The organism is Streptomyces spinosus (genome assembly GCF_020400655.1).
In the GTDB taxonomy this organism is placed as follows: domain Bacteria; phylum Actinomycetota; class Actinomycetes; order Streptomycetales; family Streptomycetaceae; genus Streptomyces; species Streptomyces argyrophylli.
In genome coordinates this window covers 571,650-686,992 of record NZ_JAINRC010000001.1, presented here as the reverse complement: position 1 = coordinate 686,992, position 115,343 = coordinate 571,650, and the positions used below count along the sequence as shown (strand labels likewise).

The following is a 115,343-nucleotide window of genomic DNA, read 5'->3' as shown; positions in this document are numbered from 1 at the left end:
CACCCCGACGCCCGCCGCACGGGCCCCCCGGGTACGGAACCGGGCCGGGCCGGTGGTGTGGTCCGCGCGGGACGTCCGCTGCGTCGGGTCCCCCGATCGTAGGAACGTCCCGGCAGTGAAACGGTTCGGCGTACGGGCGGAGCCCTACGGTCCGCATATGGCCGTGCCCTCCGTGTCCGCTGAGCCGCCGGCGGCCGAAGCGTCCGCCGCCGTCCCCGCGCACCTCCTCCCGTCCCCGGACATCCGGTCCCGGATCACCGAACTGCGGCTGTCGGCCTTCGCCGGGCACCGGCGGGCCGGGTTCCCGCTCGGGCCGGTCACCGTGTTCGCGGGGCCCAGCGGGACCGGCAAGACCACCGCGCTCGCCGCGTACGAGGCGCTGGCCCGGCTCGGCGGCGGTGCCCCGCTCGCCGAGGCGTTCCCGGACCCGGTCGCCTGCGTGCCGGAACGGGCCCGCCCCGACGCCGGGGGGCGGCGGGGATTCCGGATCGGCTGCACCGCCGACGGCGCCGAGGGCCCGGTCCGGCTCGACCTCGCCGTGCAGGCCGAACCGTACCCGCGGATCGTGGGGGAGCGGCTGACCGCGCGTGGGGTCGTCCTGCTGGAGACCGCCCTGCGCGACCCCGGGCGCCGGACCGTCCAGGCCGCCTGGCACACCGCCGGCACCGCCCCGGTCACCCGTGCCCCGCTCCCCGACGACCGCCTGGGCACCGCCCTGCTGCCGCTGCGCGTGGCCGGCAAGACGGACGGCCAGCGCCACGTGCTCGCCGCGGCCGAGCAGATGGTCGTCGCCCTGCGCTCCGTCTTCCCCTGCGACCCGCGCCCCGAGCAGATGCGCGCCCCGGTCCCCACCGGCTCGGGCCGGCTGCTGCGCGGCTGCGGCAACCTCGCCGACGTACTGTGGCGCACGCGCGCGGAGTGCGGCCGGCGGCACGGCCTGCTGGTCGAGGCGCTGCGCGCGGGCTGCGCCGGGCGGGTGGCCGACCTGGTCGCCGAGCCGCTGGCCGACGGTACGGTACGGGCGCTGCTCGACCGCGGCGACGGCTTCCGCAGCGAACTCGCCCGGCTGGGCGACGGCGAACTGCGCTACCTCGCGCTCACGCTGGTGCTGCTGACCGGGCCCGGCGTGCTCGACGTGGACACCCCAGGCGAGGTGCCCGACGCGCTGCGGACCCTCACCGTCCTCGCCGACGGTTTCGACCGCGGCCTGGATCCGGGGCAGCGCCGGGAGTTGCTGCGGACGGCCGCGCGGATGGGCGAACGGGGGCACATCCGCTGCGTGGCCGCGGTGAGCGACGCGTCATGGGCCACCGGGACCCCCGGTGTCACGGTGGTACACCTGAACCCGTGACCGAACACCCCGATCCCGGCCTGGCCCGACTCCAGCGCCGACTGGCCGAGTTCGCCGCCGCGCGGAACTGGCAGCCCTACCACACGCCCAAGAACCTCGTCGCCGCCCTCTCGGTGGAGGCCTCCGAACTGGTCGAGATCTTCCAGTGGCTGACGCCCGAGGAGTCCGCCCGGGTGATGGACGACCCCGCGACGGCCCACCGCGTCACGGACGAGGTCGCCGACGTCCTGGCCTACCTGCTCCAGCTCTGCGAGGTCCTCGGCGTCGATCCGCTCGCCGCGCTGGCCGCGAAGATCGACCGCAACGAACGCCGGTTCCCGCTTCCCGGGGCCGGCGCCGGGGCCGGCCCCGGGGACGGCGACCTGGACCCGGAACGGGACCGGGGTCGCGGCCGGCAATCGGAGTTGTGAATTCCGCTATTACTCTCCGAAGTCAAACCGCCGGTCGAATCCGAATTGTTGTCCACAGATTTCGGTCTTCCTCTGGCTTTTCGCCCCACGCTCCCTCACGCTGGGTAGTGAACAAGGGAGTTCGGGTGGCCGCGCGAGGTGACGCGGCGGAGGGACGGGGGCACCGTATGGACGCGATACGGCTCATTCTCACGAGCAGGCGGGCCCTGGCGGGCGGCGCCGACACGGCGGAGATGATGGCGGAGGTCTGGCAGGCACAGGCCCTGGCGCAGGCGATCGGGAGCCGCCTCGCGGTCTCCGGCCCGCCCGAACTGCGCGGCGAGGCACTGGGACTGACGGAACTGGCGGGCCGGGGCTGCGGAGTCCTGGACCCGCCCGAACTCGACCCCGGCGATCTGCGCGCCGCCCAGCTCACCCGGCTGGACGACGCCCGCGAGACCCTGCTCTGCCTCGGCGGCCTGCTCGGCGAGGTCGGCATCGCCCTGGTCGGCATGGCCAGCGCGGCGGCCGACGAGACGACGTACTGGCAGTGCATGGAGGCCATCGACGCCGCCGACGAGTCCCGCGACCGCGTCCTGGAGATGCTGCGCAAGCTGGCAGCCCGGGAGGAGGTGCTGCCGGGCGACATCCAGGACAGCCCGTCGGGCGTCTGACCGGCGGCCCGCCGAGCCGTCACCGCGCGCTTCGCCGAGCCGTCACCGCGCGCGTCGCCGAGCCGTCCGCCTCATCGCGCCTCGTCGGCCGCGCCCGGCGCCGGCGCCCCGGCCTGGAGGTCCGTCAGGGCCGACAGATCCGCGTTCAGCGCCGCCATCAGCTCCTCCATCTGCTCCAGCAACCCCTTCGGCCGGCCGGCGGGGCCCTCCGGCCGGGGAACGGACTCTTCGGACATGACGACGGCCTCCTCGGCTCCCGGCCCGCCGGGGCCGGCGCGGTGACGCGCGACGGAAGCCACGGTCCGGCGCGGGCGCCGGACGGTCCGGCTCCGACGGCCCAACGACCACCGCCGGGGCCGGTCACTGGCCCGCAGCGGAGCCCGCGCGCGGGGCGGAGCAATTTCACCCGCCCGGGGAGTGCCGTGCCGGGTGGTACCGGCGCGGTGGACGCGGGCGGCGCCGTGCAGGATAGATGTATGGACCTTCGAATCTTCACCGAGCCCCAGCAGGGGGCCACCTACGACACTCTGCTCACCGTGGCCAAGGCCACCGAGGACCTGGGCTTCGACGCCTTCTTCCGTTCCGACCACTACCTCCGCATGGGCGGCGCGGACGGTTTGCCCGGCCCGACCGACGCCTGGATCACCCTGGCCGGCCTCGCCCGCGAGACCAAGCGCATCCGTCTCGGCACGCTGATGACCGCCGGCACCTTCCGGCTGCCCGGCGTCCTCGCCATCCAGGTCGCCCAGGCCGACCAGATGTCCGGCGGCCGGGTCGAACTCGGCCTCGGCGCGGGCTGGTTCGAGGAGGAGCACAAGGCGTACGGCATCCCCTTCCCGAAGGAGAAGTTCGCGCGGCTGGAGGAGCAGCTCGCGATCGTCACCGGGCTGTGGGCGACCGAGGCCGGCAAGACCTTCGACTTCCACGGCAGGTTCTACGACCTCACCGACTCGCCGGCGCTGCCCAAGCCCGCCCAGAAGAAGGTCCCCGTGCTGATCGGCGGCCACGGCGCGACCCGCACCCCGCGGCTCGCCGCCCGGTACGCCGACGAGTTCAACATCCCGTTCGCCTCGATCGAGGACAGCGAGCGGCAGTTCGGCCGGGTGCGGGCCGCGGCGGTGGAGGCGGGCCGCGACGCGGACGACCTGACGTACTCCAACGCGCTCGTCGTCTGCGTCGGCAGGGACGACCAGGAGGTGGCCCGCCGCGCCGCCGCGATCGGCCGTGAGGTGGACGAGCTGAAGGCCAACGGGCTGGCCGGTTCCCCGGCGGAGGTCGTCGACAAGATCGGCCGGTACGCCGAGATCGGCTCCCGGCGGATCTACCTCCAGGTACTGGACCTCGACGACCTGGACCACCTGGAGCTGATCTCCAGCCAGGTCCAGTCCCAGCTGTCGTAGCCACGCGGCGACCCGATCCCGTCCCGGGGCCCGCCCCCAAGAGCCCCGGGACCGCCCTCCTGTCCCGCCCCGGCTGCTTCTGGATCAACGCGGGCGTCGCCGGCCTCGGCCTCGCCGCCGTTGACCCGCGGGACACTCGCCGGGGCGGTCTCCGGGCGCCGGCCGGAGCGGGGTGGGGCCGTCACAGGTCCCGGGTCACAAGACGCTCGCCGTCCCGTGTGAGGACGAGCAGGTTCCAGGCGACGCCGGCGTCCCCGTCGTCGCCGTCCCACCACTCGGCGAACGCGTCGGCCAGGTCCGCCGCGTCCGCCCCGCGGTCGTCGTGGTCGTGGGAAGCGGTGAGTTCGACGTCGTAGTCGTGGTCGCCGAGGTGGACCAGGACGACCCGGCTCGCCCCCGCCGCCGCGGCCTTCCGGCCGTGCCGCGCGGCCCAGGAGCGGAAGCCGGCCAGGAGACCGGGGTCCGTCTCACGGCGGGTCAGGGGGCGCGCGGGACGCCGGTGCCGCGCCCCGGACACCCCGTGCCGGCAGCCGAGCACCCAGGCACCGCGGTCCCGTTCCACGACCTCCCGCGGCCGGGCTGTGAGGGAGCGGCGCACACAGCCGCCCCACACCACTTCCCGGACCGCCGCGCCCTTGCCGCCCGAGTCGAGGATCTCCTTGCCGGTCCGCCAGCCGGCGTCGTAGGCGGCGGACCGGGCCGGAGAGGTCGGGCGCGCGGCGGACGGCGGCCGCCCCACGCCGGTGTCGCAGGACACCGTGAGCAGCGCGAGCAGTCCCAGTGCGGCCGGGGCCCACGCCCGCCACCTGGCCCTCCGGTCGGTCAGGGGCACGGTGGGTCCTCCCTTCGACGTCCCCGCCTCGTCTGTCCGCAAGGTGAGAGGGTTCCCGAGCCGCAGGGGTTGCCCGCGCGGCCCGGCGGAGTGGCCCGACGCGGGTGCCGGGGGGACCCGCGGATCCCCCCGGGCCGGCTCAGCCCCGCTGGGCGAAGCCGTAGTCCAGGATCTTCGCCGCGTCCTTGAAACGCTGGTCCGCCGACGTGTCCGCGAGGATCGTGCCCACGACCGTCCTCGTACCACGGGTGGCCGCGAACACCAGGCAGAACTTCGCCTCCGGACCGGAGCCGGTCTTCACGCCGAAGGCGCCGCGGTAGGAGGCGAGGAGCTTGTTCGAGTTGTCCCACGGCTTCATGGCGTGCGTTCCGCCGCCGGGCCGGTACGACCGCATGTCGTCGTAGACCCTGGTGCCGACGACCTTCTTGAACGTCTTGTTCTTCAGCGCGACCCCGGCCAGCCTGGCCAGGTCGCGGGGCGAGGAGTAGTTCTTCCCGTTGGACACCCCGTCGAAGGAGTCGAAGTGGGTGTTCTTCAGGCCGAGTTCGCGCGCCTTGGCGTTCATCTTGCCGATGAACGACCTGGTCCGCAGGGCCGTCGTCGAGCCCGTCCCGTAGGTGTCCGCGAGCGCGTAGGCCGCGTCGCAGCCCGAGGGGAGCAGCAGGCCGTACAGCAGGTCGCCCGTCGTCATCGAGTCGCCGAGGATCAGGTTGGCGCTCGAGTAGCGCTGGACGTGCGTCACCGGGTCGATGACGTAGTCGGTGTACTCCTTCTTGATCTTCACCTTCTTCCCGAGGTCCACGTTCCGCTGCGACAGCACCACGAGCGCCGTCATGATCTTCGTCGTGGAGCCGGTCCGCAGCCGCCCGTCCGGCGCCTTGCCGAAGAGCTGCTTGCCGGTCGCCGGGTTCATGGCGTACGCGCCCTGCGCCGACACCTGCGGTGCCGCGGCGGCGGAGCGCTGGGCGGCGGCCGCGGCCGGTGCCGTGGCCGCCTGGGCGGGAGCGGTCGCGAGGACGCCCGCCCCGAGGACGGCACCGGCCGCCGCGGCGACGGCGGCTCTCCGGCGTACCCGGGTTCCCTGGCCGTTGGTCATGGTTCCCCCTTCAGTCAGTGGTCAGTTGACGAGGGCTCACTCCATCAGACGCCGGGGCGGGGCGGCCGTAACCGAGATCACATGGGCCTGCTGTGAACACCATGTGCCGGAACTGTGGCTTCCGTCACAGCGCACATGATCCCTGCCTGGTCATATGACCGCGTGCGTAAAATCCTCCCCCTTGCCCTCACCGGCCTGCTCGCCGTGTCGGCGTGCCAGTTCGTCGGCGACGACGACCCCGGCGACGAGGCCCACCGCCTCAACACGATGAAGTCGTTCCCGCTGAACGCCTACGTAGCGGACGCGACGTCCCGCGACGGCAAGGCCGTCGGCACGGCACAGTGGATCCTCGCGAAGCGGTGCATGGTCCGGCTCGGGTTCACCGGTTTCAGGACACTCGACATCAGGACCGTCGAGTCGACCTACCCGGTCCGGCAGGGCACCTTCGTGGGCGGCGGCAAGGTCGGCGACGACAGCCCGTACGGTGTGGACGACCCCGGCCTGGCGGCCGAGCACGGCTACCACAACGTGGTGCGCGACGAGTCCGACGACCAGCCCATGGAGTGGCCCGCCGACCAGTACGCGGCCCTCACCGGCACGTTCGAGTCCGGCGACAGCCACCGGGCGCACGGCCACCCCATCCCGGCGAAGGGATGCATGGGCGAGGCCGTCCGGAAGATCTACGGCCCCGAACCCAAGCCGGCGAAGATCGGCGGCGTGCGGCTCAGCGGCTACTACTCGCTCCCCGCGCAGTACTGGTACCAGGCGCACAAGCAAGCGCGGAAGAACCCCGCCTGGAAGAAGGCCGAGCGCGAATGGTCCACCTGCATGAAGGACAAGGGCTTCCGCTACTCCGACCCGGACCAGGCGTCCACCGACTCCGACTGGTTCCGCGGTGACAAGCCGTCGGAGAAGGAGAAGAAGACCGCCGCCGCGGACGCCCGGTGCAAGCTCGACACCGGCTTCATCCAGGCCGTGCACGCCATCGAGAGCCGCGCGCAGAAGACCGCCATCAGCAAGAACAAGAAGGCGCTGGACGCACGGCTCGCCGACGACCGGCGGGCCATGGCGAGGGCGCGGAAGATCGTCGACGACGCGGCCTGAGCGGGCGGACCGGGCCGCACGGCCGGGCCGGCGGGCCGCCGCACGGAAAACCTGTGGTCGCAGAGGTTCCGGCCGGGGAGACTCGGCAGTATGTTCCTGACGATCTCCACCACCGGCACGGCGGGGAACCCGGCCACCGACCTCGGGTACCTGCTGCACAAGCACCCCGACAAGGCGCAGGCGTTCTCCACGTCGTACGGCACGGCGCACGTCTTCTACCCCGAGGCGGACACCGAACGCTGCACGGCCGCCCTGCTGCTGGAGACCGACACCCTCGCACTGCTCCGCCGGGGCAAGGGCAAGGGCCGCGGCGGCGCCCCCGACGCGGCCCTCGCGCAGTACGTCAACGACCGCCCCTACGCGGCCTCCTCGCTCCTCGCCGTCGCGCTGAGCACCGTCTTCTCCAGCGCCCTGCGCGGTGTGTGCCAGGCCCGCCCCGAGCGGGCGGCGGACCCGCTGCCGCTGCGCGTCGAGGTCCCGGCGCTGCCCGCCCGCGGCGGAGCCGGCCTCGTACGACGGCTCTTCGAACCGCTCGGCTGGACGGTCACCGCCGACCCCGTGCCGCTCGACACCGCGTTCCCGGAATGGGGCGACTCGCGGTACGTCCGGCTGGTGCTGGAGTCGGAGCGACTGACCCTCGCCGAGGCGCTGCGCCACCTGTACGTCCTGCTGCCGGTGCTGGACGACGCCAAGCACTACTGGGTCTCCGCCGACGAGGTCGACAAGCTGCTGCGCGCCGGTGAGGGCTGGCTGGCCGGCCACCCGGAGCAGCAGCTCATCACCAGCCGCTATCTGTCCCGGCGCTGGTCGCTGACCCGGCAGGCACGCGAGCGGCTGGAGCTGGTGCGGCTGGCCGAGGCCGACGACAGCGAGGTCGAGGACATCGACAACGCCGTCGCGGAGGAGACCGAGACGGAGGAGAAGCCGGCCCCGCTCGCGGAGCGGCGCCGGGCGGCGATCCTCACCGCGCTGCACGCCTGCGGTGCCGCACGCGTCCTCGACCTCGGCTGCGGCCAGGGCCAGTTGGTGCGGGCGCTGCTCAAGGACACCCGGTTCACCGAGATCGTCGGCGTGGACGTGTCCGTACGGGCCCTGACCATCGCGGCACGGCGGATCGGGCTCGACCGGATGGGGGAGCGGCAGGCGGCCCGCGTCCGGCTCGTCCAGGGCTCCCTCGCCTACACCGACAACCGGCTCAAGGGGTACGACGCCGCCGTGCTCAGCGAGGTGATCGAACACGTCGACCTGCCCCGGCTGCCCGCCCTGGAGTACTCCGTGTTCGGGCACGCGCGCCCCCGCACGGTCGTCGTGACCACCCCGAACGTCGAGTACAACGTCCGCTGGGACAGCCTGCCCGCCGGACACGCCCGGCACGGCGACCACCGCTTCGAGTGGACCCGCGAGGAGTTCCGCGCCTGGGCGGCGGCGGTGGCCGGACGCCACGGCTACGACGTCGAGTTCGTTCCCGTCGGCCCGGACGACCCCGAGGTCGGCCCACCCACCCAGATGGCCGTGTTCCACCGTGACGACACCGAGAAGGAGGCGAAGGCCGCATGAACGGAACCCGCGAGCCGGGACGGGAACTCCCCGTCACCGACCTGTCCCTCGTCGTCCTCGTCGGCGCCTCCGGCTCCGGCAAGTCCACGTTCGCCCGGCGGCACTTCAAGCCCACCGAGGTGATCTCCTCCGACTTCTGCCGCGGTCTGGTCGCCGACGACGAGAACGACCAGAGCGCCAGCCGGGACGCCTTCGACGTCCTGCACTACATCGCGGGCAAGCGGCTGGCCGCCGGCCGCCGCACCGTCGTGGACGCCACCAGCGTCCAGCAGGACTCCCGGCGTCAGCTGATCGACCTGGCCAAGCGGTACGACGTGCTGCCCATCGCCATCGTGCTGGACGTGCCGGAGGAGGTGTGCGCCGAGCGCAACGCGGCCCGCACCGACCGCGCCGACATGCCCCGCCGGGTCATCCAGCGGCACATCCGCGAACTGCGCCGCTCGCTGCGCCACCTGGAGCGCGAGGGCTTCCGCAAGGTGCATGTGCTGCGCGGGACACAGGAGGTGGAGAACGCCACCGTCGTCACCGAGAGGCGCTACAACGACCTGACCCACCTCACCGGCCCGTTCGACATCATCGGCGACGTCCACGGCTGCTCCGCGGAACTGGAGGCGCTGCTGGCCAAGCTGGGGTACGCGGACGGGGCGCACCCCGACGGCCGTACCGCCGTGTTCGTCGGCGACCTGGTCGACCGCGGCCCGGACAGCCCCGGTGTGCTGCGCCGGGTGATGTCCATGGTGAAGTCGGGCAACGCCCTGTGCGTCCCCGGCAACCACGAGAACAAGTACGGCCGCCACCTCAAGGGCCGCCGGGTCCAGCACACCCACGGACTCGCCGAGACCATCGCGCAGATGGAGGCCGAGAGCGAGGGGTTCCGGGCCGAGGTGCGGGAGTTCATCGACGGACTGGTCAGCCACTACGTCCTGGACGGCGGCCGGCTCGTGGTCTGCCACGCCGGCCTGCCGGAGAAGTACCACGGCCGCACCTCCGGCCGGGTCCGCTCGCACGCCCTGTACGGGGAGACCACCGGCGAGACCGACGAGTTCGGGCTGCCGGTGCGCTACCCGTGGGCGGAGGACTACCGGGGCCGGGCCGCGGTGGTCTACGGCCACACCCCCGTGCCCGAGGCGACATGGCTCAACAACACCATCTGCCTGGACACCGGGGCCGTCTTCGGCGGCAAGCTGACCGCGCTGCGCTGGCCGGAGCGGGAACTGGTCGACGTACCGGCCGAGCGGGTCTGGTACGAGCCGGCGCGGCCGCTGCGCACCGAGGCGCCCGGCGGGCAGGACGGCCGGCCGCTGGACCTGGCGGACGTGCACGGCCGCCGGGCCGTGGAGACCCGGCACGCGGGCAGGGTGGCCGTCCGCGAGGAGAACGCGGCGGCGGCCCTCGAGGTCATGAGCCGCTTCGCGACCGACCCGCGCCTGCTGCCGTACCTGCCGCCGACCATGGCACCGACGGCCACCTCGCAGATCGAGGGCTACCTCGAGCACCCCGAGGAGGCCTTCGCGGGGTACGCGCGGGACGGGGTCGCGCGGGTGGTGTGCGAGGAGAAGCACATGGGCTCCCGCGCGGTGGCCCTGGTCTGCCGGGACGCGGAGACGGCACGCAGGCGGTTCGGTGTGGACGGCCCCACGGGGTCGCTCTACACCCGTACCGGGCGGCCGTTCCTCGACGACGCGGAGATGACCGAGGAGATCCTCGGACGGCTGCGCTCGGCGATCGGGGACGCCGGTCTGTGGGACGGACTGGACTCGGACTGGCTGCTGCTGGACGCCGAGCTGATGCCCTGGTCGCTGAAGGCCACCGGGCTGCTGCGCGGCCAGTACGCGGCCGTCGGCGCCGCGTCCGGCGCGGTGTTCCCGGGTGCGCTCGCCGCCCTGGAGGCCGCGGCGGCGCGCGGTGCCGGCGTGGGCACCCTGCTCACCCGGCAGCGCGAACGCGCCGCCGACGCCCGGGCGTTCACCGACGCCTACCGCCGCTACTGCTGGGTCACCGAGGGCCTGGACGGCGTCCGGCTGGCCCCCTTCCAGCTCCTGGCCGTCCAGGGCCGCAGCCTCGCCGCGCTCCCGCACGACGAGCAACTGGCCCTGATCGACCGGCTGGTGGAGCACGACGGCACGGGACTGCTCCAGACCACCCGGCGGCTGTACGTGGACACCGGCGACCCGGAGTCGGTCCGCGCGGGCGTCGACTGGTGGCTGGAGATGACCGGCCGGGGCGGCGAGGGCATGGTCGTCAAGCCGGTCGGCGCGCTGGTGCGCACCCCCGAGGGGCGGCTGGTGCAGCCCGGCGTGAAGTGCCGGGGCCGTGAGTACCTGCGGATCATCTACGGCCCCGAGTACACCCGGCCGGAGAACCTGGCCCGGCTGCGGCGGCGGTTCCTGAACCACAAGCGGTCCCTGGCGCTGCGCGAGTACGCCCTCGGCCTGGAGGCCCTGGACCGGCTCGCCGGCGGGGAGCCGCTGTGGCGGGTGCACGAGGCGGTGTTCGGGGTGCTGGCGCTGGAGTCGGAGCCGGTGGACCCGCGCCTGTAGGCACCGCCGGGCACACCTCCTCACGGCACCGGCACACGCCCTCCCGACGCGCCGGTCACACGACGCCCTTGTGTCGCACACACGTCTGTCCATATGGTGGACAGCCGTGCGACGCAAGGGCGTTGGCATGCTCCGAGGGGAGAGGCGAGCATGGAGATCAAGAAGATCGTGGTCCGCGAGGACCAGCGGAGCACCACCCGCCGGCCGGCGATCCTGGAGAAGCGGCCGACCCGCTGAGCATGCGTGTCCACCTGGTCACGATGCCGTGGCACCCCCTCGACCTGCCCTCGCTGCAACTGGGGCTGCTCCAGCGGATCGTGCGGCGGTCCCGACCCGGCGACGAGGTGAGCGAGTTCCACGGCTCGCTGCGCTGGGCGGAGTTCCTGCTGGAGAACTCCGGCGGCAGGCTCCGCCCGGGCGACTACGTCGCGGTCGGCAGCGACGCCATCTTCCACGGGCTCGGCGACTGGGTCTTCTCCGGCGTCCTGTACGACGACCCCGGCTGGGGCGAGGCCCGGCTGAAGGAGTACGCGGCCGGCCGGGACGTCCCCATCGGCACCGCGCTCGCGATGCGCCCGTACGCGGCCGGCTTCATCGACGCCTGCGCCGCCGAGATCCTGGCCGCCGGACCGGACGTGGTCGGGTTCACCAGCACCTTCATGCAGAACGTGCCGTCCCTCGCCCTAGCCCGCGAACTCAAGCGAAGACGCCCCGGGGTGACGGTCGTCCTCGGCGGCAGCAACTGCGACGGCCCGATGGGCCACGCCCTGCACCGCAACCACCCCTTCGTCGACCACGTGGTCCGCGGTGAGGCCGAGTACGCCTTCCCCGCCCTCCTCGACCACCTGGAGGCCCGGACAGCCCCGGCGGATGTCCCCGGGCTGTGCTGGTGGGACGGCACGGTGTCCCGGGCCAACACGGAAACCCGGCGGACCGTGGCCCCGGCCGACATACCCTCTCCCGACTACGACCAGTGGCAGGCCGCGCTGGACGCTTCCCCGGTCCTGGAGCACATCCACCCGAAGCTCGTCGTGGAGGGCGCCCGGGGCTGCTGGTGGGGCGAGAAGCACCACTGCACCTTCTGCGGGCTGAACGGCACGGCCATGGCCTTCCGCGCCAAGCCGGGGGAGCGGCTGTGGACGGAGATCGACCGGCTGGTGCGCCGCCACCGCCTCCTCGACGTGGTCACCGTCGACAACATCATCGACATGGCCTACTTCCGCGACTTCCTGCCCCGCGTGGCCGGGAGCGGCTGGGACCTGCGGCTGCACTACGAGGTGAAGTCGAACCTCACCGCCGGCCAGCTAGCGCTCCTCGGCGCCTCCGGCACCGTGCACATCCAGCCCGGCATCGAGAGCCTGGGCAGCCGCGTCCTGGACCTCATGGACAAGGGGGTCACCGGCGCCCGCAACGTCCGCACCCTGCGCGAGTGCGAGAATCACGCCCTGACCTGCTCCTGGAACCTGTTGTACGGCTTCCCCGGCGAGACCGCGGACGACTACACGCCCGTCATCGACCAGCTGCCCGCGCTGGTCCACCTCCAGCCGCCGAGCGGCGCCCACCGCATCCAGCTGGAACGGTTCAGCCCGCACTTCACCGACCCCGGCCTCGGCTTCGGCGAGCGCCGCCCGGCCGCGATGTACCAGCACGTCTACGACCTGCCCGAGGACGAACTCGCGGACCTGGTCTACCTGTTCGACACCGAACCGGCGGGCATCGGCGGCCCGGTCGAGCGGCGGCTGAAGGAGGCGGTGGCCGACTGGCGGGCCGGGCACGCGGACTCCCGGCTGCTGTTCGAGGAGGACGGCGCGGAGCTGCTGGTGCACGACCGCCGCTACGGCCGCCCGCCCGCCACCCACCGCTTCACCGGCTGGCGGGCCGCGGCCCTGCGCCGGCTGGAGGACGGCCGGACCGTTCCCGCGCTGCACCGCCTGCTCACCGCCGGCGGCCACGAGGTGCCGGCCCGGTCCCTGGGCGCCTGGGTCGACCACGCGTACTCCCTGGCCCTGCTGTTCCGCGACGGCACCACGTACGTCTCCCTGCCGACCTGGGGAGAGCCGGTCCGGCTGCCCGAGGGGGCCGCATGAGCGGGCTGACCGGGGAGGGCAGGACGAACGGGCCGGCCGGGGAGGACGCGGTGGAGGGGCTGCCCGGGCGCGTGCCGCACCGACGCACCGGGCGCCGGGTCGAGGTCGCCCAACCCCTGGACATGAGCGGCACGGGGCGTGCGACGGCGGAGGCGGTACGGTTCCTGCGCGAGTGCCAGGGCCTGGGCCTCGGCGTGGACTGGCGGGCGACGGGCACACCGTCGTACGACCCCCGCCTGCTGCGCCACCTGCCTCCGCCCACCGAACTGCACGCCGATCCGCGGGTGTTGGCGTCCTGGCGGGCGGGCCACGCCCACGGCACCCTCTACCACCGGCGCGGACCGGACTTCATCACGGTCCTGGACCGCAGGGAGCGGGGCACGGCCGTCCGCCTGACCCTCGACCACCCCGCGCTGCACGCCACGTTCCTCCGGCTGCTGGAGCCCACGCCCGTCGCGGGGCTGGATCCCACCGAGCGGGAGGCGCTGGGGCTGCTCGCGGCCGAGCGGCTGGTCCTGACGGGCGGCGACTGGGCGGTGACCCTGCCCCCGCGCGTCCGGCGGTGGCCGGTGCCCTGCACCGCGATCTGAACCCCTGTCCGCCGCACGCCCGCGCGTCGCGGATCGGAAGCGCATCGGAAGCGCGAATCCGGCGCCCGCCCGGCGGATGTCGGGCAGAGTGACTGTCGTCATACTGACGGAACAGCGAGATCCCGGCCGTCTGCCGGGAGTTGCGAGGACCCATGAACCACACCTACGAGCCGCCGAGCCTCTTACCCGCCGGCGGCAGGGAGCGAACGTACGCACTGCTCATCGGTGGTGTGCCCTTTCTGTTGATCCTCCTCATGGGCATCGCGTCCCACCTGGGCTCACAGGACGGCGGCGGACCAGGGACGCCGTCCGTCTACGGCAGCGGCTACTCCGGAGGCTACTCGGACGGCTACTCCGGCGGTTCCGGCCCGTCGTCCCCGGACACGCCGACACCGGACACCTCCACGGCGTACGAGACGCCGACCTGGCCGTCCACCGACGGCGCCGACCCCACGGACACCGCTTCCAGCCCGGCCGGCACCGAGAGCACCGAGACGGCCGACAGCCCCGCCGGCACGGTGACCCGCTTCTTCGAGGCCATCAACGAGCGCGACTACCAGACCGCCTGGGACCTGGGCGGCAAGAACCTCGACGCGTCCTACACCTCCTTCGTGTCGGGCTTCGCCACCACCGAGCGGGACGACGTCACGATCGAGTCCGCCCAGGGCGAGACGGTCTGGGTGGATCTCCTCGCCCGGCAGACCGACGGCACGCAGAAGTCGTACAGCGGCCGGTACACCGTGGTCGACGGTGTCATCACCGACGCCTCCATGAACCCCACCGGCTGAGCAGAGCGGAGCGAGAAGACAATGGCGAGTGACTTCCTCACCGTGCCCGCCCCGTCGCCCGAACCGGACCGGCCGCCCGCGGCCCGCCCGGCCGCGGACGCCACGAGCAACGCCACCCGGCTGCTGTGCGCGGGCACCTACCTCGACCCGGTCTACCGCGCCGGCGTCATCCGCGAGTTGCTGACCCACCGGTACCGGGTGGTGGCCCCGTCGTACGGCTACGACGCGGTGCCCGTGCTCGCGCACGCGCTGGCCGCGCGCCGGCTCCAGCGTCTCCGGCTGGCCGTGTTCGCCGCGGGCGCCGCCGTCACGTCCGTCCTGGTGATCACCGGCGCGCTGAGCGGGTGGACCGCGCTCCTGGCGGTGCTGTGGCTGCTGTGGGTCACCGCCTTCCTGCGGCGGGTCGTCACCCTCCAGACCCTGACGCGCCGGCTGGCCCCTCCGACCGGCGGGGGACGCCGGGGGTTCGACGGTTCGTACCCCGAGCACCCGGAGCTGACGCCCGAGCTGGTGGACAAGATCAGGCGGGAACAGTCCTCGGACGGCACGGTGATCCGCTACGGCGGCTACAAGCCGTTCGTCGGCGCGGGCACCCAGGTGCGCCGCTGGTCCAACGCGGAACTGCTGATCGGCGCGCCGCTCGGGGTGTTCGACGGCCGTCCCGGCGCGGGTCCGCCCGCGGCACCCGGCACGGCCGGCCAGGAGCCCAAGCGCAAGGAGGTCGTTCCCTTCACCGTCGAGGAGCTGAGCGCCTACGTCGCCGACCGCCTGACCGCCCGGTTGCAAGCCCAGGCCCGTCCGACGCAGCGGATCGAGGGCCTCGCCGTCGAGCGGAGCGTCTTCACCACGGCCGTCACGACGCTCCGGGGCGTGGCGGAGCCGACCCCCGAGCAGCTCGACGGCGACTGGCAGGACGTGCACGACACCGGACGCGGCTATCTGTGCGTCCGGGTGGGCTCCTGGGACCAGGAACTGGTCACCACGGCGTTCGTGGGCTTCGACCTCAAGGGGAACACCCTGCACACCGAGTTCTACTCGTACGTGCTGGCGCCGGTCCGGGCGAGCTTCCGGCTGGTGGACCGGCTCCCCGCAGCCCTGGACGAGCGGCTGTTGGTCAAGCTGGCCTGGCACACCCTGCGCGGCACGCCCCACTCCGCGGTACGGTCGGCCGCCGCCAGGGCCGCGGGTGCCCGGGTGCTGCCGCGACTGCCGTGGGCCAAGGAGAAGATCCGGTTGCCGCAGCCGGCCGACACCAGCGAGTTCGGCCTCGGCCGCTACGCCGACGCCCTGCTCAACCGCGGCGCGGTCACCAGCGTCCGGGAGATGGCGACCAGCCCCCACTTCCACGTCTTCTTCCAGGAGACCGACACCATCAAGTACACGCAGATCGTGGAGCGCCAGTTCCTCCACGTCGTCCGTGACTTCCTGTACGAGCACAACGTGGACCTGACGGAGCACGAGGCCCGTCAGACGAACATCCTCAACAACTACGGGCACAACAACAGCTTCGTGCACGGCGACAACAACACCACCAACTCGGGCACGCAGAGCTTCGGCGGCCCGAACGGCGGTCAGGGGGCGGGATCCGCATGACGCACACCTCCACGGGCGGCAACAGCAGCGACTACGGGAGCCGGAACGACTTCGGGCACAACAACAGCTTCGTCACCGGAAACAACAACACCACCAACTCGGGTACGCAGAACCACTACGGCGCTCCTCCGGCCGCCCGTGCCGCCGGACCGGACCAGGACGGCCCCGCCCCCGACCGCCGCCGCAACGTCTTCGTCGTCCACGGGCGGGACGAGGAGGTGCGACTGAGGATGTTCGACCTGCTGCGCCTGCTCGATCTGCGCCCGCTGGAGTGGGAGGACCTGGTCAAGGCCACCGGCAAGACGGCGCCCTTCCTCGGCGAGGTCGTCGCCGGGGCCCCTGAGCTGGCCCAGGCGGCCGTCGTGCTGCTCACCCCGGACGACATCGTCCAGCTCCACCCGGACCTGCGCGGCCGGACCGAGCCGCCATTCGAGACCGAACCCACCGGTCAGCCCCGGCCCAACGTGCTCATCGAGCTGGGCATGGTGCTGATGGCCTACCCGGAACGCACCCTGATGGTCGAGGTCGGGGAGCTGCGTCCGATCGCCGACGTCGCCGGCCGGAACGTCATCCGGTTCGACGGCACGGAGACCGCCCTGCGCAAGATCGCCGAGCGGCTGAAGCTGGCGGGCTGCACGGTTGACGACACCCGCTCCGACTGGCTCCAGACCTGGCCGTACCGCCACCTGTCGGCGTACGGCCGCACCGGGCGGGCGGCACCGCCGGTCCGCTGAGCCGCGGTACGGGCCCGGTGGTTCGTCCACGGTCGGGGGACGGGCCCGTACCGCTCACGCCCCGCCACCGGGGCGCGAGGCCGCCCGGCGTCAGACATGGCGCCGGGCGCCCGCCGCCAGGCCGGCCAGGAACGCGCCGGTCTCCGGCAGGTCGATCCGCGCCAGCTCACCGGGGCGGACCACCACGTGCAGCTCGCGGCAGACCGGCCGCTCCCACGAGTGCACGACGAAGGACAGCAGGATCAGCCGCAGGAGGCTGTCCTCGTCCAGGTCGTGCAGCCGGGCCAGGCCCGCGCCGGTCAACGGCATGGTGAGGCGTTCGAGCTGGCCGTGCCGGTGGACGGCGTCCCACAGCCGGTCCAGGCCCAGCCACAGGTCCTGGACCTTGGAGGAGGCGACACAGTCGTTGCCCATCCGGCTGTAGGCGACGGCGAAGACGAGGTCGGGCCGGGTGCCGAGGACGGCGACCGTGCCGACCGGATACCGGGCTCGCTTGCCGCGCGGCTTGTCCCGCGCGCTCTCCCACGCCACCGGGGTCACCCCCTCCAGCGCGGTGGCCAGCTCCGCGTCCAGCCGCCGGGCGTCCCCCGCGTAGCGACGGGCGAGCAACTGCCCCTGCACACTGCCGTCGTTGATGACGACACCGTCGTCCACGACGGTGTCGAAGGTGTCGGTGAACCCCACCACGAGCTGTCCGGGCTGCTCGAAGAGGTCGCCCTCCTCGACCACCACCGTCATCCCGGGGCGGGCGAACTCCTGCCGCACGGCGGCCTGCGGACGCGCCCGGGCCAGCCCCCAGGCCAGGCACAGGGTCACGGAGCCGGCGAGTACCAGCCCGGGCCGGGACACGACGCCCGGGAAGAGCTGGCCGGCGAACTGCACGACGGCCGACACCCCGCCGAAGGCCGCCAGCACGCTGCCCGCGAACACCCGCCGGTCGCGCCACGACCGCAGGAGACGCGGCCACGCGGACCGCGGCGACGGGTGGGGACCGGTCGATCGCATGCTTCCCTCCACGTCCTCTTGCTACGCTGACGGCACAGTTGACGGGACGTCACGCGGCGGAGGGGGCGAGGCGCGTGCAGACCCGTGCCCCGTGCATACGGGTGAGCGTTCTGGGCCCCGTCCGGCTGGACGTGAACGGCGCCGCCGTACGCCTCACCCCGCTCACCGCCCGGCTGCTGCTCCGGCTGGTCGCCGCCGACGGCGAGGCCGTCACCGCGCGCCGGCTGTACCTGGACGTCTGGCAGCCGACCGTGGAGCTGCCGCACCAGGACCTGCGCAACCGCAACGAGGTGCAGAAACGGATCCTGGAGCTGCGGCGCGCGTTCGACCGGGCCGGGCCGGGGCACGGCGCCCGGATCCTGCGCACCGGACGGCTGCCGACGGCGCGCGGCGCCGAGAGCACCTACCGGCTCGACCTGTCCGACGACGAGCTGGACAGTGTCGTGTTCACGCGCCTGGTGGGCGACGCGCTGCGGGCGGCACCGGCCTCGGCCGTCCGGCTGCTCACCGACGCCCTGCGGCTGTGGCGCGGCCGGCCGCTGACCGAGGTGCGGGACGAGGAGTTCGCGCGCGCACCGGTCCGACGGCTGACCCAGCTCAGGGAGACCGCGCTGCGGGAGCTGATCGCCGGCCACACCGCGCTGGGCCGCTACGACCTCGCCCTGCCGGTGGCCGAACAGACCGCCCGGGAACGCCCGGACGACCCGGAGGCCGCCGCCGCCCTCGCCCGGCTGAACGCCCGGCTGCGCGAGCGGCACGGCGACGAGCTTCTGCGGCACACCCTGCGCGGGTTGCGCGTGGACGTCGTCGTGGTGCGCGGCGACCTGTTCGACCAGGAGGACGCCAACCTGGTCGTGGGGTTCTCCGACACCTTCGACACCTCCACCGACGACGTCGTCATCAGCCGGGAGAGCGTGCAGGGGCAACTGGTCGACCGTCTCTTCGAGGGCCGGCACCGGCTGCTGGCCGACCACCTGCGCCGGGGGCTCAGGGAGGTCGCCCCGCTGGCCACCGAGAGCGTCCGGGCGAAGCCGCGCGGCCGGCGCATCCGCTACCCGATCGGCACGGCCGTGCCGGTCCCGGTCGGCAGACGCCGGGTCTTCGCCCTCGCCTACTCCCGGCTGGGCAACGACCTGCGCGCCCGGTCCGCCCCCGCCGACCTGCGGCTGAGCCTGGAACGCCTGTGGCCCTCGGTCGCCCTGCACGGCCTGTTCAGACCGGTGGCGATACCGCTGATCGGCGCCGGCCTGTCCCGCCTCGTCGAACTCGACCACACGCAGCTGCTGTCGCTGATCGTCGAGACCTTCACCGAGAGCCTGCGCCAGGACCCGGCCGTCTGCCCCGAGCTGCGGATCGTCGTCCGGGACGGGGAACTGGAGCGGACCGACCTCTCGGCGGTCGAGGCGTACCTGCGCGGCGCGGACGAGCGGGGCCCGGTACTCCCGCCGACCGGAACGGTCTGACCTGTTCACGCTCCCAGCGAAGCGCCGCCCCCGCTTCCGCCGACAGTCACCGTCCGCTTCCGGACCGCTTCCGGCAGTCGCCGGCCGGCACCGGGTGCGGAAACCGGCGGGCGCGGAAACCGCCGAGCGGAGGGTGAAGCGGGGCTGTGGTGGTCAGGATGGAGGCATGGGATTCCACGTCGACTCCGAGGCCGGGCGGCTGCGCCGCGTCATCCTGCACCGGCCGGATCTGGAGCTCAAAAGGCTCACCCCCAGCAACAAGGACGCCCTGCTCTTCGACGACGTGCTCTGGGTCCGCCGGGCGCGCGCCGAGCACGACGGCTTCGCCGACGTACTGCGTGACCGGGGGGTCGAGGTGCACCTCTTCGGGGACCTGCTCGCCGAGACCCTGGCGTTCCCCGAGGCCCGCGCGCTCGTCCTGGACCGGGTCTTCGACGAGAAGGAGTACGGCCCCCTCGCCACCGACCACCTGCGCGCCGCCTTCGACCGGATGACCCCGGGCGAGCTGGCCGAGGCACTGGTCGGCGGCATGACCAAGCGGGAGTTCCTGGCGGAGCACGCGGAACCGACCTCGGTCCGCTTCCACGTGATGGAGCTGGACGACTTCCTGCTGCGCCCGCTGCCCAACCACCTGTTCACCCGGGACACCTCGGCGTGGATATACGACGGCGTCTCCATCAACGCCATGCGCTGGCCGGCCCGGCAGCGCGAGACCGTCCACTTCGAGGCCATCTACCGCCACCACCCGCTGTTCCGTGGCGAGACGTTCCACGTGTGGTCCCGGGGGCAGGCGGACTACCCCTCCACCATCGAGGGCGGCGACGTCCTGGTGATCGGCAACGGCGCCGTGCTGATCGGGATGAGCGAGCGCACCACCCCGCAGGCCGTGGAGATGCTGGCGCACAAGCTGTTCGCGGCCGGCTCCGCGCGCACGATCGTCGCGCTCGACATGCCCAAGCGGCGCGCCTTCATGCACCTCGACACGGTGATGACCATGGTCGACGGCGACACGTTCACCCAGTACGCGGGCCTCGGCATGCTGCGGTCGTACACCATCGAGCCGGGCGTCGGCGAACGCGAACTGAAGGTCACCGACCATCCGCCGGAGCACATGCACCGTGCGATCGCCGCCGCGCTCGGCCTCGGCGAGATCCGGGTGCTGACCGCCACGCAGGACGTGCACGCCGCCGAGCGCGAGCAGTGGGACGACGGCTGCAACGTCCTCGCCGTCGAACCGGGTGTCGTCGTCGCCTACGAGCGCAACTCCACCACCAACACGCACCTGCGTAAACAGGGCATCGAGGTGATCGAGATCCCGGGCAGCGAGCTGGGCCGGGGCCGGGGCGGCCCCCGGTGCATGAGCTGTCCGGTGGAGCGGGACGCCGTGTGAGAGGGCAGGGACGCTGCGCAGCGCATAGAAATGTGAAAGGTCGTATAGACTTACAGGGTCACCTGTAGTCGTACATCTGGAGCGCCCCCCCATGGCGACAGTCCCGACCGCCCTCGCCGGCCGCCACTTCCTCAAGGAGCTGGACTTCACGGAGGAGGAGTTCCGCGGCCTGGTCGAGCTGGCCGCCGAGCTGAAGGCCGCCAAGAAGGCCGGGACCGAGACCCCGTACCTGCGGGGCAGGAACATCGCGCTGATCTTCGAGAAGACCTCGACGCGCACCCGCTGCGCGTTCGAGGTCGCCGCCGCCGACCAGGGCGCCCACACGACCTACCTCGACCCCTCGGGCTCGCAGATCGGGCACAAGGAGTCGGTCAGGGACACGGCGCGCGTGCTGGGCCGGATGTTCGACGGGATCCAGTACCGGGGCGACAGCCAGGCCAAGATCGAGGAACTGGCCGCGTACGCCGGAGTGCCCGTCTACAACGGACTCACCGACGACTGGCACCCCACCCAGATGCTCGCCGACGTGCTGACCATGACCGAGCACAGCGCCAAGCCGCTGCGGAAGACCGCCTTCGCCTACCTCGGCGACGCCCGTTTCAACATGGGCAACTCCTACCTGGTCACCGGCGCCCTGCTCGGCATGGACGTACGGATCGTCGCCCCGAAGTCCTACTGGCCCGCCCCGGAGATCGTCGACCGCGCCCGCGCGCTCGCCGGGACCAGCGGTGCCCGCGTCACCCTCACGGAGGACATCGCCGAGGGCGTCCGGGGCGCGGACTTCGTCGCCACCGACGTCTGGGTCTCGATGGGCGAGCCCAAGGACGTGTGGGACGAGCGGATCGCGGCCCTCGCCCCGTACGCCGTGACGATGGACGTGCTCCACGCCACCGGCAACCCGGACGTGCGGTTCCTGCACTGCCTGCCGGCCTTCCACGACCTCGGCACCACCGTGGGCCAGCAGATCCACGAGACCCACGGCCTGACGTCGCTGGAGGTGACGGACGAGGTCTTCGAGTCCGCCCACTCGATCGTCTTCGACGAGGCCGAGAACCGCCTGCACACCATCAAGGCGGTGCTGGTCGCCACACTCGGCCGGGAAACCCTTGCCTGACCGGCCTCACCAGGCCTTATCCTGACCGGCGGCCCCGGGCCACCCCTTCTCGGAGCCGACGCCGCGCCCCTACGCCGGGCGCCCGCACCACCAGAAACGAGCACCACCCGCATGCCCGCTCCCCGCATCAAGTCCCCGCACCTGCTCGTCGCCGAATCCGGAGCCGACCGCGAGGGACACGGTCTGAAGCGCACCATGGGCCTCTTCCAGCTCATCTGCTTCGGCGTCGGCGCCATCGTCGGCACCGGCATCTTCGTCGGTCTCTCCGACTCCGTCGCACAGGCCGGTCCGGCCGTCGTCATCTCCTTCGTCCTCGCCGCGCTGACCTGCGTCTTCACCGCCTTCTCCTTCGCGGAGCTGGGCGGCGCCATCCCGGTCTCCGGCTCGTCGTACTCCTTCGCCTACGCCGGCCTCGGCGAGTCCACCGCCTTCCTGGTCGGCTGGTGCCTGCTGCTGGAGTACGGCATCTCCATCTCGGCCGTCGCGGTCGGCTGGAGCGAGTACGTCAACGAACTGCTGCACAGCCTCACCGGCCTCCAGCTCCCGGCCGCCCTGTCCGCCGGCCCCGGCGACGGCGGCCTGGTCAACCTGCCCGCCGTGCTCGTCATCGCCATGGCCTCCGTGCTGCTGGTGCGCGGGGTGCGCGAGAGCGCCCGCGCCACCGCCGCCATGGCCGCCGTGAAGCTCGCGATCCTCCTCGCCTTCTGCGCCGTCGGCTACAGCGCCTTCAAGCACGGCAACCTCACGCCGTTCTCCCCGGCCGGGCTCGGCGGCATCGGCGCGGGCACCACCGCCGCGTTCTTCTCCTACATCGGCTTCGACGCGATCACCACCGCCGGCGAGGAGGCGAAGAACCCCCGCCGGGACATCCCGGTCGCGATCATGGTGTGCATGGGTCTGGTGACGCTGCTGTACTGCGCGGTCGCGCTCGCGGCGATCGGCGCCATCGGCGGCGACCAGGTCGCCGGCCGCCCCGCCGCCCTCTCCTACGTCGTCAACGAGGTCACCGGCTCCACCGTCGGCGGCGGTGTCATCGCCTTCGGCGCGGTCGTCGCCATCGCCTCCGTGGTCCTCGCCGTGATGTACGGCCAGACCCGCATCCTGATGTCGATGTCCCGGGACGGCCTGATCCCGCGCGTCTTCGAGAAGGTCAGCCCGAGGACCTCCACGCCGGTCGCCGGCACCCTGATCGTCGCGGTCGTCTTCGCGCTCCCGGCCGCCTTCGCCTCCCTCGACGCCGTGATGAACCTGTGCACCATCGGCACGCTCGCCGTGATGGCAGTCGTCAACGTCGTGGTGATCGCCCTGCGCCGCCGCGAGCCGGGCCTCGCCCGCAGTTTCCGGGTGCCGCTCTACCCGGTGGCCCCGCTGCTCGGCGTCGCCTTCTGCCTCTACCTGATGTACGAGACGGGCTGGCGGACCTGGCTCCAGTTCGCCGTGTTCCTCGCGGTGGGCCTGCTGGTCTACGGCGTCTACGGCCGCCGGCACTCCACGCTGGCGCGACCGGCCGCCGAGGTCACGCCGGCCGGCGCTGAGCGGGAATCACAGGCAGTCTGAACCACACCGCCTTGCCCGAGGGGGTGGGGCGGTGCCCGCAGGACGAGCTGAGGGCGCGGATCAGCAGCAGCCCGCGCCCGCCCTCCTGCCAGACGTCGGGCTCCTCGATCACGGGCCGGGTCAGGTGCCCGGGCGGCGCCGGGTCCGGGTCGTGCACCTCGACCTGGCAACCGGTCGGCGCCAGCTCCACCACCAGCTCTATCGGGCCGCGTCCGGCGGTGTGCTCCACCGCGTTGGCCACCAGCTCGGCCGTGAGCAGCTCCGCCGTGTCGCAGTCGGCCACGTGCTCCACCTCGGTGAGGGCCGAGCGCACCAGGGCACGCGCCACCGGCACCGCCGCTGCGGTGTGCGGCAGCGCGATGCGCCAGGAGGCCGATTCGGCGGGGCGTTCGTGCAAGGCGAGTCCGTTCATGGAGCAGGCTGTCCTGCTTTCGACTGTAGGAATGGTACGGGCCCGGCCATCCAGGGCCGTCGCCGGGCTTCGCCCGGGACCCCCTGGCCCCGGCACCAGGCGGCTTACCCAGGCGAACGGCCCGCCTCGCCCGCGCGTCCGCACTGTTACGTCGCTGTCGACAACCGGTGACCGGCGCGCCGACAGGCTTGTCGCGTCATGGTGACGACAGTCACAAACAGGTGATAACTTCATGGGACAGAGCAACGTACGGCACCGCCGCGCTAGGAGGCCGCACGTCATGAGTCCCTTCACCGGCTCCGCCGCCCGCACCGCCGACTGGGCCCACCTGCGGGTCGAGATCGCCGACGGGGTGGCCACCGTCACCCTCGCCCGCCCCGAGAAACTCAACGCGCTCACCTTCGGCGCCTACGCCGACCTGCGCGACCTGCTCGCCGAGCTGTCCCGGGAGCGCTCGGTGCGCGCCCTGGTCCTGGCGGGGGAGGGCCGCGGCTTCTGCTCCGGCGGCGACGTGGACGAGATCATCGGCGCCACGCTGGCCATGGACACGGCCGAGCTGCTCGACTTCAACCGGATGACCGGCCAGGTCGTCCGGGCGATCCGCGAGTGCCCGTTCCCGGTGATCGCGGCGGTGCACGGCGTGGCGGCCGGCGCGGGCGCGGTCCTCGCCCTGGCGGCCGACTTCCGGATCGCCGACCCCTCGGCCCGCTTCGCCTTCCTCTTCACCCGGGTCGGCCTGTCCGGCGGGGACATGGGCGCGGCCTACCTGCTGCCCCGGATCGTCGGCCTCGGCCACGCCACCCGCCTGCTGATGCTGGGCGAGCCGGTGCGGGCCCCCGAGGCCGAGCGCATCGGCCTGATCAGCGAGCTGGCGCAGGAGGGCCGGGCGGACGAGACGGCCGCCGGGCTGGCCCGCCGCCTCGCCGACGGCCCGGCCCTCGCCCACGCCCAGACCAAGGCGCTGCTCACGGCCGAGCTGGACATGCCCCTGGCGGCGGCGGTGGAACTGGACGCCTCGACCCAGGCCCTGCTGATGAACGGCGAGGACTACGCGGAGTTCCACGCCGCCTTCACGGAGAAGCGCCCGCCGAAGTGGCGGGGGAGGTGAGGTCCGGTGCGCGTGGCGATCATCGGCGGAGGCCCCGGCGGGCTCTACGCCGCGGCCCTGCTCAAACGCCTCGACCCCACCCGCGACGTCACCGTCTGGGAACGCAACGCCCCCGGCGAGACCTTCGGCTTCGGCGTGGTCCTCTCCGACGAGACCCTCGGCGGCATCGAGCACGCCGACCCCGTCGTCTACGAGGCCCTGCGGCGCGACTTCGTGCGCTGGGACGACATCGACATAGTGCGCCGCGGCACACGGCACCGCTCCGGCGGCCACGGGTTCGCCGCGCTGGGCCGGCACCGGCTGCTGGAGATCCTCCAGACGCGCTGCCGCTCGCTGGGCGTGGAGCTGCGGTTCTCCACGCAGGCGCCGCCCCTCGACCGGCTCTCGCGGGACCACGACCTCGTCATCGCCGCCGACGGAGTGCACAGCACCACGCGCGAGACCCGCTCCGACGCGTTCCGCCCCCGGGTGACCGAACACCACTGCCGCTACATCTGGCTCGCCGCGGACTTCGCCTTCGACGCCTTCCGCTTCGAGATCGCCGAGACGGAACACGGCGTGATGCAACTGCACGGCTACCCCTACGCCCGCCCCTCACCCGACCGCCACCCCGCAACGAGGACCTCCGGGCCGCACAGCCGGTCCGGCGCCTCCACCGTCATCGTCGAGATGCGCGAGGAGGTCTGGCGCGCGGCGGGATACGACGAACTCACCCCGCAGGAGTCCGTCGAACGCTGCGCCAAGGTCTTCGCCGACGCGCTCGGCGGACGCCCCCTGCGCTGCGGCACGTCGGCCTGGACCACGTTCCGTACCGTGGTCAACGACCGCTGGTCGCACGGCAACGTCGTCCTCCTCGGCGACGCCGCCCACACCGCCCACTTCTCCATCGGCTCCGGCACCAAGCTCGCCGTCGAGGACGCCCTCGCGCTGGCCGCCTGCCTGTCGGAACAGCCGGACGTGCCCGGCGCGCTGGCGGCCTACGAGGAGGAGCGCAAACCCGTCGTCGCCTCCACGCAGCGGGCCGCCCGGGCCAGCCTGGAGTGGTTCGAGAACCTGCGGCTGTACCTGGGGCAGCCGCCCCGGCAGTTCGCCTTCAACCTGCTCACCCGCAGCCGCCGGGTCACCCACGACAACCTCCGGCTGCGCGACGCCCGCTTCACCGGGGCCGTCGAACGCGAGTTCGGCTGTCCGCCCGGCACGCCCCCGATGTTCACGCCGTTCCGGCTGCGCGGCCTGACGCTGCGCAACCGGGTCGTCGTGTCACCGATGGACATGTACTGCGCCACCGACGGGGTCCCCGGTGACTTCCACCTCGTCCACCTGGGCGCGCGGGCGCTCGGCGGGGCCGGCCTCGTGATGACCGAGATGGCGTGCGTCAGCGAGGAGGGCCGGATCACCCCCGGCTGCGCCGGCCTCTACACCGGGCGGCAGGCCGAGGCGTGGCGGCGCGTCACCGACTTCGTGCACCGCCAGGCACCGGGCGCCGCGATCGGCGTACAGCTCGGGCACTCCGGACGCAAGGGCTCCACGAAGCTGATGTGGGAGGGCATGGACGAGCCGCTGCCCAGCGGCAACTGGCCCGTCGTCGCCCCGTCCCCGCTGCCGTACAAACCGGGCAGCCAGATCCCGCGCCAGCTCTCCCGCGCCCAGCTCACCGACATCCGCGAGCAGTTCGCGGCGGCCGCCTGGCGGGCCGCCCGGGCCGGCTTCGACCTGCTCGAACTGCACTGCGCCCACGGCTATCTGCTCTCCGGTTTCCTCTCCCCGCTCACCAATCACCGCACCGACGCCTACGGCGGCTCCCTTCAGAAGCGGCTGCGGTTCCCGCTGGAGGTCTTCGACGCCGTCCGCACGGTGTGGCCGGCCGAGCGGCCGATGACGGTCCGGATCTCGGCGACCGACTGGGCCGAGGGCGGGACGACCGCCGAGGACGCCGTCGAGATCGCCCGCGCCTTCGCCGCCCACGGCGCCGACGCCATCGACGTCTCCACCGGGCAGGTGGTGGCCGAGGAGCGGCCGGAGTTCGGGCGGTCGTACCAGACGCCGTTCGCCGACCGGATCCGGCACGAGGCCCGGGTCCCGGTGATCGCGGTCGGCGCGATCTCCTCGTGGGACGACGTCAACTCGCTGATCCTGGCGGGCCGCGCCGACCTGTGCGCGCTGGCCCGGCCGCACCTGTACGACCCGCACTGGACCCTGCACGCGGCGGCCGAACAGGGCTACGACGGCCCCGCCGCCCCCTGGCCCGCCCCCTACCGGGCGGGCAGCCGCCGTCCCCGCACCGGCCGCACGGACGCCCCCCGCCCCCGCCTCTCGCTCGGCGGCTGAGAAACACCGGGCCGGCCCGCTCCTCCTTGCCGGCCTCGGCGTGCGGCCCGTGGCGCGCCGGGTGTCAGAGCCCCGCGAACTCCGCTCCCGCGTCGCGGAGCCGTTCGTGGAGGCGGTGGAAGACCTGGGCCGAGCGGACGCCCGGCCAGTTCGCCGGGAGGAGGCGGGTGGGCAGGCCCGGGTCGGTGTAGGGGAGGTGGCGCCAGGAGTCCAGGGCGAGGAGGTAGTCGTGGTACGCCTCCTGGGGCGGGGTGCCCGGCCGGCGCTCCCAGGCCTGCAGCACGGGCTCGTGCGCGTCCAGGAACCGCTCGTGCTCCTTGGCGATCGCGGCCAGGTCCCACCAGCGGCCCACCGCCTCGGCCGTGGCGGCGAAGCCCAGGTGCTCACCGCGGAAGAAGTCCACGTACGCGTCCAGGCGCAGCCGCCGCAGGGTGTGTTCCGCCTCCTCGTACAGCCGGGCCGGCGCGATCCACACCCCCGGCGCGGCGGTGCCGAAGCCCAGTCCGGCCAGCCGGGACCGCAGCACGTGGCGTTTCTGCCGCTCCGACTCCGGGACCGAGAACACCGCGAGCACCCAGCCCTCGTCCGCGACGGGCGCCCCGGCGTAGATGCGCCGGTCGCCGTCCTCCAGCAGCTGCCGCGCCTCGGGCGAGAGTTCGTAGGCCGCCGCGCCGGACTCCGTGCGGGCAGGCGACAGCAGACCACGCCGTTTGAGCCGGGACACCGAGGAACGCACGGACGGCGCGTCCACGCCGACCGCGGCCAGGAGCCGGATCAGCTCGGCGACGGGCACCGGGCCGGGCATGAAGCGGCCGTACGCGCCGTAGAGCGTGACGATGAGGGACCTGGGGGCGTGCTGCTCGGACACGTTGATCATTTTAGGTCGTCGGCATCACTGCGGGTCACCTCCGGTGCGCAGCCGGAACCGCTGCAACTTGCCGGTGGCCGTGCGGGGCAGCGCGTCGAGGAAGACGAACTCGCGCGGGCACTTGTAGGGCGCCAGCTCGGAGGTGAGGAACGCGCGCAGCGCCGCCGGATCGCGCGGGGCTCCGGCGCGCAGCACCGTGTAGGCGATCGCCACCTGGCCGCGGGCCTCGTCGGGCCGGCCGACGACCGCCGTCTCGGTCACGTCCGGATGGCGCAGCAGCGCCTCCTCCACCTCCGGGCCCGCGATGTTGTACCCGGCGGAGATGATCATGTCGTCGGCGCGGGACACGTAGCGGAAGTAGCCGTCGCCCTCGCGGACGTAGGTGTCGCCGGTGACGTTCCAGCCGTCCCGGACGTAGTCCCGCTGCCGGGGGTCGGCCAGGTAGCGGCAGCCGACCGGGCCGCGCACGGCCAGCAGGCCGGGCTCGCCGTCCGGCACGGGCCGGCCGTCGGCGTCCTGGACGCGCGCCTGCCAGCCCGGCACCGGCAGGCCCGTGGTGCCGGGCCGGATCAGCTCGTCGGCGGCGGATACGAAGATGTGCAGCAGTTCCGTGGCGCCGATGCCGTTGATGACGCGCAGGCCCGTGCGCTCGTGCCAGGCCCGCCAGGTGGCCGTCGGCAGGTTCTCGCCGGCCGACACACAGCGCCGCAGGGACGAGACGTCGTACCTGTCCAATTCGTCCAGCATGGTGCGGTAGGCGGTCGGCGCGGTGAACAGGACCGAGACGCGGTGCTCGGCTATCGCGGGGAGCAGTTGGCGCGGGCCCGCCTGTTCGAGGAGCAGGGCGCTGGCGCCGGCCCGCAGCGGGAAGACCACCAGTCCGCCGAGACCGAAGGTGAAACCCAGCGGGGGACTGCCGGTGAAGACGTCGTCCCCGTGGGGGCGCACCACGTGCCGGGAGAAGGTGTCGGCTATCGCCAGCACGTCCCGGTGGAAGTGCATGCACCCTTTCGGGCGACCTGTCGTGCCGGAGGTGAACGCGATCAGGGCGACGTCGTCACTGGCGGTGTCGACCGCACGGTAGGGGCCGTCGGGGGCCGGCCGGCGCAGGAGGTCGTCGGGGGTGTCACCGCCGTAGGTCGTGATCCGCAGCCCGGGTATCGCGGCCTTCGCCAGGTCGTCGACCACCCGGATGTCGCACAGCGCGTGCCCGACCCGGGCGATGTCGCACAGGGTCGCCAGCTCGTACGGGCGCTGCTGGGCCAGCACGGTGACCGCGACCCCGCCCGCCTTCAGCACCGCCAGCCAGCAGGCGGCGAGCCAGGGCGTGGTCGGGCCGCGCAGCAGCACCCGGTTGCCCGGGACCACGCCCAGGGTGCCGGTGAGGACGTGCGCGATCCGGTCGACCCGCGCGCGCAGCTCCCCGTAGGTCCAGGTGGGGCCGTCCGGGGTGTGGAAGACCGGCCGGGCCGGGTCGGCGTGGTCCAGGAGCTCGGCGGCGCAGTTGAGCCGGTCGGGGTACCGCAGCTCCGGCAGGTCGAACCGCAGCTCGGGCCACTCGTGCGGCGGGGGCAGATGGTCGCGCGCGAAGGTGTCGACGTGGGCCGAGCGATGCATGGCGGTCCGCCCCCTTGCCGTGACAGAGGTCCGGGACATCCGGGACGGAAGCCCGAACGGGCTTCCTGGTGGGCTCGCGCTTCCCCGGAGTGGGGACCCTCAGCGTATCGTGCCGGTGACGACAGTCAACTGTGCGCGATAACGTCGGGAGAGGGGCAGGGAAGGGCGTGGGACGGCCACGGGCCCGCCCCGGAGGGAGGACCGGCTGTGTCCGCATTCTCACTCGGACCGGAGCAGACCGCCTGGTGTGCCGAGCTGCGCGAACTGGCCGCCGAGCGGCTGCGCCCGCTCGCCGACCGGGGCGAACCCGGCCGCGTCAACCGGCCGCTCCTCGCCGAACTCGGCCGGCTCGGCCTGCTCGCGCGGCTCTTCCGCTCCGGTGCCCTGGACCTGTGCCTGATGCGGGAGTCCCTGGCCCAGGCGTGCACCGAGGCCGAGACCGCCCTCGCCCTCCAGGGGCTCGGCGCGCACCCGGTGCACGCCCACGGCACCCCGGCCCAGCGGGAGCGCTGGCTGCCCCGGGTCGCCGACGGCAGCGCGGTCGCCGCCTTCGCGCTCAGCGAGCCCGGCGCCGGCTCGGACGCGGCGGCACTCGCCCTCGCGGCCGAGCCCGACGGCGACGGCTGGCGGCTCACCGGCGCCAAGTGCTGGATCTCCAACGCCCCCGAGGCCGACTTCTACACCGTCTTCGCCCGCACCACACCCGGCGCCGGCGCCCGCGGGGTGACCGCCTTCCTCGTCCCCGCCGACCGGCCCGGCCTCACCGGCGAGCCGCTGGAGATGATCTCGCCGCACCCCATCGGCGCCCTGGACTTCGACGCCGTGCCGGTCACCGCCGCCGATCTGCTCGGCGAGCCCGACCGCGGCTTCGCCGTCGCCATGGGCACCCTCAACCTCTTCCGCCCCAGCGTCGGCGCCTTCGCGGTCGGCATGGCCCAGGCCGCGCTGGACGTCACCGTGGCCCACACCAGCCGGCGCGAGGCCTTCCACGGCAGACTGATGGACCTCCAGGCCGTGTCCCACCAGGTCGCCGAGATGGCCCTGCGCACCGAGGCGGCCCGGCTCATGGTGTACGCGGCGGCGGCGGCCCACGACGCCGGAGCCGGCGACGTGCCCCGGCGGGCGGCGATGGCCAAGCTGCTCGCCACCGAGACCGCGCAGTACGTCGTCGACACCGCCGTCCAGCTGCACGGTGCCCGCGCCCTGCGCCGTGGCCACCTCCTCGAACACCTCTACCGGGAGGTGCGCGCCCCCCGCATCTACGAGGGCGCCAGCGAGGTCCAGCGCGGCATCATCGCCAAGGAGCTGTACACCACGGCACAGAAGGAGGCACGGTGACGACCGAGCGTGTCAACCCGCCCGAGCTGTCCCCGCCCACGGGCTTCTCGCACGCCGTCGTCGCGGCCGGCTCCCGCGTGGTGTTCCTCGCCGGGCAGACCGCGCTGGACGCCGACGGCACGATCACCGGCGACTCGCTGCCCGAGCAGTTCGCCACGGCCCTCGGCAACCTCCTCACCGCCCTGCGCGCGGCCGGCGGCACCCCCGCCGACCTCGCCCGGGTCACCGTCTACGCCACGGACGTCGCCGCGTACCGCGTCCACGCGCGGCGACTCGGCCGGATCTGGCGGGAGTCGGCGGGCCGCGACTATCCGGCGATGGCCGTCGTGGAGGTCGTACGCCTGTGGGACGAGCGGGCGCTGGTGGAGCTGGACGGGTTCGCCGTCCTGCCGTAGCGGGGCAGGGGCGATCGCCACCCGCCTGCCGCGGCCGGACCGGACGGTGCCGTGACGCGCCACCGAAGGAGTGACGGTCACGCCCGCCGACCCGACCTCCGGGTACCAGTGGAAGCCCTCGACCCCCTGGAACCCGGAGGTATCCCATGCCGCTACGTCCCGTCGTCGCCACGGCCCTCGGCGCCACCGTCCTGCTGTGCGGCGCCGTCGGCCAGGCCGCCGCCGATCCCTCCGAACTGATCACCGTCGACCCCGTCGGCCGGATCGCGTCCGACGGCACGGTGACGCTCTCCGGCACCTACCGCTGCACCGGCGGCACCGGACCGGTGCTCGTCAGCTCCTCGGTCAGCCAGGGCGACCCCGGCCTCCAGCACGGCATCGGCGGCAGCGTCGCCCGGTGCGACGGCGCCGAGCACCAGTGGGAGCACTCCGGCAGGACCTCGCCGGAGGCGCTGAAGGCGGGGGCGGCGCGGGTGGAGGCCACCCTGACGGAGCTGCGTCCCTCCGGCATCATCGTGCTGCCCTCCTTCCACGCGGTGTCGCGCCAGGACATCCAGCTCGCTCGGCCGGACGCTTCCCCGGCCTCCACGAAGGCACCGGGCAAGCCGGCGAAGGCACCGGCCAAGTCGTCCGCGAAGGCACCGGCCAAGCCGTCCGCGAAGGCGCCGGGCAAGCCCCAGGCGAAGGCGTCGGCCAAGCCGCAGGTGAAGGCGCCGGGCAAGCCGCAGGCCAAGGTGCCGGCCAAGCCGTCCGCGAAGGCACCGGGCAAGCCGCGGGCGAAGGCGTCGGCCGTGCCCGTTCGCTGATACGCGACCGCCTCCGCGCCCTTCGCCTCAGGGGCGACCGGCCGCGTCCGGGTCCGGGTCCGGCGCAGCCGCCCTGCGCCGGACCACCGGGGTGCCCGGCCGGCGCAGGGCGGCCACGAACTTGTAGCGGGAACCCCGGTACACCGAGCGCACCCACTCCACCGGGGTCCCCGCCGCGTCCCGCGAGTGCCGGGACAGCAGCAGCATCGGCAACCCCACGTCGGTGCCGAGCAACTGCGCCTCGCGCGGGGTCGACAGCGAGGTCTCGATGGTCTCGTCGGCCTCGGCGAGATGGACGCCGTACACCTCGGCGAGCGCCGTGTAGAGCGAGGGGTACGTCGCGAGGGACCGGCGCAGGCCGGGGAAGCGGCGTACGGACAGATGGGTCGTCTCGATCGCCATCGGGTCGCCGCTGGCCAGCCGCAGCCGCTCGATGCGCAGCACCTTCCCGCCGATCCCGATGCCCAGCAGACCCGCCAGCTTCTCGTCCGCCGGGACCTCCCCGATGTCGAGCACCTGCGAGGCGGGTGTGAGCCCCTGGGCCCTCATGTCCTCGGTGTGCGAGGTGAGTTGCAGCGTGCGGTACAGCTTGGGCTGGGCGACGAAGGTGCCCTTGCCCTGGATCCGGTCGAGCCGGCCCTCGCCCACGAGTTCCTGGAGCGCCTGCCGGACGGTGGTCCGGGAGGTGTCGAACCGGACGGCGAGCAGACGTTCCGCCGGCATGGCCGAACCGGGCTGCAACGCCTCGGCCATGGAGAGCAGTTGCTGCTTGATCCGGTAGTACTTCGGCACGCGCGCGGTGCGGCCGGACGCCCCCCTGTACGGCTGGGCGCTGCTGACGTCGGTGGTCATGCCTGCCTTCCCGGCTGTGTCGACGGTCTCCCGTTATAGCGACCAACTGCCCTATGGTCTAGTCCAACTGAACAGTCCGGGCGAAAGGGTCGGAATGCGGACGGACGCGCTCCGGTGACTTTCTCGTAACGGCCCGGACCGGCTTTCCGAACCACCCTTGACACTCCAAAAGGTCTAGGCCAAGCTCCACCGTACTGGTCTACACCATTAGTGGCCAGGTCCCGAGCCCTACGTGCAACAGCGTCGTACGCAGGTCACCGCCGAGGGCGTGGGGGGTTAGTGGCATCCCTGAGGAGGGTGGCGTGAAGCGCAAGCTTGCGGCCGCGATCGTGATCGCGGGCATGATGGTCTCCGTGTCGGCGTGCGGCGGGGACGACGGCGACGACAGCGGCAAGAACGCGGGACCGGACGGCTTCAAGGGGCAGACCCTGACGGTCTGGGCGATGGACGGCTCCACGCCGGACCAGTGGGTCAAGGACGTCACGGCCGCGTTCGAGAAGAAGACCGGCGCCAAGCTGAAGTTCGAGACGCAGAAGTGGGACGGGATCCAGCAGAAGATCACCACCGCCCTCTCCGAGTCCAACCCGCCGGACGTGCTGGAGGTCGGCAACACCCAGACCCCGGCCTACGCGGCCACCGGCGGCCTCGCCGACCTGAGCGACCTGAAGAAGGAGATCGGCGCCGACTGGACGCCGTCGGTCTCGCAGTCCTCCGTCTACGACGGCAAGCAGTACGGTGCCCCCTGGTACTTCGCCAACCGCGTCGTCGTCTACAACAAGAAGATCTGGGCGAAGGCCGGCCTGAAGGACACCCCCAAGACCCGGGACGAGTTCTTCAAGGACCTGGAGACCATCGGCAAGAAGACGGACGCCGAGCCGATCTACCTGCCCGGCCAGAACTGGTACTTCTTCGACGGCCTGACCATCGGCCAGGGTGCCGACCTGGTGAAGAAGGACGGCGACAAGTACGTCTCCAACCTCGGCGACCCGAAGGTCTCCAAGGCCATGGAGATCTACAAGAAGTACGCCTCCTACTCCAAGGCCCCCAAGGACAAGGACGAGGCCACCCCGCAGCAGGCCGAGGTCTTCGCCAAGGGCAAGACCGGCGCCTTCATCGGCATGGGCTGGGAGGCCGGCACCGCCGTCAAGGCCAACAAGGCCATCGAGAAGGACCTCGGCTACTTCACCATCCCCGGACAGACCGCGGACAAGCCCGAGGGCGTCTTCCTCGGCGGATCCAACCTCGCCGTCGCCCAGGGCAGCAAGAAGCAGGCCCTGGCCAAGGAGTTCCTGAAGATCGCCCTGTCCGACCAGTACGAGGGCGAACTGGCCAAGCTCAACGGCGTCATCCCGAACAAGCAGGCCCTGGAGTCCAACCTCAAGGGCAACGCCGTCGCCGAGGCCGCCGCCCCCGGTGCCGCCGTCGGCGGCACCACCCCGCTGATCCCCGAGTGGGGCGCGGTGGAGAACAACCCGAACCCGATCAAGTCGTACATGACGGCCGTGCTCAACGGCAAGTCCCCCGCGGACGCCGCCAAGCAGGTCGAGGGCGAGATCAACAAGCGCCTGGCCCAGCAGAACTGATGACCGCGCCGGGGGTGCCACGCTCGCGCCCCCGGCTCACCAGTGTCGTCCGTACGGCCACGGAAGAGATGGCAACTCATGTCAGTGCAGACCGAAGGCACGGACACGGCCGGGGAGCCCGCTGTCCGCAAGGCCCGGGTGCCGGCCCCGCCGCGCGGTGACAGCCGCACCACCGGCGCCCCGTCCCGGCGCGCAGCCGCCGCCCCCTACCTGCTCCTGCTGCCCGCGCTGCTGGCCACCGCGGTGCTGCTCGGCTGGCCCCTGGTCAAGAACGGCCTGCTGTCGTTCCAGAACCTCAACCCGCGCCAGCTCATCCAGCACCTCACCGAGTGGAACGGCGTCGACAACTACCAGGAGGTGCTCAGCGGCGGGGACTTCTGGCGCGTCGTCGAGCGCTCCGTCGTCTTCACCGCCGTCAACGTCGTACTGATCATGGTGTTCGGCACCCTGATCGGCCTGCTGCTGGCCCGCCTCGGCGCCCGGATGCGCCTGCTGCTGATGATCGGGCTCGTCCTCGCCTGGGCCATGCCGGTCATCGCGGCCACCACCGTCTACCAGTGGCTGTTCGCCCAGCGTTTCGGCGTCGTCAACTGGGCGCTGGACAAGCTCGGCTGGCACTCCATGGCCGACCACAACTGGCTCCAGACCCAGTTCTCCACCTTCGCCGTGATCATCCTGCTCCTCGTCTGGCAGTCCATACCCTTCGTGGCGATCAACCTCTACGCCGCGACCACCACCATCCCCCGCGAGCTGTACGAGGCGGCCTCCCTGGACGGCGCCGGAGCCTGGAAGGGCTTCACCTCGGTGACCCTGCCCTTCCTGCGGCCCTTCCTGTACGCCACGACCTTCCTCGAAGTCATCTGGATCTTCAAGGCGTTCCCGCAGATCTTCGCCATGAACGAGGGCGGCCCCGACCACCTCACCGAGACCCTGCCGATCTACGCCTACGTCGAGGGCGTCGGCAACCAGCACTTCGGCGTCGGCGCCGCCATCTCCTTCCTGACCATCCTGGTCCTGCTCGTCATCACCTCGTACTACCTGCGCATGGTGCTCAAGCAAGAGGAGGACGAGCTGTGAAGCGCTCGCTCTTCGGCCGCTTCTGGCCCAACGCGACCGCCGTCGTCCTCTTCGTCGGCTTCGTGTTCCCCGTGTACTGGATGTTCGCCACGGCCTTCAAGCCGACCGGCGACATCATCTCCGAGACCCCGGTGTGGTTCCCGACCGACGCCACCCTCGAGCACTTCAAGAAGGCCGTCGACGCCGACCACTTCTGGACCCTGGTCGTCAACTCCGTCACCGTCACGGTTCTGTCGGTCGTCTTCTCGCTCGTCATCGCCCTGTTCGCCGCCTTCGCCCTCGCCCGGCTGCGGTTCAAGGGCCGGCGCGGCCTCATCGTGACGTTCATGCTGGCGCAGATGGCCCCCTGGGAGGTCATGATCATCGCCATCTACCTGATCGTCCGCGACAACGACATGCTCAACAGCCTCGTCCCGCTCACCGTCTTTTACACGATGATGGTGCTGCCGCTGACCCTCCTGACGCTGCGCGGCTACGTCGCCGCCGTGCCCAAGGAGCTGGAGGAGTCGGCGATGGTCGACGGCTGCACCCGCACCCAGGCCTTCGTCAAGGTGATCTTCCCGCTGCTCGCGCCCGGCCTGATGGCGACCTCGCTGTTCGGCTTCGTCACCGCCTGGAACGAGTTCCCGCTCGTCCTGATCCTCAACAAGGACATCGAGAAGCAGACCCTGCCGCTGTGGCTGTCCCAGTTCCAGACCGCCTTCGGCGACGACTGGGGCGCCACCATGGCCGCCTCGTCCCTGTTCGCGCTGCCCATCCTGATCCTCTTCATCTTCCTGCAACGCAAGGCTGTCAGCGGTCTGACCGACGGCGCCGTGAAGGGATGACGCCCCCGATGACCACCATCGCCACCGCCGCGTCCGGCAACGGCTCAGCCGCCGGCGACGCCCTGACCCGGGACGCCCTCGCGGTGCTGCAACCGGGGTTCGACGGCACCACCGCGCCGGAGTGGGTGCGCCGCCGCATCGGCGAGGGCCTCGCCTCCGTCGCCCTGTTCGGCCGCAACGTCGTCAGCGAGGAACAAGTGACCGCCCTCACCGGGCAGTTGCGCGCCGAACGCGACGACCTGCTGGTCGCCATCGACGAGGAGAGCGGCGACGTCACCCGCCTCGACGTGCGCACCGGCTCCTCCTTCCCCGGCAACCACGCCCTCGGCGCCGTCGACGACCCCGGTCTCACCCGCGCCGTCTCCCGCGAGCTGGGCCGGCGCCTGGCCGCCTGCGGCGTCACCTTCGACTGGGCGCCCTCCGCCGACGTCAACGCCAACCCCGACAACCCCGTCATCGGTGTCCGCTCCTTCGGCGCGAGCCCCGATCTGGTGGCCCGGCACACGGCCGCCTGGGTCGAGGGCCTGCAGTCCACCGGCGTCGCCGCCTGCACCAAGCACTTCCCCGGCCACGGCGACACCAACGTCGACTCCCACCACGCCGTACCCCGCATCGACGTCGACGCCGACACCCTGTACGCCCGCGAACTGCCCCCGTTCCGCGCGGCCATCGCCGCCGGCACCCGGGCGATCATGAGCGCGCACATCCTCGTGCCGGCGCTCGACCCGGACCGCCCCGGCACCCTGTCCCGCCGCGTCCTCACCGAGCTGTTGCGCGGCGAACTCGGCTACCAGGGCCTGATCGTCACCGACGGCATGGAGATGCGCGCCATCTCCGGCACCTACGGCCTCGAACACGGTGTGGTCCTCGCCATCGCGGCCGGCGCCGACGCCATCTGCGTGGGCGGCGGGCTGTGCGACGAGGGCACCGTGCTGGGGCTCCGGGACGCCCTCGTGGCCGCCGTACGCTCCGGTGAACTCCCCGAGGAGCGGCTCGCCGACGCGGCGGCCCGGGTCCGTGACCTGGCCGCCTGGACCGTCGTCGCCCGCGGCGACGCGGCGAAGACCCCGGCCGACCCCGAGATCGGCCTGGTCGCGGCCCGCCGCGCGCTGACCGTGACCCGCGCCGGCGCCGCCGCACCGGTCACCGGACCGGTCTACGTCGCCCAGTTCAACCCCACGCCGAACATCGCCGTCGGCGACCGGACCCCCTGGGGCGTCGCCGACGAACTTCAGCGGCGGCTGCCCGGCAGCGCCTCCGGCTCCTTCACCGGCGAGGGCGCCGGTGCCGCCGTCCTCGCCGCGGCCGAGGGCCGCCGGATCGTCGCCGTGGTCCGCGACGAGCACCGGCACGACTGGATGCGCTCCGCCCTCGACACCCTGCTCGCCGCCCGGCCCGACACGGTCGTGGTCGAGATGGGCCTGCCCCAGGCGGCGCCCCGCGGCGCCCTGCACATCGCCACCTACGGCGCCGCCCGGGTCTGCGGTGTGGCGGCGGCCGAAGCGGTCGTCGCGGGCTGACCCACGCGCTCACCGGCCGCCCGCCGCAGCGGGCGGCCCGCTCGCTCTTGCTCTTTTCCCGGATCTCCACCGCACTTCGTGTTCCAGTTCCAGAGGAATCGCATGCAGACGCCCCACCCCTTCCTCCACCGCGCGGCGACCGGCCGCCCCTACTTCAGCGCCGACGGCGAGACCTACCTCGCCCCGACCCCCCTGCGCGACCTGCGCAAGACCCAGCCGCTGCGCGTGCTGTCCGAGGAGGACTTCGCCTTCTGGCAGACGTACGGCTACGTCGTCGTACGGGAGGCCATCACGCCCGGCGAGGCCAAGCAACTCCTCGACTTCGCCTGGGAGTTCCAGGGGCTCGACCCGGGCCGCCCCGACACCTGGTACGAGGAGCCGGAGTTCCGTTCCGAACTCGACCGGCACCTCTACATCTACGGCTTCGTCGAGGCCTACCACCACCAGCTCCTGTGGGACAGCCGGCAGAACCAGCGCGTCCACGACGCCTTCGCCGACATCTGGGACAGCCCGGAGCTGTGGGTCACCCTGGACCGTCTCAACCTCAACCCGCCCAACATACGCACCCGTTCGCGCTCCCTCATCGAAGCCACCGACGAGGGCTTCGACATCGAGCTGCACTGGGACGTCGACACCACCCTCGCCGTCCTCCCGCAGCGCGTGCAGGGCATCATCGCGCTCACCGACACCCGCCCCGAACTCGGCGGCTTCCAGTGCGCGCCGGAACTCTTCCGCCGCTTCGAGGAGTGGCGCGTCGCCCAGCCGCCCGGCCGCGACCCAATCCGCCCCAACACCGACCGCGCCGAGTTCCCGGTGGTCCGCCCCGACCTCCAGGCCGGCGACCTGCTGATCTTCAACGGGCTGCTCGCCCACGGAGTGGCGCCCAACCTCTCCGACAACGCTGTCCGAGCCGTCCAGTACCTGTCGATGATGCCCGCCCTGGAGGAGCACACCACCCTGCGGGACTCCCGCGTGCACTCCTGGCGCACCCTCGCCACCCCCGACTGGAACGCCACCCTGCTCGGTGACGCCCGCCGGCCCGAAGCCCTCCGCTACGGCCCCGCCGAACTGAACGGCCTGGGGCGCAAGCTGCTCGGCCTCGACTCCTGGGCCGCCGCGGAAGGTGCCCGGTGAACCGCGTCTGCCTCGCCCTGCCCACCAACCGGGCCTGCTCCGCGACCATCACCGCCCTGCACGCCGAAGCCGTCCACGCCGCCCGGCACTTCGGCGCCGACGTCCAGCTGCTGATCCTGGACTCCGCCGACGACCGCACCCGCGGCGAGCACACGCGCACGGTCGCCGCCCTGCCCCCGCACCAGGGCGTGACCGTCCACCACTACGACGAGGAGGCCCAGCGGGACTTCCTGCGCCAGGCCATCCGGAAGGCGGGCCTGCCCGGACCGGACCGCCTGCTGCGCCTCATGCTCCCGCCCGCCGTCTCCTACGGCGCCTGCACCAACCGCGCCTTCCTGCTGGCCGCCGCCCTCGGCTGCGACTCGGTGCACCGCCGCGACTCCGACAGCACCTACCAACACCACGCCGGCCGGCCGGTGTTCCCCGTCCACCACGAGCTGCCCTGGCTCGGCCGCCCCGCCGCCGAGGCCGCGGCCGCCGTCACCCGCGCCGACCTCGACCCGGCACTGGCCCACCGCCCGGTCTCGCTGGCCGGAGCCTCCTTCATCGGCGAACTCTCCGTGGACATCGCGGAGATACGGCGCCTGGACGAGGCGGTCTACCACGACGTGGTCGGCCTCTGGGCGCCCGGAGACTGGCCGGAGGAGCGCAGACGCGCGCTGGTCGAGGAGTCGTTCACCGGCGCGGGCACCGCTGCCTTCACCGGGGACCACTCCACCCTCACCCTGGTGGACCCGATGCGCGTCGACATGTGCAACGTCGCCTTCGACCGCGCGGTGTACGAGCGCGTCCCCCTCCCGCCCGCCACCGACACCATCGGCAGCGACTACTTCCTCCTCCACCTCGTCCACGACGCGGGCCTGCCCGGCATCCTGCACAACCGCCACATCGAGAACTTCCACACCCCCGAACGCCGCACGGACACCGGCTTCCCGGCCTACCAGCGCCGCTTCGTGAAGTTCCTGCTGTCGATGCTGTACTTCCACGACGTGTACGAGCGGATGGCGGCCGAGGGCGCGGGCCTGCTGGACGAGCGGCAGCGGGTCCGCCCCGACCGTGTCGTGACCTTCCTGCGCGAGAGCACGGCCGTGGACCGGGCCGAGAACATCTGGCGTCTGGACCGGGTGGACACGGCGTACCGCAAACTGGGCGGCCGGTACGCGGCCTTCGCGGACCGGCTCGGGGCGGAACGCGAAGGGTTACTCGACCAGGCCGCACGGGACATCGAAGACTTCGCTCACTTGACCGAATGCTGGCCGGCACTGATCAAGGCGGCCCGCACATGAGCGCCCCGCGGGGGCGCGGGACCCCGTCCGAGATGCGACTGCCGCCGGGCGGGCGCGTCCGGCCACGACGGACCCGCACCAGCACCCCGGACCGCCTCCTCTACGACCTCAGCGGCATAGAGCGCCAATACGACACCTTGCTGCGCGAACTGCCCGGGACCCGCGTCCGCTTCGCCCTCAAGGCCTGCCCGGTCGACGAGGTCCTGCACAGCCTGGCCGCCCGCGGAGCGGGGTTCGACGCGGCCGGCCCCGCCGAGATCGAGCAGGCCCTGCGCGCCGGCGCGCACCCGGACCGCGTCCACTACGGCAACACCATCAAGTCCGACCAGGACATCGCCGAGGCCCACCGCCTGGGTGTCCGCACGTTCGCCACCGACAGCGTCGAGGACGTCACCGCCATAGCCGCGCACGCGCCCGGCGCCCGCGTGTTCTGCCGCCTCGCCACCAGCGGGGACGGCGCCCTGTGGGGCCTGAACCGCAAGTTCGGCTGCGCTGCGGACGACGCCGTCCGCGTCCTGGACACGGCCCGCGCAGCCGGCCTCGTCCCGGCCGGCCTGTCCGTGCACGTCGGCTCCCAGCAGATGACCGGCGAGGCCTGGCAGCAGGCCCTGGACACACTCGCCGGGACCCTGTCGGCACTGGCCGGACGGGGGATCGTACCCGACCATGTGAACCTCGGCGGCGGGCTGCCGGCGCTCGGCTACCTCGACCGGCGCGGCAACCCCCTCGACCCGCCGCTGGACAAGATCTTCACCGTGCTCCGCGAGGGCATGGAACGCCTGACCGCCCTGGCCGCCGCCCCGCTCCGCTTCGTGCTGGAACCGGGGCGCCACCTGGTCGCCGATCACGGCGTGGTCCGCGCCCACGTGGTCCGGCTGACCGAACGCACGCAGCCGGACGGCGGGCTTGCCCGCTGGCTGTACCTGAGCGTCGGCAAGTACAACGGCCTGTACGAGATGGACCAGGTCACCCACCCGCTGGTCTTCCCCGGGCGGGAGACGCAGGAGCACGTTCCCGCCATCGTCGCCGGACCCACCTGCGACAGCGACGACGCCTACGGTGCCGGCCGGTACCCGGTGCCCGTGCCCCGGTCCGTGCGCTCCGGCGACCCGGTCTGGATCCTCTCCGCCGGCGCCTACGCCAGCAGCTACATGACCCAGGGGTTCAACGGCATCCGCCCGCTGCGGGCCGAGTGCACCCGCGGCCAGGAAGGACACCACTGAGATGACAGGCCTCGTACGGGGCATCACCGAGGCCGACTGGCCGCAGGTCGCCGCCCTGGAGGCCGGAGCCTACGCGGACACCTCGCTCACGGAGGGCGAGGCCGTCCTGCGGTCCCGGGCCCCGGCGGGCACCAGCTTCGTCCTGGAGCTCGACGGGCGGATCGCGGGCTACGTCCTCGCCCTGCCGTACCCGCGGTTCCACTGCCCCGATCCGGCCCGCCCGGAGCGGGGCGCCCACCACACCACCAACCTCCACCTGCACGACCTGGCCGTCAGCGCGCCCGTGCGGCGCCGGGGCCTGGGCACCCGGCTGGTCCGGCACCTCACCGACGCGGCCCGCGCCCAGGGTTTCGCCACCATCTCGCTGGTCGCCGTCGCCGGCAGGGAGTCCTTCTGGCGGGCCAACGGCTACCGCCCCCACCACGAGGCGCGGGTGCCGGCCGGCTACGGCGGCGGCGCGGTGTACATGTCGGCCCAGGTCGCCGCAGTGCGGAAGGCGGGCTGATGAGCACACCCACCGCCCCCTCCTTCCGGCGCGCCAAGTGGTCGATCGCCGCGCTGTTCTGCTTCCTCGGCTTCCAGTACGGCACCTGGGTGTCCCGGCTGCCCGCGCTGAAGACCCGGCTGGACCTGGGCGCCGGCGAGGTGGGGCTGCTGCTGATGGCCTGCGGGGCCGGAGCGGCCGCCTCCTTCCCGCTGGTCGCCGTCCTGATGCGGCGGCTCGGCTCCCGCCTGCTGTCCCTGGCCTCCGCCGTGGCCCTGATCGCAGTCCTGGCCGCCCTGTCCGCCGTACCGGACTACCCGCTCGCGCTGCTGGCCGTGTGCGCCGACGGCGTCGCGGTCGGCTGCCTCAACGTGGCCATGAACGCGCAGGGCGCCGCGCTGGAGAGCGCCCACGGGCGTACGGCCATGTCCCAGCTGCACGCCACCTTCAGCGGCGGGCTGCTCGCCGCCGCCCTGCTCACCTCCGGCGTGACCACCCTGACCGCGTCCGTCGCGGCGCACTTCGCCGTGGCCGGCGCGCTGCTGCTGCTCCTGCTCGGCGGCGCCCGGCCGGGCCTGCTGACCCACCGGGAGCCCGGACCCGCGGCCCCGGACGGGCCGAAGCGCCGCGGCCGCCGCGCCCTGCCCTCCGCCACGACCCTCCTCCTGGGCTGCGCGATGGCCTTCGGCACGATCACCGAGGGCGCGATGAACGACTGGTCGACGCTCTACATGAAGGACGTCGTGAAGGCGCCGGCGGCCGTCGCCCCGCTCGGCATCGCGGTCGTCTCCGTGATGATGCTGCTGGCCCGCGCGTGGGCCGACCGCTGGCGCACCCGCTGGGGCGACGGACGTGTGGTGCGGGCCGGCAGCGCGGTGGCCGCCGTGGGCCTCGCCCTCGCGCTGCTCGCCGGGGGAGTGGTGCCCACGCTGCTCGGCTTCGCCTGCGTCGGCCTCGGCGCGGCGGCTGTCACCCCGTGCGTGTACGTGGCGGCGGCCGGCCACGGCGCGGACGCGCTGGCGCTGGTCGCCGCCATGGGCACCACGGGCCTGCTGGCCGGGCCCGCCCTGATCGGCTTCGTCGCCGGCGCGGCGAACCTGACCGTGGGCATGGCCATGGTGGCGGTCTCCGCCCTGATCGTCACGGCGACCGCCTTCCGCATCCCGTGGCGGGCCCGCACGCCGGAGCCGGTCGGCTGACGCCTGATCGTTCAGGCGTCACCCGACCGGCTCCCGCCGGACCGTCCCTCCGCTACGCTCTGCGGCGGCGTCCCGGCGCCCGGGACGCGGAGTCCCCCTCCCAGGCGCTGTGCACCCGGGCGGAGTCCAGCAGGTGCTCGCCGTAGAGGTCCCGCAGCCAGTTGCCCTGGTAGATGGTGTCGAGGTAGCGCTCCCCGAGGTCGGGGGCTATCGCCACCGCCGTGAGGTCACGGGTGCCGTGCCGGGCCAGCCAGTCCGTCGCGGCGCTCACCACGGTGCCCGTGGAACCGCCGAACAGGAAGCCGCGCCTGGCCAGGCGGTGGCAGGTGCGGATGGTGTCCGCCTCCTCCACCCGGACCACCTCGTCCACGTAACTCTCGTCGAGCAGCGGCGGGCGCATGCTCATGCCCAGGCCGGGGATCATCCGGCGGCCGGGGGTGCCGCCGAAGGCCACCGAGCCCACGCTGTCCACGGCGACGATCCGCACCGGCCGGTGCCACTTGCGGAAGTAGCGGGCGCAGCCCATCAGCGTCCCGGCGGTGCCCGTCCCGACGAACAGCACGTCCAGACGCGGGAAGTGGACGGCGATCTCCGGTGCCGTCGTGCGGAAGTGCGCCCGCCAGTTGCCCGGGTTGGTGTACTGGCTGAGCCACACGTAGCGGTCGTCGGACGCGCACAGCGAGCGGACGTACTCCAGCCGCGTGCCCAGGAAGCCGCCGCCCGCGTCCAGGTCGGTCACGACGTGCACGTGACTGCCGAGGGCCTCCATCAGCAGTTTCGTCGACAGGTTGCACCGGGGGTCCGTCACGCACAGGAACCGGTAGCCCTTGCTGGCGGCGATCATGCTGAGGGCGACGCCCAGGTTTCCGGACGAGGACTCCACGAGGATGGAATCCGGCGTCAGGGATCCTTCCCGCTCGGCGCTCTCCACCATCTCCTTCGCGGCCTTCAACTTGATGGAGCCGGCGAAGTTGAAGCCCTCGCACTTGAGGTAGAGGCGGTGTCCGAAAATCGACTCTAGGTCGACGAAGAGACTTCCTTCGTTGAAGGCGTGGGGAGCGGAGATGACGGGCACGGCAGGCCTCCTGGTCCCAGGGCTGAGGGCAACGGCCCTCAGCCGTACCGGCGCAGATCGTGGAAGAAGTCGTCGATGAGGCGGAGTTCTCCCGCCCTGGCCACTTGCTCGTAGACGTACTTGCCGACGGCCAGGTCGAGCACGCCCAGGCCGAAGGGCGAGAAGATCACCGTCTGGTCGCCGGGCGGGGCGGCCCGTCCTTGCAGCACGTCGTAGAGGGTCCCGTTGAGGAAGTCGCGGTTCCCGGTGCGCTGTTCGACCAGGTGCGGGGAGGTGTCGGCCTTCAGGCAGTGCTCCACGTCGTCGACGAAGTTGGCCGAGGCGAGCAGGACCTCGGGCGCGAGGTCGCGCAGTGACACGTGCAGCACCAGGGGGTTGTGGGCGAACCAGCCGGGGGCCGTGACGTGGGGCCGGCCGGCGACGGTGGCGAAGACCACCAGGTCGCTGGAGCGGACCAGGTCCTCGGCGCTGTCGTGGACGGTGACCTGGCCGGTGGCACCCGTCTGGCGCAGGTAGCCGCAGAAGCCGGCGGTGCTGTCGGGGGACACGTCGTGCACGCCGACGGCGTCGAAGGTCCAGCCGGAGCCGGCCAGGAACGTGTGGATGTACCGGGCGATCAGACCGGTGCCGAAGAAGCCGACGCGGCGGGGGCGGCTCCGGGTGCGGCTGAGCCAGTCGGCCGCCAGCGCCGCGGAGGCCGCGGTCCGGGTGGCGCTGATGACGGAACTCTCCAGGCACGCGAACGGGTAGCCGGTGTCGTGGTCGTTGAGGATCAGCACCGCGGAGGCCCGGGGCAGCCCGGTGCGCACGTTGTCGGGGAAGCTGGAGATCCACTTCAGGCCGTCCACCCGCGCGGAGCCGCCAATGGAGGCGGGCAGCGCGATGATCCGCGCCGTCGGGCGGTCGGGGAAGCGCAGGAAGTACGAGGGCGGGTTGACCGAGTCCCCGGCGCCGTGCAGCCGGTAGGTGGCCTCCACCAGGTCCACCAGCTCCTGCTCGCGCCCGCCGAGGGCCTCTTCCACCTGCTTGCCGGAGATCACCGCGAAGGAGGGCACCCGCCCCCCGTGAGGCGTGTCCGGTTCGGTGGCGGTCGACAGCATGTCGGTCATCGCTGGCTCGCCTCCCCCGTCGGGCCGGAGTCGGCCAGGCGTCGCGGCTCGGCCATGCCCACCAGCACCTGCCGGTCGCCCGTGAACGCCTCCCTGCTGTGCGCCGAGCCGATGTTGTCCACGAGCATCAGGTCACCGGCCTGCCAGGGTTCGCGCCGGGTGTGTTCCTCGTACGTGGCGTTCAGGAGCTGGACGACGTCCTCGCCGATCGGGCTGCCGTCGCCGTACCGGGTGTTGAACGGCAGGCTGTCGGCGCCGTACTCCTCCACCAGGTACTCGCGCACCTCCGGGGCCAGCGTCCACTCGTTGAGGAACGCGATCTGGTTGAACCAGCACCGCCTGCCGGTGACCGGGTGCCGTACGACCGCGCGGCGGCGCTGCTCGGTGCGCAGGGACCCGTCCGGCTGCCAGTGGAAGTCGATGGCGTTGGCCTGGCAGTAGCGTTCGATCGCGGCACGGTCGTCGGTGCCGAAGGACTCCGCCAGGGACGCCCCGATCTCCTCGTTGTAGCTGCGGGTCAGCAGCCAGCCCTCCCGCTCGAACCGCTCGGTCAGCTCGGCGGGCAGGGCCTGAAGGACCCGCTCGGCGTCGGCGACGCCGGTCGCCCCGCCCTGTCCGGGCGCGGTCAGGCACGCGAACAGCAGCAGGCCGGGCACCTCCAGCGGGTAACTCAGCTCGTGGTGCATGCACATCGGCTGGTTGGCCGGCCACGGCGTGGAGGAGTACAGGCCGTGGCCGTGGTCCTGCCGGGGGGCGAAGGCCTCCCGCTCCGGCATGAGCGTCCCGGCCAGCCGTGCGAAGACGGCACCGACCTGGTCCGCGTCCCGCAGACCGAGCCCGCGCACGAGCAGCGCCCCGTGCTCGGTGACCTGTGCCCGCAGCGCCTCGCGGTGTTCGGCCGCCCAGCTCGCGGCGTCGGCGGGCCGGTCCACGCGCAGCAACGGTGGCCGGTCCGGCCGCAGCTCCACGTCGAGCGGTGCTGCCAGGGATGAGGACGGCATCTTCGGTTTCCTTTCGGTCGCCCGTCGTGTGGACGTACGGGTCAGGTGGAGGCCAGGGGGACGGCCGCGCTCAGCACCGCGTGCGCGGCCTCGGCCGGCCGGGTGCGGAGGAAGTAGTGGCCTCCGTCGGCCAGTTCGTGCAGGTCCACGTGCTCGGCCAGCAGCAGCCAGTCGCGGTGGTGCTCGGCGTGGCCGGCGGTGTGCGGGTCGTCGGCGGCGACCACCACCGAGACCGGCGCGGCCAGCTTCACCGGCGGCGGGGCCTTCAGGACCGCCTGGAAGTAGCGGTGGGCGGACACGCAGTCGTGCCGGTAGGCGGCACCGATGTGCTCGGCGTGCCGCGCGTTCAGTTCGGCGAGCACGGTGTAGCCGCTGTCCGCGGTCAGCCGCGCCGCGATCTCCGCGTCGCTCAGGCTCGTCAGCCCGGTGACGGCGGCACCGCGCTCCTCGGCCGTGCCGAGCAGCTGCGCCCCGAGGAACACCCGGGCGACCCGCACCCCGCGCTCCTGGAGCGTCCTCGCCGTCTCCAGGGCCGGCGCGGCGCCCGAGGAGTGGCCCCACAGCATGACCCGGGTCAGGCCGCGCGCCGTGATCTCGTCGGCCACCTGCGCGGCGACGTCCGCGACCGACGCGAACGGCTCCCGGTGCGCGGCCAGGTCGTGGCCGGGCAGGTCCACCGCGAGGACCGCCGTGCCGCTGCCCGCCAGCGCCGCCGCCATCGGCCGGTAGTTCACCGCGTTGCCGCCCGCGTAGGGGAAGCAGACCAGCGCGCACCCGGGGGAGCCGTCCGCTTCCGACAGCGGCTGGAGCAGCTCCGGGCGCTGCCGGGCGGCACCGTCGAGGAGGGCGGCCAGATCGGCGAGCACCGGGTGCCGGGTGATGTCCCGCAGGGACACCGCGCGGTCGAGCGCGATGCTGAGCTTGACGGCCGACAGGGAGGTGCCGCCCGAGTCGAAGAAGTGGTCCGTCCGGCCGATCCGGTGCTCGGGCACGCCCAGCAGTTCGGCCCAGGCCGCCGCCAGCCGCCGCTCGCTCGGGCTGAGCGCCTCCCGGTCCGCGCCGGCCGCGGCCTCGGTGCCGGTCCGCGCGGCCTCGGCGGTCAGGGCCTTGCGGTCGATCTTGCCGTTGGCGGTCAGCGGCAGGCTCTCCCGCCAGTGGAAGGCCGCCGGGACCATGTAGGCGGGCAGGGCCGCCGCGAGCGCCTCGCGCAGCACGTCCGGCTCGTGACGCCGGCCGGAGTGGAAGGCGATCAGCTGCGTGTTCCCGCCGCCCCGCTCGACGACGACCACCGCACCGTCGCGCACCCCGTCCACCCGCAGCAGGGTGTTCTCTATCTCGCCGATCTCGATCCGGAAGCCGCGGATCTTGACCTGGCTGTCCCGGCGGCCGAGGAACTCCAGCTTGCCGCCGGGGTGCCAGCGGCCCCAGTCACCGCCCAGGTACAGCCGCTCCCCGGGCCGGTACGGGTCCGTCCGGTAGGCCTCCCGGGTCCGCTCCGGATCGTTGACGTACCCCCGGCCCACACAGACTCCGGAGAAGGCGATCAGCCCGGGAGCGCCGAGCGGCACCAGAGCCAGCTGCTCGTCCACGACGTACACGCGCACGTTGTTGACCGCGCGTCCCAGCAGCACGCGGTCGGGGACGCCGTCCAGGACCTCGTGGTTGGTGTCGTCCGAGGTCTCCGTCAGGCCGTAGGCGTTGAGCAGCCTGATGCCCGGCTGGAGCGCGAACCAGCGCTGCACCAGCTCCCGTTTGAGCGCCTCACCGGTCACCGACACCCACCGCAGGTCCGGCAGCTCCCGCGGGTGCTGCTCCAGGTACGAGACCACGACCTCCAGGTAGGAGGGCACGAGCTGGGTCACGGCGACCCGGCCCCGCACCAGCGTGTCGACGAAGCGCTCCACGTCCACGACCACGTCCTGGCCGATCAGCAGGGTCCGCCCGCCGACCAGCAGCGCGGACACCAGCTGCCACAGGGAGATGTCGAAGCACTGCGGGGCGGTCTGCGCCACCACGGAGCCCTCCCCGATCCCCAGATCGTCGATCTTGGCGTACAGGTGGTTGAGCAGACCGGCGTGCTCGCACATCGCGCCCTTCGGCTCACCGGTGGAGCCGGAAGTGAAGAAGAGGTAGGCGAGCTGATCGGGGTCGACCCGCACCCCGAGGTCGTCGTCGGCGTGCGGTTCCGCGTACGCCGTCTCCACCAGCAGCTTCTCGGTGTCCGCTACGGTGGCCAGCGCCTCGTCCAGGGTCCCGGTGCTGCCGGACTCGGTGAGGACCAGCCGGCACCCCGCCCGCGACAGCGTCGCCGCGATGCGGCCGGCCGGGAAGTGCGGCTCGATCGGCAGGTACGCCCCGCCCGCCTTGAACACCGCCAGCGTCGCCGCCAGCCAGTCGAGGTTGCGCTCGGTGACGACGGCGACCACGTCCTCCCGGCCCACCCCGCGCGCCAGAAGTGCCCGCGCCAGCCGGTTGGCCCGCGCGTTCAGTTCCCCGTACGTCCACTCCCGCTCGCCGTGCACCGCGGCCACCGCCCGCGGACGCGTCCGCACCTGCTGCTCGAACAGCTCGTGCGCGCGGGCGTCCGGCAGCGCCCGGTCCGGCCCCGCCAGCCCTTCCAGCTGCTCCCGCACCTCCACGGCCGACAGCAGGCTCTGCTGGGTGTGGTCGGCGTCCGGATCGGCCGCCAGCAGCCGCAGCGCCTTCAGGTGGTAGCCGCCGATACGGTCCGCGCCCTCCGCGTCCAGCACGTCCGTGCGGTGGCGCAGGCGCAGCTTCAGCCGGCCGCCCAGGTCGCACCAGCGCACCTGGAGCACACCGTCGTCGTGGTGGTACTCCTCGGCGTCCATGGGGCCGAACACCACCTCGTACGGCGGCTCGGTCACCCCCAGTTCCCGGCGCAGTCGCGGCACCGGGAACTCCCGGTGCGCCAGCACCTCCGCCTCGGCGCGCCCGGCGGCCGACACCAGGGCCCGCCAGGACCCCGGCGGCACGGTCAGCCGCAGCGGCAGCGGCTCGCCGCGCACTCCGGCGGCGTACCCCGTGACCACCTCGCGCTCGCCGGACAGCGCGGCCAGCACCTTGGCGTGCGCCGCCAGCAGCAGCGCGCTCAGCGGCAGTCCCGACCGCCGCACCAGTGCGCGCACCGAGGTCACCACGTCGTCCGGGACCGGCGTCTCCTGCTCCGACACTCCCGGGGCCGGCTCCCGGACCCACCGCGGCACGGCGGTGCTGCCGCCCGCGGTCAGCACACGGCTCCAGAACTCCCGGCCCGCCTCCACGGCCTCCACCGCATCCACCGCATCCACGCGCGTTCCCATCGACAGGGCCTTCCTCATCTCGTGACGGACGCGGGGGCGTCGGTCGCTTCCAGGGCCCGGGCCGTGCCGCCGGGCCGATGGCCGGCCCCGGGCATGTCCACGGCCGGGTTGCCGCCCCACTGAGCGTTCGGGGGGACTTCCTCGCCTTTCATGAGGAAGGAATCGGGTGCCAGGACCGCGCCGTCGCCCATGGTCACGCCGTAGTGCACATGGGCGCCGACGCCGAGCGTGCAGCCCGCGCCGAGCGTGGTGCCGTCGGACTTGAACGTGCCGTCCTCCTGGGAGTGGCACTGGATCTTGCTGCCGGCGTTGAGGGTGCACTCGTCGCCGACGGTGGCCAGGGTCCGTTCGGTCATGTAGCAGCCGTCGTCGAACACCCGGCGGCCGATGCGCACGCCCAGCAGCCGCCAGACCAGGGCCTTGAAAGGAGTCCCGTTGAAGATGTTGAGGTAATGGCTCGGCATTTTCCACACGCGCTCGTGCCACCAGAAAATCGGGTGGTAAATGGAGCACAACTGCGGAGTGAGTGCGCGGAATCTCGTCAGGCAGCGCTCCACGAGGATGTAATAGCCGGTGGAGAACGCGAGCGTCATCGCCAGGTACAGGGCGATCACCACGTGCCCGACCACGCCGTACAGGTCCACGGAGACGAGTCCGAACAGGGTGAGCGCGAAGACGAGGAACCAGCGCATGCACAGCATCAGGGCCATCGAGCGCAGGTTGTAGCGGTTCTTCGCGCTGAGGTGGCGGCGCAGTTCGTCGCCTTCCCGAAGATGATCGAACCGGGCGTCCCGGTCCACCGAGCGGGGAATCTCGAAACACGGCGAACCGAGCAGTCCCACGCCTTCGCGTACCTCGCCGTCGAGGGGGATCATCACCTTGGTCGCGAGAAGGCAGTTCTCGCCCGTCCTGCCGCCCACGGGATACGCGATGTTGTTGCCCAGGAAATTGCGCGGACCGATCTCCACCCGGGACACCCGGAAGGACGTGCTGGAGTAGTCGGCGTTGATGACGGAGAGTCCGTCGGCGATCATCGTCCCGCTGCCGACCGTGACCATGAAAGGCGTCTCGTGCTGCATCTCGGTGCCGAAATTCGATCCGGTCTGTTCCACCCGTGACAGGTTGTAGCCCAGTCCGCGCAGATAATGCACGATGTACGAGCTGTCACCGAAGAGCCAGGCGAAGAACTTGATGTTCGTCATGCGCGCCGCCGCGCGGTGCAGGGTGTAGTGGAATCCGTAGAGGGGATACACCCGGTCGGGTTTGACGAACAGACCCAGCAGACGCGGAACGGTGCACAGGGCCACGAGGCCCAGGACGAGGTAGCCGCAGAACAGGGCCAGCGAGATGCCGAGCGCGTCCGGGATCAGCTCCGGCCGGGTCAGCACCGCCGTCCGCGGATCGAGCCGCTCGCCGATCGCCGGGACCTCGGTGAAGAACATGTACACGCCGCCGAGGGTGAGCGGCAGGTACAGGAAGACCGTCTGCAGCAGCATGACGACGCCGTACCAGGTCCGGCGCACGGTGCCGCACCTGACCGGCGGGACCCGCACGTAGTCGACCTGGGCCGGCTCCGCCGGGGAACCGTGCCGGCGCTCGCCGGCCGGCACCGCCTGGCCGCTGTGCAGAGCGGAGGAATGACCCAGCTGGGCGGCGTCGCCCAGCGAGGTGTCGATGTCCAGGATGGTCTTCTCACCGATGTACACGTCCCGGCCCAGCGTGACCCGGCCGGTCTGGATCCGGCCCGCGTGGGCCCGGTAGCAGAGGAAGAACGTGTCCTTGCGGATCACCGTGCCGGCGCCGACCGTCAGCAGGTCGGTGCAGACCGGGACCGAGCGGGACAGGATCGTGACGCCCTTGCCGATCCGCGCGCCCAGCGCCCGCAGATACAGCACGTACAGCGGCGTTCCGACGAAGAACACCATCGGATTCGCGTGCAGCAGCACCTTCACCAGCCAGAAACGCAGGTACGCCGCTCCCCAGAGGGGGAACTCACCCGGTTTCCAACGGCCGACGAGCAGCCATTTCGCGACGACCGGGAAGGCGCACAAGGCGAGGAAACCGATACCGCCGAACAGCAGCGACCGCACGTAAATGCCGACGAACCCGGAACCGGCGGCGATCCACTCGTACCCCCGGGCGGTGACGAATCCCCAGACGAGGGAGTACACCAGGAAGATCAGCAGCTGGGCCGTCCCGCACAGCAGATGGTGGACGGGGTTCACGCGCGTCACCGGAGCGGGGGAGGCCGCGGGCTCGGGCACCGGCGCGGCCGTCTCGGCGGGAGCCTCCTGGACGAGGGCCGCCGTCAGGCTCCGAATCGTGGGATGCCGATAGATGTCCCGCATGGACGGTGAGGGAAGATCCGGGTTTTTCCTCAGCCGGGCACAGAACTGGGCCATCACCAGGGAATTCGCCCCGAGGTCGGTGAAGAAGTTGCTTTCGGCCGGAACGTGGTCGCAGCCGGTGACCTCGGCCAGGGTTTCCGCGAGTTTCCGCTCGGTCCCCACCGTGTCCGACCCTATGTCGCCCAGGGAGACGGCAAGTTCGTCGGGCCGGGATATGGGGACCTCGGAGGACTGCTCCACCATCACATCTCCTGAAGGCGTCTGGATCGCCAATGGCCGGCCGGACGGATCCTGATCAGGAACCATCGGTTTCAGTCTGGCGAGGGGCACAGCAGGCTGCCACTTCGCATCACCCGCATTCACCGCGCCCCGAGGCGCCGATGGCTCCGTATTCCTTGGTTTCCGCCCGACGGGCCCCCCGGCCACGCCTCACCCGAACGGCTGCGCCCCGGACCACCCACCCATCCCAAGGAGCACCGCCTGCGGCATTGCCCGGCGCCGGACGTGGCCGTGGCCGCATACGGGAGCCTGGTGTGCCGGCGTTCCCCGCCGACACCGGGATCACCGGCCGTGGACGCCGAGGCGGACGGTGTGCGACGTGCCGGCCGGTACCCGGCCGCGGCCGGCGCGCGACATCACGTACGAACGCCCCCGGCAGCCGCGCGGCCGGGCGGCGGCGCCACTCCGACTCGCCGGGGCGGTCCTCGGCACACGGTGAGCGGAGCCACCGGAACCCGTTGGCCCCGGCCGCCCGGCCCTGCGTCACGGCGCGGCCCTGATCGAAGCCGGGCCGGCGAGTGCCAGCCGGGGCGCCCCTCGGACTCCGCTCATTCCTCCAGGGCCACGTCGGTGTACCCGCCGGACGTGCCGGACCGCGACCCCCTTCCTCCTGCGCCGGGACGTCCCGCTCGTCCGTCTCCCGCTCCGAAGGCGAAGCGGGCCCGCGCCCACCGCCCTCCGCGGTGCGTGCCCAAGCCGTACGAGTCCCCGTCCCGCTCCGTTTGCGGCCGGCGGGGGTGGGGACCCGGCCGACCATGAGCTCTACGTCACGCCACCCCCGAACAGGGCGCAACCGCCTTCTGCGGCTGCTGGACCGCCTGGAGCGGGAGCCCAGGGCCGACGCGGTGATCGACGCGATCCGCAAGGGGGTGCAGGCCCTGCCGCTCGGCGAAGGACGCGACCTCCTGCACGGCAGGTGGCTGGGACACCCGGTGCATCCGCTGATGGTGCAGGTGCCGATCGGCAGCTGGCTGTCGGCGGCGGTACTGGACCTGTACCCCGGCCGCTCCCGCGAGGCGGGCCTCCTGGTCGGCGTCGGCCTGGCCTCCGCCGCGCCCGCGGCCCTCGCGGGCTGGGTCGACTGGGCGGAGCTGCACCGCCAGCAGCAGCGTGTCGGACTGGTGCACGCCCTCGCGAACTCGGCCGCCGTCGGTCTGTACGCCGCCTCGCTCGGCTGCCGCGTCAGGGGGCGCGGCGCCGCGGGCCGGACCTACGGCTTCCTCGGGCTGGCGGCGGTCGCGGCCGGCGGCATGCTGGGCGGCCACCTGGCCTACCGCCAGGCGTCCGGCGCCAACCACGCCGAAGAGGTACCGCACGTCGTCACCGGGGGCTGGCACCGGATCGGAGCCGTGGCCGAGTTCCCGGCCGACCGGCCCGTGCGGCGCAGCGTGGACGACGTCCCGGTCCTGGTCGTCCGGGAACCCGGCGGGGCCGTCCACGCCCTGGCCGAGCGGTGCAGCCACCTCGCCGGGCCGCTCTCCGAGGGCACGGTCAGCGACGGATGCGTCCGGTGCCCCTGGCACGGAAGCGTCTTCCGGCTCTCGGACGGCTGGAACGTCCGCGGCCCGGCCACCGCGCCCCAGCCGGCCTTCGACACCCGGATCACCGACGGCCACGTCGAGATACGCCTGCGCCGGCAGGACGGGGACGGGCAGGCCGGCGACGCGGCCGAAACGGGACGCCGGCGCACGGGAACGGGAGCCCATGGACACGATGGCTGACGGCCGCCTCGCGGGACGTCTGAACGGGCTGCTGCGGCGGACCGGAAGGCGGTACGCGGCAGGGCACGACCGCCCGCTGGGCGGCTACCTCGCGGCCATGGCGGGCTTCGCCACGTACACGGCGGCCTGGGCCACCGCCGTACGGCTGCGCGGCCGGCCGCTGCCCGACCGGCCCGAGCCGTGGGACGTCGTCCTGGCCTCGGTCGCCACGTTCCGGCTCAGCCGGCTGCTGACCAAGGCATCGGTCACCAGCCCGCTGCGCGCTCCCTTCACCCGGTACGTCGCCCCGCAGGGCCCGGCCGAACTGCACGAGGAGGCACAGCCCGAGAACGGCAGGCACACCCTCGGGGAGCTGGCCACCTGCCCCTTCTGCATGAGTGTCTGGGTGGCCTCCACCCTCACCGCCGGCCAGCTCCTCTGGCCACGCGCGACCCGCACCGCCATGGGCACGCTCGCGGCCCTTGCCGGGGCGGACGCCCTGCAACTGGCCTACGGCGCACTGGTCGAGAAGGTGACGGGTGAATGACCCGCGGGCGAGGGGTCGAAGGAGACCGGCCACGCGGGTGAGGGCGGTCGTCGCGGGTACCCGCCGGGGCATGCTCGAGCGCGCACCACGTCCACTGCGGCTCCCTGCCCGCGGACACGCCTTCGGAGCGATCGGGCGACGGTGAGTGCGCCGCCGGCACCTCTCAGGGCGCGGTGCTCAGGGCTCTCAGGGCACGGTGCTCTGGGCGAGGATCAGGTCGGTGACCGCGGGCAGGCCGCCTTCGGCCAGGGCGGCGCGCTGCCGGTCCGCGCCGGTGCCGTCCTGCAGAAGCCGGTGCACGAGTGCCGTCACCTGCCGGTTGTCGCCGGACGCGTCGAGTGCGGGAGCGACGTAGCGCAGCAGTTCGTACAGCATCTCGCCGGCCCGGCGCTGCCGGCCGCCCGGATCGACCAGGGTGCTGCTCAGTCCGTGGCGGGCCGCGTGCCACATGCTCGCCTGCAGCAGCTCCTGGTCGCAGTCGAGGGCCGGAGCGCCGGCGGCGGCCTCCGCGAGCACCGTCTCCACTAGGGCCCGGACGAGACCCGCGAGCATCACGGCGTCGTCCGCGCGCAACTGCACGTCGAGGCAGCGCACCTCGACGGTGGGGTACCGGGCCGAGAGCCGGGCCTGCCAGTACAGCTGACCGGTGTCCGAGATCAGACCGCTGTCCAGCAGCTGCCGCACGCGCCGGTCGTGATCGGCGATGTCGGCGAAGTGCGGGGGCATGCCGCTGACCGGCCAGCGACTGAAGATCACGGTGCGCCAGCTGGCGAAGCCGGTGTCGTGGCCGTCCCACAGCGGGGAGTTCGCGGACAGGGCGGTCAGGGCCGGCAGCCACACCCGGATCCGGTTCAGGATCTGCACACCGGTGTCCCGGCTGGGTACGCCGACGTGCACGTGCATGCCGTTGACCAGCTGCTCCGCCACGAGCTGGGGCGCCTGGGTGAGCATGGCCCGGTACCGGGCCTGGTCGGTGACGGCCACGGGGCGGCCGTGGCGCAGCGGGGGAGTGGCGCACGCCGCGACCCGGCAGCCGTGCGCCTCGGCGGCCGCCCCGACGGCGTGCCGCAGCCGGAGCAGGTGTCCGCCGACCTCCTCCAGCGTGCTGCACACCGGGGTGGCCACCTCCACCTGCGCCTGAAGCAGCTCGCAGTGCACCTCCTGGTCGGCCACGAGATGCCCCAGGCCGGCCGCGGCCCGCACCTTGTCCGCCGCGGGTACCGGTAGACCCGTGACCGGGTCGAGCAGCAGGTACTCCTCTTCGACACCGATCGTCGTCATCGATCGCCTTCTGTTCCGCCCGGCTGCGACACCGGACTGGCTCCCGATGCGCCTGGCCGGTGCATCGCACAGGCGAGGACCCGTCGCAACGGGCCGCTCGCGCTCCCCGAGTGACCGCACCCGCTCCCCGCCAAACCACCGTCCGCCGCCGGCGAGTTCCGCGCCGGCGGCGGACGGCGGCTCCGGCTGACCGCGTCAGCCCCGCCCCACGGCCTCGCGGACGGCGTCCCCCGTGCCCCTCCTGGCTGACGTATACGCGGGTCAGGAGGGGGTTGGCGGCGCCCTCTCCCGGGACCCTCAGATGTCCCGGAAGATCTCGATCTGCGCTCCGATCGAGTTCAGGCGCTCTGCCAGGTCCTCGTAGCCGCGGTTGATGACGTAGACGTTGCGCAGCACCGACGTGCCCTCTGCCGCCATCATCGCCAGCAGAACGACCACCGCGGGGCGCAGGGCCGGCGGGCACATCATCTCGGCGGCGCGCCAGCGGGTCGGGCCCTCGACCAGCACCCGGTGCGGGTCCAGGAGCTGGAGCCGTCCGCCGAGGCGGTTGAGGTCGGTCAGGTAGATGGCCCGGTTGTCGTAGACCCAGTCGTGGATGAGGGTCTTGCCCTGCGCCGACGCGGCGATGGCCGCGAAGAACGGGACGTTGTCGATGTTCAGGCCGGGGAACGGCATCGGGTGGATCTTGTCGATCGGCGCCTCCAGCTTGGAGGGGCGGACCGTGAGGTCGACCAGGCGGGTGCGGCCGTTGTCCGCGCAGTACTCCGGCGAGCGGTCGTGGTCGAGGCCCATCTCCTCCAGGACCGCCAGCTCGATCTCCAGGAACTCGATGGGCACCCGGCGCACCGTCAGCTCCGACTCGGTGACCACGGCGGCGGCCAGCAGGCTCATCGCCTCGACCGGGTCCTCGGAGGGGGAGTAGTCGACGTCCACGTCGATGTCCGGCACGCCGTGCACGGTGAGCGTGGTGGTGCCGATGCCCTCCACCCTGACGCCCAGCGCCTCCAGGAAGAAACACAGGTCCTGGACCATGTAGTTGGAGGAGGCGTTGCGGATGACCGTCACGCCGTCGTGCCGGGCGGCGGCCAGCAGCGCGTTCTCGGTCACCGTGTCGCCGCGCTCGGTCAGCACGATCGGCCGGTCGGGGCGGACGGAGCGGTCGACCCGGGCGTGGTAGTGGCCCTCGGTGGCCGCGACGTCCAGGCCGAACCGGCGCAGCGCGATCATGTGCGGCTCGATGGTCCGCGTACCCAGGTCGCAGCCGCCGGCGTACGGCAGCTTGAACGCGTCCATGCGGTGCAGCAGCGGGCCGAGGAACATGATGATCGAGCGGGTGCGGACGGCGGCCTCCGCGTCGATCGCGTCCATCTCCAGCTCGGCGGGCGGGACGATTTCGAGGTCGACCCCGTCGTTGATCCAGCGGGTGCGCACACCGATGGAGTTGAGCACCTCCAGCAGGCGGTAGACCTCCTCGATCCGCGCCACACGGCGCAGCACCGTGCGCCCCTTGTTCAGCAGCGAGGCGCACAGCAGCGCCACGCAGGCGTTCTTGCTGGTCTTGACGTCGATGGCGCCGGACAGACGGCGGCCGCCGACCACACGCAGATGCATCGGACCCGCGTAGCCCAGCGACACGATCTCGCTGTCCAGGGCTTCACCGATTCGGGCGATCATCTCAAGGCTGATGTTCTGGTTGCCGCGCTCGATGCGATTGACGGCGCTCTGGCTGGTTCCGAGCGCCTCCGCGAGCTGCGCCTGTGTCCAGCCCCGGTGCTGCCGGGCGTCACGGATGAGCTTGCCGATGCGTACGAGGTAGTCGTCTGACATGAGGCTGAGGCTATCTCACATATGAGATGACGCCCGTCAGGGGGTCCATTCGGGTGATGTCGGTGACGGACTGTCAGGGCTGGTCGCTCCTGAGCACGCCGGGTGACCGGGGAGGCGGGGCAGGCCGCGGTGTGCGCCCCGGCCGCCCGAGGGCCGCCCCGGCCGTCCGGGGGCCCGGCCGGCGGCGCGGGTCCGCCGGCGTGGTGCGGCGCGCGGTGTACGGGGCCCCGGGACCCGGGTCGGGCATGACCGGACGGCGCCCATGTACTAGAGTTATCTCGACATCGAGATATCTGCCGAGGCGCACCGTAGCCGCCACTCCAGTAAGGCATGCCTAACTTAGCCTGACCTTACTGGTTCGGCCAAGCCGGCGTGGCGGCACGATTGACGGTGGTACGCGCACATCAATGAAGGAGACTGTCGTGTCGGCGAACAGCTTCGACGCCCGCAGCACGCTGCAGGTGGGCGACGAGTCGTACGAGATCTTCCGGCTGGACAAGGTGGAGGGCTCGGCCCGCCTGCCGTACAGCCTCAAGGTCCTGCTGGAGAACCTGCTCCGCACGGAGGACGGCGCGAACATCACCGCCGACCACATCCGCGCCCTCGGCACCTGGGACTCCCAGGCCCAGCCCTCCCAGGAGATCCAGTTCACGCCGGCCCGCGTGATCATGCAGGACTTCACCGGCGTGCCCTGCGTCGTGGACCTCGCCACGATGCGTGAGGCCGTGAAGGAGCTGGGCGGCGACCCGGCCAAGATCAACCCGCTGGCGCCGGCCGAGCTGGTCATCGACCACTCCGTCATCGCCGACAAGTTCGGCACGAACGACGCCTTCAAGCAGAACGTCGAGCTGGAGTACGGCCGCAACAAGGAGCGCTACCAGTTCCTGCGCTGGGGCCAGACCGCCTTCGACGAGTTCAAGGTCGTCCCGCCGGGCACCGGCATCGTCCATCAGGTGAACATCGAGCACCTGGCCCGTGTCGTGATGGTCCGCGACGGCAAGGCCTACCCGGACACCCTGGTCGGCACCGACTCGCACACCACCATGGTCAACGGCCTCGGCGTCCTCGGCTGGGGCGTCGGCGGCATCGAGGCCGAGGCCGCCATGCTCGGCCAGCCGGTCTCCATGCTGATCCCGCGCGTCGTCGGCTTCAAGCTCACCGGTGAGCTCCAGCCCGGCACCACCGCCACCGACCTCGTGCTCACCATCACCGAGATGCTGCGCAAGCACGGCGTCGTCGGCAAGTTCGTCGAGTTCTACGGCGAGGGCGTGGCCGCCACCTCGCTCGCCAACCGCGCCACCATCGGCAACATGTCGCCGGAGTTCGGCTCCACCGCCGCGATCTTCCCGATCGACGACGAGACCCTGAACTACCTGCGCCTGACCGGCCGCTCCGCGCAGCAGGTCGCCCTGGTGGAGGCCTACGCCAAGGAGCAGGGCCTCTGGCTGGACCCGGCCGCCGAGCCCGACTTCTCCGAGAAGCTGGAGCTGGACCTCTCCACCGTCGTCCCGTCCATCGCCGGCCCGAAGCGCCCGCAGGACCGCATCGTCCTCGCGAACGCCGCCGAGCAGTTCAAGCTCGACGTCCGCAACTACGTCGACGACATCGACGAGGCGGGCAAGGAGTCCTTCCCGGCCTCCGACGCCCCGGCCGTCGCCCCGAACGGCTTCCCGAGCAACCCGGTCCCGGTGACCGCCCCCGACGGCACCACCTACGAGCTGGACCACGGTGCGGTGACGGTCGCGGCCATCACCTCCTGCACCAACACCTCCAACCCGTACGTCATGATCGGCGCCGCCCTGGTCGCCAAGAAGGCGGTCGAGAAGGGCCTCACCCGCAAGCCGTGGGTGAAGTCCACCCTCGCCCCGGGTTCGAAGGTCGTCACCGACTACTTCGAGAAGGCCGGCCTCACCCCGTACCTGGACAAGCTGGGCTTCAACCTCGTCGGCTACGGCTGCACCACCTGCATCGGCAACTCCGGTCCGCTGCCGGAGGAGGTCTCCAAGGCCGTCAACGACCACGACCTCGCGGTCACCTCGGTCCTCTCCGGCAACCGGAACTTCGAGGGCCGCATCAACCCCGACGTCAAGATGAACTACCTGGCGTCCCCGCCGCTGGTCGTCGCCTACGCCATCGCGGGCTCCATGAAGGTGGACATCACCCGTGACGCCCTCGGCACCGACCAGGACGGCAACCCGGTCTACCTGAAGGACATCTGGCCCACCGAGGCCGAGGTCAACGACGTCGTCGCCAACGCCATCGGCGAGGACATGTTCGCCAAGTCCTACGAGGACGTCTTCGCAGGCGACGCCCAGTGGCAGTCGCTGCCGGTCCCGACGGGCAACACCTTCGAGTGGGACCCGGAGTCCACCTACGTCCGCAAGCCCCCGTACTTCGAGGGCATGGGCATGGAGCCGGCCGCGGTCGAGGACATCTCCGGCGCCCGCGTCCTGGCCAAGCTGGGCGACTCGGTCACCACCGACCACATCTCCCCGGCCGGCGCCATCAAGGCCGACACCCCGGCCGGCAAGTACCTCACGGAGCACGGCGTCGAGCGCCGCGACTTCAACAGCTACGGCTCCCGCCGCGGCAATCACGAGGTCATGATCCGCGGTACGTTCGCCAACATCCGCCTGCGCAACCAGATCGCGCCGGGCACCGAGGGCGGCTACACGCGTGACTTCACGCAGGACGGCGGCCCGGTCTCCTTCATCTACGACGCCTCGCAGAACTACCAGGCCGCCGGCATCCCGCTGGTCGTCCTGGCCGGCAAGGAGTACGGTTCCGGCTCGTCCCGCGACTGGGCGGCCAAGGGCACCGCGCTGCTCGGCGTCAAGGCCGTCATCGCCGAGTCCTACGAGCGCATCCACCGCTCCAACCTCATCGGCATGGGCGTGCTCCCGCTGCAGTTCCCCGAGGGCGCCTCGGCCCAGTCCCTCGGCCTGACCGGTGAGGAGACCTTCTCCATCTCCGGCGTCACGGAGCTGAACGAGGGCCGCACGCCGCGCACGGTCAAGGTCACCACCGACACCGGTGTCGAGTTCGACGCGGTCGTCCGCATCGACACCCCCGGTGAGGCCGACTACTACCGCAACGGCGGCATCATGCAGTACGTGCTGCGCAGCCTGATCCGCAAGTAGGCGCAAGGGCACGGCACAGCCGTCCAGGGCCGTATCCCCGGCAGCGGGGGTACGGCCCTTCGCCGTGTCCCCGGCACGGGCCCTTACGCCTCCTCATGGGCCTCGTCCGGGGGCGCGGCGGGGCGGGCGCGGCGACGGCCGCCGGTGTGCGTGTCGGCGCGTACGCGCCGCTGGGCCGGCACCGGGCGGGTCGTCGCGCGCTCTGCGGGGCGCCGGCCGCGCTCGGGCCGAACCGTCAGTCCTCGAGGTCCCCTAGGTCCCCGAGGTCTTCGAGGTCCCCGAGGTGTGCGAAGTCGCCGAGCAGCTGGGTGAGATCCGGTGCCGCCAGCTCCGCCCAGATCACCTTGCCCTGGGGTGTGTAGCGGGTGCCCCAGCGCTCGGCGAGCTGCGAGACCAGGAACAGGCCCCGGCCGCCCTCGTCGGTCGTCGCCGCGTACCGCAGATGCGGCGAGGTGCTGCTGCCGTCGGCCACTTCGCAGATCAGCGTGCGGTCGTGGATGAGCCGCACATGGATCGGGTCGGAGCCGTACCGGATCGCGTTGGTGATCAGCTCGCTCAGCACCAGCTCCGTGCCGAACTCCAGCTCGGACAGTCCCCACTCGGCCAGCTTCGCCGAGACCACCCCGCGCATCCCCGACACGGCGGCCGGGTCGCGCGGCACGTCCCAGTCGGCGACCCGGTCGGCCGGCAGGGCCCGGGTGCGCGCGACGAGCAGGGCGACGTCGTCGCCGGGACGCTCGGGCAGCAGTTGCTCCAGCACCGCCTGGCAGCTCTCCTCCGGCGACCGGCCGGGGTGACCCGCCAGGGCCCGGCGCAGCAGCTCCATGCCCTCGTCCAGGTCACGCCTGCGGTCCTCGATCAGACCGTCGGTGTACAGGACCAGCTGGCTGCCCTCGGCCAGCTCCAGCTCGGCCGTCTGGAACGGCAGGCCGCCCAGGCCCAGCGGGGGCCCGGCCGGCACGTCGGGGTAGGTGACGCTGCCGTCGGGATGGACCAGCGCGGGCGCGAGGTGCCCGGCCCGGGCCATCACACAGCGGCGCGTCACCGGGTCGTAGATCGCGTACAGGCAGGTGGCACCGACGATCTCGCCCGACTTCTCCGGGCAGGGCTCGTCCTGGTCGAGGCGGCCGACCAGGTCGTCCACGTGCTGGAGCAGCTCGTCGGGCGGCAGGTCGAGCGTGGAGAAGTTGTGCACCGCGGTCCGCAGCCGGCCCATCGTCGCGGCGGCGTGCAGACCGTGTCCGACCACGTCACCGACGGCCAGCGCCACCCGGCTGCCCGACAGCGGGATCACGTCGAACCAGTCACCGCTCACCCCGGACTGCGCCGGCAGATAGCGGTAGCCGACGTCGAGGGCGCTCTGCTCGGGCAGGGCCCGGGGCAGCAGACTGCGCTGCAGGGTGACCGCGAGGGCGTGCTCGCGGGTGTACCGGCGGGCGTTGTCGATGCTGACCGCGGCCCGGGTCACCAGCTCCTCCGCCAGGGCCAGCTCCTCCGCGTCGAAGGGCTCCCGCTTGGACCGCCAGAAGTTGGCCATGCCCAGCACGACACCGCGCGCCCGGATGGGAGCGGCGATGAGCGAGTGGATGCCGTAGTCGAGGATCCGCCGGGTCCGCTCCGGGTCCTGCGCATGCCAGCCCGCGGCCTGCGACAGGTCGGTCACCAGCTCCGCGCGTCCGGCGCCGTAGCCGCGCGCCTGGGGGGTGGAGGGCAGGAAGTCGATCAGCCGGCCCAGCTCGTAGAGGGGATGGTCGTCCTGGATGCCGCTCACGACCACCCGGCGGATGTCGTGCGCCGTCGGCGCCGGTTCCTCGCCCTGGAGGACGGCGTCGGCCAGGTCGACGGTGACGAAGTCGGCGAACCGGGGGACGGCGACCCGCGCGAGTTCGTCGGCGGTGCGGACCACGTCCAGGGTGCTGCCGATGCACAGCCCCGCGTCGTACAGCAGCTCCAGCCGCTCGCGGGCGGCCTCGGCCCGGCCGGACACCGCCTGGAGCTCGGTGGAGTCGCGGAGCGTCACGACGGTGCCCCGGGGGCCGCCGGCGTAGTCCGTGGGCCGCTGGTTGACCGCCAGCAGGCGTCCCTTGGCGAAGTGCACCTCGTCGCTGGCCTCGCGCCCGGAGGCGAGCAGCTCCGCCGTCGCCGGGTCGAGCTCCGACAGCTCCCGCACCGTGCGCCCCTCGGCGTCGGGGGGCAGCTCCAGCAGGCGCCGGGCCTCGTCGTTGGCGAGCAGCAGCCGGCCGTCGGGGCCGATGATGAGGACGCCCTCCCGCACCGAGTGCAGGACCGCGTCGTGGTGCTCGTACATGCGGGTCATCTCGTCCGGGCCGAGGCCGTGGGTCTGCCGCCGCAGCCTGCGGCCGACCAGGGCCGTGCCGCCGGTCGACACCACGAGGGCGCCGCCCCCCGCGGCGAGGATGATCGGCAGCTGCCGGTCCAGCTCGCTGGTGACGTGCTTGACCTTCAGCCCGGCGGAGACGAGGGCGACGACCTTGCCGTGGGCGTCGTCCACGGGCACGGTGGCCTGGACCTCGTGGCCCAGTGGGCCCTGGACGCTCTCGGTGTAGACCTTCCCGGCCAGCGAGGGCCCTATCCTGCCCACGAACCGCTCGCCGATCCGGTCGGGTATGGGGTGGGTGTAGCGGATGCCGTGGGTGTTCATGACCACGATGAAGTCCACGCCCGCCGTTCCGCGTGCCGCCTCGGTCAGCGGCTGGAGGACACGGGACGGGTCGGGGCTCTGCAGGGCGCGCAGCAGGCCCGGCGCGTGGGCGAAGGTCTGCGCGACGGCTATGGACCGCCGCCTGGCCTCCGTGGTGGTGTCCCGCTTCGACTGCAGTACAAGAGCGACGACGGCGCAGAGCACGAGCAGCACCACCAGCGCCACCTGGAGCAGGAAGACCTGTCCGGCGACGCTGCGGGGGCTCTTGCCGATCACAGTGCGCCATGAGAGGCGCCCGAATCGGACGGGTGCGTCCGACATGCGGTATTTGTAGCACCGCGTTCCGCCGGATGGCTATGGTCCGTCCATGAGATGGACAGGCCGAATCTCCGGCCTGCCGACCGGACTCGGCTCCGCGGACGACGGACACGGCACCTCACCTGCGTGTGTTCGACACTGACCAGGCCGGGTGCGTCCACACCCGGCTCGGCGGTCCGGGGGGTCTTTCGGACCGGGTCCGTGGGGCGCGGGCAAGCCTGGCCGGCGTGGCCCGTGCGGTCTTTCGGACCGGCGCCGTCGGCCACAGCGCCGCCGGTCCGCTCCGTCCGCCCTGTCCGCTCCGTCCGCCCCGTTCGCCCTGTCCGGCCGGTCGGGCCAGTCCGCTCTCTCCGCTCTCTCCGCCCGGTCCGCCTGGTCCGCCCGGTCCGCGCGCCCGTGCCGGTCCGTGGGCTGCCGCCCGGTCACGGCGGATCCGCCCCCGGCCGCCCACCGGCCGGGTCGCCCGCCGCGCCCCCGGACACACCGGCCTCCCGACCGCCCGCCCCACCCCCGGTCTCCAGGCGGACTTCGCTTCCCGGGGCGCCCTCGCCCACCCCGGGGTCACCGCGGTCACCGTTGCTCGCCGGAGGTGCCCGCCCCCGGTCTCACGGCGGTCCCGTCACCGTCACACGGGCGGGGCGCAGGAGGCGGTCGCCGATGCGGTAGCCGGGGTGCAGGATCTCCGCGCAGACCAGTCGCCGCGCGCCCGGCGCCGCGTGGTGTGCGACCGCCTCGTGGCACGCCGGGTCGAACGGCTCGCCCTCCTCCCCGAACGTCTGCAGCCCCAGGGAGCCCAGCCGGGTCCGCAGCGTGTCGGCGATGTCCTTCAGGCCGGGGGTCAGCGGCTCGTGCGCGCACGCCCGGTCCACGGCGTCCACCACCGGCAGGAGAGCCGTCAGCACGTTGGCGACGGCGATCTCCCGCACGGCCATGCGGTCCCGCCGCACCCGCTTGCGGTAGTTGTCGTACTCCGCCTTCACCCGCTGGAGATCGGCGGTGCGCTCCCGCAGCAGGCGCTCCGCCTCGTCCGCGCTCCGCGTCCGCGCCCCGTCCATCGTCAGCCCGCCTCCGGCTTGTCGTCGTCGACGATCTCGGCGTCCACCACCTCGTCGTCCCCGCCGGAGCCCGCCGTACCACCGGCACCGGCACCGGCACCGGCCTGTCCGCCCTGGCCCGCCTGCCCGGCCTGCTCGCCGCGCGACCGCTCGTACAGCGCCGTACCGATCTTCTGGGCGGCCTGCGCGGCACGGTCCAGGGCCTGCCGGACCGCCGCCGTGTCCTGCGACTTCAGCGTCTCCTTCAGTTCGGCCAGCGCCGTCTCCGTCTCGGACTTCGCGTCCGCCGGGATCTTGTCGCCGTTCTCCCTGATCAGCTTCTCGGTGGAGTAGACGAGCTGCTCGGCCTGGTTCCGCGTCTCCGCCGCCTCCCGCCGCTCGCGGTCCTCCTCCGCGTGCTGCTCCGCCTCCCGGACCATCCGGTCGATGTCGTCGCGGGGCAGCGCCGAACCGCCGGTCACCGTCATCTTCTGCTCCTTGCCGGTGCCGAGGTCCTTCGCCGAGACGTGCATGATGCCGTTGGCGTCGATGTCGAAGGCCACCTCGACCTGCGGCACCCCGCGCGGGGCGGGCGCGATGCCGCTCAGCTCGAACATGCCGAGCTTCTTGTTGTACGCGGCGATCTCCCGTTCGCCCTGGTAGACCTGCACGGTCACCGAGGGCTGGTTGTCCTCGGCCGTGGTGAAGATCTCGGAGCGCTTGGTCGGGATCGTGGTGTTGCGCTCGATGAGCTTGGTCATGATGCCGCCCTTGGTCTCGATGCCGAGGGACAGCGGGGTGACGTCGAGCAGCAGGACGTCCTTGACCTCGCCCTTGAGCACACCGGCCTGGAGGCTGGCGCCGACGGCCACCACCTCGTCCGGGTTGACGCCCTTGTGCGGCTCCTTGCCGGTCAGCTCCTTCACCAGCTCGGTCACGGCCGGCATCCGCGTCGAACCGCCCACCAGGACCACGTGGTCGATGTCGGACACCTTGATCCCGGCGTCCTTGATCGCGTTGTGGAACGGTGCCTTGCAGCGCTCCAGCAGATCCGCGGTCAACTGCTGGAACTGGGCCCGGGTGAGCTTCTCGTCCAGGTGCAGCGGACCCTCCGCGGACGCGGTGATGTACGGCAGGTTGATCGAGGTCTCGCTGGACGACGACAGCTCGATCTTCGCCCGCTCCGCCGCCTCCCGCAGCCGCTGCACGGCCATCTTGTCCTTGGCCAGGTCCACGCCGTAGTTGTTCCTGAACTGCGCGACCAGGTGGTCCACGACCCGCTGGTCCCAGTCGTCGCCGCCGAGACGCGTGTCGCCGTTGGTGGCCTTCACCTCGATCACGCCCTCGCCCATCTCCAGCAGCGACACGTCGAAGGTGCCGCCGCCCAGGTCGAAGACGAGGACCGTCTGGTCGTTCTCCTTGTCCAGCCCGTACGCCAGCGCCGCCGCCGTCGGTTCGTTGATGATCCGCAGGACGTTCAGGCCCGCGATCTCGCCGGCCTCCTTGGTCGCCTGACGCTGGGCGTCGTCGAAGTACGCGGGCACGGTGATCACCGCGTCGGTGACGTCCTCGCCGAGGTACGCCTCCGCATCCCGCTTCAGCTTCTGCAGCACGCGCGCGGAGATCTCCTGCGCGGTGTACCGCTTGCCGTCGACGTCCCCCTGGTCGGGGAACCGCCACGCATGGTCCCCCATGTGCCGCTTGACCGAGCGCGCGGTGCGCTCCACGTTCGTCACGGCCTGCCGCTTGGCGACCTCGCCGACCAGCACCTCGCCGTTCTTGGCGAACGCGACGACCGACGGCGTGGTCCGCGCACCCTCCGTGTTGGTGATGACGGTGGGCTCGCCGCCCTCCAGGACGGAGACCACCGAGTTCGTCGTACCGAGATCGATTCCGACCGGACGCGCCATCTGCGTGCTCCCTCTTCCTCGTCGGCCCGTGTGCCCTACGGCCGCTCACCGGGTTCCCAGTGCACCGGCCCGGCGCGCAGCGGCGGCTCGGGAGCCGTGGCGCCCGGCACCAGGAGGTGCCGCAGGCGGGACAGCGGGCTCGTCGCGGCGGCGCCTGACGGGGCGCGGTGCCGCCGCCGGGACGACCGCCCGTACTGGTCGTAGGCCGCGCGCCGTACCGGGTCCCGGAGCGTCTCGTACGCCGTACGCACCTCGGCGAACCGGGCCGCGGTGACCGCGTCCACCCGGGTGTCCGGCCGTAGTTCCCACGCCCTGCGGCGGAAGGCGGAGGTGATCACCTCGGCCGTGGCGGAGGGCGCCACACCGAGCACCGCGTACAGGTCCGGCTCCACCGTGCGGGTCACCTCCTCACCCACCGCGAGCCGCGCGTTCCGAACCGAATTGCCTATCAATCGGGATAAAACTTGAGTGGACCCATGTCAAGGGTGGCCTGCCGCCGGAGCCGGGGCCGGCCGCTCCGGCATCCTCGGCCGCCGCAGGGGGGCCGAGCGGCTCGCCGGCCTCCTCGGGCGGCGGCCGACGAGAACAGCCGGGTACCCACTTCGCGGCGCTGTGAAGTCCCCTCCGCGCGGATGCCGCCACTCGCCCGGAGGGCGGGCGGGCCGCCGCCGGCCGCTCCGCCAGCCCTGTGAGGCGCACGCCGGGCCGGTGACACGGAGGGGGCGTGACACGGAGGAGGTCGTGACACGGAGAAGGTCCTGGCGCGGGTCGCGGCCCGTCGTGAGGCGCCGTTCCGCGCCGACGCGGTTCACGCGGCTCCGGCCGAGGCGGCCGTCCGGTCGCGGGAGGGTGCGCCGGGCGTCACCGACGAGATCCGGGAAGCGGAGCCGGGCGGCGAAGGACTCACGCGAGCCCGGCCGCCAGGGGGACCGGGGCTGCACCGGCCCCGGGAACACCGCTGCGCGCTCTGGGCGGACCCGGTGACGTACGCACCGGGTCCGCGAGCCGGGCAGGCGAGGGGGGTGGGCTGCCTGTCCGGAGGGAAATGACCAGCAACCGCGTGGCTTGTGCGGCGAGATGGCGTGCGACATCGTTGTCAGTCGTCGTGCACATGACTCTACCGCCTCAACCGACAACGATGTCAACCCACTTGGCTGGTCCGGCCGGGTGAAGAGGGCGTACGCCTCCCGGCGCGCACGCGGTCTTCCGTGGTACCGGTGGCGCACGTTACTGTCCCTGCGGCTTGTGCGACCTGTGGTGCGCGACCCGTCCGTTAGGAGGAAGGGCCGCGTCATGCGTTTCAGACCTGCTTCCCTGCTGCTGTCCGCGCTCCTCGCGACCGCCGGCACGGCGACCCACGCCCTGGCGGCGACCACCGCGCCCCCCGGCCTCGTCAAGGACCCGACCCCGTACGTCGATCCGCTGATCGGCACCAGGAACGGCGGCGACGTCTTCCCGGGCGCCGTCGTGCCGTTCGGCATGCTCTCCTGGAGCCCGGAGAACACGCGCGGCGACGCCACGAGAACCGCCGCGCCGGGCGGCTACCAGTACGACGCCACCCGCATCCGGGGCTTCAGCCTCACCCACATGTCCGGCACCGGCTGCGCCGGCGGCAGCGGGGACATCCCGTTCTTCCCGTACGCCGGCGAGGTCACCTCCTCCCCGGCGAGCGACACCAAGGACGCCGTCTACGCCTCCGACTTCCGCCACACCGACGAGACCGCCGAGCCCGGCCACTACGAGGTCGGCCTGGCCTCCGGCGTCACCGCCGACCTCACCGCCACCGCGCGCACCGGCTCGGCCCGCTTCACCTACCCGGCGGGCAAGCCCGCCTCCCTGCTCGTGCGCACCGCCAACTCCGAGGTCGGCTCGCAGGACTCGACGGTCACGATCGACCCGGACACCCGGACCATCTCCGGCTCGGTCACCTCCGGCAACTTCTGCGGCTACCTCGACCCCGAGGGCCAACGCTCCTACTACACCCTCTACTTCACGGCCCGCTTCGACCGCTCCTTCAAGGCCACCGGCACCTGGCACGACGACCGGCTCGACCCCGGGTCCCGCGAGGCCTCCGGCGGCACCGGCGGCTTCTCGCACGGCGGGCGGCCGGTCGCCGGGAAGGGCGCGGGCGGCTACGTGGAGTTCGCGCCCGGCGACGGCCCGGTCAACGTCAAGGTCGGCATCTCCTACGTCAGCCGGGAGGCCGCCGCCGCCAACCTCGCAGCCGAGAACCCGCCCGGCCGGTCCTTCGACGCGGTCCGCCAGGCGGCCCGGCGGGCCTGGCGGGAGCGGCTCGGAGCCATCCGGGTCGGCGGCGGCACGGACGCCGACCGCACCACCTTCTACACCGCGCTCTACCACGCGCTGCTGCACCCGAACGTCATCAGCGACGCCGACGGCAGGTACCGGGGCGCAGACGGCCGCGTGCACAGGGTCGACCGTCGCCGGCACGCCCAGTACGGCACCTTCTCCGGCTGGGACGTCTACCGCGACCAGGTCCAGTTGCTGACACTGCTCGACCCGCGGACGGGGTCGGACATCGCGCAGTCCCTGTACGAGCTGGCCCGGCAGAACGGCGGCGTCTGGGACCGCTGGCTGCACGGCGCGAGCGGCACCCACGTCATGAACGGCGACCCCGCGCCGACCGCGCTGGCCGGCATCCGCGCCTTCGGCGGCACCGACTTCGACCTCGACGGAGCCCTGAAGTCCCTCGTCCGGGCGGCCACCGTCCCGACCCCGCAGGACCTGTCCCCGGCCGGCAAGCCCGTGCTGTCGGCGGGCCAGCGCCCCTCCCTGGACAAGTACCTGAAGCTGCACTACATGCCGAGCGTGTCCAACGCCTGGGGCGGGGCCGCCGAGACCCTGGAGATGTCCACCGCGGACTTCGCGATCTCCCAACTCGCCCGCGCCGCGGGGGAGAAGGGCACGGCCGACACCTTCGCCCGCCGCGCCCAGTGGTGGCAGAACAACTTCAACGTCGCCGCCGCGCCGGACGGCGGGTACATCGCCAACCGCAAGGCCGACGGCAGCTGGGTCACCGGCTTCACCCCGGACACCGGCAACGGCTTCGTCGAGGGCACGGCCGCCCAGTACACCTGGATGGTCCCGCACGACCCGGCGGGCCTCTTCGCCGCGCTGGGCGGCCGGGAGGCGGCGCTCGCCCGGCTGGACGACTTCTTCCACGACGCCGACGGCGGCTGGGCCTTCACCGGCAACGGCGGCACCAAGTCCGAACTGGACAACGAGCCGTCGATCAACGTCCCCTACCTGTACGACTACGCCGGCGCCCCTTACAAGACGCAGCAGACCGTCCGCGCGGCGATGCGGCAGCTGTGGTCCACCGAGCCCGGCGGCATCCCGGGCAACGACGACCTCGGCGCGATGTCCGCCTGGTACGTCTTCTCGGCCCTCGGCATGTACCCGCAGGTGCCCTCCCGCGCCGAACTGGTCCTCGCCTCACCGCTGTTCGAGCGGATCGAGATCGACCGGCCGCACGGCAACGACATCTCCGTCCGCGCCACGGGAGCGGCGGCCGACGCGCCGTACGTCCGGTCCCTGAAAGTGAACGGCCGCAGCAGCGACCGGCCGTGGCTGCCCGCGTCCTTCGTCCGCGACGGCGGCCGGCTCGACTACACGCTGGGCGCCACCCCGGACCGCGACTGGGGCGCCGGCAGCCCGCCGCCGTCCTTCCGGCAGGGCGAGCAGCCGTACCAGATCGGCGTCGGGCCCACCACGGCCACCCTCGCCCCCGGTGACAGCACGAAGATCGGCATCCGTGCGCTGTCGCTGACCGGCGGCACCGGTCCCGAGGTCCGCTTCCGGGTGCGGACCCCGGCCGGGGTGACGGCCACGCCCGCCGAGGGCAGGGTCACCGACGGCGCCCAGGAGATCACGCTCACGGCGGCCCGGGACGCCGAGCAGGGCTTCGCCGACGTCCTGACCACCGTGACCTCGGGCGACTCCTCCTACGAGCAGCCGGTGGCGCTCACCGTGGCGGCCCCGGGCACCCTGCTCGCGGCCTACAACAGCACCGGCGTCTCCGACGACGACGGCGACCACGACGAGGCCGACTTCGACGGCGGCGGCTGGAGCTACTCCCGGCAGGCCCTCGCGGCGGCCGGCCTCACCCCGGGCAAGCAGGCCACGGTCGGCGGTCTCGCGTTCACCTGGCCCGCCTCACCCGCCGGCCGCCCCGACAACGCCTCGGCGTCCGGCCAGACCATCGTGCTGAACAGCCCGGCGGGCGCCCTGTCCTTCGTCGGCAGCGCCGTCAACGGCAACCAGCAGACCAAGGCGACCGTCACCTACACCGACGGCACCACCGGCACCGTCGACCTGTCCTTCACCGACTGGACCGTGGGCGGTGGTGGCGGCTCCGTCCAGTACGGCAACGAGGTCGTCGCGAAGACCGCGTACCGCAACGTCGCCGGCGCGGACAAGGACCCGGTGGCGACGTACGTCTTCGCCACCGAGCCGTACCAGGCCCCGGCCGGCAAACAGATCAAGAGCGTCACGCTCCCACGCAACACGGACCTGCACGTCTTCGCCCTCGCGGTGCGCTGACACCGGCGGTGCGGGGCGCGTCCACACGGACTCCGCGCTCCGCACCGTGCCGGTGCGCCTTCGTCCCGGCCCTGGCCGGCGGATCGCCTCACCCAAGTTGGTGGAGCAGTTCCCGCACGGTGGCGAGCAACTCGTCCGGCACGAGTCCGTCCTCCTCGTACACCGCCACGACGCGTCGAAGCTGTCGTCTGGCCGCCGCGTCGGCGCCGAGCTGTGACTGGGCGAAGGCCAGATTCGACCGCGCGATCAGGGAGTCCCGGTGGTCGCGGCCCAGGGCGGCGTCCAACGGATCGACGAGCGAGACGAGTTGTCTGGCGGCGATGGCCGTGTGTCCCTGGCGCAGCACGACTGCCGCCAGAGCCTGGCGATCCCGGAGCGTCTCCGCGTGGTCCGCCCCCAGGTCCCGGCTCTTCGCGGCGACGATCCGGCGTAGTTCGTCCTCCGCCTCGGCGTCCCGGCCCAGCTCGAAGCAGATGTCGGCCAGTTTCCGGCGAGCCGCGAGGACGCGGGGCCCCTCGCCGCCGGCCGTATCCACCAAGGCTCCCACGACGGCACGGAGCAGGACTTCCGCGTCCGCGTGCCGGTTCAACCGGTGCAGGGACTCCGCATGGTTGAGTTGGGCGTCGACGGTCTCGCGATGGCCGGCGCCGAAGATCCGCTCCAGCGCGTGGGCCGCTGTCCGCAGCATTTTCTCCCCCTCGGCCGCCCGGCCGGTCGTGGCGAGCAGACCACCGAGGGCTCCGCGCGTGACGAGTGCCATGGGATGGGCCCCTTCACCGATCCGGTCCCACGCGGCGAGCGTCTCGCGCAGCTCCCCCTCGGCCTCGTCGAGCCGTCCGAGTTCCACGAGGGCGCGGCTGAGGTTGTTCCTGGTCACCAGGGTGCTGGGGTGGTCGCGCCCCTGAGCCCGGTCTTCCAGGGCCAGGATCTCCGTGAAGGCGGCATGGGCCTGTTCCACCTCGCCGAGTTCGAGGAGCAGGTCAGCGAGTTCATGACGGGTCACGAGCGTCGGCAGTGCCGCCTCGCCCAGGGAGTCCGTCTTGGCGCCGACCACCTGCTCGAACAGGGACCGGGCCCCGGCGAGGTCACCTCGGGCGCGCAGGGTGCGGCCGAGCTCGTGCCGGGCCGCCAAGGTGACCGGGTGGTCGGGCCCCAGTGTCTCCGCCGTGCGGGAGACGACGACGGACAGCTCGGCATGGGCGTAGGCGACGTCCCCGCGCTCCAGACGGAGCCTGGCCAGTTCATGGCGTGCCGCCAGGGTGGTCCGGTGATCCGGGCCGAGACTCTTCAGCGCCGATGCCAGGACGCGGGCGAGCTCCGCCTCGGCCTCGTCGTAACGCCCCTGATCGTGCCGGAGGTAGGCCAGGTTGTGCCGAGTCGCCACGATGCGCGGCGCGTCCGCGGGAAGGCAGTGCCCGAGGGCATCCAACGCGTGGCGGAGCTGCTCCTCCGCCAGCGCCCACACACCGGCCGAGTGCGCGTACGAGGCGGTCAGCGCGGCGAGATCACCGCGGAGCATCCACTCCTCCCCGGCCGCGTGGGAGGTGTCGGACGCGACCCACGTGCAGTGCGGTGCGAGCAGACGCCACAGCAGCCACGTCGACGTGTCGTCGCTCGGCAGCCCTCCGGCCACCTTCGCCAGCAGCGCGACGGACAGGGTCGTGTACTCGGGCGCGCCCGCGACGGCGTCCGGCTGCATGCGCGTGATCTCACGGACGAGCGGGTGGACGACCAGGGTGTCCACCGTCGAACCGTCCGCCTCGATCCGGCGGCGGTTCAGCAGCCCGCAGCCGAGGAGACCGCGCACGGCCTCCTCCAGGCCGGTCGCCGACAGCCCGGCGAACACGCTCGCCCGCGCCAGCACACTGCCGATGAGCAGCACGACCGGCAGGGGGTCGGGTGCGAAGAAGGAGATGAGCCGGAACAGCGGCCGTGCGACGGCTGCCCCTTTCGCCTCCAGCAGATCCAGGGACATCTCCCAGGTCCGCGTGAGCGGGCCGGACGGGTCGTGCGACAGGGCCGAGACGGTTTCGGGGAACTCCCGGTCGAGCGCCGCCCGGTACGCGGCGAACGAGCGCGGCGTACTTGACTCCGGAAGCACCGGGTCGTCGCTGGTCATGGCGAGGTACCTGCCCACCAGCAACAGGGCGAGCGGTAGTCCGCCGAGCCGCCGGGACAGGCTCCGCGCCTCTTCCTCCGTCCCGGCCCGCGGAGCGAGTTCCCGGAGCATCTCGGCGCCGTGCGTCTCGCCGATCGGGTCGACGGCGTGCAGGGCCGCCTGCCTCCACCAGGCGGCGGGCCGCTGCTCCCGGCTGGTGACCAGCACCGTGCTCCCCGGCCGGGGTGCCCTGATCCAGCCGCGTACCGCCGACGGGTCGTCGGCGTTGTCGACGACCAGCAGCCACCGCCCCGTACGCGGGTCGTCCAGCGCGCGCCACAGCACGTCCCGGGCCGCCTCCCGCCGCGTCCACACCTCGCGGGCCTCCTCGCGGGACACACCCGCCTGCACGGCGACCTCGCGCAACCCCTCCTCGAAGGTGCTGCGGGTCGCGGCGTCGACCCACCACACCCGCAACCCGGCGGCGCGGCCCCGGCGGGCGAGCGCCAGTGCCACCGTGCTCTTGCCGCAGCCGCCGGCCCCGCACAGCACCACACGGTCGCCGCCACGCGTCATCTGCTCCGCCAGCTCGGCCAGCAGCGCGTCCCGGCCACGGATGTGGTGTTCGATCGCGTCCTCGGGCACTGCGACCGACAGGTCTCCCGCGCGCTCACCGCCCATGCCCGGCAGCGAGGGCAGCCCCAGGTGCCGCTGGGCCAGGTGGATCAGGTCCGGCGTGGTGAGGAAGTCGGTGAGGGCGACCGCGTCGAAGACGTCCAGCTCGACGTCGTGGACCTCCCGTGCCTCACGTTGCAGTGCGTGCCGTGTGGCCACCGGCACGGGGGCGACGGTGAAGTACAGGACACGGTCCACGGCGCCGCCCTGTCCGCTGATCGCCGCCAGATCCTTCCTGACCTTGGCCGCGACGTTGGTCCTCTGGATGGTGCAGGCCAGGACGACCCGCTGTGGCGACGCGAGAGCGGCGAACTGCGAGGCCGGGGGGTGCGGCGGGTGGACCAGGGCCGTCCAGAAGCTTTCGCCGTCCCGCCCCTGGTCGCCCCCGCTGCTCACCGGTCCGGTGGCCATCAGCAGGTTGCTGACCAGACGCCGGCGGGCGACCTCCAGGCAGAGCCGCTCGAATTCGTGGTGCGCGTTGCGCTCGCCCATCGTGTGCAGCGCGAAGCGCACCAGCTCACCGATGTCCACGGGAGCGTGCATCGGTGGACCCCCCTCGTCGTACGCGGTGCGTGACAGGAGTCGATTCTGCCTCGGGGCACCGACAGAGGGGGGCGGAGCCGACCGGATCACCCTGGCGTGCGGGCACGTCCCGGGTACGCCGGCAGCCGGCCACCGAACCTGACGAGGCCCCGGGGGACGCCTTGGGTTCGGCGGGCCCCCGGGGCCTCATGTCAACGCGGACGAGCCGCTGGTCAGCCCAGCAGTTCCACCTCCGCCAGGGTCGACTCGCCGTCCAGGACCAGGCGGTACTTCGTGTAGGTGCCCGGTGCGGCGATGGTGAAGGCGCGGGTCTGGCGGTCCCAGGTGAACGACTCGCCGGAGCGGTGGTCCAGGGTCCGCCAGGTCGTGCCGTCGGTGGAGCCCTCCAGGGTCCAGCCGGTCGGTGCCTTCGTGTGGTCGGCTCCCGAGGTCAGCGTGTACTGGACCGGCCGTGCACCGGCCTTGGCCGGGAGGTCCGCCGAGGTGAGCGTCGCGCTCGTCGCCGAGGTGTCGTCGAAGAGCGGGCCGTCACCCTTCAGCACGTCCGCGCGGGGCGTCGGCACCTTGTCGTCCCGGGTGACCGAGACCGGCGCCGCGTCCTTCCCGGAGCCCCACGCCGACGGCTTGGAGCCCATGAAGAAGTCCAGCACCCCGCCCTTGGACAGCAGCGAGTGCGGGAGCGACGTCGACTTCCAGGGGCGGCCGTTGACCATGACGCCCTGGACGTAGACGTTCTTCGCGCTGTTGCCCGGCGCCCGCACCACCAGGTCCCGGCCGTTCTCCAGGTGCACGGTGACCTTCTTGAACAGCGGGGAGCCGATGGAGTACTCGCCGCTGCCCATCACCAGCGGGTAGAAGCCGAGCGCGGAGAAGAGGTACCAGGCCGACTGCTCGCCGTTGTCCTCGTCGCCGTGGTAGCCCTGCCCGATCTCACTGCCGGTGTACAGCCGGGACAGCGCCTCGCGCACGTACGCCTGCGCCTTCCACGGCTGGCCGGCCGCGTCGTACATGTAGATGACGTGGTGCGCGACCTGGTTGGAGTGGCCGTACATGCCCATCCGGACGTCCCGCGCCTCGGTCATCTCGTGGATGACACCGCCGTAGGAGCCGACGAGGTCGGGGGAGGCCGTCTCCGGGGTGGCGAAGTACTCGTCCAGCTTGTCGGCCAGGCCCTGCCGGCCGCCGTACAGGTTGGCCAGGCCGCGGCTGTCCTGCGGGGCGGTGAAGGCGTAGCCCCAGCCGTTGGTCTCGGTGTAGTCGTAGCCCCACACGCGCGGGTCGTACTTCGCGGAGTCCACGCGCCAGTCGCCCTTGGCGTCGCGGCCCTGGAAGAAGCCGGCCTTGGCGTCGAACAGGTTCACGTAGTCGCGGGCCCGGTTCAGGAAGTACTCCGACTCCTCCCGGTAGCGCTTCTCGCCGGTCTTCTCGTAGAGCGCCTCGCCCATCTTCGCGATGCCGTAGTCGTTGACGTAGCCCTCCATCGCCCACGACAGGCCCTCGTGGGTGTCGGTCGGGGTGTAGCCGAGGAAGGGCGAGGTCGCCATGCCCTTGCGGCCCACGCCCGACATCGGCGGGACGACGGTCGCGTTCTTCACGGCCGCGTCGTACGCCGCCTTCGCGTCGAACTTCACGCCCTTGACGTAGGCGTCGGCGAAGGCCACGTCCGAGGACGTGCCGGTCATCAGGTCGGCGTAGCCGGGGGAGGACCACCGGGAGGTCCAGCCGCCGTCCTTGTACTGCTGCACGAACCCGTCGACCATCTCGCCCGCCTGGGACGGCGTCAGGAACGAGTACGCCGGCCAGGTGGTCCGGTAGGTGTCCCAGAAGCCGTTGTTGACGTACACCTTGCCGTCGACGATCTTCGCGCCGGTGTGCGTCGGGGTGTCCGGGCCCGGCATCGCGGAGAACGGCGAGGCGTACCGGTCCTTGCCGTCGACCCGCTCGAAGCCCGAGTTGGGGTACAGGTACAGCCGGTACATGCCGGAGTACAGCGTGGTGAGCTGGTCCGGGGTCGCGCCCTCCACCTCGACCTTGCCGAGCAGCTTGTCCCAGACCCGCTGGGCGTGGTCCTTGACCGTGTCGAAGGAGGTGCCGTCCGGGATCTCCTGGCGCAGGTTGTCCTTCGCCTGGTCGACGCTGATGAGCGAGGTCGCCAGGCGCAGGGTGACGGTGCGGTCGGCGCCCGCGTCGAAGCGCAGGAAGCCCTTCACCCCGCTGGAGCCGCCGTCGGTGACCGGCTTGTCGAACTCGCCGTACACGAACAGCCGGGTCGCGCCCGTCGACAGGCCCGACTTCACGTCGGAGTAGCCGGTGACGGTGCCGTGCTCCTTGTCCAGTGTGAGCCCGGCCTGCTCGGTGACGTTGTCGAACAGCACGCTCGCGTCGTCACCGGGATAGGTGAAGCGGAGGGCGGCCGCGTGGTCGGTCGGGGCCATCTCGGCCTTCAGGCCGTTCTCGAACCGGACGCCGTAGTAGTACGGCCGAGCCGTCTCGTTCTCGTGCCGGAAGGGCAGTTCCCGCGCCTCGCGGCCGGTGTCCGGGGTGCCGGACGCGGCCGAGGGCATCAGCTGGAAGGTCTGCCGGTCGCCCATCCAGGGGCTCGGCTCATGGCTCGCGCTGAACGCCTGGATCGTCGGCAGGTTGTCCGCGTTGTTCGCCCGCGCGTACTCGTACAGCCAGCTCAGCGAGGACGCGTTGGTCACCGGGGTCCAGAAGTTGAAGCCGTGCGGCAGGGCCGTCGCCGGGAAGTTGTTGCCGCGCGAGAAGCTGCCGCTGGAGTTGGTGCCGCGGGTGGTCAGCGCGTAGTCCGACAGGTGCGCCTTCGGCTTCTCGGGCGCCACCGGCTTCAGGGCCACGTCGTCCAGCCAGCCGCGGAACTTCGCCGGGCCGTCGGGGGAGTCGTACGCCACCAGGATCCGGTCGACGGTCTTGCCGGCCGCGACCGAGCCGATCCGCGCGGACACGTTGTTCCACTGGTTGACGTACAGGGCCTTCGACGCGCCCTGCCCGCGCGGGGTGAGCGGGAACCCGTGCTGGTCCAGGGCGCCCAGGCCGCTCAGATAGGTGCCGTCGGTGAAGGCCAGGTCGACGGAGACGTTGGTGGCGTCGTAGTCGCGGTCACCGTCGGCCATCGACGGGAAGACGCGGTACGACAGCTGGGTGTTACCGCCCACCTTCACGTTCACGTCGAAGATCTTGTTGTACGAGTAGGCCCGGCCGGCCGCCGTGTGCCGGCCGGCGTAGCGCAGGGCACGCTTCCCGGTGAACCCGGCCCGCGCCTTGGCGGTCGGGGAGCCGCTCGGGCCCTTGTCGACCAGGGTCAGCATGTCCTGCGGCACCGGGCTGCCGCCGCCGCTGCCGGTGGAGAACTGCACATCGGCGAGCTGGAGGATGTCCGCGGCGCCGGCGTTCTTCGTCACCTCCAGCCGGAAGTGCTGGTACTCGGCCGGCTCGGCGAGGTCGTACGACTTCGTCTGGAAGCGCTCGGCGAAGTCCTCCCCCGAGCGGGTGTCGACCGTCTTCCAGTCCTTGCCGTCGGAGGAGCCCTTCAGGGTCCAGTCCGCGGGGTCGCGCTCGTCGAAGTCATTGGCCGAGGTGAGCGCGTACGTCGTTATCTTCACGGGCTTGTCCAGGTCGAACTCCACCCAGCCGGTGGGTTCGAAGGTCAGCCACTTGGTGCCGGGCTCGCCGTCGACGAGGTTCTCCTTGACCTCGCCGGCACCCGCGTTCTCGCCGCTGGCGCGGACCTCGGTGACATGGTCGGTGACATTGCCCGGGATGCCCGTGCTGTAGCCGCCGTCGACGCCCGAGGCGCGCTTGGTCCCGTCCCGCCCGGTGTCGACGGTGTTCAGCCAGTCCGGCGCCGGGTCGCCCGCCTCGAACGAGGATGCGAACTCCCGGTCGGGCGCCTGGGCCTTGGCGGGCAGGGCGACCGCCGCGCCCTGCGCGCCGACGGCCATGACAAAGGCGGCCGTGAGGACGACCGCCGGGCCCCATCTGTGCCGCGTTCTGCGCTGCATCTACCGATTTCCCCTCCTGCGCCCCCTCCGGACAACGTTGTCAACTACAGGGCGCAGGAACCAGTAGGTGGTCAAGTGGCCCGTGATGTCAAGGGTGTTGGCTGTGGCATTCAGGGACTTATGTCGCGACTTTTTCCGGCAGGCCCTTCCGTGGGCCTTCATATTTCCGCGAGGTCTCAACTCGGAAAAGACCCAACGCGAACCCTGCATTCGATCTTGCTCAGTTGGCGGGAAGTGGACTATACCTGTCGGCGTTTCCAGCACGACCCAGCACTACCCGACAGCGGTGCCGGGGAGGATCCGGTTCACCGCCTGAGTCCTGGAGAAGGCGAGGACTTGAGCATGGGATCCACTGTGCACCACGGCGTCGAAGGTGTAGGCCGTCGTGATCTGATCAAGCGGTCCGCGGCGCTCGGCCTGGTCGCGGCACCGGGAATGGGCCTGTTGTCCGCCTGCGCCAGCGGCGGCGGTGACGGACAGGACAAGGCGAAGGCGGGCAAGAAGACCGCGAAGAACCCCCTCGGCGTCAACGACACCGCGGGCATGGAGTTCGTCCTCTTCGACGGCGGCTTCGGCAAGGAATACGCCGAGGACGCCGTGAAGGTCTACGAGAAGGACTTCCCCAAGGCCAAGGTGAAGTTCGCCGCCACCCAGAAGATCCAGTCCACCCTGCAGCCCCGCTTCAACCAGGGCAACCCGCCGGACCTCATCGACAACTCCGGGGCCGAGCAGATGGACATGGGGGTGCTCGTCGGCAAGAACCAGCTCGCGGACCTCACCCCGCTGCTGGACGCGCCGTCGTACGACGACCCGGCCAAGAAGGTCCGCGACACACTGCGCCCCGGCATCGTGGAGATGGGCCAGTTCGACGGCAAGCCGGTCTGGATCCTGTACTACGCCTACACGGTCTACGGCGTCTGGTACTCGCAGAAGGCCCTCGACTCGCTGGACGCGGAGTACCCGCAGACCTGGGACCAGATGCTGGCCGTCTGCGAGAAGGCCAAGAAGAAGGGCATGGCGGGCTGGACGTACGCGGGCAAGTACCCGTACTACATCCCCTTCTCGCTCTACCCGATGATCGGCAAGGTGGGCGGCCGCGAGGTCCTCGACGCCATCGACAACCTGGAGCCGAACGCCTGGAAGCACCCCGCGGTCAAGGCCTGCTTCGAGGCCTACTACGAGCTGTACAAGAAGGGCTACGTGCTCAAGGGCACCCCGGGCCTGGACCACATCCAGTCCCAGACCGCCTGGGCCAAGGGCGAGGCGCTGTTCATCCCGAACGGCTCCTGGGTGGAGAACGAGTCGGCCAACGTCATCCCGGCCGACTTCGACCTCGCGGTGTCCGCGCCCACCGGCATCGACTCCTCCGACAAGCTGCCGTTCGGCACCATCTGGGCCTCCGGCGGTGAGCCCTTCATCGTGCCGGCCAAGGCGAAGAACGCCGAGGGCGGCATGGAACAGCTGCGCATCATGCTCTCCGAGGCGTCCTCGAAGAACTTCACCGCCAAGGTGAAGTCGCTGACCGCGTACAACGGGGGCACCAGCGGCATCAGCCTCACACCGGGTCTGAAGTCGGGCGTGGCGGCGCTGGACAAGGCCGGGTCCAACGTGGTGAATCCGCGGCTGCAGGACTGGTACGTGCAGTTGCAGAAGGAGAAGATCGGCGTGGCCGGTCTCGGCGAGATGATGGCCGGACGGCTCACCCCGGCCGAGGCCGTCAAGAAGATCCAGGGCTTTGCCGACGAAGCGGCCAAGGACACCTCGATCAAGCACTACAAGCACCAGTAATCCAGCACCCTGACAGCACCGGAGTGGCGATGCAGCACGGCAAGTACCGGTTCATCGTGGGGTTTCTGGCACTGCCCCTCGGACTGTACGCGCTCTTCGTGGTGTGGCCGTTCATCCAGTCCATCTACTACTCGTTCACGGACTGGACGGGCCTCAGCCCCGAATTCAAAATGGTCGGCTTCGACAACTACAAGAGGATGCTCGACGACGACATCTTCTGGAAGTCGCTACAGCACAGTCTGCTGTTCGCTCTGGTGCTGCCGGTGGTGACGATCGGTCTCGCGCTGTTCCTCGCTTTCATGATCAACGTGGGCGGACGGCGCAGAAGGGGCGGCCCCGTGATCTCCGGGGTCCGGGGCTCGTCCTTCTACAAGATCGTCTACTTCTTCCCGCAGGTGCTGTCGATCGCGATCGTCGCGCTGCTGTTCGCTTTCGCCTACAACCCGGACAGCGGTGCGATCAACTCGCTGCTGCGCGGCATCGGCCTCGACGGCGTGCAGCCGCTGTGGCTGGGCGATCCGAGCCTCGCCCTGTGGTGCGTGATGGCGGTGCTCGTGTGGTCCACGGTCGGCTTCTTCGTGGTGCTGTTCTCCGCGGGCATGGCCTCGATCCCGGCCGAGCTGTACGAGGCGGCGCTGCTGGACGGCGCCAGCCGCTTCACCACCTTCTTCCGCGTCACCCTGCCGCTGCTGTGGGACACCGTGCAGTCCGGCTGGGTGTACATGGGCATCCTCGCCCTCGGCGCCGAGTCGTTCGCGGTCGTACAGATCATGACGACCGGACCGGGCGGTCCCGACTACTCGACCACGGTGATGGTCCTGTACGTGTACCAGAAGGCGTTCCGGGACGGTCAGGCCGCCTACGCCACCACCATCGGCGTCGCCCTGCTCGTCGTCACGCTCGCGTTCGCGGCGATCGTGATGAGGCTGGGCCGCCGCGAGCGGCTGGAGTACTGAAGCGATGAAGACGACCGAGACCCCCGCACCGCTGCCGGCCGAGTCCGGCGCCGGCGTGACCAAGGTGGACGTGCCGCCGGCCGTGCCGTCCCCCGGGCGGAAGAGGGAGGGCGGCGTCCTCAACGTCTTCTCCCACGGCATCCTGGTCATCTGGGCCGTCATGGTGGTCCTGCCGCTGGTGTGGGCCGTGATGACGTCCTTCAAGGACGACAGCTCCATCTTCGGTTCGCCCTGGTCCCTGCCCGACACGCTGCACTTCGACAACTGGGCGCGGGCGTGGACCGACGCCAACATGAGCGACTACTTCCTGAACACCGTCCTGGTGGTCGGCGGCTCACTGGTCGGCACCCTGGTGCTCGGCTCCATGGCGGCGTACGTGCTGGCCCGCTTCGACTTCCCGGGCAACCGCTTCGTCTACTACCTGTTCGTCGGCGGCATGAGCTTCCCGATCATGCTCGCGCTGGTCCCGCTGTTCTACGTGGTCAACAACATGGGGCTGCTGAACACGATCCACGGCCTGATCCTGGTCTACATCGCCTATTCGCTGCCGTTCACGGTCTTCTTCCTCACGGCGTTCTTCCGCACGCTGCCCACCTCGGTGGCGGAGGCGGCCTTCGTCGACGGTGCCTCGCACTCGCGTACGTTCTTCCAGATCATGCTGCCCATGGCGAAGCCGGGTCTGATCAGCGTCGGCATCTTCAACTTCCTGGGCCAGTGGAACCAGTACATGCTGCCCACGGTGCTCAACACCGACCCCGACAAGAAGGTCCTCACCCAGGGACTGGTCCAGCTGGCGGCCAGCCAGGGCTACAAGGGCGACTGGTCGGGGCTCTTCGCGGGCCTGGTCATGGCGATGCTGCCGGTGCTCGCGGCGTACATCGTCTTCCAGCGCCAGGTGGTGCAGGGGCTGACCGCGGGGGCGCTCAAATAGGGGCTCGACCCGGCGCGGGCAGGCCCCGGGATCATTCCAGGACGCACACCGTCCCCTCCCCGGGGGAGGTGTGCGTCGGCGTGTCCATGTACCCGGAAATGGTTCAACCTCTTGACGGGAGTCGCCCCGAACGGCTCAGCTTAGAGTTCACTAGTTGGACATACACGGGGCCTCGCCGAAGCGGCCCCGCGCTCAGGAGGTCGTCGTGGAGACTCCAGGGTCGCAGTCGTCACTGCACCGAGCCAACCTGGAGCGGGTGGTCCGGGCCGTACGCCTGGCCGGATCCCTCACGCAGGCGGAGATCGCGCGGACGACCGGGCTGTCCGCCGCGACCGTCTCGAACATCGTGCGGGAGCTGAAGGACGGCGGAACCGTCGAGGTCACGCCCACGTCGGCAGGCGGGCGGCGGGCCCGCAGCGTCAGCCTGAGCGGGGACGCCGGCATCGTGATCGGGGTCGACTTCGGGCACACCCACCTCCGGGTCGCGGTCGGGAACCTCGCCCATCAGGTGCTGGCCGAGGAGGCCGAGCCGCTGGACGTCGACGCCTCCGCCGACCAGGGGTTCGACCGGGCGGAACAGCTGGTCAACCGGCTGATCGCGGCGACGGGCGTGGACCGGGCCAAGGTGGCCGGCGTGGGGCTCGGGGTGCCGGGCCCGATCGACGTCGAGTCGGGCACGCTCGGCTCGACCGCGATCCTGCCCGGCTGGGGCGGCACCAAGCCCGCCGAGGAACTGCGCGAACGGCTCGGCGTGCCGGTGCACGTGGACAACGACGCCAACCTCGGCGCCCTGGGCGAGCTGGTCTGGGGCAGCGGCAAGGGCGTCCGGGACCTGGCGTACATCAAGGTCGCGAGCGGTGTCGGCGCCGGTCTGGTGATCGACGGGAAGATCTATCGCGGCCCGGGCGGCACAGCTGGAGAAATCGGGCATATTACACTCGACGAATCCGGCCCGGTCTGCCGCTGCGGAAACCGCGGCTGCCTGGAGACGTTCGCGGCGGCCCGCTATGTGCTCCCGCTGCTCCAGCCCAGTCACGGCTCCAGCCTGACGCTGGAAGGCGTCGTGCGGCTGGCCAGGGACGGTGACCCGGGCTGCCGTCGGGTGATCGCCGACGTCGGCCGCCACATCGGAAGCGGGGTGGCCAATCTCTGCAACCTGCTGAACCCGAGCCGGGTGGTCCTCGGCGGTGATCTCGCCGAGGCCGGTGAGCTGGTGCTCGGGCCGATCAGGGAGTCCGTCGGCCGCTACGCCATTCCCAGCGCGGCGCGCCAACTGTCCGTTCTCCCCGGGGCACTTGGCGGCCGTGCGGAGGTGCTCGGAGCGCTCGCCCTCGCGCTCAGCGAGATGGGCGATTCGACCCTTTTGGAGGGTGCACTGCCGGTGGCGGCTCCTGCCTTCACTTAGAGAACGGATGGCACCGTTGCCATCTCGTTAAGGATTTACTTCTTGACGTCGCACGTGTGGCCGAGTTGACTTCCAGCCACCTCGGCCGCAACGACGCGGCCTCGTCAGGGAGGTTTGAAGAGTGAACAAGCGCATGCGTCGTGCTGCCTTTGCTTTCTGTGCCACCGCAATGACCGTCTCGCTGGCCGCCTGCGGCAGCGCGAAGGAGTCCGGCGGCAACGGCGACAGCGGGAAGACGACCACCCACAAGGGTGATGACATCACCGTCGGTCTGCTCCTGCCGGAGAACCAGACCGCCCGCTACGAGAAGTTCGACAAGCCCATCATCGAGAAGCAGATCAAGGATCTGACGAACGGCAAGGGCAAGGTCGAGTACCTCAACGCCAAGCAGGACGCGACCCTGCAGTCGCAGCAGATCGACACGATGATCACCAAGAAGGTCGACGTGCTGATCCTCGACGCGGTCGACTACAAGGCGGTCGCCCAGGGCGTGAAGAAGGCCAAGGACGCGGGCATCCCGGTCGTCGCCTACGACCGCCTCGCCGAGGGCCCCATCTCCGCGTACACCTCGTTCGACAACGTCGAGGTCGGCAAGACGCAGGGCGAGGCGCTGCTGAAGGCGCTGGGCGGCAAGGCCAAGTCCGGCAAGATCGTCATGATGAACGGCTCCGTGACCGACCCGAACGCCGCGCAGTTCAAGAAGGGCGCCCACGAGGTGCTCGACGGCAAGGTGAACATCGGCAAGGAGTACGACACCAAGGAGTGGAAGCCGGAGAACGCCAACGCCAACATGGAGGGCGCCATCACCGCCCTCGGCAAGGACAAGATCGTCGGCGTCTACTCCGCGAACGACGGCATGGCGGGCGGCATCATCACCGCGCTCAAGGGCGCGGGCCTCAAGACGCTTCCCCCGGTCACCGGCCAGGACGCCGAGCTGGCGGGCGTGCAGCGCATCGTGGCGAACGAGCAGTACATGAGCGTCTTCAAGTCCTACCCGCAGGAGGCCGAGACCGTCGCCAAGATGGCCGTCTCGATCGCCAAGACCGGCAAGGTCGACAGCTCGCTCGGTGCCAGCACCGTCGACAGCGGCACCGAGAAGGGCATCCCGTCCGTCATCGTCCCGGTCGTCTCGCTGACGAAGGACAACATCAAGGACACGGTCATCAAGCAGGGTTACTACACGGCCAACGAGATCTGCACGGCCAAGTACAAGGCCGCCTGCGACAAGATCGGCCTGAAGTAACACCCCCCGGGGCCGCCCAGGCGGCGGTCCCGCCGGCCTGCACGAAAGGCGCGCGCCCACTGTCCGCGCGCCCCGTGCCGGCACGTCCGGCGCCCCGCCGCCGACAGCCCCGCAGCACAACGGCGGGGCGCCGGACGGAACGCCCCTCACTCTTCATGTTCAACCTCCCGCCGGGGTCAGGCTCGGGCGGCGAAGGAGATGGTTCACGTGTCCGCTACGCCTGTGCTGGCGTTGCGCGGGGTCTCCAAGCGATTCGGTGCCGTTCAGGCGCTCACCGACGTAGAGCTTGAGGTCCACGCCGGAGAGGTGGTTGCCCTCGTCGGCGACAACGGCGCCGGCAAGTCCACCCTTGTCAAGACGATCGCGGGTGTGCACCCCATCGATGACGGTGTCATCGAGTGGGAGGGCCGCCCCGTCACGGTCAACCGGCCGCACGACGCCCAGAACCTGGGCATCGCGACGGTCTACCAGGACCTCGCCCTGTGCGACAACATCGACGTCGTCGGCAACCTGTTCCTCGGCCGTGAGATCAAGCGCCGCGGTGTCCTGGACGAGGTCGAGATGGAGCGCCGCTCGCGCGAGCTGCTCCAGACGCTGTCCATCCGCATCCCCAGCGTGCGCATCCCGATCGCGTCGCTCTCCGGCGGTCAGCGCCAGGTCGTCGCCATCGCCCGCTCCATGCTCGGCGAGCCCAAGCTGGTCATCCTCGACGAGCCGACCGCCGCCCTCGGCGTCGAGCAGACCGCCCAGGTCCTCGACCTCGTCGAGCGGCTGCGCGAGCGCGGCCTCGCGGTCATCCTGATCAGCCACAACATGGCCGACGTGAAGGCCGTCGCCGACAAGGTCGCCGTCCTGCGGCTCGGTCGCAACAACGGCGTGTTCGAGGTCAAGACCACCTCGCAGGAAGAGATCATCTCCGCCATCACCGGCGCCACGGACAACGCCGTGACCCGTCGTGCGGCGCGCACCACCGCGGAGGCTCAGAAGTGAGCATCGACAAGACCCAGGCCGAGCCCGTCGACGCGCCCGCCGTCGCGGCCGACGCCGCCCCCGCCGTCGACCCCCGCCTGCTCGTGCGCGAACAGGGCTTCGCCGGCTACGTCACCGAGTTCAAGCGGAAGATGCGCGCCGGCGACCTCGGCGCCCTGCCGGTCGTGGTCGGCCTCATCGCCATCTGCGCGATCTTCCAGAGCCTGAACTCCGCCTTCCTCGGGGCGGAGAACCTCAACAACATCTTCGTCGCCATGGTGGCCACCGGCATGATGTCGGTCGGCATCATCTTCGTGCTGCTGCTCGGCGAGATCGACCTCTCCGTCGGCTCCGTCTCCGGTGTCTCCTCGGCGATCACCGCCGTGATGAGCGTCACGCACGGCGTCAACGAGTGGCTCGCCGTCCTCGCCGCCCTCGCGGCCGGCGCCGTCATCGGTGCCCTGCACGGCTTCTTCTTCGCCCGGATCGGCGCGCCCGCGTTCGCCGTCACCCTGGCCGGCCTGCTGTTCTGGAACGGCTTCATGCTCCAGATCCTGGGCTCGAACGGCACGATCAACATCGACGGCGACGGCGTGGTCGGCAAGCTCACCACGTACTACTTCTCGGACGTGGCCGCCGCCTACCTGCTGGCCTTCGTCGCGGTCGCCGGGTACTTCCTCTCGGCCTTCCTCGGCAACCGCCGCCGCGCGCTCGCGGGCATCCCGTCCCGCCCGCTCAGCGACATCGTGCTGCGCACCGCGCTGCTCGCGGTCGCCGCGTTCGGCGTCGCGGTCATGTTCAACCAGTACAAGGGCCTGCCGCTCGCGGTGCTGCTCTTCGTGGTCGTCCTGGTCGGCAGCGACTTCGTGCTGCGCCGCACCGCGTACGGCCGCAAGGTCTTCGCGCTCGGCGGCAGCGTCGAGGCGTCCCGCCGCGCCGGTATCAACGTCACCCTGGTGCGCGTCTCGGTCTTCGCCATCGCGGGCTTCTTCGCCTCGGTCGGCGGTCTGTTCTGGGCCTCCAAGATCGCCGCCGCCAACCAGAGCGCCGGCTCCGGCGACCTGCTGATGAACGTCATCGCCGCGGCCGTCATCGGCGGCACCAGCCTCTTCGGCGGCCGGGGCCGCACCTGGAACGCGCTGCTCGGTGTGCTCGTGATCACGTCGATCCAGTACGGCCTCGCCCTGCAGGGCATCGCCACCCCGATCCAGTACATGATCACCGGTGGCGTGCTCCTCGCCACGGTCGTCATCGACTCGATCACCCGCAAGACCCAGAAGTCGGCCGGCCGCGCCTGAGCCTGCCCGACGCACCACGCCGTTGCCCGGCACCGTCCCACGGTGCCGGGCAACGGCGTGTCGGGACCGGCCGCACGGGTACAGCCGTTCGCGTGAGTCATGACCCCCCGCCCGGCCGTCGGGCGCGAGATCGGAACATTAGACTCGTCCAAGCCCGGCAACAGCTCGATCAGCTCTACTGCAAGGAGGCACGGGTGCCGCTGCTGACCCGCATCAGGGGACCGCGCGATCTGGACCGGCTCAGCCTGGAGGAGCTGGACCAGCTGGCGGAGGAGATCCGGACCTTCCTCGTCCAGGAGGTCTCCAAGACCGGCGGGCACCTGGGCCCCAACCTCGGTGTCGTGGAGCTGACCATCGCCCTGCACCGGGTGTTCGAGTCCCCGAAGGACAAGGTGCTGTGGGACACCGGCCACCAGTCCTACGTGCACAAGCTGCTCACCGGCCGGCAGGACTTCTCCAGGCTGAAGATGAAGGGCGGCCTCTCGGGCTACCCCTCGCAGGCCGAGTCCGAGCACGACGTCATCGAGAACAGCCACGCCTCCACCGTGCTCGGCTGGGCCGACGGCATCGCCAAGGCCAACCAGCTGCGCCGGCGCGACAGCCACGTCGTCGCCGTCATCGGTGACGGGGCCCTGACAGGCGGCATGGCCTGGGAGGCGCTCAACAACATCGCCGAGGCCAAGGACCGGCCGCTGGTCATCGTCGTCAACGACAACGAGCGGTCGTACGCCCCCACCATTGGCGGGCTCGCCAACCACCTGGCGACGCTGCGCACCACCGACGGCTACGAGCGCTTCCTGGCACGGACGAAGGACATCCTCGACCGCACCCCGGTCGTCGGCAAACCGCTGTACGAGACCCTGCACGGCGCCAAGAAGGGGCTGAAGGACTTCATCGCCCCGCAGGGCATGTTCGAGGACCTCGGCCTGAAGTACGTCGGCCCGATCGACGGCCACGACATCGAGGCGCTGGAGTCGGCGCTGGCCCGCGCCAAGCGGTTCGGCGGGCCGGTGATCGTGCACTGCCTGACCGAGAAGGGCCGCGGCTACCAGCCCGCCCTCCAGGACGAGGCCGACCGGTTCCACGCCGTCGGCAAGATCCACCCCGACACCGGGCTGCCGATCGCCTCCTCCGGCGCCGACTGGACCTCCGTCTTCGGCGAGGAGATGGTCAGGCTCGGCGAGGAGCGCGAGGACGTCGTCGCCATCACGGCGGCCATGCTCCAGCCCGTGGGTCTCGACAAGTTCGCCAAGCGCTTCCCCGAGCGGGTCTACGACGTCGGAATCGCCGAGCAGCACGGCGCCGTCTCCGCCGCCGGCCTCGCCTACGCCGGGCTCCACCCGGTCTTCGCCGTGTACGCCACCTTCCTCAACCGCGCCTTCGACCAGGTCCTCATGGACGTGGCCCTGCACAAGTGCGGCGTCACCTTCGTGCTCGACCGGGCCGGGGTCACCGGCACCGACGGCGCCTCGCACAACGGCATGTGGGACATGTCGATCCTCCAGGTGGTGCCGGGGCTGCGGCTCGCCGCGCCGCGCGACGCCGACCAGGTGCGGGCCCAGCTGCGCGAGGCCGTCGCCGTCGAGGACGCGCCGACCGTGGTGCGCTTCTCCAAGGGCGCCGTCGGCCCCGCCGTACCCGCCGTGGGCCGGATCGGGGGCATGGACGTGCTCCGGGAGCCGGGCACCGACCGGCCGGACGTGCTGCTGGTCTCCGTCGGCGCGCTCGCCCCGATGTGCCTGGAGATCGCGGAGCTGCTGAACAAGCAGGGCATCTCCACCACCGTGGTCGACCCCCGCTGGGTCAAGCCCGTCGACGAGGCCATGGCCCCGCTGGCCGAACGGCACCGGGTCGTCGTCACCGTCGAGGACAACAGCCGCGTCGGCGGTGTCGGCTCCGCCGTCGCCCAGGCCCTCAGGGACGCGGGCGTGGACGTGCCGCTGCGCGACTTCGGCATCCCGCCGCGCTTCCTCGACCACGCCTCCCGCGCCGAGGTCATGGCCGAGATCGGGCTGACCGCGCCCGACATCGCCCGCCAGGTCACCGGGCTCGTCTCCAAGCTGGACGGGCGGTTCGACCGTACGGCGGGTGCCGTGGACTCCGTGGAGCCCGCGCGCGACTAGGGTCTTCCGTCTGGATCAGGCCGGACCCCGCGAGCCCGGCACGATCCGAACGGCAGGCCCCAGGACACGCCCCCACGGGCCGGTTCCGCTCCTTTCCCCGGTGGCGGAACCGGCCCGTTTGCGTGAACCTGCCTGTGCCGGGGAATACGCTCCCAGGCCCTCTCGATCATGTTGAGCCATATCGAGGTCTCACAAGCGTGGGAGGTAGGTACGTGAGCAACGCGCTGTTCCGGACGAAGAACGTCGAGCAGTCCATCCAGGACACCGAGGAACCCGAACACTCGCTCAGGAAGTCGCTGACCGCCCTCGACCTGACCGTGTTCGGCGTCGGTGTCATCATCGGCACCGGAATCTTCGTCCTCACCGGCACGGCGGCGAGGAACACCGCCGGCCCCGCCGTGTCGCTGTCCTTCGTCGTGGCCGGTGTCGTCTGCGCGCTCGCCGCCCTGTGCTACGCGGAGTTCGCCTCCACCGTCCCCGTGGCGGGCTCCGCCTACACCTTCTCCTACGCCTCGCTCGGCGAACTCCCCGCCTGGATCATCGGCTGGGACCTCGTCCTCGAACTGGCGCTCGGCACGGCCGTGGTCGCGGTCGGCTGGTCCGGGTACATAGCCTCGCTGCTCGACAACGCGGGCTGGCACCTGCCCGAGGCCCTCTCCGGCCGGGACGGTGCCACCGGCTTCGGCTTCGACATCCTCGCCGCGGCCCTGGTCCTGGTGCTCACCGCCATCCTCGTCATCGGGATGAAGCTGTCCGCGCGGGTCACCTCCGTGGTCGTCGCCGTCAAGGTGGCCGTCGTCCTCGTCGTGATCATCGCGGGTGCCTTCTTCGTGAAGGGCGGCAACTACGACCCCTTCATCCCGAAGGCGCAGTCCGCCGAGGCGGCCGGGAACCTCAAGGCCCCCCTCATCCAGCTCATGTTCGGCTGGGTGCCCTCGCACTTCGGCGTCATGGGCATCTTCACCGCGGCCTCCGTGGTCTTCTTCGCGTTCATCGGCTTCGACGTCGTCGCCACCGCCGCCGAGGAGACCCGCAATCCGCAGCGCGACGTCCCGCGCGGCATCCTGGGCTCCCTGATCATCTGCACCACCCTGTACGTCGCCGTGTCGATCGTCGTCACCGGCATGCAGAAGTACAGCGCGCTGTCCGTGAAGGCGCCCCTCGCCGACGCGTTCAAGGCCACCGGGCACCCCTGGTACTCGGGCCTGATCAGCTTCGGCGCCGCCGTCGGCCTGACCACGGTGTGCATGATCCTGCTGCTCGGCCAGTCCCGGGTCTTCTTCGCCATGAGCCGCGACGGGCTGCTGCCCCGCTTCTTCTCGCACACCCACCCGCGGTTCCGCACCCCGTACCGGTCCACCATCCTGCTCGGCGGCGTCATCGCGATCGTCGCGGGCTTCACCAGCCTCAGCGAACTCGCCGAACTGGTGAACATCGGCACGCTGTTCGCGTTCATCGTCGTCGCCGTGAGCGTCATCATCCTGCGCAGGTCCCGTCCGGACCTGCACCGCGCCTTCCGCACCCCGTGGGTCCCCCTCGTGCCGGTCCTGTCCGTGTGCGCCTCGCTGTGGCTGATGCTCAACCTGCCCGCCGAGACCTGGATCCGGTTCGCCATCTGGATGGTCATCGGCTTCTTCGTCTACTTCTTCTACGGCCGTACGCACAGCCGTCTCGCCCGGCGCGAGCAGGCCCCGGCCGGCGAGGCCGCGCGCCCGCCGGAGACGACCGGCTGACCCGCACACTCGAGGGCCGGCCCCGTATGTCCCGCTTCGACCGGGACGGCGGGGCCGGATAGCGTGCGCTCATGCTCGCCGCCCCGCTCGCCCCCGCACGGACCACGCTCCCCCGGACGGCGTACTGGGCGCGGCTGCTGCCCCTCCTGGCGACCCTGGCCTGCGTCACCCGGCTCCCCTCCTTCCGCCGGCCGCTGTGGAACCCGGACGAGGGCTTCCTCGCCGTACAGGCGCGGCTGCTCGCCCAGGGCGGGGAGCTGTACGACACCGTCGTGGACCGCAAACCGCCGCTGCTGCCCTGGCTCTACCAGGCCGCGTTCGCGCTCTGCGGCTCCGGCTCCCTGACCCCGCTGCGGGTGCTCGCCGTCCTCGCCCAGCTGCTCACCGCCGCCCTGCTGGCCTCCCTGGCCCGCCGCCGCTGGGGCGAGCGCTCCGGCCGCACCGCCGGGGTGCTGTACCTGCTGGTCTCCGTCGGGCTCAACCCCGAGGACGCGCAGGCCGCCACCTTCGAGCTGTTCATACTGCCCTGGACGGCCGCCGCCCTGTGGTGCGCCGACCGGGGGCGCTGGGGCACCGCCGGGGCCGCCGTCGCCGCCGCGTTCCTCACCAAGCAGACCGGCGGCGCGGTGCTGCTGCCGGTGGCCTGGCTGCTGCACCAGCGGGGCGGCACCCGCGCGGGCCTGCCGCGGCTGGTGGCCGGCTGCGCCGCACCCGTGCTCGGCGCGGCCCTGGCGACGGACCCGGCCGGCTTCCTGTTCTGGACGGTGACCGGCTCCACCGCCTACGCCTCCGTCACCGGCTCCGAACTCCACGTCCTGGCCCGCGCGCTGTCCAACACCGCGATCCTGGCGGTGGCGTCGGCGGGGCTGCTCCCACCGGTCGTACGGGCCCTGCGGGGCGCCCGCGCCGAAGCCGCCGAGGCGTGGCTGTGGCTGTGGCTGGCCTCCTCGGCGGTCGCCGTGGCCCTCGGCTGCCACTTCTTCGGCCACTACTACCTGCAACTCATCCCGCCGCTCGCCCTGCTGGCCACCGCCGCGCTGCGCGTCCTGCCCCGGGACGGGCACCCGGCCGCCCTGCTCACCTCGGCCTGCTGCTGCGCCCTCTTCGTCGCCTGGGGCCTGCTCGCCCCCCGCCCGGAACTCGCGCACGCCGAACGGCTGGCGGCGGCCCTGGCGCACCGCACGGCACCCGCCGACCGGGTCCTCGTCTGGGGGATACACCCGGAGACGTACTGGCTGGCCGGCCGCACCCCCGCCACCCGCTACCTCACCGCGGGCCTGCTCACCAACTACAGCGGCGGCCGGGACGGCCCCCAGGTCGGCGAGAAGTACGCCGTCGCCGGTGCCTGGCCGGTCTTCCGGCGCGAGATGACCGCGCACGCCCCCGCCCTGGTCGTCGACGACTCCCGCGGCAAGCCGTACGCCCCCGCCCGCCTCCCCACCCTGCACCGCCTGCTGACGGCGGGTTACACGGAGGTGGCCAGGGTGGACGGCGCGGTCCTGTACGCCCGGGTGCCGCAGGGCTGACGACGGGGGCCTCGCGGGTGCCGCAGGGCTGACGACGGGGGCCTCGCGGGTGCCGAGGGCGGGTGCCGGCAGGGCTCCCCGGTCCCGTGAACGGGTAGTGCCGCTCAGGGCAGGACCGTGCGGGGGCCCGTCACCTCGGCGCCCAGGGCCGTCACGCGGCGGCGCAGTTCGCGGTCGGCGCTCACCACCAGGCGGGGCCGGCCGGCGTGCTCGGCGGTCAGCTCCACGATCCGGTCGTCCCCGCTGCCCGGCGCCGACTCCACCCGCACGCCCGGTACGGACGCCACGCCCCGGGCCGCGCCCTCGACCACGAGCACGATCTCCACGGGACCCGGGTGCCCGGGCAGGCCCTCGCCCGCCAGCCGGTCCCGCAGCCGCTCGGCCGCCCCCTTGCGGTCCCGCCACCAGCCGTCCGGCCGCGACCCGACGACGTTCGCGCCGTCCACCACGACGAGCAGAGGGGCGGGGGGAGGGGCGGCGGGGTCCAGCGGGCCGGTCATGGATCCCAGGGTGCCACGGCCCACGGCTCACGGCCGGGGCCGGGCCCCGGGGCCGGTACCGGGCGGCTTAAAGTGAACCGGTGAACGGCGACTGGCTCCTCCGCGGCCGAGACGGCCGGCTCAGTGTCTACCAGCTGTCGGGCGACGCCGTCCTGTGCCGGGCGGAGCGCGGCCCCCACGGCCCCTGGTCCGCCCCGCGCAAGGTCGGTGGCGAGCAGAGACTGCACACCGTCCTGGCGGTCGGTCAGGGCTCCGACAGCTACGCTCACCTCGTCTCCTGGCGGCCCACCGCCAAGGGCGAGTCCGGGCTCGTGCACTCCACGCACTTCCGCCCGCACCTGGCGGCCCTGGACTGGCACCCGATCGGCCACCCGGACAAGAAGGGCGACCGCACCGGCACGCCCGCCGTCGCGGTGGACGCCCAGGGCCGCGCCCACGTCTTCGTCCGCAACAAGAGCGGCTCAGTCAGCATGCTCGCCCAGAAGGAGAAGGGCGGCTGGGACCCCTGGCGGGACCTGAAGGGCAAGGAGGTCCACGACGGACTCGCGGCGGTCACGGGGGAGTCCGGCCGCGTCGAGCTGTACGCGGCCGTACCGCAGGGGCTGCTGTACTGGCGTCAGGACGAGCCGGGCGCCCAGCCCGTGCTCCAGGAGGCGCTGAAGGCACCGGTCCGCCCGGGCACCCTGCGCGCCCTGGCCACCTCCCCCGGGCGCACGACCGTCTTCTACACCGGCACCTCCGGCGACCTGTGCGCCTGGCGGCCGGGCGGCGAGCCGGTCACCCTGCTGCCCGCGGCCGGCCCGGGGCCGGTGTCGGCGGTCCGCTGCGACCTGGACGGCCACGACTGCACCCTGCTGGTCCAGCGGACCGAGAGCCGCCGCGTCGCCTTCGCCGCGTACCCGACCGAACAGGAGTCGGCGGGCGCCTGGTGGACCGAGTCGGGTCCCGAACTCCCGCTGGACGCGCTGGTGTCCCTCACGACGGACGAGGAGGACCGGGTGGTGGCGGCAACGTTGTCCCCGTCGGCCGGACGGCTGCTGCTGACCCGGCGCAAGGACGAGCCGGGGCTGGCGCTGGAGGCGTGGCGGGAGGTCTGAGCGCGCCGTGATGGGATGGGCGTCGTGGACACCGAGACACTGATCGACGCCTGGCGGCGTCTCCTCGCCGGATCCGGGAAACCGTGGGTGCTGTTCGAGCACGGCACGTGCGTGGTGCTGGAGGAGCCGGGGGGAGTGCCCGCCGACCGGGCCACCGCGATCCTGCGCGAGTACGGCCCCGTGAGCGTGGGCGGTCCGGCGGGCGACTTCCGGGTGCTCGAACTGGACAACGGCGAGGGCTGGCTGGTGACGGGCCACCACCCGGACGTCGTCACCTTCGTCGCCCTGGAGGAGTCGGAGGACCCCTCCCACCTGGCCGTGGGCATCCTCGGGCGTTCCCGCCGCGACCGGGACGGCAGGGAGCTCCACGTCGTCCACGTCGACGACGGCCGTTCCGCCGGGGTCTGAGCCCCGGCCGGACCCGGAAACGTCGGCTGCCCGCACCCCGGGCGGAGTGCGGGCACCCGGCGTTCACCGGTGGAGCGTCACGCCGGGACGCTCGCCACGCCCGGCGCCAGGAACCGCTTGCCGTTGACGCGCTCGCTGACGCCCTCACGGTCCAGGTACGGCGTGATGCCGCCCAGGTGGAAGGGCCAGCCGGCGCCCGTGATCAGGCACAGGTCGATGTCCTGGGCCTCGGCGACGACGCCCTCGTCGAGCATGAGCCCGATCTCCTGCGCCACCGCGTCCAGCACCCGCGCCCGGACCTGCTCCTCGGTCAGCACGACGTCGCCCTGCTTGAGCAGCGCGGCGACCTCCGGGTCCAGCTCCGGCTTGCCGCTGTCGTAGACGTAGAAGCCGCGCTTGCCCGCCTCCACGACCGCCTTGAGGTTCGGGGAGACCGTGAAGCGGTCCGGGAACGCGCCGTGCAGCGTCTCGGAGACGTGCAGACCGATCGCGGGGCCGACCAGCTCCAGCAGCACCAGCGGGGACATCGGCAGACCGAGCGGCTCGACGGCCTTCTCGGCGACCTCGACCGGGGTGCCCTCGTCGATGACGTTCTGGATCTCGCCCATGAAGCGGGTCAGGATGCGGTTCACGACGAACGCCGGGGCGTCCTTGACCAGCACCGCGGTCTTCTTCAGCTTCTTGGCGACGGCGAACGCGGTCGCGAGGGACGCGTCGTCCGTCTTCTCGCCGCGGACGATCTCCAGCAGCGGCAGGACGGCCACCGGGTTGAAGAAGTGGAAGCCCACGACCCGCTCCGGGTGCTTGAGCTTCGACGCCATCTCCGTCACCGACAGGGACGAGGTGTTGGTGGCGAGGATCGCGTGCGCCGGGGCGACCGCCTCGACCTCCGCGAACACCTGCTGCTTGACACCGATCTCCTCGAACACGGCCTCGATGACGAAGTCCGCGTCGGAGAAGCCCTCCGCCTTGTCCAGGACACCGGTCACCAGCGCCTTGAGGCGGTTGGCCTTGTCCTGGTTGATCCGGCCCTTGCCGAGCAGCTTGTCGATCTCGGCGTGGACGTAGCCCACACCCTTGTCGACCCGCTCCTGGTCGATGTCGGTCAGCACGACCGGCACCTCCAGGCGGCGCAGGAAGAGGAGCGCCAGCTGGGAGGCCATGAGGCCCGCGCCGACCACGCCCACCTTGGTGACCGGGCGCGCCAGGTTCTTGTCCGGGGCGCCGGCGGGACGCTTGCCGCGCTTCTGCACCAGGTTGAACGCGTAGATGCCGGCGCGCAGTTCACCGCCCATGATCAGGTCGGCGAGGGCCTGGTCCTCCGCGTCGAAGCCCTGCTGGAGGTCCTCGTTCTTCGCGGCGGCGATGATGTCGAGGGCGCGGTAGGCGGCCGGGGCCGCGCCGTGCACCTTGGAGTCCGCGATGAAGCGGCCCTTGGCGACGGCCTGGTCCCAGGCCTCGCCGCGGTCGATCACCGGGCGCTCGACCTTGATGTCGCCCTTGAGCACCTGGGCGGTCCAGATCAGCGACTGCTCCAGGAAGTCGGCGCCCTCGAAGAGCGCGTCCGCGATCCCGAGGTCGAAGACCTGCTGGCCCTTGAGCTGCTTGTTCTGGTTGAGCGAGTTCTCTATGACGACCGAGACGGCCTTCTCGGGGCCGATGAGGTTCGGCAGCAGCGTGCAGCCGCCCCAGCCGGGCACCAGGCCGAGGAAGACCTCGGGCAGCGAGAACGCCGGGATCGCCTTGGAGACGGTGCGGTAGGTGCAGTGCAGGCCGACCTCGACGCCGCCGCCCATCGCCGCGCCGTTGTAGTAGGCGAAGGTCGGGACGGCCAGCTTCGCCAGGCGCTTGAAGACCTCGTGGCCGCCCTTGCCGATGGCGAGCGCGTGCTCGTGCTCCTTGAGCAGCTCGACGCCCTTGAGGTCGGCGCCGACCGCGAAGATGAACGGCTTGCCGGTGATGCCGACGCCGACGATCTCGCCGTCCGCGGCCTCCTTCTCGACCTGGTCGATCGCGGTGTTCAGGTTCGCGAGCGAGGCGGGGCCGAAGGTGGTCGGCTTGGTGTGGTCCAGGCCGTTGTCCAGCGTGATCAGCGCGAAGCGGCCGGCGCCGGAGGGAAGGTCGAAGTGGCGCACGTGCGCGCTGGTGACGACCTCGTCGGGGAACAGGTCCGAGGCCTGCTTCAGAAGCTCGGCGGTGGTGCTCACTTGTCCCCCTCGAAGTGCGGGTTCTCCCAGACGACCGTCGCGCCCATGCCGAAGCCGACGCACATGGTGGTCAGGCCGTAGCGGACGTGCGGCTGCTCCTCGAACTGGCGGGCCAGCTGCGTCATCAGGCGGACGCCGGAGGAGGCCAGCGGGTGACCGAAGGCGATGGCGCCGCCGTACTGGTTGACGCGCTCGTCGTCGTCGGCGATGCCGTAGTGGTCGAGGAAGGCCAGCACCTGCACGGCGAAGGCCTCGTTGATCTCGAACAGGCCGATGTCGGAGATGGACAGGCCCGCCTTGGCGAGGGCCTTCTCCGTGGCCGGGATCGGGCCGTAGCCCATGACCTCTGGCTCCACGCCCGCGAAGGCGTACGACACCAGGCGCATCTTGACCGGCAGGCCGTTCTCGCGGGCGAAGTCCTCGCTCGCGATGATCGACGCGGTGGCGCCGTCGTTCAGGCCGGCCGCGTTGCCGGCGGTGACCCGGCCGTGCACACGGAACGGCGTCTTGAGGTTCGCCAGGTTCTCCAGGGTGGTCCCCGGGCGCATCGGTTCGTCGGCGGTGACCAGGCCCCAGCCGGTCTCCCCGCCCTCCGGGCTGGTCCGGCGCACCGAGATGGGCACCAGGTCGGCCTGGATCTTGCCGTTGGCGTAGGCCTTGGCGGCCTTCTCCTGCGAGCGCACCGCGTACTCGTCGGCCCGCAGCTTGGTGATGTGCGGGTAGCGGTCGTGCAGGTTCTCCGCGGTCATGCCCATGAACAGGGCCGACTCGTCCACCAGCTTCTCGCTCACGAAGCGCGGGTTCGGGTCGACGCCCTCGCCCATCGGGTGGCGGCCCATGTGCTCGACGCCACCGGCGATGACGGCGTCGTAGGCGCCGAAGGCGATGGAACCGGCGGTGGTCGTCACGGCGGTCAGCGCGCCGGCGCACATCCGGTCGATGGAGTAACCGGGCACGGACTGCGGCAGACCCGCGAGGATGCCGGCGGTACGGCCGAGGGTCAGACCCTGGTCACCGATCTGCGTGGTCGCCGCGATGGCGACCTCGTCGATCTTCTTCGGGTCCAGACCGGGGTTGCGGCGCAGCAGCTCCCGGATCGCCTTCACGACGAGGTCGTCGGCGCGGGTCTCGTGGTAGATGCCCTTCGGGCCCGCCTTGCCGAACGGGGTACGGACGCCGTCGACGAAGACGACGTCCCTGACGGTACGAGGCACGATGGCTCTCCTCCTGTGCGGGATGGCACTGCTGCGTTGCGCTGAGCGCGCGCTCAGAACCCATGCTACTTATCAGTAACGTAGCTGCACAGTCCGGGAGGCCGGAGCGGTGAAGGTCACATCCGCGGCGGCCCTGTTCCCGCCGGCCGCCTTTGGGACCGGGGGACGACACTCCACGGCGGCTTCCGCGTCTTCTTCGTGTGCCCGCCGCCCCGGGATCTTGGCGTGATCTCGACGTCCCTTCACCGCTTCGGCGGCCCCCTGAGGCGCCCCGCGTGCGAGAAGCGGGAGCAGGGGAGCGGCCACCGGCGCCGCGCTTCTCAGTCCCGGGCCGACAGGGCGTCGACCAGTACCGGCGTGACCAGCTCGGTCTGCCAGGGCCGCGCGCCGTACCCGGCCAGCGCGGCACTCACGGAGGCCTCGTCGACGGACGCCGGCGGCTCCCAGCAGATCCGCCGCACCGTGTCCGGGGAGATCACGTTCTCCTGGGGCATGGCGAGCCGTTCGGCCAGGGCGGTCACCCCCGCCCGGGCGGCGGACAGCCGAGCGGCCGCGGCCGGGTCCTTGTCGGCCCAGGCACGCGGCGGCGGGGGACCCGTCACCGGCTGCCCCGGCTGCGGCAGCGCGCTGTCGGGAAGGGCCTTGGCGCGGTCCACGGCGGCCTGCCACTGCTCCAGCTGCCGCCGGCCCATCCGGTGCCCGAACCCGGTCAGCCCGGCGAGGACGTGCACATTGCCCGGCAGGGCCAGCGCCGCCTCCACGATGGCCGTGTCGCTCAGCACCTTCCCCGGCGACACGTCCCGCCGCTGCGCGATCCGGTCCCGCGTCTGCCACAGCTCGCGCACGACCGCGAGCTGCCGGCGCCGGCGCACCTTGTGCATCCCGGACGTGCGGCGCCAGGGATCCTTGCGCGGCTCGGCCGGGGGCGCGGACGCGATCGCGTCGAACTCCTGCAGGGCCCACTCCAGCTTGCCCTGCCGGTCCAGCTCCTTCTCCAGGGCGTCCCGCAGGTCGACGAGGAGCTCGACGTCGAGCGCGGCGTAGCGCAGCCAGGGCTCGGGCAGCGGACGGGTCGACCAGTCGACGGCCGAGTGGCCCTTCTCCAGGACGAAGCCGAGGACGCCCTCCACCATGGCGCCGAGACCGACCCGGGGGAAGCCCGCGAGCCGGCCGGCCAGCTCGGTGTCGAACAGGCGGCTCGGGACCATGCCTATCTCGCGCAGACAGGGCAGGTCCTGGGTGGCCGCGTGCAGCACCCACTCCACGCCGGACAGGGCCTCGCCGAGGGCGGACAGGTCGGGGCAGGCGACGGGGTCGATCAGCGCGGTCCCGGCGCCCTCACGGCGCAGCTGCACCAGGTAGGCGCGCTGCCCGTAGCGGTAGCCGGAGGCACGCTCGGCGTCCACGGCGACCGGGCCGGTGCCGGCGGCGAAGGCGGCGACCACCCGGTCGAGGGCCGCCTCGTCGGCGATCACGGGCGGGATGCCCTCGCGCGGTTCCAGCAAAGGAGTCGGCGCCCCCGTCACAGAAGAACCTGCGTCGTCCGGAGGGGTGCCCCCGGTGATGCGCAGGGAACTGTCTGCTGCGGTGTCTTGGGCGTCGGTCACCTGTCAAGGGTATCCGTGTGTGGACCGCGCCCGTCGACGGAACGTTCCGTCGACGGGCGCGAGAGGGGCGTAAACCAGTCAGCTCGGGGAAAGGGCTGGTTCACACGAGTGAAGGCCGGGTCCGCCGAAGGGGGGCGTCCGGCCGGCTCAGTGGATGATCCCGGTGCGCAGGGCCACGGCCACCATGCCGGCGCGGTCCCCGGTCCCCAGCTTGCGGGCGATACGGGCGAGGTGGCTCTTGACGGTCAGGGCGGACAGGCCCATGGAGACGCCGATCGCCTTGTTCGACTGGCCCTCCGCGACCAGCCGCAGCACCTCGACCTCGCGTCCCGACAGTTCCCGGTAGCCGCCCGGGTGGCTCGGGGCACCCGGGGGACGGCGGTGCATGCGGGCGGCGCCGCCGAGGGGAGCGGCGCCGGGCCGGGCGGGGAGCCCGATGTTGGTGCGGGTGCCGGTGACGACGTAGCCCTTGACACCGCCGGCCAGCGCGTTGCGGACGGCGCCGATGTCGTCGGCGGCGGACAGGGCGAGTCCGTTGGGCCAGCCCGCGGCGCGGGTCTCGGACAGCAGGGTGAGGCCGGAGCCGTCGGGCAGGTGGACGTCGGCGACGCAGATGTCGCGCGGGTTGCCGATGCGGGGACGAGCCTCCGCGATGGACGAGGCCTCGATGACGTCGCGCACGCCGAGCGCCCACAGGTGGCGGGTGACGGTGGAGCGGACGCGGGGGTCGGCCACGACCACCATGGCGGTCGGCTTGTTCGGGCGGTAGGCGACCAGGCTTGCGGGTTGCTCGAGGAGAACGGACACCAGGCCTCCTGGGTGGGGGGACGGGGCCGGCTTGTGGGGATGAAGCCGGGACGAACCGTGCTTTCAAGGTCACAGTCGTCTTCGGCAGCAAACTCGTCCGCCTTTAGAGAATGATCACGATCTAGTGAGTAACAATCTGTGCAATTCGGACACGCGATCGATCATGCGAAGATCAAGTCGGTTCGAGCGGGTGCGATTCGAGTACGGAAAATGGCCGTATCGACAAAGAGACGGTCAATGAAGGGTCGGGTGCCGACCGGTCACCGGGACTGCGGACCCCTGCGCTGCGGCAGGGTCACCACCGACGCGTCCCCGGGCCCGGCCGGCGGCAGGCCCGCGACCTGGGCCAGCAGATCGCACCAGGAGGCCAGGTGGGCGGCCGTGTCCGGCACTCCGCCCAGGCCCTCGCGGGGCGTCCAGGAGGCCCGGATCTCGATCTGCGAGGCGGCCGGCCGCTCGGCCAGCCCGCCGAAGTAGTGCGAGCTGGCACGCGTGATCGTGCCGCTCGGCTCGCCGTAGCCCAGCCCGCGCGCCGCCAGCGCCCCGGTCAGCCAGGACCAGCACACCTCCGGCAGCAGCGGATCGGCCGCCATCTCCGGCTCCAGCTCCGCGCGCACCAGCGTCACCAGCCGGAACGTGCCCCGCCAGGCGTCGTGCCCGGCCGGGTCGTGCAGCAGCACCAGCCGGCCGTCGGCCAGCTCCTGCTCACCGTCCACCACCACCGCCTCCACCGCGTACGCGTAGGGGGCGAGCCGCTGCGGGGCCGGCGTCGGCTCCACCTCCACCTGCGGCCGCAGCCGGCCGGCGCGCAGGGCCTCGACCGCGGTGCGGAAAGCCGGCGGACCCGAGGCACCCGGGTGCCCGTCCGCCTCCTCGGTGTCCTTCACGTCGTCCGTTCCGTCAGCGCTGTCCGACATTCGTCCGTGAGCCGCAGCCATGCGGGGAAGAGTAAGGGGAACCGGGGCGCCGTGCAGGGCAAGACACCCCCTGTGACCTACGCGCCTGCGCCCGGCCGGCGGGGACACCCGCCCGGTCCCCGCCCGGCGGCCGTGCGAAACTTGCCTCGTGACCGCCATTGACACCCCGCAGCCGACAGCGACGTACGACAGCGCCTTCCTCAAGGCGTGCAGGCGCGAACCCGTGCCGCACACGCCTGTGTGGTTCATGCGCCAGGCCGGCCGCTCCCTGCCGGAGTACCGCAAGGTGCGCGAAGGCGTCCCCATGCTGGAGTCCTGCATGCGGCCCGAGCTGGTCACCGAGATCACGCTCCAGCCGGTGCGCCGGCACGACGTGGACGCGGCGATCTTCTTCAGCGACATCGTCGTCCCGCTGAAGGCCATCGGCCTCGACCTCGACATCAAGCCCGGCGTCGGCCCGGTCGTCGAGCAGCCGGTCCGCACCCGCGCCGACCTGGCGCGGCTGCGCGACCTCACCCCCGAGGACGTCCCCTACGTCACCGAGGCCATCGGCATGCTCACCCGTGAGCTGGGCGCCACCCCGCTGATCGGCTTCGCGGGCGCGCCTTTCACCCTCGCGAGCTACCTGGTCGAGGGCGGCCCCTCGCGCACGTACGAGAACGCCAAGGCGATGATGTACGGCGACCCCGAGCTGTGGGCCGACCTGCTGGACCGGCTCGCCGACATCACGGCCGCCTTCCTGAAGGTCCAGATCGAGGCCGGCGCGAGCGCCGTCCAGCTCTTCGACTCCTGGGCCGGTGCCCTGGCCCCCGCCGACTACCGCACGTCGGTCATGCCGGCCTCCGCGAAGGTCTTCGACGCGGTCGCCGGGTACGGCGTCCCGCGCATCCACTTCGGCGTCGGCACCGGTGAGCTGCTGGGGCTCATGGGCGAGGCCGGCGCGGACGTCGTCGGCGCCGACTGGCGCGTCCCGCTCGACGAGGCCGCCCGCCGTGTCGGCCCCGGCAAGGCGCTCCAGGGCAACCTGGACCCGACCGTCCTGTTCACCGACAAGGACACCGTCGCCGCCAAGGCCCGTGAGGTGCTCGACGCCGCCGCCGGCCTGGAGGGCCACGTCTTCAACCTCGGCCACGGCGTCATGCCGAACACCGACCCGGACGCGCTGACCCGGCTCGTGGAGTACGTCCACACCGCCACCGCGCGCTGAGCCGCCGCCGGCTCACCAGGAGTAGTGGGGCCGCGCGCGCCTGCCGAACAGCAGGCCGGGCGGCTCCGGCGGGGGCGGTGTGCCGGGCTTGAGCGGCCAGGCCAGCAGCATCCCGGCCACGAAGCCGACCACGTGCGCCGCGTACGCCACCGTGCCGGCGCCGGACACTCCGTGCCCGGACGAGTACACCGCCTGGAGCCCGAACCAGAAGCCCAGCACCAGCCAGGCGGGCAGCCTCAGCGGCAGGAAGACCAGGAACGGCACCAGGACCCACACCCTGGCCTTCGGGTAGAGGACCAGATAGGCGCCGAGGACGCCGGCGATCGCGCCGGACGCGCCGATCAGGGGGTCCGAGGAGGTGTCGTTGAGCAGCGCGAAGCCGTAGCCGGCCGCGTAGCCGCAGACGACGTAGAAGAGGAAGTAGCGGATGTGCCCCATCCGGTCCTCGACGTTGTTGCCGAAGATCAGCAGGAAGAGCATGTTGCCCAGCAGGTGCAGCCAGCCGCCGTGCAGGAACATCGCCGTGAAGACGGACAGCGCCGGGGACTTGTCGTAGCGGGGCGGCCCGACGACGCAGCCGGGGCCGCCGGGGCCCAGGCCGACGTCCCCGGTCGGCACGATCCGGGGCATCTGATGGTGGATCAGTTCCCGGGGGACCGCCGCGTAGTGGTCCATGAAGGCCTGCAGATGGCACAGCTGCGCCAGCTCGCTGCTGCCCGCCACGGAACCGGCTATGCCGGGCGTGGTGATGAACACGAGCACGTTGGCGGCGATGAGGGCGTACGTCACCCAGGGGGTGCGGCGCACCGGGTTCACGTCATGAACGGGGATGACCACACAGGAGTAGTGCCCGCGATCCGGCGTACGAACCGGTGAACGCCACCGGGCGCGTGTGCGTATCCCTTCACAACCGACGTGAGGAACAGGCGATGACGAACGCTCCGCAGGTTTCGGCGATGCACGCTCTGCCCGACGGTGAGGCGGAGATCTCTCTGGTCGTACGGCTCCCCTGGGAGGACGTCGCGCGGCTCGGCCAGGAGGCGGGCCGGCTCGCCACGCAGATGCAGCGGCCCGTGACCCTGGACGAGGCGGTCAGCTACCGGCTGCGGTCCAGCCGGCCGCCGGCGTCCCACGCGAAGCCCTCCGGGGAGCAGCCGGCGGCGGTCTCGGCCCTGCCGCGGATCACCGGTACGGCATAGACGCGCCGCGGGGTACGGCGCCGCCGGGGCCGGTCGATGCCCGCGCCCCTTGCGCCGGTCAGCTCGCCCGCACCTTCGCGGCGGCCTTCCTCGCCGCCACCAGGATCGGGTCCCACACCGGCGAGAACGGCGGGGCGTAGCCCAGGTCCAGGGCCGTCATCTGCTCCACCGTCATCCGCGCGGTCAGCGCCACCGCCGCGATGTCGACCCGCTTCGCCGCCCCCTCCCTGCCGACGATCTGCACGCCCAGCAGCCGGCCCGTGCGGGACTCGGCGAGCATCTTGACCGTCATGGGGGCGGCGCCGGGGTAGTAGCCGGCGCGGCTGGTCGACTCGATGGTGACCGTCTCGAAGCGCAGGCCCACCCGGCGGGCGTCCTTCTCCCGCAGCCCGGTGCGGGCGATCTCCAGGTCGCAGACCTTGCTGACCGCCGTGCCGACGACACCGGGGAAGGTGGCGTAGCCGCCGCCGGCGTTGGTGCCGATGACCTGGCCGTGCTTGTTGGCGTGGGTGCCGAGCGGGACGTACTGCTCCTGTCCGGAGACCAGGTTCAGCACCTCCACGCAGTCCCCGCCCGCCCAGATGTCCTCGTGCCCGCGCACCCGCATCGCGAGGTCGGTGAGCAGCCCGCCGTGGGCGCCGAGCGGGAGGCCGGCCGCGCGGGCCAGGGAGGTCTCCGGGCGGACGCCGATGCCCAGGACCACCAGATCCGCCGGGTACTCGGCGTGCTCCGTGGCCACCGCGCGCACCCGGCCGTCGTCCCCGGTGAGGACCTTGGTGACCTCCGCGTCGTTCACCATGGTGATGCCGAGGCCCTGCATGGCCCGGTGCACCATCCGGCCCATGTCCGGGTCGAGCGTCGACATGGGCTCCTTGCCGCGGTTGACGACCGTCACCTCGAAGCCCCGGTTGATCAGCGCCTCGGCCATCTCGACGCCGATGTAGCCGGCCCCGACGACCACCGCCCTGCGGCCGGGCGTGCCGGCCAGCGTGTCCAGCAGGGCCTGCCCGTCGTCCAGGGTCTGCACGCCGTGCACGCCGGGGGCGTCCACGCCGGGCAGGTCCGGACGGACCGGGCGGGCGCCGGTGGCGATGACGAGCCGGTCGTACGGCGTCCAGGACTCCGCGCCGGAATCGACGTCCCGCGCGCGCACCCGCCGTCCCGGCACGTCGATCTCCGTGACCTCGGTGCGCAGCCGCAGATCGATCCCGCGCGCCTGGTGCTCCTCGGGCGTCCGGGCGATGAGACGGTCCCGCTCGGGGACCTCGCCGCCCACCCAGTACGGGATGCCGCACGCCGAGAAGGAGGTGAAGTGGCCGCGCTCGAAGGCCACGATCTCCAGCTCCCCGGGGCCCTTCAGCCGCCGCGCCTGCGACGCCGCGGACATGCCCGCGGCGTCGCCGCCGATCACGACCAGCCGTTCCCTGCCGTCGCTGCCCCGCCCACCGCTCATCCTCATGGGAACACGCTACGGGGCGCGGTTCCTTCCGTCCCGGCCGCCCTCCCGGGCTCCGGCCGGCTCAGTCCGCCGCGCCCCGCCCGGCCGGCTCGGCGGACTCGGGTGCCGGGCGGGCCGACGGCAGCGGGCCGGGCGCGGCCGTCGCCTTCGCGGGCCCGGCGCTGCGCGGCAGCCGGGGCCGTACGACCCGCAGCCACAGCACCACCAGCAGCGCGGCGAGGGCCACGAACGGCAGGGCCGCGCCGAGCGCCAGCGCGACCCAGCGCAGCCCCCCGGCGAACGCGTGCCAGCCGCCCGACAGCGCGTCCGAGAAGCCCGGCGAGCCGTCCGCCCGCCGCACCGGGGGCTCGGACAGCGACAGGGTGATGGTGGCCAGGCCGGTGCGGTCCTTCAGGGACGCCTGCCGGGCCAGCAGCGCCTCCAGATCGGCCTGGCGGCTGCTCAGTTCCCCCTCCAGGGCGACCACGTCGCTCAGCTTGGCGGCCTTCTCCATCAGCGCCCGGATCCGGGCCACGCTGGCCCGCTGCGACGCCACCCGGCTGTCCACGTCCACGACCTGGTCGGTGACGTCGACCGCCTTGGCCGTACGTTCGACCACCCGGCCCGCCCCCTGGAGGCCGGCGAGGACCTCGTCGTACCGCTCGGTCGGCACGCGCAGGACGGCCCGGGTCTGCTCGTGCCCGTCCTCGTCGCGGCTCGTCGTCTCGTTGCCGACGTAACCGCCCGCGTCCTCGGCGGCCGTCCGGGCCGCCTCCAGGGCCCTGGACACGTCGTGGACCTCGACGGTGAGGGACGCGGTGCGGATGATCGCGTCCGGGGCGGGCCTCGGCGTCCCGCGCACGGCCCTGCCGCCCCCCGCCGTGCCGTCGCCGCCCGTGCCGCCGCGGGCGCCGGCCGCCTCGGCCCTGCCGTCCGAGGCGGCCTTGGAGGAGCCGCCCAGGTCGCCGGCGCCGCCGCACCCGGCGAGCGCGAGACAGGCGGCGAGCAGGACCCCGGCCGGAATCCGGCGGCGGCGTGCGGTGTGTGGTGTGCGCATGGGCGTACCCCCCGGGGCTTGTGGGCTGGGACGGTCCTTCGACGGCGCGGCGCGCGGGAACGATCGGCGGCGCCGGTTCCGATGCGGTCACGGTCCGGACTCGTCCCGGACACCGCCTCACGGCGGGAGCGCCGGCGGGGTCTGAGAGAGTGGGGGCATGAGCGCAAGGGGTAGCAGCGCGCCGGGTGGGAGCCCGGGGCACGTCGTCGTCATCGGGGCCGGCATCGCCGGACTGGCCGCCGCGCACCGGCTGCTGGGGCGCGGAGCGCGGGTGACGGTGCTGGAGGCCGCAGACCGGGTCGGCGGCAAGCTGCTGCCCGGCGAGATCGCCGGCGTGCGGGTCGACCTGGGCGCCGAGTCCCTGCTCGCCCGCCGCCCCGAGGCGGTGGCCCTCGCGCGCGAGGCCGGACTGGGCGAGCAGCTCCAGCCGCCCGCCACCGCGACCGCCTCGATCTGGACCCGCGGTGCCCTGCGGCCCATGCCCAAGGGCCATGTGATGGGCGTGCCCGGCACCGCCGCCGCCCTGACCGGCGTCCTCTCGGACGAGGGCCTGGCCCGCGTCGAGCGCGACGCCGACCTGCCCCGCACCGAGACCGGCGACGACGTGGCCGTGGGGGAGTACGTGGCGGCCCGGCTCGGCCGCGAGGTCGTCGACCGGCTCGTCGAACCCCTGCTCGGCGGGGTGTACGCGGGCGACGCCTACCGCATCTCCATGCGTTCCGCCGTCCCGCAGCTCTTCCAGGCCGCCCGCACCCACGTCTCCCTCACGCGGGGCGTCCGCGAGATCCAGGCGAAGGCCGCCGCCCAGCAGCAGACCGGGCCGGTCTTCATGGGCATCGCCGGCGGGGTCGGGCGGCTGCCGTCGGCGGTCGCCGACTCGGTGCGGGCGCGGGGCGGCGAGATCCTGACCGGCACGCCCGCGCGGGAACTGCGCCGGGACGCGTCCGGCGGCTGGCGGATCACCGCCGGGGAACGCGTGCTGCACGCCGACGCCGTGATCGTCGCCGTACCCGCCCCGGCCGCCGCCGCCCTGCTGCGCGCCGAGTCCCCGGCCGCCGCCGCCGAGCTGGCCGCCGTCGAGTACGCCTCGATGGCCCTCGTCACCCTCGCCTACCGGCGTGCCGACCTGCGCCTGCCCGAGGGCAGCGGCTTCCTGGTGCCGCCCGTCGACGGCCGGACCATCAAGGCCGCCACCTTCGCCTCCCGGAAGTGGGGCTGGATCGCCGAGGAGGACCCGGACGTGGTCGTCCTGCGCACGTCCGTGGGCCGCTACGGCGAGAGCGAGATCCTCGGCCGGGACGACGCCGGCCTGGTGGCGGTCTCCCGGCACGACCTGCGGGAGGCCACGGGCCTGGACGCGGTACCGCTGCGGACCCGGGTCACCCGCTGGACCGACGGCCTGCCGCAGTACCCCGTCGGGCACCACGCGCGCGTGGCCCGCGTCCGCGAGCGGATCGCCAGGCTGCCGGGGCTCGCGGTGTGCGGCGCCCAGTACGACGGCGTCGGCGTCCCGGCCTGCATCGCGAGCGCGTACGCGGCGGTGGACCAGCTCGGCGGCGACCTCGCCGGGGTCCGGGAGCTGACGGCCAACCCGGTGCAGAGCCTGCACGGCGGAGCGGGAGAATAGGGACCATGAGTGACGACGCCCCCACCACCGAGTCCGGCAGGATCCCGAACAAGGGCAAGCTGGCCAAGGACCTCAACGAGGTCATCCGCTACACCCTCTGGTCCGTCTTCAGGCTGAAGGACGTCCTGCCGGAGGACCGCGCGGGCTACGCCGACGAGGTCCAGGAGCTGTTCGACCAGCTCGCCGCGAAGGACGTGACGATCCGCGGCACCTACGACGTCTCCGGCCTGCGCGCCGACGCCGACCTCATGATCTGGTGGCACGCCGAGACCAGCGACCAGCTCCAGGAGGCGTACAACCTCTTCCGCCGCACGAGGCTCGGCCGCGCGCTGGAGCCGGTGTGGTCGAACATGGCGCTGCACCGCCCCGCCGAGTTCAACCGCTCGCACATCCCGGCGTTCCTCGCCGACGAGACGCCCCGCAACTACGTGAGCGTCTACCCCTTCGTCCGCTCCTACGACTGGTACCTGCTGCCCGACGAGGACCGGCGCCGGATGCTCGCCGACCACGGCAAGATGGCCCGTGGCTACCCGGACGTGCGCGCCAACACGGTCGCCTCGTTCTCCCTCGGCGACTACGAGTGGATCCTGGCCTTCGAGGCCGACGAGCTCTACCGCATCGTCGACCTCATGCGTCACCTGCGCGCCTCCGAGGCCCGCATGCACGTCCGCGAGGAGGTCCCGTTCTTCACGGGCCGCCGCAAGGACATCGGCGAACTGGTGGCGGGCCTCGCCTGAAGCGCCCCCGAAGGGGCGCGGGGGAACGGCGCGACCGGGCACGGGGAACCCGCGGCCGGCCGGCGCCCCGATCGGGAACCCTGGTAGTCGCGCCTAACGCCGGATGCCCTTGCCCTTGAGGGCATCCCGCCGAACCCCCTTGTCGGCCGGACCGCCGGAGGCGACCGGTTCGGGGCGCGGCGCGCACGACGCGTGCCGTGCCGGGACGCGGCCCTCCAGCAGGTACGCCTCCAGGTACCCGTTGACGCACCTGTTGGGTCCGCCGCCGACGCCGTGCGTGCCCGCGTCCCGCTCGGTCACCAGCACCGAGCCCGCCAGCCGCCGGTTCATCTCCAGCGCGCCCGTGTACGGCGCGGCGGCGTCCCGCTCGGCCGCCAGGACCAGCACCGGCGGCAGCTCGCCGACCCCGGTGCGCACGTCCAGCGGCCGTTGCCGGGGCGCCGGCCAGTAGGCGCACGGCAGGTTCATCCAGGCGTTGTCCCAGGTCTCGAAGGGTGCCACCCGGGCGAGCCGCGTGTTGTCCCGGTCCCACACCGCCCAGTCCGTCGGCCAGGGCGCGTCGTTGCACTCCACGGCCGTGTACACCGCGTTGCCGTTCTCCGCCTCGGTGGCGGACTCCGGGCTCGGCGTGGCCAGCCGGACGAGCGGCTTCGGGTCGCCGTGCAGATACGCCGAGAGCGCCGCCGCGCGGCTCGGCCAGAAGTCGTCGTAGTACCCGGCCGTCAGCAGGACGTTCTGCAACTGGCCCGGACCGACCGTCCCGCCCGCCGCCTTGACGGCCAGCCGTTCGCGCGCGGTGTCGTAGCTGCGCTGCACCCGCGCGGGCGTGGCGCCGAGCCGGTACACGTCGTCGTGCCGGGCGATCCACTCACGGAAGTCCGCCCAGCGCTCCTCGAACGCCGCCGACTGGTCCAGGTTGCTGCGGTACCAGATCTTCTGCGGGTCCGGGTTCACCGCCGAGTCCAGCACCATGCGCCGCACGTGGGAGGGGAACATCGTCGCGTACAGCGCCCCGAAGTAGGTGCCGTACGACGCCCCCATGAAGGTCAGCCGGTCCTCGCCCAGCGCGGCCCGCAGGACGTCGAGGTCGCGGGCGTTGTTGAGCGAGTTGTAGAACCGCAGCCCGCTCCCCGACCGCCGGGCACAGCCGCGCGCGTACGCCTTCGCCTGCGCGACGCGCTGCCGCTTGTACGCCTCCGAGGGGTGCGACGGTGCCGCGGTGGGCGCCTTGAAGAAGTGCTTCGGGTCCTCGCAGGACAGCGGCGCCGACCGGCCGACGCCGCGCGGGGCGTAGCCGACGAGGTCGTAGGCGGCGGCGACCCGCTGCCACGCCGGGATCGCGCCGATGAGCGGGAAGTACATGCCGGAGGCGCCGGGGCCGCCCGGGTTGAAGACCAGGGCGCCCTGCCGGGGGACCCTCCGCTTGCTGTTGCGCGGGTCCTTGTGGGTGGCCTCGGCGCGGCTGACGGTCAGCCGGATCCGCTTGCCGTTCGGGTGGGCGTAGTCCAGCGGGACGCTCACCGTGCCGCAGCGCACGCCGGCCGGTGCCTCCGGCACGTCGGCGGCGGAGCACGGACCGAAGTCGATCCCGGCCGCCCGGGCGCGGGCCACGGCCACCGCCGTGCCGCGCAGCTCGGCCGCGCCGGGGGCGCCCGCCGTGCCGGGGCTACCGGGTGTGCCGCCCGCCGGGGCCGCGGCCAGGGTGGTCAGGAGCAAGGAACCGGCGGCCGAGTAGAGGGCGGCAGCTTTCATCGCGTATCCCTTCGGTGCGCGGCGGCGATGGCACGGCTGCCACGGCCCACGACGACAGAAGGGATATTTCGGTCGTCCGTGAGGGAAGGCAAGCACCGCCGGGCCGGTGTCGGCCGCAATGCCCCCTGTGCGCCCCCGGAAGCCGCCCCCGGCCCCGCCGGGCCGTCCTGCGCGTCGTCACTCCCGCCAGGGCTGGTCGCGGTGGGTGAAGGCCGCGCGCAACTCCGGTTCGCCTATCGCCCGGACGCCGCGTACGGCCACCGAGGTGAGGAACGAGCGCTCGTCCCCGGCCGGCCTGCCGGCCAGCGCGCTCAGCAGCCGCTGTCCGGCCGGGGACGCCCAGCGCGAGTACGGATGCACCTCGAACCGGGCGATGGCCAGGCAGCTCAGCGCCAGGGCGAGGGGCAGGGCGAACCACAGGCCCACCAGCAGCCGGGGCGTCCCGGTCCGGACGGGCAGCAGCAGCGCGGTCACGCCCAGCGCGGCCACGACGAACACCGAGGCCCGCACCTGGCGGACGGCGGCCCCCACGGTGGTCCCCGTGCCCTCGGGCACCGCGAGACCCGCGCGGACCAGCCCGTCTGCCAGCCGGCGCACCGCCTCGGCGCCGGCCGCCCGGGCCCGTACCGGAGCGATCCGCGACTGGCCCTCCGGCCCTATGGCCCCTATGACGGACTGCTCCATCTCGTCCCGCCCCCGCGGGTCCACGACCGTCGCCCAGCCCGTGTGCGCGAGCAGCAGCCGGCGCTGGCGGGCCATGGAGACCAGGGTCACGTCGGCGACCCGCGCGGGGCCGCCGGAGAGGAAGGCCGCCTCGTACAGCGTCAGATCACGCTCCCCGTCCGCCGGTGCGTCACGCGCGTCCGCGGCTGCCGAACGGACGGCAGCAAGGCACAGCCGGGCGCAGGCCGTACCGGCGAAAGACCAGGCCAGGAGCAGGAGAAGGACCCAGAACATGACGTGTTTCTATGCCAGGGGACTGGGCGGACGCCATGCCCTTTCCACGATCCGGACGCAGTGTTGCCGGTCTGTGACGTTCCGCTTTCCGGGCTGGTCAGGGGCTGCTCGTGGCCGGCGGCGGGCCGCTGGTGGCCGGCGGCAGCGGCACGGTCTCGCCGGGCGACGTCTGGGTTTGTGACGCCTGGCCCGCTGACGGATCGGCCGCTGACGGATCGGCCGCTGACGGATCGGCCGCTGACGGCTCGACCGGTACGGCCGCGCCGGGGTCCACCTCCGACGGGGTCGGCACCGGGGAGGCGGAGGCCGCCAGATCCCTGGCCAGTGCGCCGAAGTCGACGTACCCGGTCGCCTCCAGGACCCTGATGTGGTCCAGGACGGTCGCGTTGGCGTCGTCGGCGAGATCGCGGACCAGGGAGTTCTGGGTCCCGGCCCGGATCTGCGCGACCAGCGAGAACACCCGGCCGTGCGCGAGCCGCAGGATGCCGGCGAACTGGCGGTCGAAGTCCTGGCCCTGGGCCCTGTCCAGGGTGGCGAGCCACTGCTTCTGCTGCTCGTTCGGCTCGTTGGGCAGCGCGATGCCGAGCTGGGTGGCGACCGTCCGGACGTGCGCGTCGAGGGAGGTGTGGCCGTCGACGAGGTGCCGGCCGGCCGTGCGGACGGCGGGCGTGGTCCCCTTGCTCTGCGCCAGCTGTCCGGCGGGCAGCTCCCACAGCCCGGCCAGCCGCACCTTGGTGACGAAGTCCCGGTCCTGCGCGGACAGCGGGCCGTACGGGGTCGTCACCGTCTGCGCGCTGAGCACGCTCGCGCTCGCCGGGTCGTCCTGCCGCTCGGCGTACGACCACAGCGGGACGAGCAGCGCGACAACCGTCGCCGCCAGGCCGGTGACGATGAGCCCGGTGCCGCTGAATATGCCTCGGCCGTTGACCGGGGGTCGCGGTCGCGGTCGCATGATGCCTCCTGCGCCGCACGCCGGGGTGTGCTGGGGATGGGTGCGGGGTTGGCATACTACTTGGGGGCCGGGGCGGCGCTCCGCGCTGCCGCCGGGGGGATGAGGCCCGCACGGCGACCCGGCGCGGCGGCACCTGGCCGGTGCCGGCCGGCGCGGCCCGGTCCGGGCGGCGCGGGGCCACGCGTCAGACCCGGCGCCGCAGAACCCGCTCCACGGGCCCCCGCTTGCGCGGTGCCGGGCCCGAGCGGTCCAGCCACCAGTCCCGCAGTTCGCGCCGCGCCCCCGCGCCGTCCGGCCGCCCCAGCTTCAGCAGGTGGCCGGCGAAGTCCAGCGCGTCCAGCCGGTAGCCCCCGCGCATCGGCCGCTGCCGGGCGTACTCCAGGAACGCCTCCCGGTACCCCGCCCCCAGGATCACCGGCAGCTCGGGCGCCACCTTCGCCACGACCCCCGCCCGCTTCGCCGCGAGCGCCCGCGCCTGCACCCCCATCCGCACCCGGTCGAACCCCTCCGGCACCGGCGTGCCCGCCACCAGCGACGACAGCACGGCGGTCTGCGCGACCCCGACCCGCTCACGCACGTCCGCCGGGGGCGCCGCCACCGGCCTCGCCAGGACACCGACACCCCCGGTCCGCGCACCCCCGACGGCCGGCGCCCCGGTCGTGCCCCCTGCCGTGCTTCCCGCCGCGCGCCCGACCGTCACCGCTTCCCGGATCGTGTCCAGCTCCCGCTCCAGCTCCGCCGGTGCCGGGAAGTTCTCGTCCCGCTCCAGCAGCACCCCCGGCGGCTCGGCCCGGGCGGCGAGGGAGGTCAGGATGTCGAGGACCGGACGCGGCACGGGGTGCGCATGGCTGTCGTGCCAGACGCCGTCCCGCTCGAAGCCGCCCGCGACATGGACGTAGGCGATCGCCTCGAGGGGCAGCGCGGCCAGCGCCCCCGCGGGGTCCTCGCCCCGGTTGACGTGGTTGGTGTGCAGGTTGGCCACGTCGATCAGCAGCCGTACGCCGGTCCGCTCGACCAGCTCGGACAGGAACTCCCCCTCGGTCAGCTCCTCGCCCGGCCAGGAGAACAGCGCGGCGATGTTCTCCAGGGCCAGCGGCACCGGCAGCGCGTCCTGCGCGATGCGGACGTTCTCGCACAGCACGTCCAGCGCGTCCCGGGTGCGCGGCACCGGCAGCAGATGACCGGCCTCCAGGCGCGGGGAGGCGGTGAGCGCGCCGCCCGCCCGGACGAAGGCGATGTGCTCGGTGACCAGCGGTGAGCCGAGCGCCTCCGCCCGCTCGGCGAGCGCCGTCAGCCGCCCCTCGTCGGGCCGGTCCGCGCCCCCGAGACCGAGGGAGACGCCGTGCGGGACCACCGTCACCCCGCGCTCGCGCAGCCGCAGCAGCGACGGGGGCAGGTGGCCGGGGCAGACGTTCTCCGCCACGACCTCCACCCAGTCGATGCCGGGCATGCGCTCCACGGCGTCCGCGATCTCCGGCCGCCACCCGATCCCGGTCCCCAGTCGCCGCATGGTGCTTCCCCCTCCTCGGCCCGTGCTGCTGCGTCGAGTGACGGGGATATGGCCCCGGCGACCGCCCCCGAACCTTCCGGGTGACGCCTTCAGAGCAACATTTGAGGTTGCGGGACGGCGGGGCGCTCCCCGGTCAGCGCAGGCCCGGGTGGTCCGCCACCACCGTGCAGGAGCCGGGGGCGATCTCCGTGAAGCCGGCGTCGCGGACCACGGGCAGGCCGCTGGTGGTCAGGCGGGGCCAGTCGGCCGGGGCGGCGGTGCGGACGGCGAGGGGGAATCCGGCGTCGCGCCAGGCGGCGCGGGCGGTGTCCGGCAGGGCCCACCAGGCGAGCTGGGCGCCGTGGCCGGCCTGGGCCATCGCCTTGCCGGCCGACATCTCCAGGTCCGGGTTCAGCCAGAGCACGACCCGGCCGGCCGGGTCGGCGGGGGCCGGCGGTTCCGGGTCGTCCAGCTCGGTGCCCGACACCTGGAGCCTCGCCAGGTCCTTCGGCCAGCCGTCCAGCGGGACCGGCGGGAAGACCCGGACCTCCGCGGAGGCGCCCGTCACCGTGATCCCGGGCAGCGCCTCGGCGCGCCGCCACTCCGCGCCCCGGGCCCGCCGGACCACCTTCCGGATCCGGGCGTCCTCCCAGCCGCGCACCGCCTCAGCCCACTCGCCGTCACCGTGCGCCCGCTCGTCGCCGAGCAGGGTCAGCACGGCCCGGGCGGCGGTCTCCAGGGCGTCGGTACGGGCCGGTGGTGTGCCCCGTTCGATCCGTACCACGAGCGGCAGGACGAACTGGGGCGCCTCGTCGCGCGGATCGGGCGCGGGCCGGGCGGGGCTGTCGGCGGTGGGGGCGGGAACGTGGCTCACGGGAGCCCAGCCTACGAAGCCCCGGGCGGACCGATCAACGCGCGGTGCGCCCGCGGGAGATTTCCGGGGACACCGGTGAACCGGCCGGCCGCCCTCACCCCTCTTGATCGATCGGAGGGACTGGAGGGGGAGTGCCATGAGTCCGTACTTCGGCATCGGGGACGAGACGCCGTGGAATCCGTCCCACGGGGCCGCCCGGCGCCTCCTGCGGCAGGTGGAGGCCTTCGAGGGGAGCCCGGGCCGCGGCGGTGCGGGCGGGAGCGGCCGGGCCGAGCCGGGCCACGGCCCGCCGAGCACGTCCGCGGGCCACGGCCCGCTGAGCACACGTCCTGCGCGGTGAGCGCCGTACCGGTACGGCCTCCCGCACGGGTTCCCCCGCAACAGAGGGGCCTTCCATGGACCGTGACCTGCGCCTGACCGCCGTGGGCCGTCGCTACGGCATCCGCGGCCCCTGGGTGCTGCGTGGCGTCGACCTCGTCGTCGCGCCCGGCACCCTCACCCGGATCGAAGGGACGAACGGCAGCGGGAAGTCCACCCTGCTCCGGCTGCTCGCCC

The 115,343-nt window shown here is 72.4% G+C and carries 87 protein-coding genes (1 of these 87 only partly in view); 52 read left to right on the top strand and 35 right to left on the bottom strand.

The window, feature by feature from the left end; translation table 11 throughout:
- Window positions 1-157 precede the first annotated feature (157 nt).
- The 3 genes from LG395_RS02875 to LG395_RS02865 all read left to right on the top strand — a co-directional run bounded on the left by LG395_RS02875 (window position 158) and on the right by LG395_RS02865 (window position 2,414).
- A complete protein-coding gene (locus LG395_RS02875; protein WP_171151988.1) occupies window positions 158-1,351 on the top strand; it encodes an AAA family ATPase in 1,194 nt (397 codons plus the stop codon).
- Entirely contained in the window at window positions 1,348-1,761 is a 414-nt protein-coding gene (locus tag LG395_RS02870; protein WP_225808316.1) for a nucleotide pyrophosphohydrolase, read from the top strand. The genes LG395_RS02875 and LG395_RS02870 overlap by 4 nt, the downstream gene beginning before the upstream one ends.
- 167 nt (window positions 1,762-1,928) lie before the next feature.
- Complete coding sequence (locus LG395_RS02865; RefSeq protein ID WP_225808315.1) at window positions 1,929-2,414, top strand: DUF6099 family protein; 486 nt, start codon at window positions 1,929-1,931, stop codon at window positions 2,412-2,414.
- Window positions 2,415-2,485: 71 nt separating this feature from the next.
- Here the strand turns inward: LG395_RS02865 and LG395_RS02860 are convergent, their stop codons facing one another.
- Complete coding sequence (locus LG395_RS02860) at window positions 2,486-2,650, bottom strand: hypothetical protein (RefSeq protein WP_225808314.1); 165 nt, start codon at window positions 2,648-2,650, stop codon at window positions 2,486-2,488.
- A gap of 240 nt (window positions 2,651-2,890) precedes the next feature.
- Between LG395_RS02860 and LG395_RS02855 the strand changes: the two genes are divergently transcribed.
- Complete coding sequence (locus tag LG395_RS02855; protein ID WP_225808313.1) at window positions 2,891-3,814, top strand: LLM class F420-dependent oxidoreductase; 924 nt, start codon at window positions 2,891-2,893, stop codon at window positions 3,812-3,814.
- Window positions 3,815-3,995: 181 nt separating this feature from the next.
- Here LG395_RS02855 and LG395_RS02850 read toward each other — a convergent pair whose 3' ends face one another.
- Both LG395_RS02850 and LG395_RS02845 read right to left on the bottom strand, forming a co-directional pair.
- On the bottom strand, window positions 3,996-4,646 hold the full coding sequence (locus LG395_RS02850; protein WP_225808312.1) for a hypothetical protein: 651 nt from the start codon (window positions 4,644-4,646) through the stop codon (window positions 3,996-3,998).
- 139 nt (window positions 4,647-4,785) lie between these two features.
- The gene (locus tag LG395_RS02845) at window positions 4,786-5,742 is read right to left on the bottom strand and encodes a D-alanyl-D-alanine carboxypeptidase family protein (RefSeq protein WP_225808311.1); all 957 of its coding nucleotides are present in this window, start codon (window positions 5,740-5,742) and stop codon (window positions 4,786-4,788) included.
- 162 nt (window positions 5,743-5,904) lie between these two features.
- On the opposite strand from LG395_RS02845, the gene LG395_RS02840 reads away from it, so the two are divergent.
- From LG395_RS02840 to LG395_RS02800, 9 genes are all read left to right on the top strand, one after another.
- On the top strand, window positions 5,905-6,846 hold the full coding sequence (locus LG395_RS02840; protein WP_171151977.1) for a hypothetical protein: 942 nt from the start codon (window positions 5,905-5,907) through the stop codon (window positions 6,844-6,846).
- A 90-nt stretch (window positions 6,847-6,936) separates the two neighbouring features.
- Window positions 6,937-8,403: a 3' terminal RNA ribose 2'-O-methyltransferase Hen1 gene (locus LG395_RS02835; RefSeq protein ID WP_225808310.1), complete on the top strand. Its 1,467-nt coding sequence runs from the start codon at window positions 6,937-6,939 to the stop codon at window positions 8,401-8,403.
- Window positions 8,400-10,943, top strand: a complete 2,544-nt coding sequence (locus LG395_RS02830; RefSeq protein WP_225808309.1) for a polynucleotide kinase-phosphatase — start codon at window positions 8,400-8,402, stop codon at window positions 10,941-10,943. Before LG395_RS02835 ends, LG395_RS02830 begins: the two co-directional genes overlap by 4 nt.
- A 93-nt stretch (window positions 10,944-11,036) precedes the next feature.
- The gene (locus LG395_RS02825) at window positions 11,037-11,180 is read left to right on the top strand and encodes a hypothetical protein (RefSeq protein ID WP_225808308.1); all 144 of its coding nucleotides are present in this window, start codon (window positions 11,037-11,039) and stop codon (window positions 11,178-11,180) included.
- A 2-nt stretch (window positions 11,181-11,182) separates the two neighbouring features.
- On the top strand, window positions 11,183-13,030 hold the full coding sequence (locus tag LG395_RS02820; protein WP_225808307.1) for a RiPP maturation radical SAM C-methyltransferase: 1,848 nt from the start codon (window positions 11,183-11,185) through the stop codon (window positions 13,028-13,030).
- Entirely contained in the window at window positions 13,027-13,620 is a 594-nt protein-coding gene (locus tag LG395_RS02815; RefSeq protein ID WP_171151967.1) for a DUF5825 family protein, read from the top strand. Before LG395_RS02820 ends, LG395_RS02815 begins: the two co-directional genes overlap by 4 nt.
- Window positions 13,621-13,772: 152 nt before the next feature.
- Window positions 13,773-14,408: a hypothetical protein gene (locus LG395_RS02810; protein ID WP_225808306.1), complete on the top strand. Its 636-nt coding sequence runs from the start codon at window positions 13,773-13,775 to the stop codon at window positions 14,406-14,408.
- Between the two features lie 21 nt (window positions 14,409-14,429).
- A complete protein-coding gene (locus tag LG395_RS02805; RefSeq protein ID WP_225808305.1) occupies window positions 14,430-16,001 on the top strand; it encodes an AbeC-like domain-containing protein in 1,572 nt (523 codons plus the stop codon).
- Entirely contained in the window at window positions 15,998-16,735 is a 738-nt protein-coding gene (locus tag LG395_RS02800; protein WP_225808304.1) for a TIR domain-containing protein, read from the top strand. Before LG395_RS02805 ends, LG395_RS02800 begins: the two co-directional genes overlap by 4 nt.
- Before the next feature lie 90 nt (window positions 16,736-16,825).
- On the opposite strand, the gene LG395_RS02795 is transcribed toward LG395_RS02800, so the two are convergent.
- On the bottom strand, window positions 16,826-17,740 hold the full coding sequence (locus tag LG395_RS02795) for a macro domain-containing protein (RefSeq protein ID WP_225808303.1): 915 nt from the start codon (window positions 17,738-17,740) through the stop codon (window positions 16,826-16,828).
- Between the two features lie 101 nt (window positions 17,741-17,841).
- Between LG395_RS02795 and LG395_RS02790 the strand changes: the two genes are divergently transcribed.
- The 4 genes from LG395_RS02790 to LG395_RS02775 all read left to right on the top strand — a co-directional run bounded on the left by LG395_RS02790 (window position 17,842) and on the right by LG395_RS02775 (window position 23,264).
- On the top strand, window positions 17,842-19,203 hold the full coding sequence (locus LG395_RS02790; RefSeq protein WP_225808302.1) for an AfsR/SARP family transcriptional regulator: 1,362 nt from the start codon (window positions 17,842-17,844) through the stop codon (window positions 19,201-19,203).
- Window positions 19,204-19,369: 166 nt separating this feature from the next.
- The gene (locus LG395_RS02785) at window positions 19,370-20,593 is read left to right on the top strand and encodes an arginine deiminase (RefSeq protein WP_171151958.1); all 1,224 of its coding nucleotides are present in this window, start codon (window positions 19,370-19,372) and stop codon (window positions 20,591-20,593) included.
- Window positions 20,594-20,684: 91 nt separating this feature from the next.
- On the top strand, window positions 20,685-21,707 hold the full coding sequence (gene argF, locus LG395_RS02780) for an ornithine carbamoyltransferase (protein WP_225808301.1): 1,023 nt from the start codon (window positions 20,685-20,687) through the stop codon (window positions 21,705-21,707).
- Between the two features lie 111 nt (window positions 21,708-21,818).
- Window positions 21,819-23,264 (top strand): amino acid permease, encoded by a 1,446-nt coding sequence (locus LG395_RS02775; protein ID WP_225808300.1) that lies wholly within the window; start codon window positions 21,819-21,821, stop codon window positions 23,262-23,264.
- Here LG395_RS02775 and LG395_RS02770 read toward each other — a convergent pair.
- Entirely contained in the window at window positions 23,224-23,676 is a 453-nt protein-coding gene (locus tag LG395_RS02770; RefSeq protein WP_171151951.1) for an ATP-binding protein, read from the bottom strand. The two genes, LG395_RS02775 and LG395_RS02770, sit on opposite strands and share 41 nt — an antisense overlap.
- A gap of 280 nt (window positions 23,677-23,956) precedes the next feature.
- Here LG395_RS02770 and LG395_RS02765 point away from each other — a divergent pair, with 280 nt between their 5' ends.
- Complete coding sequence (locus LG395_RS02765; RefSeq protein ID WP_225808299.1) at window positions 23,957-24,784, top strand: enoyl-CoA hydratase family protein; 828 nt, start codon at window positions 23,957-23,959, stop codon at window positions 24,782-24,784.
- Between the two features lie 6 nt (window positions 24,785-24,790).
- Window positions 24,791-27,112, top strand: a complete 2,322-nt coding sequence (locus LG395_RS02760) for a bifunctional salicylyl-CoA 5-hydroxylase/oxidoreductase (protein ID WP_225808298.1) — start codon at window positions 24,791-24,793, stop codon at window positions 27,110-27,112.
- Window positions 27,113-27,176: 64 nt separating this feature from the next.
- Here the strand turns inward: LG395_RS02760 and LG395_RS02755 are convergent, their stop codons facing one another.
- Both LG395_RS02755 and LG395_RS02750 read right to left on the bottom strand, forming a co-directional pair.
- Window positions 27,177-27,989 carry a PaaX family transcriptional regulator gene (locus LG395_RS02755; RefSeq protein ID WP_225808297.1) on the bottom strand — a complete coding sequence of 271 codons (813 nt, stop codon included), beginning with the start codon at window positions 27,987-27,989 and terminating at the stop codon, window positions 27,177-27,179.
- Window positions 27,990-28,004: 15 nt separating this feature from the next.
- Window positions 28,005-29,597 carry an AMP-binding protein gene (locus tag LG395_RS02750; RefSeq protein WP_225808296.1) on the bottom strand — a complete coding sequence of 531 codons (1,593 nt, stop codon included), beginning with the start codon at window positions 29,595-29,597 and terminating at the stop codon, window positions 28,005-28,007.
- 207 nt (window positions 29,598-29,804) lie between these two features.
- Here LG395_RS02750 and LG395_RS02745 point away from each other — a divergent pair, with 207 nt between their 5' ends.
- From LG395_RS02745 to LG395_RS41415, 3 genes are all read left to right on the top strand, one after another.
- The gene (locus LG395_RS02745) at window positions 29,805-30,935 is read left to right on the top strand and encodes an acyl-CoA dehydrogenase family protein (protein WP_225808295.1); all 1,131 of its coding nucleotides are present in this window, start codon (window positions 29,805-29,807) and stop codon (window positions 30,933-30,935) included.
- Window positions 30,932-31,330: a RidA family protein gene (locus LG395_RS02740; RefSeq protein WP_225808294.1), complete on the top strand. Its 399-nt coding sequence runs from the start codon at window positions 30,932-30,934 to the stop codon at window positions 31,328-31,330. Before LG395_RS02745 ends, LG395_RS02740 begins: the two co-directional genes overlap by 4 nt.
- 146 nt (window positions 31,331-31,476) lie before the next feature.
- Window positions 31,477-32,136: a DUF6299 family protein gene (locus LG395_RS41415; RefSeq protein ID WP_308071204.1), complete on the top strand. Its 660-nt coding sequence runs from the start codon at window positions 31,477-31,479 to the stop codon at window positions 32,134-32,136.
- Between the two features lie 27 nt (window positions 32,137-32,163).
- Here the strand turns inward: LG395_RS41415 and LG395_RS02730 are convergent, their stop codons facing one another.
- Window positions 32,164-32,988: a GntR family transcriptional regulator gene (locus LG395_RS02730; RefSeq protein ID WP_171151936.1), complete on the bottom strand. Its 825-nt coding sequence runs from the start codon at window positions 32,986-32,988 to the stop codon at window positions 32,164-32,166.
- A gap of 302 nt (window positions 32,989-33,290) precedes the next feature.
- Between LG395_RS02730 and LG395_RS02725 the strand changes: the two genes are divergently transcribed.
- From LG395_RS02725 to LG395_RS02685, 9 genes are all read left to right on the top strand, one after another.
- Window positions 33,291-34,571: an extracellular solute-binding protein gene (locus LG395_RS02725; RefSeq protein WP_171151933.1), complete on the top strand. Its 1,281-nt coding sequence runs from the start codon at window positions 33,291-33,293 to the stop codon at window positions 34,569-34,571.
- A gap of 78 nt (window positions 34,572-34,649) precedes the next feature.
- Window positions 34,650-35,648: a carbohydrate ABC transporter permease gene (locus LG395_RS02720; RefSeq protein ID WP_225808293.1), complete on the top strand. Its 999-nt coding sequence runs from the start codon at window positions 34,650-34,652 to the stop codon at window positions 35,646-35,648.
- On the top strand, window positions 35,645-36,475 hold the full coding sequence (locus LG395_RS02715; protein WP_171151929.1) for a carbohydrate ABC transporter permease: 831 nt from the start codon (window positions 35,645-35,647) through the stop codon (window positions 36,473-36,475). The genes LG395_RS02720 and LG395_RS02715 overlap by 4 nt, the downstream gene beginning before the upstream one ends.
- Window positions 36,476-36,483: 8 nt before the next feature.
- Window positions 36,484-37,995 carry a glycoside hydrolase family 3 protein gene (locus tag LG395_RS02710; RefSeq protein ID WP_225808292.1) on the top strand — a complete coding sequence of 504 codons (1,512 nt, stop codon included), beginning with the start codon at window positions 36,484-36,486 and terminating at the stop codon, window positions 37,993-37,995.
- 102 nt (window positions 37,996-38,097) lie between these two features.
- Window positions 38,098-39,129, top strand: a complete 1,032-nt coding sequence (locus LG395_RS02705) for a phytanoyl-CoA dioxygenase family protein (RefSeq protein ID WP_225808291.1) — start codon at window positions 38,098-38,100, stop codon at window positions 39,127-39,129.
- A complete protein-coding gene (locus tag LG395_RS02700) occupies window positions 39,126-40,415 on the top strand; it encodes a DUF6271 family protein (protein ID WP_225808290.1) in 1,290 nt (429 codons plus the stop codon). Before LG395_RS02705 ends, LG395_RS02700 begins: the two co-directional genes overlap by 4 nt.
- Before the next feature lie 32 nt (window positions 40,416-40,447).
- On the top strand, window positions 40,448-41,638 hold the full coding sequence (locus LG395_RS02695; protein ID WP_225808458.1) for a type III PLP-dependent enzyme: 1,191 nt from the start codon (window positions 40,448-40,450) through the stop codon (window positions 41,636-41,638).
- A 1-nt stretch (window position 41,639) separates the two neighbouring features.
- A complete protein-coding gene (locus LG395_RS02690) occupies window positions 41,640-42,143 on the top strand; it encodes a GNAT family N-acetyltransferase (RefSeq protein WP_225808289.1) in 504 nt (167 codons plus the stop codon).
- Entirely contained in the window at window positions 42,143-43,321 is a 1,179-nt protein-coding gene (locus LG395_RS02685; RefSeq protein WP_225808288.1) for an MFS transporter, read from the top strand. Before LG395_RS02690 ends, LG395_RS02685 begins: the two co-directional genes overlap by 1 nt.
- Window positions 43,322-43,373: 52 nt before the next feature.
- Here LG395_RS02685 and sbnA read toward each other — a convergent pair whose 3' ends face one another.
- From sbnA to LG395_RS02660, 5 genes are read right to left on the bottom strand one after another with little or no spacing between them, the layout of a single operon-like run.
- Entirely contained in the window at window positions 43,374-44,396 is a 1,023-nt protein-coding gene (gene sbnA, locus LG395_RS02680) for a 2,3-diaminopropionate biosynthesis protein SbnA (RefSeq protein ID WP_225808287.1), read from the bottom strand.
- A gap of 38 nt (window positions 44,397-44,434) precedes the next feature.
- Window positions 44,435-45,505 (bottom strand): 2,3-diaminopropionate biosynthesis protein SbnB, encoded by a 1,071-nt coding sequence (gene sbnB / locus LG395_RS02675; protein ID WP_225808286.1) that lies wholly within the window; start codon window positions 45,503-45,505, stop codon window positions 44,435-44,437.
- Window positions 45,502-46,506, bottom strand: coding sequence for a TauD/TfdA family dioxygenase (locus LG395_RS02670; RefSeq protein ID WP_225808285.1), 1,005 nt, complete (start codon window positions 46,504-46,506; stop codon window positions 45,502-45,504). Before LG395_RS02670 ends, sbnB begins: the two co-directional genes overlap by 4 nt.
- A 41-nt stretch (window positions 46,507-46,547) precedes the next feature.
- On the bottom strand, window positions 46,548-49,826 hold the full coding sequence (locus LG395_RS02665) for a non-ribosomal peptide synthetase (RefSeq protein ID WP_225808284.1): 3,279 nt from the start codon (window positions 49,824-49,826) through the stop codon (window positions 46,548-46,550).
- A 14-nt stretch (window positions 49,827-49,840) separates the two neighbouring features.
- Complete coding sequence (locus LG395_RS02660; RefSeq protein WP_225808283.1) at window positions 49,841-52,417, bottom strand: Pls/PosA family non-ribosomal peptide synthetase; 2,577 nt, start codon at window positions 52,415-52,417, stop codon at window positions 49,841-49,843.
- A gap of 791 nt (window positions 52,418-53,208) precedes the next feature.
- Here LG395_RS02660 and LG395_RS02655 point away from each other — a divergent pair.
- Together LG395_RS02655 and LG395_RS02650 are read left to right on the top strand one after the other, a co-directional pair.
- Window positions 53,209-54,174: a Rieske (2Fe-2S) protein gene (locus tag LG395_RS02655; protein ID WP_225808282.1), complete on the top strand. Its 966-nt coding sequence runs from the start codon at window positions 53,209-53,211 to the stop codon at window positions 54,172-54,174.
- Window positions 54,158-54,700 (top strand): DUF1360 domain-containing protein, encoded by a 543-nt coding sequence (locus LG395_RS02650; protein WP_225808281.1) that lies wholly within the window; start codon window positions 54,158-54,160, stop codon window positions 54,698-54,700. Before LG395_RS02655 ends, LG395_RS02650 begins: the two co-directional genes overlap by 17 nt.
- A 186-nt stretch (window positions 54,701-54,886) precedes the next feature.
- Here the strand turns inward: LG395_RS02650 and LG395_RS02645 are convergent, their stop codons facing one another.
- A complete protein-coding gene (locus tag LG395_RS02645) occupies window positions 54,887-55,981 on the bottom strand; it encodes a carboxylate-amine ligase (RefSeq protein WP_171151904.1) in 1,095 nt (364 codons plus the stop codon).
- A 297-nt stretch (window positions 55,982-56,278) separates the two neighbouring features.
- Window positions 56,279-57,808 (bottom strand): helix-turn-helix domain-containing protein, encoded by a 1,530-nt coding sequence (locus tag LG395_RS02640; protein ID WP_171151902.1) that lies wholly within the window; start codon window positions 57,806-57,808, stop codon window positions 56,279-56,281.
- 422 nt (window positions 57,809-58,230) lie between these two features.
- Between LG395_RS02640 and acnA the strand changes: the two genes are divergently transcribed.
- Window positions 58,231-60,948 carry an aconitate hydratase AcnA gene (gene acnA, locus LG395_RS02635; RefSeq protein ID WP_308071203.1) on the top strand — a complete coding sequence of 906 codons (2,718 nt, stop codon included), beginning with the start codon at window positions 58,231-58,233 and terminating at the stop codon, window positions 60,946-60,948.
- A 235-nt stretch (window positions 60,949-61,183) separates the two neighbouring features.
- Here the strand turns inward: acnA and LG395_RS02630 are convergent, their stop codons facing one another.
- The 4 genes from LG395_RS02630 to LG395_RS02615 form a co-directional block, all read right to left on the bottom strand.
- Complete coding sequence (locus LG395_RS02630; protein WP_225808279.1) at window positions 61,184-63,931, bottom strand: SpoIIE family protein phosphatase; 2,748 nt, start codon at window positions 63,929-63,931, stop codon at window positions 61,184-61,186.
- 602 nt (window positions 63,932-64,533) lie between these two features.
- The gene (gene grpE / locus LG395_RS02625) at window positions 64,534-64,983 is read right to left on the bottom strand and encodes a nucleotide exchange factor GrpE (RefSeq protein WP_225808278.1); all 450 of its coding nucleotides are present in this window, start codon (window positions 64,981-64,983) and stop codon (window positions 64,534-64,536) included.
- Window positions 64,984-64,985: 2 nt separating this feature from the next.
- Window positions 64,986-66,872 carry a molecular chaperone DnaK gene (gene dnaK, locus LG395_RS02620; protein WP_225808277.1) on the bottom strand — a complete coding sequence of 629 codons (1,887 nt, stop codon included), beginning with the start codon at window positions 66,870-66,872 and terminating at the stop codon, window positions 64,986-64,988.
- A gap of 35 nt (window positions 66,873-66,907) precedes the next feature.
- Window positions 66,908-67,276, bottom strand: coding sequence for a J domain-containing protein (locus tag LG395_RS02615; RefSeq protein WP_225808276.1), 369 nt, complete (start codon window positions 67,274-67,276; stop codon window positions 66,908-66,910).
- A gap of 889 nt (window positions 67,277-68,165) precedes the next feature.
- Between LG395_RS02615 and LG395_RS02610 the strand changes: the two genes are divergently transcribed.
- Window positions 68,166-71,435, top strand: coding sequence for a GH92 family glycosyl hydrolase (locus LG395_RS02610; RefSeq protein WP_225808275.1), 3,270 nt, complete (start codon window positions 68,166-68,168; stop codon window positions 71,433-71,435).
- A gap of 88 nt (window positions 71,436-71,523) precedes the next feature.
- On the opposite strand, the gene LG395_RS02605 is transcribed toward LG395_RS02610, so the two are convergent.
- Window positions 71,524-74,751, bottom strand: coding sequence for a tetratricopeptide repeat protein (locus tag LG395_RS02605; RefSeq protein WP_225808274.1), 3,228 nt, complete (start codon window positions 74,749-74,751; stop codon window positions 71,524-71,526).
- 212 nt (window positions 74,752-74,963) lie between these two features.
- A complete protein-coding gene (locus LG395_RS02600; protein WP_225808273.1) occupies window positions 74,964-78,770 on the bottom strand; it encodes a GH92 family glycosyl hydrolase in 3,807 nt (1,268 codons plus the stop codon).
- Between the two features lie 342 nt (window positions 78,771-79,112).
- On the opposite strand from LG395_RS02600, the gene ngcE reads away from it, so the two are divergent.
- The 10 genes from ngcE to LG395_RS02550 all read left to right on the top strand — a co-directional run bounded on the left by ngcE (window position 79,113) and on the right by LG395_RS02550 (window position 92,742).
- Window positions 79,113-80,558 (top strand): N-acetylglucosamine/diacetylchitobiose ABC transporter substrate-binding protein, encoded by a 1,446-nt coding sequence (ngcE, locus tag LG395_RS02595; protein ID WP_171151888.1) that lies wholly within the window; start codon window positions 79,113-79,115, stop codon window positions 80,556-80,558.
- 29 nt (window positions 80,559-80,587) lie between these two features.
- On the top strand, window positions 80,588-81,514 hold the full coding sequence (locus tag LG395_RS02590) for a carbohydrate ABC transporter permease (RefSeq protein ID WP_171151886.1): 927 nt from the start codon (window positions 80,588-80,590) through the stop codon (window positions 81,512-81,514).
- A gap of 4 nt (window positions 81,515-81,518) precedes the next feature.
- On the top strand, window positions 81,519-82,445 hold the full coding sequence (locus LG395_RS02585) for a carbohydrate ABC transporter permease (RefSeq protein WP_171151884.1): 927 nt from the start codon (window positions 81,519-81,521) through the stop codon (window positions 82,443-82,445).
- A 205-nt stretch (window positions 82,446-82,650) separates the two neighbouring features.
- A complete protein-coding gene (locus tag LG395_RS02580; protein WP_171159609.1) occupies window positions 82,651-83,850 on the top strand; it encodes an ROK family transcriptional regulator in 1,200 nt (399 codons plus the stop codon).
- 169 nt (window positions 83,851-84,019) lie between these two features.
- The gene (locus LG395_RS02575; protein WP_225808272.1) at window positions 84,020-85,093 is read left to right on the top strand and encodes a sugar ABC transporter substrate-binding protein; all 1,074 of its coding nucleotides are present in this window, start codon (window positions 84,020-84,022) and stop codon (window positions 85,091-85,093) included.
- Window positions 85,094-85,291: 198 nt separating this feature from the next.
- The gene (locus LG395_RS02570; protein ID WP_171151880.1) at window positions 85,292-86,083 is read left to right on the top strand and encodes an ATP-binding cassette domain-containing protein; all 792 of its coding nucleotides are present in this window, start codon (window positions 85,292-85,294) and stop codon (window positions 86,081-86,083) included.
- A complete protein-coding gene (locus LG395_RS02565; RefSeq protein ID WP_171151878.1) occupies window positions 86,080-87,360 on the top strand; it encodes a sugar ABC transporter permease in 1,281 nt (426 codons plus the stop codon). Before LG395_RS02570 ends, LG395_RS02565 begins: the two co-directional genes overlap by 4 nt.
- A 194-nt stretch (window positions 87,361-87,554) precedes the next feature.
- Window positions 87,555-89,483, top strand: a complete 1,929-nt coding sequence (gene dxs / locus LG395_RS02560; RefSeq protein ID WP_225808271.1) for a 1-deoxy-D-xylulose-5-phosphate synthase — start codon at window positions 87,555-87,557, stop codon at window positions 89,481-89,483.
- Between the two features lie 212 nt (window positions 89,484-89,695).
- Window positions 89,696-91,216, top strand: a complete 1,521-nt coding sequence (locus LG395_RS02555; RefSeq protein ID WP_225808270.1) for an amino acid permease — start codon at window positions 89,696-89,698, stop codon at window positions 91,214-91,216.
- 71 nt (window positions 91,217-91,287) lie between these two features.
- Window positions 91,288-92,742 (top strand): glycosyltransferase family 39 protein, encoded by a 1,455-nt coding sequence (locus tag LG395_RS02550; RefSeq protein ID WP_225808269.1) that lies wholly within the window; start codon window positions 91,288-91,290, stop codon window positions 92,740-92,742.
- Window positions 92,743-92,846: 104 nt separating this feature from the next.
- Here the strand turns inward: LG395_RS02550 and LG395_RS02545 are convergent, their stop codons facing one another.
- Entirely contained in the window at window positions 92,847-93,242 is a 396-nt protein-coding gene (locus LG395_RS02545; protein ID WP_225808268.1) for a PIN domain-containing protein, read from the bottom strand.
- An 80-nt stretch (window positions 93,243-93,322) separates the two neighbouring features.
- Between LG395_RS02545 and LG395_RS02540 the strand changes: the two genes are divergently transcribed.
- On the top strand, window positions 93,323-94,339 hold the full coding sequence (locus LG395_RS02540) for a PLL family lectin (protein WP_225808267.1): 1,017 nt from the start codon (window positions 93,323-93,325) through the stop codon (window positions 94,337-94,339).
- 15 nt (window positions 94,340-94,354) lie between these two features.
- A complete protein-coding gene (locus LG395_RS02535; RefSeq protein ID WP_225808266.1) occupies window positions 94,355-94,747 on the top strand; it encodes a hypothetical protein in 393 nt (130 codons plus the stop codon).
- Between the two features lie 77 nt (window positions 94,748-94,824).
- Here the strand turns inward: LG395_RS02535 and LG395_RS02530 are convergent, their stop codons facing one another.
- The 5 genes from LG395_RS02530 to LG395_RS02510 all read right to left on the bottom strand — a co-directional run bounded on the left by LG395_RS02530 (window position 94,825) and on the right by LG395_RS02510 (window position 101,520).
- Window positions 94,825-96,954 carry a 3-hydroxyacyl-CoA dehydrogenase NAD-binding domain-containing protein gene (locus LG395_RS02530; protein WP_225808265.1) on the bottom strand — a complete coding sequence of 710 codons (2,130 nt, stop codon included), beginning with the start codon at window positions 96,952-96,954 and terminating at the stop codon, window positions 94,825-94,827.
- Window positions 96,951-98,168 (bottom strand): thiolase family protein, encoded by a 1,218-nt coding sequence (locus tag LG395_RS02525; protein WP_171151863.1) that lies wholly within the window; start codon window positions 98,166-98,168, stop codon window positions 96,951-96,953. Before LG395_RS02525 ends, LG395_RS02530 begins: the two co-directional genes overlap by 4 nt.
- Before the next feature lie 320 nt (window positions 98,169-98,488).
- Window positions 98,489-99,775, bottom strand: coding sequence for a ribonuclease D (locus tag LG395_RS02520; RefSeq protein ID WP_225808264.1), 1,287 nt, complete (start codon window positions 99,773-99,775; stop codon window positions 98,489-98,491).
- Window positions 99,776-99,922: 147 nt separating this feature from the next.
- Window positions 99,923-100,582, bottom strand: coding sequence for a response regulator transcription factor (locus LG395_RS02515; protein WP_037655387.1), 660 nt, complete (start codon window positions 100,580-100,582; stop codon window positions 99,923-99,925).
- A 260-nt stretch (window positions 100,583-100,842) separates the two neighbouring features.
- On the bottom strand, window positions 100,843-101,520 hold the full coding sequence (locus LG395_RS02510; RefSeq protein ID WP_171151859.1) for a DUF3000 domain-containing protein: 678 nt from the start codon (window positions 101,518-101,520) through the stop codon (window positions 100,843-100,845).
- Between the two features lie 127 nt (window positions 101,521-101,647).
- Here LG395_RS02510 and hemE point away from each other — a divergent pair, with 127 nt between their 5' ends.
- Window positions 101,648-102,706: a uroporphyrinogen decarboxylase gene (gene hemE, locus LG395_RS02505; RefSeq protein ID WP_171151857.1), complete on the top strand. Its 1,059-nt coding sequence runs from the start codon at window positions 101,648-101,650 to the stop codon at window positions 102,704-102,706.
- 12 nt (window positions 102,707-102,718) lie between these two features.
- Here hemE and LG395_RS02500 read toward each other — a convergent pair whose 3' ends face one another.
- On the bottom strand, window positions 102,719-103,543 hold the full coding sequence (locus LG395_RS02500; protein WP_225808263.1) for a rhomboid family intramembrane serine protease: 825 nt from the start codon (window positions 103,541-103,543) through the stop codon (window positions 102,719-102,721).
- A gap of 119 nt (window positions 103,544-103,662) precedes the next feature.
- Here LG395_RS02500 and LG395_RS02495 point away from each other — a divergent pair, with 119 nt between their 5' ends.
- Window positions 103,663-103,905 (top strand): hypothetical protein, encoded by a 243-nt coding sequence (locus LG395_RS02495; RefSeq protein ID WP_171159607.1) that lies wholly within the window; start codon window positions 103,663-103,665, stop codon window positions 103,903-103,905.
- Between the two features lie 58 nt (window positions 103,906-103,963).
- On the opposite strand, the gene LG395_RS02490 is transcribed toward LG395_RS02495, so the two are convergent.
- Both LG395_RS02490 and LG395_RS02485 read right to left on the bottom strand, forming a co-directional pair.
- Window positions 103,964-105,364: an FAD-dependent oxidoreductase gene (locus LG395_RS02490; protein ID WP_225808261.1), complete on the bottom strand. Its 1,401-nt coding sequence runs from the start codon at window positions 105,362-105,364 to the stop codon at window positions 103,964-103,966.
- 61 nt (window positions 105,365-105,425) lie between these two features.
- Window positions 105,426-106,400, bottom strand: coding sequence for a DUF4349 domain-containing protein (locus tag LG395_RS02485; protein ID WP_225808260.1), 975 nt, complete (start codon window positions 106,398-106,400; stop codon window positions 105,426-105,428).
- Between the two features lie 157 nt (window positions 106,401-106,557).
- Between LG395_RS02485 and hemG the strand changes: the two genes are divergently transcribed.
- Window positions 106,558-108,027, top strand: coding sequence for a protoporphyrinogen oxidase (hemG, locus tag LG395_RS02480; RefSeq protein ID WP_225808259.1), 1,470 nt, complete (start codon window positions 106,558-106,560; stop codon window positions 108,025-108,027).
- A 5-nt stretch (window positions 108,028-108,032) separates the two neighbouring features.
- Window positions 108,033-108,764 (top strand): hydrogen peroxide-dependent heme synthase, encoded by a 732-nt coding sequence (gene hemQ, locus LG395_RS02475; protein ID WP_171151847.1) that lies wholly within the window; start codon window positions 108,033-108,035, stop codon window positions 108,762-108,764.
- Window positions 108,765-108,857: 93 nt separating this feature from the next.
- On the opposite strand, the gene LG395_RS02470 is transcribed toward hemQ, so the two are convergent.
- The 5 genes from LG395_RS02470 to LG395_RS02450 form a co-directional block, all read right to left on the bottom strand.
- Window positions 108,858-110,516 carry an alpha/beta hydrolase gene (locus LG395_RS02470; protein ID WP_225808258.1) on the bottom strand — a complete coding sequence of 553 codons (1,659 nt, stop codon included), beginning with the start codon at window positions 110,514-110,516 and terminating at the stop codon, window positions 108,858-108,860.
- 177 nt (window positions 110,517-110,693) lie between these two features.
- Complete coding sequence (locus tag LG395_RS02465) at window positions 110,694-111,473, bottom strand: TIGR04222 domain-containing membrane protein (RefSeq protein WP_171151843.1); 780 nt, start codon at window positions 111,471-111,473, stop codon at window positions 110,694-110,696.
- 97 nt (window positions 111,474-111,570) lie between these two features.
- Window positions 111,571-112,425: a DUF4142 domain-containing protein gene (locus LG395_RS02460; RefSeq protein ID WP_225808257.1), complete on the bottom strand. Its 855-nt coding sequence runs from the start codon at window positions 112,423-112,425 to the stop codon at window positions 111,571-111,573.
- A 184-nt stretch (window positions 112,426-112,609) separates the two neighbouring features.
- Complete coding sequence (locus LG395_RS02455) at window positions 112,610-113,935, bottom strand: MbnB/TglH/ChrH family RiPP precursor modification enzyme (RefSeq protein ID WP_225808256.1); 1,326 nt, start codon at window positions 113,933-113,935, stop codon at window positions 112,610-112,612.
- A 133-nt stretch (window positions 113,936-114,068) separates the two neighbouring features.
- Window positions 114,069-114,788, bottom strand: coding sequence for a peptidyl-tRNA hydrolase (locus tag LG395_RS02450; protein ID WP_225808255.1), 720 nt, complete (start codon window positions 114,786-114,788; stop codon window positions 114,069-114,071).
- 395 nt (window positions 114,789-115,183) lie between these two features.
- On the opposite strand from LG395_RS02450, the gene LG395_RS02445 reads away from it, so the two are divergent.
- Window positions 115,184-115,343, top strand: the 5' portion of a protein-coding gene (locus LG395_RS02445; RefSeq protein ID WP_225808254.1) for an ABC transporter ATP-binding protein. Its footprint extends 722 nt past the window's final position; 160 of the gene's 882 nt are visible here — the first part of the coding sequence; its start codon is at window positions 115,184-115,186; its stop codon lies off the right edge, out of view.

Excerpts from the sequence above, each read along its gene's own strand:
- LG395_RS02490 (WP_225808261.1), bottom strand. The coding sequence starts at position 105,364 with ATGAGGATGAGCGGTGGGCGGGGCAGCGACGGCAGGGAACGGCTGGTC.
- LG395_RS02645 (WP_171151904.1), bottom strand. The coding sequence starts at position 55,981 with ATGACGACGATCGGTGTCGAAGAGGAGTACCTGCTGCTCGACCCGGTC.
- LG395_RS02730 (WP_171151936.1), bottom strand. The coding sequence starts at position 32,988 with ATGACCACCGACGTCAGCAGCGCCCAGCCGTACAGGGGGGCGTCCGGC.
- LG395_RS02815 (WP_171151967.1), top strand. The coding sequence starts at position 13,027 with ATGAGCGGGCTGACCGGGGAGGGCAGGACGAACGGGCCGGCCGGGGAG.
- LG395_RS02640 (WP_171151902.1), bottom strand. The coding sequence starts at position 57,808 with ATGTCAGACGACTACCTCGTACGCATCGGCAAGCTCATCCGTGACGCC.
- LG395_RS02820 (WP_225808307.1), top strand. The coding sequence starts at position 11,183 with ATGCGTGTCCACCTGGTCACGATGCCGTGGCACCCCCTCGACCTGCCC.
- LG395_RS02775 (WP_225808300.1), top strand. The coding sequence starts at position 21,819 with ATGCCCGCTCCCCGCATCAAGTCCCCGCACCTGCTCGTCGCCGAATCC.
- LG395_RS02720 (WP_225808293.1), top strand. The coding sequence starts at position 34,650 with ATGTCAGTGCAGACCGAAGGCACGGACACGGCCGGGGAGCCCGCTGTC.
- LG395_RS02605 (WP_225808274.1), bottom strand. The coding sequence starts at position 74,751 with ATGCACGCTCCCGTGGACATCGGTGAGCTGGTGCGCTTCGCGCTGCAC.
- LG395_RS02460 (WP_225808257.1), bottom strand. The coding sequence starts at position 112,425 with ATGCGACCGCGACCGCGACCCCCGGTCAACGGCCGAGGCATATTCAGC.
- LG395_RS02600 (WP_225808273.1), bottom strand. The coding sequence starts at position 78,770 with ATGCAGCGCAGAACGCGGCACAGATGGGGCCCGGCGGTCGTCCTCACG.
- LG395_RS02750 (WP_225808296.1), bottom strand. The coding sequence starts at position 29,597 with ATGCATCGCTCGGCCCACGTCGACACCTTCGCGCGCGACCATCTGCCC.
- LG395_RS02550 (WP_225808269.1), top strand. The coding sequence starts at position 91,288 with ATGCTCGCCGCCCCGCTCGCCCCCGCACGGACCACGCTCCCCCGGACG.
- LG395_RS41415 (WP_308071204.1), top strand. The coding sequence starts at position 31,477 with ATGCCGCTACGTCCCGTCGTCGCCACGGCCCTCGGCGCCACCGTCCTG.
- LG395_RS02665 (WP_225808284.1), bottom strand. The coding sequence starts at position 49,826 with ATGGGAACGCGCGTGGATGCGGTGGATGCGGTGGAGGCCGTGGAGGCG.
- ngcE (WP_171151888.1), top strand. The coding sequence starts at position 79,113 with ATGGGATCCACTGTGCACCACGGCGTCGAAGGTGTAGGCCGTCGTGAT.
- LG395_RS02855 (WP_225808313.1), top strand. The coding sequence starts at position 2,891 with ATGGACCTTCGAATCTTCACCGAGCCCCAGCAGGGGGCCACCTACGAC.
- LG395_RS02705 (WP_225808291.1), top strand. The coding sequence starts at position 38,098 with ATGCAGACGCCCCACCCCTTCCTCCACCGCGCGGCGACCGGCCGCCCC.
- argF (WP_225808301.1), top strand. The coding sequence starts at position 20,685 with ATGGCGACAGTCCCGACCGCCCTCGCCGGCCGCCACTTCCTCAAGGAG.
- LG395_RS02470 (WP_225808258.1), bottom strand. The coding sequence starts at position 110,516 with ATGAAAGCTGCCGCCCTCTACTCGGCCGCCGGTTCCTTGCTCCTGACC.
- LG395_RS02455 (WP_225808256.1), bottom strand. The coding sequence starts at position 113,935 with ATGCGGCGACTGGGGACCGGGATCGGGTGGCGGCCGGAGATCGCGGAC.
- LG395_RS02465 (WP_171151843.1), bottom strand. The coding sequence starts at position 111,473 with ATGTTCTGGGTCCTTCTCCTGCTCCTGGCCTGGTCTTTCGCCGGTACG.
- LG395_RS02575 (WP_225808272.1), top strand. The coding sequence starts at position 84,020 with ATGACCGTCTCGCTGGCCGCCTGCGGCAGCGCGAAGGAGTCCGGCGGC.
- LG395_RS02690 (WP_225808289.1), top strand. The coding sequence starts at position 41,640 with ATGACAGGCCTCGTACGGGGCATCACCGAGGCCGACTGGCCGCAGGTC.
- LG395_RS02765 (WP_225808299.1), top strand. The coding sequence starts at position 23,957 with ATGAGTCCCTTCACCGGCTCCGCCGCCCGCACCGCCGACTGGGCCCAC.
- LG395_RS02755 (WP_225808297.1), bottom strand. The coding sequence starts at position 27,989 with ATGATCAACGTGTCCGAGCAGCACGCCCCCAGGTCCCTCATCGTCACG.
- LG395_RS02485 (WP_225808260.1), bottom strand. The coding sequence starts at position 106,400 with ATGCGCACACCACACACCGCACGCCGCCGCCGGATTCCGGCCGGGGTC.
- LG395_RS02510 (WP_171151859.1), bottom strand. The coding sequence starts at position 101,520 with ATGGCTGCGGCTCACGGACGAATGTCGGACAGCGCTGACGGAACGGAC.
- LG395_RS02545 (WP_225808268.1), bottom strand. The coding sequence starts at position 93,242 with ATGACCGGCCCGCTGGACCCCGCCGCCCCTCCCCCCGCCCCTCTGCTC.
- LG395_RS02610 (WP_225808275.1), top strand. The coding sequence starts at position 68,166 with ATGCGTTTCAGACCTGCTTCCCTGCTGCTGTCCGCGCTCCTCGCGACC.
- LG395_RS02710 (WP_225808292.1), top strand. The coding sequence starts at position 36,484 with ATGACCACCATCGCCACCGCCGCGTCCGGCAACGGCTCAGCCGCCGGC.
- LG395_RS02800 (WP_225808304.1), top strand. The coding sequence starts at position 15,998 with ATGACGCACACCTCCACGGGCGGCAACAGCAGCGACTACGGGAGCCGG.
- LG395_RS02695 (WP_225808458.1), top strand. The coding sequence starts at position 40,448 with ATGCGACTGCCGCCGGGCGGGCGCGTCCGGCCACGACGGACCCGCACC.
- LG395_RS02495 (WP_171159607.1), top strand. The coding sequence starts at position 103,663 with ATGCACGCTCTGCCCGACGGTGAGGCGGAGATCTCTCTGGTCGTACGG.
- LG395_RS02805 (WP_225808305.1), top strand. The coding sequence starts at position 14,430 with ATGGCGAGTGACTTCCTCACCGTGCCCGCCCCGTCGCCCGAACCGGAC.
- sbnB (WP_225808286.1), bottom strand. The coding sequence starts at position 45,505 with ATGACCGACATGCTGTCGACCGCCACCGAACCGGACACGCCTCACGGG.
- LG395_RS02875 (WP_171151988.1), top strand. The coding sequence starts at position 158 with ATGGCCGTGCCCTCCGTGTCCGCTGAGCCGCCGGCGGCCGAAGCGTCC.
- LG395_RS02655 (WP_225808282.1), top strand. The coding sequence starts at position 53,209 with ATGAGCTCTACGTCACGCCACCCCCGAACAGGGCGCAACCGCCTTCTG.
- LG395_RS02660 (WP_225808283.1), bottom strand. The coding sequence starts at position 52,417 with ATGGTGGAGCAGTCCTCCGAGGTCCCCATATCCCGGCCCGACGAACTT.
- LG395_RS02685 (WP_225808288.1), top strand. The coding sequence starts at position 42,143 with ATGAGCACACCCACCGCCCCCTCCTTCCGGCGCGCCAAGTGGTCGATC.
- hemG (WP_225808259.1), top strand. The coding sequence starts at position 106,558 with ATGAGCGCAAGGGGTAGCAGCGCGCCGGGTGGGAGCCCGGGGCACGTC.
- LG395_RS02835 (WP_225808310.1), top strand. The coding sequence starts at position 6,937 with ATGTTCCTGACGATCTCCACCACCGGCACGGCGGGGAACCCGGCCACC.
- dnaK (WP_225808277.1), bottom strand. The coding sequence starts at position 66,872 with ATGGCGCGTCCGGTCGGAATCGATCTCGGTACGACGAACTCGGTGGTC.
- LG395_RS02670 (WP_225808285.1), bottom strand. The coding sequence starts at position 46,506 with ATGCCGTCCTCATCCCTGGCAGCACCGCTCGACGTGGAGCTGCGGCCG.
- LG395_RS02830 (WP_225808309.1), top strand. The coding sequence starts at position 8,400 with ATGAACGGAACCCGCGAGCCGGGACGGGAACTCCCCGTCACCGACCTG.
- LG395_RS02785 (WP_171151958.1), top strand. The coding sequence starts at position 19,370 with ATGGGATTCCACGTCGACTCCGAGGCCGGGCGGCTGCGCCGCGTCATC.
- hemQ (WP_171151847.1), top strand. The coding sequence starts at position 108,033 with ATGAGTGACGACGCCCCCACCACCGAGTCCGGCAGGATCCCGAACAAG.
- LG395_RS02570 (WP_171151880.1), top strand. The coding sequence starts at position 85,292 with ATGGTTCACGTGTCCGCTACGCCTGTGCTGGCGTTGCGCGGGGTCTCC.
- LG395_RS02810 (WP_225808306.1), top strand. The coding sequence starts at position 13,773 with ATGAACCACACCTACGAGCCGCCGAGCCTCTTACCCGCCGGCGGCAGG.
- LG395_RS02860 (WP_225808314.1), bottom strand. The coding sequence starts at position 2,650 with ATGTCCGAAGAGTCCGTTCCCCGGCCGGAGGGCCCCGCCGGCCGGCCG.
- LG395_RS02590 (WP_171151886.1), top strand. The coding sequence starts at position 80,588 with ATGCAGCACGGCAAGTACCGGTTCATCGTGGGGTTTCTGGCACTGCCC.
- LG395_RS02630 (WP_225808279.1), bottom strand. The coding sequence starts at position 63,931 with ATGTCGGACGCACCCGTCCGATTCGGGCGCCTCTCATGGCGCACTGTG.
- grpE (WP_225808278.1), bottom strand. The coding sequence starts at position 64,983 with ATGGACGGGGCGCGGACGCGGAGCGCGGACGAGGCGGAGCGCCTGCTG.
- LG395_RS02585 (WP_171151884.1), top strand. The coding sequence starts at position 81,519 with ATGAAGACGACCGAGACCCCCGCACCGCTGCCGGCCGAGTCCGGCGCC.
- LG395_RS02650 (WP_225808281.1), top strand. The coding sequence starts at position 54,158 with ATGGACACGATGGCTGACGGCCGCCTCGCGGGACGTCTGAACGGGCTG.
- LG395_RS02795 (WP_225808303.1), bottom strand. The coding sequence starts at position 17,740 with ATGCGATCGACCGGTCCCCACCCGTCGCCGCGGTCCGCGTGGCCGCGT.
- LG395_RS02770 (WP_171151951.1), bottom strand. The coding sequence starts at position 23,676 with ATGAACGGACTCGCCTTGCACGAACGCCCCGCCGAATCGGCCTCCTGG.
- LG395_RS02865 (WP_225808315.1), top strand. The coding sequence starts at position 1,929 with ATGGACGCGATACGGCTCATTCTCACGAGCAGGCGGGCCCTGGCGGGC.
- LG395_RS02535 (WP_225808266.1), top strand. The coding sequence starts at position 94,355 with ATGGGCGTCGTGGACACCGAGACACTGATCGACGCCTGGCGGCGTCTC.
- LG395_RS02845 (WP_225808311.1), bottom strand. The coding sequence starts at position 5,742 with ATGACCAACGGCCAGGGAACCCGGGTACGCCGGAGAGCCGCCGTCGCC.
- LG395_RS02825 (WP_225808308.1), top strand. The coding sequence starts at position 11,037 with ATGGTGGACAGCCGTGCGACGCAAGGGCGTTGGCATGCTCCGAGGGGA.